The 113701-nt window shown below is 71.3% G+C and carries 104 protein-coding genes and 1 pseudogene (2 of these 105 running past the window's edge); 56 read left to right on the forward strand and 49 right to left on the reverse strand.

All coding sequences use genetic code 11. From position 1 onward, the window contains the following. From ACQPXD_RS15755 to ACQPXD_RS15800, 10 genes are all read left to right on the forward strand, one after another. Window positions 1-232, forward strand: the 3' portion of a protein-coding gene (locus tag ACQPXD_RS15755) for a hypothetical protein (RefSeq protein WP_432839029.1). The gene continues 8 nt to the left of window position 1, outside the view; only the last 232 of its 240 coding nucleotides appear in the window; the start codon falls outside the window, past its left edge; its stop codon occupies window positions 230-232. Further along, entirely contained in the window at window positions 210-722 is a 513-nt protein-coding gene (locus ACQPXD_RS15760; RefSeq protein ID WP_432839031.1) for a DUF6879 family protein, read from the forward strand. Before ACQPXD_RS15755 ends, ACQPXD_RS15760 begins: the two co-directional genes overlap by 23 nt. A gap of 7 nt (window positions 723-729) precedes the next feature. Next, complete coding sequence (locus ACQPXD_RS15765) at window positions 730-1584, forward strand: helix-turn-helix domain-containing protein (protein ID WP_432839033.1); 855 nt, start codon at window positions 730-732, stop codon at window positions 1582-1584. A gap of 350 nt (window positions 1585-1934) precedes the next feature. After that, window positions 1935-2375 (forward strand): helix-turn-helix domain-containing protein, encoded by a 441-nt coding sequence (locus ACQPXD_RS15770; RefSeq protein WP_432839035.1) that lies wholly within the window; start codon window positions 1935-1937, stop codon window positions 2373-2375. 89 nt (window positions 2376-2464) lie between these two features. Next, the gene (locus ACQPXD_RS15775; protein ID WP_432839037.1) at window positions 2465-3403 is read left to right on the forward strand and encodes a hypothetical protein; all 939 of its coding nucleotides are present in this window, start codon (window positions 2465-2467) and stop codon (window positions 3401-3403) included. Further along, window positions 3385-3954: a helix-turn-helix domain-containing protein gene (locus tag ACQPXD_RS15780; RefSeq protein WP_432839039.1), complete on the forward strand. Its 570-nt coding sequence runs from the start codon at window positions 3385-3387 to the stop codon at window positions 3952-3954. Before ACQPXD_RS15775 ends, ACQPXD_RS15780 begins: the two co-directional genes overlap by 19 nt. A gap of 34 nt (window positions 3955-3988) precedes the next feature. Further along, entirely contained in the window at window positions 3989-4432 is a 444-nt protein-coding gene (locus tag ACQPXD_RS15785) for a helix-turn-helix domain-containing protein (protein WP_432839041.1), read from the forward strand. A gap of 157 nt (window positions 4433-4589) precedes the next feature. Next, a complete protein-coding gene (locus ACQPXD_RS15790) occupies window positions 4590-5441 on the forward strand; it encodes a radical SAM/SPASM domain-containing protein (RefSeq protein WP_432839043.1) in 852 nt (283 codons plus the stop codon). Beyond that, window positions 5438-6487, forward strand: coding sequence for a mevalonate kinase family protein (locus ACQPXD_RS15795; RefSeq protein ID WP_432839045.1), 1050 nt, complete (start codon window positions 5438-5440; stop codon window positions 6485-6487). The genes ACQPXD_RS15790 and ACQPXD_RS15795 overlap by 4 nt, the downstream gene beginning before the upstream one ends. Before the next feature lie 31 nt (window positions 6488-6518). Continuing rightward, entirely contained in the window at window positions 6519-7889 is a 1371-nt protein-coding gene (locus ACQPXD_RS15800; RefSeq protein ID WP_432843858.1) for a phosphomannomutase/phosphoglucomutase, read from the forward strand. 213 nt (window positions 7890-8102) lie between these two features. Here ACQPXD_RS15800 and ACQPXD_RS15805 read toward each other — a convergent pair whose 3' ends face one another. Next, window positions 8103-8249: an STAS domain-containing protein gene (locus ACQPXD_RS15805; protein ID WP_432839047.1), complete on the reverse strand. Its 147-nt coding sequence runs from the start codon at window positions 8247-8249 to the stop codon at window positions 8103-8105. A gap of 915 nt (window positions 8250-9164) precedes the next feature. Here ACQPXD_RS15805 and ACQPXD_RS15810 point away from each other — a divergent pair. Next, complete coding sequence (locus ACQPXD_RS15810) at window positions 9165-10037, forward strand: replication-relaxation family protein (RefSeq protein ID WP_432839049.1); 873 nt, start codon at window positions 9165-9167, stop codon at window positions 10035-10037. Window positions 10038-10471: 434 nt separating this feature from the next. Next, entirely contained in the window at window positions 10472-11350 is an 879-nt protein-coding gene (locus ACQPXD_RS15815; RefSeq protein WP_432839051.1) for a replication-relaxation family protein, read from the forward strand. A gap of 199 nt (window positions 11351-11549) precedes the next feature. Here ACQPXD_RS15815 and ACQPXD_RS15820 read toward each other — a convergent pair whose 3' ends face one another. Further along, the gene (locus tag ACQPXD_RS15820) at window positions 11550-12242 is read right to left on the reverse strand and encodes a hypothetical protein (RefSeq protein ID WP_432839053.1); all 693 of its coding nucleotides are present in this window, start codon (window positions 12240-12242) and stop codon (window positions 11550-11552) included. 347 nt (window positions 12243-12589) lie between these two features. Next, on the reverse strand, window positions 12590-13036 hold the full coding sequence (locus ACQPXD_RS15825) for a hypothetical protein (RefSeq protein ID WP_432839055.1): 447 nt from the start codon (window positions 13034-13036) through the stop codon (window positions 12590-12592). Window positions 13037-13459: 423 nt separating this feature from the next. Here ACQPXD_RS15825 and ACQPXD_RS15830 point away from each other — a divergent pair, with 423 nt between their 5' ends. Beyond that, window positions 13460-13768, forward strand: coding sequence for a hypothetical protein (locus tag ACQPXD_RS15830; protein WP_432839057.1), 309 nt, complete (start codon window positions 13460-13462; stop codon window positions 13766-13768). Window positions 13769-14057: 289 nt separating this feature from the next. Here the strand turns inward: ACQPXD_RS15830 and ACQPXD_RS15835 are convergent. Then, a pseudogene (locus tag ACQPXD_RS15835) lies at window positions 14058-14381 on the reverse strand (integrase core domain-containing protein); the annotation flags it as partial. Between the two features lie 167 nt (window positions 14382-14548). Here ACQPXD_RS15835 and ACQPXD_RS15840 point away from each other — a divergent pair. From ACQPXD_RS15840 to ACQPXD_RS15850, 3 genes are read left to right on the forward strand one after another with little or no spacing between them, the layout of a single operon-like run. Beyond that, window positions 14549-15754, forward strand: a complete 1206-nt coding sequence (locus tag ACQPXD_RS15840) for a site-specific integrase (RefSeq protein WP_432838638.1) — start codon at window positions 14549-14551, stop codon at window positions 15752-15754. Further along, window positions 15751-16713: a tyrosine-type recombinase/integrase gene (locus ACQPXD_RS15845; RefSeq protein ID WP_432830768.1), complete on the forward strand. Its 963-nt coding sequence runs from the start codon at window positions 15751-15753 to the stop codon at window positions 16711-16713. Before ACQPXD_RS15840 ends, ACQPXD_RS15845 begins: the two co-directional genes overlap by 4 nt. Next, window positions 16703-17743, forward strand: a complete 1041-nt coding sequence (locus tag ACQPXD_RS15850; RefSeq protein ID WP_432830766.1) for a tyrosine-type recombinase/integrase — start codon at window positions 16703-16705, stop codon at window positions 17741-17743. Before ACQPXD_RS15845 ends, ACQPXD_RS15850 begins: the two co-directional genes overlap by 11 nt. A 10-nt stretch (window positions 17744-17753) precedes the next feature. Here ACQPXD_RS15850 and ACQPXD_RS15855 read toward each other — a convergent pair whose 3' ends face one another. Together ACQPXD_RS15855 and ACQPXD_RS15860 are read right to left on the reverse strand one after the other, a co-directional pair. Next, a complete protein-coding gene (locus tag ACQPXD_RS15855) occupies window positions 17754-18440 on the reverse strand; it encodes an IS3 family transposase (protein ID WP_432839059.1) in 687 nt (228 codons plus the stop codon). Next, window positions 18437-18754, reverse strand: coding sequence for a transposase (locus tag ACQPXD_RS15860; protein WP_432839061.1), 318 nt, complete (start codon window positions 18752-18754; stop codon window positions 18437-18439). The genes ACQPXD_RS15855 and ACQPXD_RS15860 overlap by 4 nt, the downstream gene beginning before the upstream one ends. A gap of 284 nt (window positions 18755-19038) precedes the next feature. On the opposite strand from ACQPXD_RS15860, the gene ACQPXD_RS15865 reads away from it, so the two are divergent. Then, window positions 19039-19179, forward strand: coding sequence for a hypothetical protein (locus ACQPXD_RS15865; RefSeq protein WP_432839063.1), 141 nt, complete (start codon window positions 19039-19041; stop codon window positions 19177-19179). A gap of 49 nt (window positions 19180-19228) precedes the next feature. Here ACQPXD_RS15865 and ACQPXD_RS15870 read toward each other — a convergent pair whose 3' ends face one another. Together ACQPXD_RS15870 and ACQPXD_RS15875 are read right to left on the reverse strand one after the other, a co-directional pair. Beyond that, window positions 19229-19834, reverse strand: a complete 606-nt coding sequence (locus ACQPXD_RS15870) for a transposase (RefSeq protein WP_432825686.1) — start codon at window positions 19832-19834, stop codon at window positions 19229-19231. Continuing rightward, complete coding sequence (locus ACQPXD_RS15875) at window positions 19816-20304, reverse strand: winged helix-turn-helix domain-containing protein (protein WP_432838539.1); 489 nt, start codon at window positions 20302-20304, stop codon at window positions 19816-19818. Before ACQPXD_RS15875 ends, ACQPXD_RS15870 begins: the two co-directional genes overlap by 19 nt. A 118-nt stretch (window positions 20305-20422) precedes the next feature. On the opposite strand from ACQPXD_RS15875, the gene ACQPXD_RS15880 reads away from it, so the two are divergent. Then, complete coding sequence (locus ACQPXD_RS15880) at window positions 20423-20968, forward strand: hypothetical protein (RefSeq protein WP_432839065.1); 546 nt, start codon at window positions 20423-20425, stop codon at window positions 20966-20968. Between the two features lie 17 nt (window positions 20969-20985). Here ACQPXD_RS15880 and ACQPXD_RS15885 read toward each other — a convergent pair whose 3' ends face one another. From ACQPXD_RS15885 to ACQPXD_RS15895, 3 genes are all read right to left on the reverse strand, one after another. After that, on the reverse strand, window positions 20986-21285 hold the full coding sequence (locus ACQPXD_RS15885; protein WP_432839067.1) for a hypothetical protein: 300 nt from the start codon (window positions 21283-21285) through the stop codon (window positions 20986-20988). Window positions 21286-21393: 108 nt separating this feature from the next. Continuing rightward, window positions 21394-22683, reverse strand: a complete 1290-nt coding sequence (locus ACQPXD_RS15890) for an IS256 family transposase (RefSeq protein ID WP_432843860.1) — start codon at window positions 22681-22683, stop codon at window positions 21394-21396. Window positions 22684-22711: 28 nt separating this feature from the next. After that, window positions 22712-22942, reverse strand: a complete 231-nt coding sequence (locus ACQPXD_RS15895) for a hypothetical protein (protein WP_432839069.1) — start codon at window positions 22940-22942, stop codon at window positions 22712-22714. Between the two features lie 118 nt (window positions 22943-23060). Between ACQPXD_RS15895 and ACQPXD_RS15900 the strand changes: the two genes are divergently transcribed. Beyond that, window positions 23061-23549: a winged helix-turn-helix domain-containing protein gene (locus ACQPXD_RS15900; RefSeq protein WP_432838539.1), complete on the forward strand. Its 489-nt coding sequence runs from the start codon at window positions 23061-23063 to the stop codon at window positions 23547-23549. Then, window positions 23531-24136 carry a transposase gene (locus ACQPXD_RS15905; RefSeq protein ID WP_432825686.1) on the forward strand — a complete coding sequence of 202 codons (606 nt, stop codon included), beginning with the start codon at window positions 23531-23533 and terminating at the stop codon, window positions 24134-24136. The genes ACQPXD_RS15900 and ACQPXD_RS15905 overlap by 19 nt, the downstream gene beginning before the upstream one ends. Here ACQPXD_RS15905 and ACQPXD_RS15910 read toward each other — a convergent pair whose 3' ends face one another. The 4 genes from ACQPXD_RS15910 to ACQPXD_RS15925 all read right to left on the reverse strand — a co-directional run bounded on the left by ACQPXD_RS15910 (window position 24137) and on the right by ACQPXD_RS15925 (window position 33016). Continuing rightward, window positions 24137-27478 carry a DNA methyltransferase gene (locus tag ACQPXD_RS15910; RefSeq protein ID WP_432843862.1) on the reverse strand — a complete coding sequence of 1114 codons (3342 nt, stop codon included), beginning with the start codon at window positions 27476-27478 and terminating at the stop codon, window positions 24137-24139. Further along, window positions 27478-30660, reverse strand: coding sequence for a DISARM system SNF2-like helicase DrmD (gene drmD, locus ACQPXD_RS15915; protein ID WP_432839071.1), 3183 nt, complete (start codon window positions 30658-30660; stop codon window positions 27478-27480). Before drmD ends, ACQPXD_RS15910 begins: the two co-directional genes overlap by 1 nt. Window positions 30661-30996: 336 nt before the next feature. Next, window positions 30997-32565 carry a recombinase family protein gene (locus ACQPXD_RS15920; RefSeq protein WP_432839073.1) on the reverse strand — a complete coding sequence of 523 codons (1569 nt, stop codon included), beginning with the start codon at window positions 32563-32565 and terminating at the stop codon, window positions 30997-30999. 34 nt (window positions 32566-32599) lie between these two features. Next, the gene (locus ACQPXD_RS15925) at window positions 32600-33016 is read right to left on the reverse strand and encodes a SigE family RNA polymerase sigma factor (RefSeq protein ID WP_432839075.1); all 417 of its coding nucleotides are present in this window, start codon (window positions 33014-33016) and stop codon (window positions 32600-32602) included. 101 nt (window positions 33017-33117) lie between these two features. Between ACQPXD_RS15925 and ACQPXD_RS15930 the strand changes: the two genes are divergently transcribed. Continuing rightward, a complete protein-coding gene (locus tag ACQPXD_RS15930; protein WP_432839077.1) occupies window positions 33118-33930 on the forward strand; it encodes a hypothetical protein in 813 nt (270 codons plus the stop codon). On the opposite strand, the gene ACQPXD_RS15935 is transcribed toward ACQPXD_RS15930, so the two are convergent. From ACQPXD_RS15935 to ACQPXD_RS15950, 4 genes are all read right to left on the reverse strand, one after another. Further along, a complete protein-coding gene (locus ACQPXD_RS15935; RefSeq protein WP_432839079.1) occupies window positions 33909-34295 on the reverse strand; it encodes a RidA family protein in 387 nt (128 codons plus the stop codon). The genes ACQPXD_RS15930 and ACQPXD_RS15935 overlap by 22 nt on opposite strands. A gap of 46 nt (window positions 34296-34341) precedes the next feature. Further along, on the reverse strand, window positions 34342-36516 hold the full coding sequence (locus ACQPXD_RS15940; RefSeq protein WP_432839081.1) for an MMPL family transporter: 2175 nt from the start codon (window positions 36514-36516) through the stop codon (window positions 34342-34344). Between the two features lie 279 nt (window positions 36517-36795). Next, the gene (locus tag ACQPXD_RS15945) at window positions 36796-37662 is read right to left on the reverse strand and encodes an HAD family acid phosphatase (RefSeq protein ID WP_432839083.1); all 867 of its coding nucleotides are present in this window, start codon (window positions 37660-37662) and stop codon (window positions 36796-36798) included. 601 nt (window positions 37663-38263) lie between these two features. Continuing rightward, window positions 38264-38581, reverse strand: a complete 318-nt coding sequence (locus ACQPXD_RS15950) for a hypothetical protein (RefSeq protein WP_432839084.1) — start codon at window positions 38579-38581, stop codon at window positions 38264-38266. 70 nt (window positions 38582-38651) lie between these two features. On the opposite strand from ACQPXD_RS15950, the gene ACQPXD_RS15955 reads away from it, so the two are divergent. Beyond that, window positions 38652-39011, forward strand: coding sequence for a response regulator (locus ACQPXD_RS15955; protein WP_432839086.1), 360 nt, complete (start codon window positions 38652-38654; stop codon window positions 39009-39011). On the opposite strand, the gene ACQPXD_RS15960 is transcribed toward ACQPXD_RS15955, so the two are convergent. The 3 genes from ACQPXD_RS15960 to ACQPXD_RS15970 all read right to left on the reverse strand — a co-directional run bounded on the left by ACQPXD_RS15960 (window position 38992) and on the right by ACQPXD_RS15970 (window position 42808). Then, window positions 38992-39666, reverse strand: a complete 675-nt coding sequence (locus tag ACQPXD_RS15960) for a response regulator transcription factor (RefSeq protein WP_432839088.1) — start codon at window positions 39664-39666, stop codon at window positions 38992-38994. The two genes, ACQPXD_RS15955 and ACQPXD_RS15960, sit on opposite strands and share 20 nt — an antisense overlap. Continuing rightward, window positions 39653-41404: a sensor histidine kinase gene (locus ACQPXD_RS15965; RefSeq protein ID WP_432843864.1), complete on the reverse strand. Its 1752-nt coding sequence runs from the start codon at window positions 41402-41404 to the stop codon at window positions 39653-39655. Before ACQPXD_RS15965 ends, ACQPXD_RS15960 begins: the two co-directional genes overlap by 14 nt. 219 nt (window positions 41405-41623) lie before the next feature. Next, window positions 41624-42808: an ROK family transcriptional regulator gene (locus ACQPXD_RS15970; protein WP_432839090.1), complete on the reverse strand. Its 1185-nt coding sequence runs from the start codon at window positions 42806-42808 to the stop codon at window positions 41624-41626. A gap of 342 nt (window positions 42809-43150) precedes the next feature. On the opposite strand from ACQPXD_RS15970, the gene mmsA reads away from it, so the two are divergent. From mmsA to ACQPXD_RS15995, 5 genes are all read left to right on the forward strand, one after another. Further along, window positions 43151-44698 (forward strand): multiple monosaccharide ABC transporter ATP-binding protein, encoded by a 1548-nt coding sequence (mmsA, locus tag ACQPXD_RS15975; protein WP_432839092.1) that lies wholly within the window; start codon window positions 43151-43153, stop codon window positions 44696-44698. Then, window positions 44695-45990: a multiple monosaccharide ABC transporter permease gene (mmsB, locus tag ACQPXD_RS15980; RefSeq protein ID WP_432839094.1), complete on the forward strand. Its 1296-nt coding sequence runs from the start codon at window positions 44695-44697 to the stop codon at window positions 45988-45990. Before mmsA ends, mmsB begins: the two co-directional genes overlap by 4 nt. A gap of 73 nt (window positions 45991-46063) precedes the next feature. Next, window positions 46064-47182 (forward strand): substrate-binding domain-containing protein, encoded by a 1119-nt coding sequence (locus ACQPXD_RS15985; RefSeq protein ID WP_432839096.1) that lies wholly within the window; start codon window positions 46064-46066, stop codon window positions 47180-47182. Between the two features lie 79 nt (window positions 47183-47261). After that, window positions 47262-48437, forward strand: coding sequence for an ROK family protein (locus tag ACQPXD_RS15990; RefSeq protein ID WP_432839098.1), 1176 nt, complete (start codon window positions 47262-47264; stop codon window positions 48435-48437). Between the two features lie 528 nt (window positions 48438-48965). After that, window positions 48966-49643, forward strand: coding sequence for a DUF6082 family protein (locus ACQPXD_RS15995; RefSeq protein ID WP_432839100.1), 678 nt, complete (start codon window positions 48966-48968; stop codon window positions 49641-49643). Here the strand turns inward: ACQPXD_RS15995 and ACQPXD_RS16000 are convergent. Together ACQPXD_RS16000 and ACQPXD_RS16005 are read right to left on the reverse strand one after the other, a co-directional pair. Beyond that, window positions 49640-49888, reverse strand: coding sequence for a hypothetical protein (locus tag ACQPXD_RS16000; RefSeq protein WP_432839102.1), 249 nt, complete (start codon window positions 49886-49888; stop codon window positions 49640-49642). The genes ACQPXD_RS15995 and ACQPXD_RS16000 overlap by 4 nt on opposite strands. A gap of 305 nt (window positions 49889-50193) precedes the next feature. Next, window positions 50194-50388: a hypothetical protein gene (locus ACQPXD_RS16005; RefSeq protein ID WP_432839104.1), complete on the reverse strand. Its 195-nt coding sequence runs from the start codon at window positions 50386-50388 to the stop codon at window positions 50194-50196. Between ACQPXD_RS16005 and ACQPXD_RS16010 the strand changes: the two genes are divergently transcribed. Further along, window positions 50374-50664 (forward strand): hypothetical protein, encoded by a 291-nt coding sequence (locus ACQPXD_RS16010; protein ID WP_432839106.1) that lies wholly within the window; start codon window positions 50374-50376, stop codon window positions 50662-50664. The genes ACQPXD_RS16005 and ACQPXD_RS16010 overlap by 15 nt on opposite strands. Window positions 50665-50668: 4 nt before the next feature. On the opposite strand, the gene ACQPXD_RS16015 is transcribed toward ACQPXD_RS16010, so the two are convergent. From ACQPXD_RS16015 to ACQPXD_RS16025, 3 genes are all read right to left on the reverse strand, one after another. Beyond that, window positions 50669-51529 carry a type 1 glutamine amidotransferase gene (locus ACQPXD_RS16015; RefSeq protein ID WP_432839108.1) on the reverse strand — a complete coding sequence of 287 codons (861 nt, stop codon included), beginning with the start codon at window positions 51527-51529 and terminating at the stop codon, window positions 50669-50671. A 69-nt stretch (window positions 51530-51598) separates the two neighbouring features. Then, a complete protein-coding gene (locus ACQPXD_RS16020; RefSeq protein ID WP_432839110.1) occupies window positions 51599-52003 on the reverse strand; it encodes an FMN-binding protein in 405 nt (134 codons plus the stop codon). A 17-nt stretch (window positions 52004-52020) separates the two neighbouring features. After that, window positions 52021-53388 carry a ferredoxin reductase family protein gene (locus tag ACQPXD_RS16025; protein ID WP_432839112.1) on the reverse strand — a complete coding sequence of 456 codons (1368 nt, stop codon included), beginning with the start codon at window positions 53386-53388 and terminating at the stop codon, window positions 52021-52023. 94 nt (window positions 53389-53482) lie between these two features. Between ACQPXD_RS16025 and ACQPXD_RS16030 the strand changes: the two genes are divergently transcribed. Then, entirely contained in the window at window positions 53483-53971 is a 489-nt protein-coding gene (locus ACQPXD_RS16030; RefSeq protein ID WP_432839114.1) for a DinB family protein, read from the forward strand. On the opposite strand, the gene ACQPXD_RS16035 is transcribed toward ACQPXD_RS16030, so the two are convergent. Then, window positions 53968-54714 (reverse strand): IclR family transcriptional regulator, encoded by a 747-nt coding sequence (locus ACQPXD_RS16035; RefSeq protein ID WP_432839116.1) that lies wholly within the window; start codon window positions 54712-54714, stop codon window positions 53968-53970. The two genes, ACQPXD_RS16030 and ACQPXD_RS16035, sit on opposite strands and share 4 nt — an antisense overlap. A 29-nt stretch (window positions 54715-54743) precedes the next feature. Here ACQPXD_RS16035 and eda point away from each other — a divergent pair, with 29 nt between their 5' ends. From eda to ACQPXD_RS16050, 3 genes are all read left to right on the forward strand, one after another. Continuing rightward, window positions 54744-55376: a bifunctional 4-hydroxy-2-oxoglutarate aldolase/2-dehydro-3-deoxy-phosphogluconate aldolase gene (eda, locus tag ACQPXD_RS16040; RefSeq protein WP_432839118.1), complete on the forward strand. Its 633-nt coding sequence runs from the start codon at window positions 54744-54746 to the stop codon at window positions 55374-55376. Continuing rightward, on the forward strand, window positions 55373-56467 hold the full coding sequence (locus ACQPXD_RS16045; protein WP_432839120.1) for a sugar kinase: 1095 nt from the start codon (window positions 55373-55375) through the stop codon (window positions 56465-56467). The genes eda and ACQPXD_RS16045 overlap by 4 nt, the downstream gene beginning before the upstream one ends. A gap of 181 nt (window positions 56468-56648) precedes the next feature. Continuing rightward, complete coding sequence (locus ACQPXD_RS16050) at window positions 56649-57821, forward strand: AbfB domain-containing protein (protein WP_432839122.1); 1173 nt, start codon at window positions 56649-56651, stop codon at window positions 57819-57821. Between the two features lie 761 nt (window positions 57822-58582). On the opposite strand, the gene ACQPXD_RS16055 is transcribed toward ACQPXD_RS16050, so the two are convergent. After that, on the reverse strand, window positions 58583-58801 hold the full coding sequence (locus ACQPXD_RS16055; RefSeq protein WP_432839124.1) for a DUF397 domain-containing protein: 219 nt from the start codon (window positions 58799-58801) through the stop codon (window positions 58583-58585). A 36-nt stretch (window positions 58802-58837) separates the two neighbouring features. Then, on the reverse strand, window positions 58838-59686 hold the full coding sequence (locus ACQPXD_RS16060) for a helix-turn-helix domain-containing protein (RefSeq protein ID WP_432839126.1): 849 nt from the start codon (window positions 59684-59686) through the stop codon (window positions 58838-58840). Window positions 59687-59845: 159 nt separating this feature from the next. On the opposite strand from ACQPXD_RS16060, the gene ACQPXD_RS16065 reads away from it, so the two are divergent. Genes ACQPXD_RS16065 through ACQPXD_RS16075 form a run of 3 tightly spaced genes read left to right on the forward strand, consistent with a single transcriptional unit; the run spans window position 59846 to window position 62741 of the window. Beyond that, a complete protein-coding gene (locus tag ACQPXD_RS16065) occupies window positions 59846-60523 on the forward strand; it encodes a GOLPH3/VPS74 family protein (RefSeq protein ID WP_432843866.1) in 678 nt (225 codons plus the stop codon). A gap of 47 nt (window positions 60524-60570) precedes the next feature. After that, entirely contained in the window at window positions 60571-62094 is a 1524-nt protein-coding gene (locus ACQPXD_RS16070; RefSeq protein WP_432839128.1) for an APC family permease, read from the forward strand. A 32-nt stretch (window positions 62095-62126) separates the two neighbouring features. Beyond that, window positions 62127-62741 (forward strand): GNAT family N-acetyltransferase, encoded by a 615-nt coding sequence (locus ACQPXD_RS16075; protein ID WP_432839130.1) that lies wholly within the window; start codon window positions 62127-62129, stop codon window positions 62739-62741. Here ACQPXD_RS16075 and ACQPXD_RS16080 read toward each other — a convergent pair whose 3' ends face one another. Beyond that, on the reverse strand, window positions 62742-63287 hold the full coding sequence (locus ACQPXD_RS16080) for a hypothetical protein (RefSeq protein WP_432839132.1): 546 nt from the start codon (window positions 63285-63287) through the stop codon (window positions 62742-62744). A gap of 156 nt (window positions 63288-63443) precedes the next feature. On the opposite strand from ACQPXD_RS16080, the gene ACQPXD_RS16085 reads away from it, so the two are divergent. The 8 genes from ACQPXD_RS16085 (at window position 63444) to ACQPXD_RS16120 (ending at window position 74979) form a co-directional block, all read left to right on the forward strand. Next, a complete protein-coding gene (locus ACQPXD_RS16085) occupies window positions 63444-64583 on the forward strand; it encodes a type III PLP-dependent enzyme (protein ID WP_432839134.1) in 1140 nt (379 codons plus the stop codon). A 57-nt stretch (window positions 64584-64640) separates the two neighbouring features. Beyond that, the gene (locus tag ACQPXD_RS16090) at window positions 64641-67052 is read left to right on the forward strand and encodes a penicillin acylase family protein (protein WP_432839136.1); all 2412 of its coding nucleotides are present in this window, start codon (window positions 64641-64643) and stop codon (window positions 67050-67052) included. A 248-nt stretch (window positions 67053-67300) separates the two neighbouring features. After that, window positions 67301-68626, forward strand: a complete 1326-nt coding sequence (locus ACQPXD_RS16095; protein WP_432839138.1) for an EAL domain-containing protein — start codon at window positions 67301-67303, stop codon at window positions 68624-68626. Window positions 68627-68719: 93 nt separating this feature from the next. Continuing rightward, window positions 68720-70132 (forward strand): PQQ-dependent sugar dehydrogenase, encoded by a 1413-nt coding sequence (locus ACQPXD_RS16100; RefSeq protein ID WP_432839140.1) that lies wholly within the window; start codon window positions 68720-68722, stop codon window positions 70130-70132. A 233-nt stretch (window positions 70133-70365) separates the two neighbouring features. Beyond that, window positions 70366-71610, forward strand: coding sequence for an IS4 family transposase (locus ACQPXD_RS16105; RefSeq protein ID WP_432827932.1), 1245 nt, complete (start codon window positions 70366-70368; stop codon window positions 71608-71610). Window positions 71611-72068: 458 nt separating this feature from the next. Next, window positions 72069-73340 (forward strand): hypothetical protein, encoded by a 1272-nt coding sequence (locus tag ACQPXD_RS16110; protein ID WP_432839142.1) that lies wholly within the window; start codon window positions 72069-72071, stop codon window positions 73338-73340. Further along, window positions 73337-74299: an ARPP-1 family domain-containing protein gene (locus ACQPXD_RS16115; RefSeq protein ID WP_432839144.1), complete on the forward strand. Its 963-nt coding sequence runs from the start codon at window positions 73337-73339 to the stop codon at window positions 74297-74299. The genes ACQPXD_RS16110 and ACQPXD_RS16115 overlap by 4 nt, the downstream gene beginning before the upstream one ends. 218 nt (window positions 74300-74517) lie before the next feature. Beyond that, window positions 74518-74979 carry a hypothetical protein gene (locus ACQPXD_RS16120; RefSeq protein WP_432839146.1) on the forward strand — a complete coding sequence of 154 codons (462 nt, stop codon included), beginning with the start codon at window positions 74518-74520 and terminating at the stop codon, window positions 74977-74979. Here ACQPXD_RS16120 and ACQPXD_RS16125 read toward each other — a convergent pair. The 3 genes from ACQPXD_RS16125 to ACQPXD_RS16135 are packed head-to-tail and all read right to left on the reverse strand — an operon-like array spanning window position 74976 to window position 77822. After that, the gene (locus tag ACQPXD_RS16125) at window positions 74976-76124 is read right to left on the reverse strand and encodes a hypothetical protein (RefSeq protein WP_432839148.1); all 1149 of its coding nucleotides are present in this window, start codon (window positions 76122-76124) and stop codon (window positions 74976-74978) included. The genes ACQPXD_RS16120 and ACQPXD_RS16125 overlap by 4 nt on opposite strands. Next, on the reverse strand, window positions 76121-76948 hold the full coding sequence (gene otsB / locus ACQPXD_RS16130; RefSeq protein WP_432839150.1) for a trehalose-phosphatase: 828 nt from the start codon (window positions 76946-76948) through the stop codon (window positions 76121-76123). Before otsB ends, ACQPXD_RS16125 begins: the two co-directional genes overlap by 4 nt. 10 nt (window positions 76949-76958) lie before the next feature. After that, window positions 76959-77822, reverse strand: coding sequence for a diacylglycerol/lipid kinase family protein (locus tag ACQPXD_RS16135; RefSeq protein WP_432839152.1), 864 nt, complete (start codon window positions 77820-77822; stop codon window positions 76959-76961). 79 nt (window positions 77823-77901) lie between these two features. Between ACQPXD_RS16135 and ACQPXD_RS16140 the strand changes: the two genes are divergently transcribed. The 5 genes from ACQPXD_RS16140 (at window position 77902) to ACQPXD_RS16160 (ending at window position 84237) form a co-directional block, all read left to right on the forward strand. Continuing rightward, window positions 77902-78708 carry an SAM-dependent methyltransferase gene (locus tag ACQPXD_RS16140; protein ID WP_432839154.1) on the forward strand — a complete coding sequence of 269 codons (807 nt, stop codon included), beginning with the start codon at window positions 77902-77904 and terminating at the stop codon, window positions 78706-78708. Between the two features lie 63 nt (window positions 78709-78771). After that, complete coding sequence (locus ACQPXD_RS16145; protein ID WP_432839156.1) at window positions 78772-79296, forward strand: helix-turn-helix transcriptional regulator; 525 nt, start codon at window positions 78772-78774, stop codon at window positions 79294-79296. Next, entirely contained in the window at window positions 79293-79985 is a 693-nt protein-coding gene (locus tag ACQPXD_RS16150) for an ABC transporter ATP-binding protein (protein WP_432839158.1), read from the forward strand. Before ACQPXD_RS16145 ends, ACQPXD_RS16150 begins: the two co-directional genes overlap by 4 nt. Continuing rightward, window positions 79982-82156: an FtsX-like permease family protein gene (locus tag ACQPXD_RS16155; RefSeq protein ID WP_432839160.1), complete on the forward strand. Its 2175-nt coding sequence runs from the start codon at window positions 79982-79984 to the stop codon at window positions 82154-82156. Before ACQPXD_RS16150 ends, ACQPXD_RS16155 begins: the two co-directional genes overlap by 4 nt. 101 nt (window positions 82157-82257) lie before the next feature. Further along, the gene (locus tag ACQPXD_RS16160) at window positions 82258-84237 is read left to right on the forward strand and encodes a GmrSD restriction endonuclease domain-containing protein (RefSeq protein WP_432839162.1); all 1980 of its coding nucleotides are present in this window, start codon (window positions 82258-82260) and stop codon (window positions 84235-84237) included. Here the strand turns inward: ACQPXD_RS16160 and ACQPXD_RS16165 are convergent. From ACQPXD_RS16165 to ACQPXD_RS16205, 9 genes are all read right to left on the reverse strand, one after another. Next, window positions 84234-84680 (reverse strand): hypothetical protein, encoded by a 447-nt coding sequence (locus ACQPXD_RS16165; protein WP_432839164.1) that lies wholly within the window; start codon window positions 84678-84680, stop codon window positions 84234-84236. The genes ACQPXD_RS16160 and ACQPXD_RS16165 overlap by 4 nt on opposite strands. Before the next feature lies 1 nt (window position 84681). Next, the gene (locus ACQPXD_RS16170) at window positions 84682-85593 is read right to left on the reverse strand and encodes a ParA family protein (protein WP_432839166.1); all 912 of its coding nucleotides are present in this window, start codon (window positions 85591-85593) and stop codon (window positions 84682-84684) included. A gap of 138 nt (window positions 85594-85731) precedes the next feature. Further along, window positions 85732-86607, reverse strand: coding sequence for a hypothetical protein (locus tag ACQPXD_RS16175; RefSeq protein WP_432839168.1), 876 nt, complete (start codon window positions 86605-86607; stop codon window positions 85732-85734). Between the two features lie 189 nt (window positions 86608-86796). Beyond that, window positions 86797-88068 carry a DivIVA domain-containing protein gene (locus tag ACQPXD_RS16180; RefSeq protein WP_432839170.1) on the reverse strand — a complete coding sequence of 424 codons (1272 nt, stop codon included), beginning with the start codon at window positions 88066-88068 and terminating at the stop codon, window positions 86797-86799. A 944-nt stretch (window positions 88069-89012) separates the two neighbouring features. After that, a complete protein-coding gene (locus ACQPXD_RS16185) occupies window positions 89013-89777 on the reverse strand; it encodes a siderophore-interacting protein (protein WP_432839172.1) in 765 nt (254 codons plus the stop codon). A 122-nt stretch (window positions 89778-89899) separates the two neighbouring features. Then, window positions 89900-90526, reverse strand: coding sequence for a hypothetical protein (locus ACQPXD_RS16190; protein ID WP_432839174.1), 627 nt, complete (start codon window positions 90524-90526; stop codon window positions 89900-89902). An 84-nt stretch (window positions 90527-90610) separates the two neighbouring features. After that, window positions 90611-92128 (reverse strand): FAD-dependent monooxygenase, encoded by a 1518-nt coding sequence (locus ACQPXD_RS16195; protein WP_432839176.1) that lies wholly within the window; start codon window positions 92126-92128, stop codon window positions 90611-90613. Between the two features lie 85 nt (window positions 92129-92213). Continuing rightward, the gene (locus ACQPXD_RS16200) at window positions 92214-95018 is read right to left on the reverse strand and encodes an ATP-binding protein (RefSeq protein WP_432839178.1); all 2805 of its coding nucleotides are present in this window, start codon (window positions 95016-95018) and stop codon (window positions 92214-92216) included. A 118-nt stretch (window positions 95019-95136) separates the two neighbouring features. Continuing rightward, entirely contained in the window at window positions 95137-96957 is a 1821-nt protein-coding gene (locus tag ACQPXD_RS16205) for an anthranilate synthase family protein (protein WP_432839180.1), read from the reverse strand. A gap of 88 nt (window positions 96958-97045) precedes the next feature. Between ACQPXD_RS16205 and ACQPXD_RS16210 the strand changes: the two genes are divergently transcribed. From ACQPXD_RS16210 to ACQPXD_RS16235, 6 genes are read left to right on the forward strand one after another with little or no spacing between them, the layout of a single operon-like run. Next, window positions 97046-97834 (forward strand): 2-amino-3,7-dideoxy-D-threo-hept-6-ulosonate synthase, encoded by a 789-nt coding sequence (locus tag ACQPXD_RS16210; protein ID WP_432839182.1) that lies wholly within the window; start codon window positions 97046-97048, stop codon window positions 97832-97834. A gap of 14 nt (window positions 97835-97848) precedes the next feature. Next, the gene (locus tag ACQPXD_RS16215) at window positions 97849-98952 is read left to right on the forward strand and encodes a 3-dehydroquinate synthase II family protein (protein ID WP_432839184.1); all 1104 of its coding nucleotides are present in this window, start codon (window positions 97849-97851) and stop codon (window positions 98950-98952) included. Beyond that, window positions 98949-99692 (forward strand): amidohydrolase family protein, encoded by a 744-nt coding sequence (locus ACQPXD_RS16220; RefSeq protein ID WP_432839186.1) that lies wholly within the window; start codon window positions 98949-98951, stop codon window positions 99690-99692. The genes ACQPXD_RS16215 and ACQPXD_RS16220 overlap by 4 nt, the downstream gene beginning before the upstream one ends. Then, window positions 99692-100951 (forward strand): phenylacetate--CoA ligase family protein, encoded by a 1260-nt coding sequence (locus tag ACQPXD_RS16225; protein WP_432839188.1) that lies wholly within the window; start codon window positions 99692-99694, stop codon window positions 100949-100951. The genes ACQPXD_RS16220 and ACQPXD_RS16225 overlap by 1 nt, the downstream gene beginning before the upstream one ends. An 8-nt stretch (window positions 100952-100959) precedes the next feature. Then, on the forward strand, window positions 100960-102024 hold the full coding sequence (locus ACQPXD_RS16230) for an FAD-dependent monooxygenase (protein ID WP_432839190.1): 1065 nt from the start codon (window positions 100960-100962) through the stop codon (window positions 102022-102024). Further along, window positions 102021-102656, forward strand: a complete 636-nt coding sequence (locus tag ACQPXD_RS16235) for an isochorismatase family protein (RefSeq protein WP_432839192.1) — start codon at window positions 102021-102023, stop codon at window positions 102654-102656. The genes ACQPXD_RS16230 and ACQPXD_RS16235 overlap by 4 nt, the downstream gene beginning before the upstream one ends. A 36-nt stretch (window positions 102657-102692) precedes the next feature. Here ACQPXD_RS16235 and ACQPXD_RS16240 read toward each other — a convergent pair whose 3' ends face one another. The 4 genes from ACQPXD_RS16240 to ACQPXD_RS16255 form a co-directional block, all read right to left on the reverse strand. Beyond that, complete coding sequence (locus ACQPXD_RS16240) at window positions 102693-103247, reverse strand: LuxR C-terminal-related transcriptional regulator (RefSeq protein WP_432839194.1); 555 nt, start codon at window positions 103245-103247, stop codon at window positions 102693-102695. A gap of 74 nt (window positions 103248-103321) precedes the next feature. After that, window positions 103322-104008, reverse strand: coding sequence for a Crp/Fnr family transcriptional regulator (locus tag ACQPXD_RS16245; RefSeq protein WP_432839196.1), 687 nt, complete (start codon window positions 104006-104008; stop codon window positions 103322-103324). 4 nt (window positions 104009-104012) lie between these two features. After that, window positions 104013-104678 carry a class F sortase gene (locus ACQPXD_RS16250; RefSeq protein WP_432839198.1) on the reverse strand — a complete coding sequence of 222 codons (666 nt, stop codon included), beginning with the start codon at window positions 104676-104678 and terminating at the stop codon, window positions 104013-104015. A 6-nt stretch (window positions 104679-104684) separates the two neighbouring features. Next, entirely contained in the window at window positions 104685-105242 is a 558-nt protein-coding gene (locus tag ACQPXD_RS16255; protein WP_432839200.1) for a hypothetical protein, read from the reverse strand. A 267-nt stretch (window positions 105243-105509) separates the two neighbouring features. Between ACQPXD_RS16255 and ACQPXD_RS16260 the strand changes: the two genes are divergently transcribed. Continuing rightward, window positions 105510-109463 carry a choice-of-anchor D domain-containing protein gene (locus tag ACQPXD_RS16260; protein ID WP_432839202.1) on the forward strand — a complete coding sequence of 1318 codons (3954 nt, stop codon included), beginning with the start codon at window positions 105510-105512 and terminating at the stop codon, window positions 109461-109463. Between the two features lie 698 nt (window positions 109464-110161). Next, a complete protein-coding gene (locus ACQPXD_RS16265) occupies window positions 110162-111382 on the forward strand; it encodes a PQQ-dependent sugar dehydrogenase (RefSeq protein ID WP_432839204.1) in 1221 nt (406 codons plus the stop codon). 4 nt (window positions 111383-111386) lie between these two features. Here ACQPXD_RS16265 and ACQPXD_RS16270 read toward each other — a convergent pair whose 3' ends face one another. Next, window positions 111387-112439 carry a cation diffusion facilitator family transporter gene (locus tag ACQPXD_RS16270; protein ID WP_432839206.1) on the reverse strand — a complete coding sequence of 351 codons (1053 nt, stop codon included), beginning with the start codon at window positions 112437-112439 and terminating at the stop codon, window positions 111387-111389. Window positions 112440-112491: 52 nt separating this feature from the next. After that, a protein-coding gene (locus ACQPXD_RS16275) for an Hsp70 family protein (RefSeq protein WP_432839208.1) crosses the window boundary here: on the reverse strand, window positions 112492-113701 show its 3' end. Its footprint extends 1763 nt past the window's final position; only the last 1210 of its 2973 coding nucleotides appear in the window; its start codon lies beyond the right edge, outside the window; its stop codon occupies window positions 112492-112494.

Here is a 113701-nt window from a genome sequence, read left to right on the forward strand (position 1 = left end):
ACGGTTCATCGGCAAGGACGCGGAAAGCCCGAACAACGGCTCGCCTACGGTATGGGTGGACGAGGAGGACGACAGCATCGTGATTCAGGGCTGGAAGATCACCGACGCGATGACGCTCGCGGCCATCGAGGCAACCGGCCCGATCCCCGGGCACGAGACGGTCGTTAGGCTGCCGCGCCGCATGGCGTCGATCCTCGGGGAGGTAGTTGGTGGCAACCTCGGAGACCGCTAGGCTTCTCGTCGCTGCTTCCCGGTCTGCCTATCACCTGGAGCTGCGCGACGCATACACGCCGAACGACCCCGACTGGCTCGACTGGCAAGCGGGCAACCACTTCGACCCCGCCGAGCGCTGGTACGAGTGGCACAGGCTCATCAAGGAGACCACCGGTCGCGGCGTCGTCATCCGCAGAGCCCGCATCATCTCCGAGCCGGTCACCGACTACGTGATCTTCGAGTACGACGTCACCGAGGCACACAACATCGCATCGGGCGAGTCCGTCCGCTGGCTCTCCCGCTCGCAAGCCTCCGATCTCCTCATGCCGCCTACGGACTTCTGGGTCATCGACGGCGTGACGGTGTTCAACCACTTCGACGGCTTCGGCAACTGGGTAGGCGAGGAGGTCCGCGACGACCCCGAGCTGGCCCGCCGGTTAACCGAGGCGTTCTACGCCGTGTGGAACCGCGCGACACCGCACGACGCCTACCGGCCACTGACGAGCTAAACCTCCGTTGTCCGCGTCCTCGTCGTCTAGTGCCCAGCAAGCCCGCGAAGCCCTCGGGCTGAGACTTCGCGAGATCCGCGTGGAGGCTGGGCTCACGGCGTCGGCGCTCGCGGTGCTCATGGGCAGGCACCACGCGAAGGTGTCGCGGATCGAACATGGTTCCGCGGCACCTTCCGAGGCGGACATTCGCGCGTGGTGCAACCACTGCGGCGTGTCCGACCAGATCCCGGACCTCCTCGCCACACTCCGCGCCGTAGAGACGATGTGGGTCGAGTGGCGCCGCATGGAGCAGGCCGGTCTACGGCACGCTCAAGAGGCGATCTGGCCGCTCTACCAACGGACCCGACAGTTCCGCGCCTACACGCCGAGCCTGCTCCCGGGCGTGCTCCAGACAAGGGCGTACACAACCGCGATCCTCACCGCGATCGGACGTCGCCGCGCCGTCCCGGATGACATCGAAGACGCCGTCGCCGTCCGCATGGAACGCAAGGCCATTCTCCACGACGCGCGGCATCGCTTCGCGTTCCTGATCGAGGAGTCAGCTCTGACCGCTGGAGTCGGCGGAGCCGAGGTCATGATCGGACAGCTCGGCCACCTGATCGAGCTGTCGGCCGCGCCAACGGTGAGCCTAGGAGTCCTGCCGGCCCGCCCTGACCGCGACGACGCTTGGCCCGTCGAGGGCTTCTGGATGTTCGATGACGAACAGGTTCAAGTCGAGCTGGTCTCCGGGCACCTCACCGTCACCCAGCCACGCGAGATCGCAATGTACGCCCAGGTCTTCACCGAGCTGGCTGAGGCCGCGCTGTACGGGCCGGCCGCCCGCTCCCGTATCACCGCCGCGATCGACGCGACGGGCGCCTGAGCAGATTCGATCGCACACTTCCGCACACTCGTTGAGCTGCGATCCCCCGGCTACCTAACGTTGCTTTCCGAGATGAGGCAATTACCGGCAACTCGGACTCCCCACAGCTGCGCTCGCTGAGACCGGTGCGGTGGTGGGTGATCGGCGGGGTGCGCGCAGCTCGGGCGTGTTGTGCGCTCTCGTGCGCCGTGACGGTCGGCGCGTACTCCGCCACTTTCAACAGGCGAGATCGAGCGCGGCAGGGCGTGCACCGCTGCGGAGTGCATGCCCGGAGTGGCCGTTCGGGATGGATGTGGAGACGTCGGACGTGACACAGCGACGGAGAGGCGATTTCGGTGACGAGTCGTGACATGCTCGCCGCCCGCGTGGAGGCGGGGGCCGGGCGCGGTTCGTCGGCGGTTGTGCCGGTCGGACAGCCGTGGGCAACCGGGACGGTGGGCTGCCTTCATGCGCCGGCTTGCGGCTGTGATGTGGCAGTGGCCCGGTGGACAGGTCGGGAGATCCGGATGTTGCGTGAGGCGTTGCGGTTGAGTGTGCGCGCGTTCGCGGAGCGGTTGGGGATGGCTGTGTCGACGGTGCAGCGGTGGGAGGACCGGCATCGGCCGTCGCCGCCGAGTCAGGCGACGCAGTCGGTGTTGGATGACGCGCTGCGGCTGGCCGGTGTGGACGCGCGGACGCGGTTCCGGATGCTGGTGCTGGCCTCGCTGGGCGCGCCCGACAGTGGGGTGGTCGGTGACGCCGGGGCGATCCCTGCCTCGGGTGGTGGCGCATGGTTGCGGGTGGCGTCGTGACGGGCGCGGTGGTGCGGCGGTGCCGGTGCGGGACGCGGTTGGCGCGGGACCATGCCGGGGATTGGTGCGGGCCGTGCGAGGTGCGGCGGTTGCAGCTGGAGGCGGCGCCGCCTCGGGTTCCGCCAGAGTTCTGGGACCATCCGCCCCTGGCTGAGGCGCTCGCTGCGCAGCATATGGGGCAGGTGTTGCGGGCGTATCGGCGGCATCCGTGGCATGGCGGGCAGGGGATACCGCAGCCCGTGGTGGGCGGCTGGCTGGGGTTGGCGCAGACGCAGGTGAGCCGGTTGGAGACGGGCCGGGCGCGGAAGCATCTGGACTGGCTGACGTTCGTTGCGCGGACCCTGCGGATTCCGCGGGAGCGGTTGTGGTTCGCGATGGACGACGATCCCGGAACACCTGGTGAGGTGGTGGCGCCGAGGGTGGCGCCGCGTGTGCCGAACGAGCTGCTGCGCGGGGCCAGGCTGGCGCGGGTGTCGCCGTCCGGGTCGGGCCGGGCGCTGTCGCGGCAGGAGTTGGCCGACGCACTGAACGCCTGGGTGTACACCCAGCACGGCCGTGATATCGGGCTCACCGAGCGGTCGATCGGGAAGTTGGAACGTGGCGATACCCGGTGGCCGTCGGTCCTGGTGCGGGATGCGCTGCGGGCGGTGCTGGGTGTGGCGAGTGATGCCGAGCTGGGGCTGTTCCGGATCAGGGACTACATGGCGCCGCTGCCCGCGGGTGACGCGACCGGCGCGCAGCCATCGCAGGCCGGGCAACCGGCGGCGCCGGGGCTGGTCCAGGTCGGGCCTGACGGGGCCGTGTTCGATGTGGACGGCAGGCAGGCTCGGGACGGGTGGCCGGCGGTGCAGGTGGTCGTTGCGGCGGGCGCGATGGCGAGCATCACGGTTGCCGATGGCGGCACGGGCGGGCCGCTGATACGGCTGCTGGTGTCTGGGACTGACGCCCTGACCGGGCACGCGGCCGAGGTCGACGGCCCGGACGGCGGGCGGGTGTACTCGATGGCGGCATGGCGGGGGCGGCGATGACGGCCGGGCGGGCACCGTTGCCCGGGCAGGAGCCTGGCGCGGCGCAACGGCAGTTCGGCGCGGACCTGCGGCACTGGCGCACGGTGCGGGGCTGGCCGCAACGGGAGCTGGCCGAGCGGGTCAACTACAGCCGGGAGTTCGTGGCGATGGTGGAGCGCGGCGCGCGGTGGCCGACCGAGGATTTCGCCCGACGCGCGGATGCGGTGCTGGCCACGGGTGGGGTGCTGCTGTCGCGGTGGCCTGAGGTGGAGGCGGAACGCGCGGCGGTGATGCCGTCGCTGCAACCGCGCGCCCTCGCTGCGGTGCTGCCGTTGCGGCGTGCGGAGCCGGACCGGTCCACCTCGGATGCCCCGGTGACCGGCGATCCCCTCGCGGCGATGGTGATCGACGTGTTGCGGGCGTGTCCGGGCGCCCGGGTGGCGGTCTTCGCCATGGACGGTGACGGAACGGGTCCGGCGTCTACGGGCGATCGTGACGGGTCCGCCGTGGTCCACCTCGCGAACTTCCGCACCGGGACGACTCGGCGGCGGGCGAACGGAGCGCGGCAGTGAACGCCGACGGTGTGGCGGACCGGGTGGCCGGCTGATGGCGCCGCCACCGAAGGCGCTGGAACCGTTTGTGTCGGCGCGGCATTTCCTCGGCACGGAGCTGCGCAGGTGGCGGGAGCTGCGCGGGCTGTCCTCGGTGCAACTGGCGGCGCGGGTGTTCGTGAGTGCGTCGCTGGTGCAGAAGGTGGAGTGCGCGGAACGCGCCGCGCATGCGCAGGTGATCGAGGCGTGTGATGCCGTGCTGGACACCGGCGGCGCGCTGGGGCGGCTGCTGGCGTTCATCGAGCACACCGAACAGGCCGGGAGCGGCCCGGAACAGGCGGCGGGTGTCGTGGTCCCGATCGGCGCTGCGCAGGTGTTGATCCGAGTGGTGGCGGAACTGGTCCCGGGCGGCCCGGACATGCGGGCGGCGGCCGGATCGGGTGGCGGATCGGCGCGGCTGTATGCGCTGCCTGGTGGCGGTTCGGGACATGAGAGGTAGGAGCGGGCAGACGACGGCCGGTGCCTCGTCGCTGAACGGCCACCACCCGCGCCAGCATCGGGCACCGGTACAGCAACGGCGGTAAAGGCCGATGGGTAACCACACGGGCACCGTGGCGCGGGCGGCTGAACGCGAGCGGGAATCCTGGGGAGGAAGCATGATCGACACGGCAAGGTTGGTGCTGCCGCGCTACGTGGAGGTGGAGACTTCCCGGCGCTGCAACCGCGCGTGCGCGTGGTGCCCGAACGGTGAGCACTCGGCGCGGCGTCGGCAGGAGGTGATGGACTGGGAACTGTTTCGCCGGGTGGTTGATGAGCTGGGCGGGTTGGGGTTCGCCGGGTTTCTGGCGTTCCACAACTACAACGAGCCGCTGTTGAACCGGCGCCTGCTGGACGAGATCCGCTATGTGCGGGCGCGGGTGCCCGGTGCGCGGCCGGCGGTCTACAGCAACGGCGACGTGCTGGATTGCGCGCTGTTTGAGCGGCTGGTGGCGGCTGGGGTGGCCTACGTGCGGGTGACGCGCTACCCACGCCGTGCGGATACCCCGCCCAGCTATGACGTGATCAAGACGTGGTTGGACCGGGCCGGGCTGATCGACGCGCTTGGTTGGCGCTTCCAGCCGGTCCGGCAAGGGCTCGCGGCGCTCGGCGAGGCAGACGGACTGCGGGTGGAGGTGATCTCCCCGGCGATCGTGGACGTCTACAACAACCGGGGCGGGTCGGTGAGCACGCTGCCGGTGCTGGCGCGGCAGCGTACCGACCCGTGCCTGATGACCGCGACGAGTGCGGTCATCGACTACCGGGGCCGGATGAAGATGTGTTGCTGCGTCTACCCCGAGGCGTCCGCACACGCCGGGTACGTCATCGGGGACCTGCGCACCGCCACGTTCGCCGAACTGTGGGACTCGGCGCAGATGCGCGCCTACCGGGCCGCGCACGCCCGCGCCGACTGGTCGCTGTCGCCTGCGTGCGCCACCTGTGTGCAGCCGTTGCCGGAGACACGCCGATGACCGCCGTGGCGATGGCTGAGATGCGCGAGCGGCTGCGCTCGGCGGCGGTGTCGGCGTGCGCGCCGGGCCGGCTGTGCCTGGCCGGGGAGTCCCTGGACTGGATGACCGGCGGCCCGTCGGTGGTGGCGGCGGTGCCGCTGCACACCGAGGTGTCGGTGACCCGGGGCGACGGCGGGCCGGTCGTGCTGCACTCCCCGGACACCGAACCCGCGACGCGGGTGGTGCACCTGCCGGAGTTGGGCGCCTACGCCGGGGACGGGCTGGACTACATGCAGGCCACGGCGAAGGTGGTCACCGGTTCGTGGCCGCTGCTGATGGGCGGCGCGACGATCGAGGCGCGTTCGTCGGTGCCGGTCGGGGCGGGGCTGTCCAGTAGTGCCGCGTTGACGGTGGCTACGGCGGCGGCGTTGATGCGCTTCGCGGTCGGGGTGATCCCGCCCGCCCCGAGCGTGGCGTGGGCGGCGTACCACGCCGAGGCGGGCGAGTTGGGCACCGGCGCCGGGTGGATGGACTTCCTGGCCTGCACGCACGGCGGGGTGTGCCGCATCGACGCGGGCGAGCAACCCCGGGTGACCCGGCTGTCCGGCAGCCTCGGCGCGCCGCTGGTGCTCATCGACACCATCCAGCGGCGCACCACACGGGCGGTGCTCGCCTCGAAACGGGACCGGTACCGGTCCGGCGATCCGGCGATGCGCGCCTACGCCGAAGCGGCGACCGGCATCGTTGGCGAGATGACCGCCGAACTACGCTCGGCAGCGCCGGACGCGGCGCGGGTCGGCGGCCTGCTCAATCAGGGACAGGCGTTGCTGCGCGAGTTGGTGCACTGCTCAACCGACCTGATCGACGAGTGCGTCACGCGCTGTCTGGCGGCCGGGGCGTACGGAGCGAAGCTAACTGGCTCAGGGCACGGCGGGTGCCTGTTCGCGCTTGCCCCGCTGGACGCGATCGGGCCGGTGTTGGCGATGCTTCGTGACTTGCCGGTGCGGGTCATGGTGTTCACTACCAGTGAGGCGCACGGGGTGGTCTTCCCCCCGTCAGAGTTCTAGATCCTGCAACTACGAGGGGGTTTCCGCGAGGATGCAAGACCTGGGCAAGCTGATCAAGGCGTACGACATCCGGGGTACCGTGCCCGACCAGTTCAACGAGGGGTTGGCGGTCCAGATCGGGGCGGCGTTCGCCCGCTGGTCGGGCGCGGAGTCGATCGTCACCGTGCGCGACATGCGGCCCTCCTCGCCCGGGTTGGCGGCGGCATTCGCCGCTGGGGCGACCAGCCAAGGTGTCAACGTGATCGACGCCGGGTTGGGCTCGACCGACATGGTGTACTTCGCGGCCGGCTACCTGAACATGCCCGGCGCGGTGTTCACCGCCAGCCACAATCCGGCGCAGTACAACGGGATCAAGCTGTGCCGGGCCGGTGCCGCCCCAATCGGGCAGGACACCGGCCTACGCGACATCCGAACCATGATCGAAAACGGGGTTGCGGCGTTCGACGGGCCACCCGGCACGGTCACCAGCCGGGACCTGCTCGGCGCATACGCCGGTTACCTGCGCGAACTGGTCGACCTGTCCGCGATCCGCCCGTTGAAGATCGTGATCGACGCGGGCAACGGCATGGGTGGCCACGTCGCCCCGGCGGTGCTCGGCGACGCGATGCTGCCTAGTCTGCCGTTGGAGATCGTGCCGTTGTTCTTCGAGTTGGATGGCACGTTCCCCAACCATGAGGCGAACCCCCTCGATCCGGCGAACCTGGTTGACCTGCAAAAGGCGGTGGTCGAGCACGGGGCGGACGCCGGGTTGGCGTTCGACGGGGACGCGGACCGGTGTTTCCTGATCGACCAGAACGGCGAGGCGGTACCACCGTCCGCGATCGTCGCGTTGATTGCCACCAGGGAACTCGCCCGCGATCCCGGCGCGGCGATCGTCTACAACGTGATCACCTCACAGGCCGTCCCGGAGATCGTTACCGAGGCGGGCGGGGTGCCGGTGCGCTGCCGCGTCGGGCACTCGTTCATGAAACAGCGCATGGCCGAGCATGACGCGATCTTCGGCGGGGAGCACTCCGGGCACTACTACTTCCGCGACTTCTGGCGCGCCGACACCGGCATGTTGGCCGCGATGCACGTCCTTGCCGCGCTCGGCGGGCAGGACCGGCCGCTGTCCGAACTCGCGGGCCAGTACACCCGCTACCACGCCTCGGGTGAGATCAACTCGGAGGTGCCGGACCCGGCCGCGACCCTGCAACGGGTGGGTGCAAGCTACGCCGACACGGCGGGCGTGTCCGTCGATTGGCTCGACGGGCTCACCGTGTCCTACGGTGCGTTGTGGTTCAACCTGCGCCCGTCGAACACCGAACCGATGTTGCGGCTCAACGTCGAAGGACCCGACACCACCTCGATGGTCCGCCTGCTCGATTCGGTGCTGGCACAGGTGCGTGGGACGGCCGGCTGACCCCGCGCGGGTGCTCCGATGGCGGAGTCGGCGACGGCCGGGGCGAGGATGGCTCGCCCCGGCCGTACCGTGTCCGCTGCCGGGCGGGTATCTCGCGCCGGGTGGGGTGAGGGTGTCAAGCTGTGAGGGTGACGCGCGGTGTTGCTGGACGGCCAGCGTCCGGGGCGGGACGGGCGATGCCTGACCCCGACCGGTGGCGCGCCACGGTGGGCGCTATGCCGTCCCGCGCGGCGCGGTGACGAGCACGTTGATAGCGGTGGAGTCCAGGAACGTCACGCCAGCGAAGTCGACGGTGAGGGCTGCGGGACGCTCGTCGATGGCCGGACTCAACGCCTCGCGAAGCTGATCGGCTGTGCTCATGTCGATCGTTCCGGTGGCCACCAGCCGCGCTCGGCTGCCCGATCGATGTGCGGCCACGTCCACCGGGCGCGTGAGACATCCTGACCACTGAACATGATCATCCCTCGCCTTGGCTGCGGAACAGTGGACTGACCGCCAGTCTCCTCCGCTCCTTCGATGCCGGTGTGCTGGTCGGCGGCGGCCAGGGACGTGCCGGGCAGGGCTGTCGCGGCTGCGTGAGCCACGCAGCGTCTTGCCGTCCACGGCGATCGCGCGTCTGGATCCGGGTGCTGGTGCGGGGATCCGCGCGGCGAGCCGTCTGCCGATCGCCGCGGCGAGGAGATTCGGATCGACGGCCTGAAGCACTCGGCGGATCATCGCCTCGGACGGTCGCCGGTGGGCGTCGATGCTGAGGGTGCCAGCTGCGTCGGCGGCCAGGTCGGCTACCCGTTCGCCGATCGCGGTGTCGGGGGCGGTAGCCGGCCACGACCGCGCTGACTGCTGCGGTGATCACGACAGCCACCGCTGGCACGGGAACGCCGGGCGAACTGATGCTCGGATACTTGAGGTGTTTTGCCCTGGTGTGTCGTGGGCGTTTCGGAGGACATGATGGACAGCGACACGCAAGAGAGCGCTCTCCGGAAGCTCTTGGTGATTGAGAAATAACCATCGCGCGGGAGTCCGCCCGCTGCCGAATGGTCGGCTGTCTCGCTGGTGCCGTGGCTGCAGAGCGGCTTCACAGCCCCCTGGTGCACTGGACACGCCAGCCGATTGTGGGTGAGTCTGACATCAGCCGATCGGTGGATGCAGTGAACAGCGAATCCGGATGGGCCGCTGTTGATCAGCCATGTGTAGGCAAGGAAACGGTCGCGGAAGCCCCTGAAGGGGCCTCGGGCCGACATGATCGTTGCCGGTCCGGGGGCGGAGGAGGGGCGTGTGCGGAGGCGGTACGGGGCCGGGCCGCGCCGGTTGTTTCCGATCCCTGCGGACGACGTTGACCCGTCCGAGGCGGTGCTTGGCCGGCTCGGGCTGCAGCACTGGGCGGTGCTGGGCGTGCTGGCCGAGCATGGCGAACTGACGGTCGACCAGATCACGAGGCTGTTGTTCGGCAGCCGCTCGACCGCGGTCCGGCACTTGGGCGTGCTGGTGGAGGCGGGTCTGGTGCGGCGGTACGAATCGGTCCGGGGCCGAAGCCACCTGGCCCACTACCACGCCGGGGCCGCTGGACTGCGGGCGCTGCGGCGGCGACTACGGCAGGAGGGCCGCCCGGTACCGCCGAAGCTGGGCAGCGAGACGTTCGGCCGGCCGGTGGTCACCGAGTTCTTCGCCCGCCTGGCCGCCGCGCCCGACGGGCACCTGTACCGGTGGCGCCGTCATGTGGACACCGCGCTCTGGCTGGCCAGCCACGACATCCACGGGGTCCGCCCGCAGGCGTACAGCATATGGATCGAACACGACGTCGCCGTACGGTTCGTGCTGCACATTGACGACGACAGCGTGACCCCGCTCACCCACCGGGCACCGCCACCCCCAACCCGGGAGCTCGCCGGCTACCGGACGGCGCCCCGCGGCGTACCGGTCGCCGCGATCCTCATGATCACCCCCACCGGGCTGCGGGAACGCGAACTGCACCAGGGGCTGGCCACCGCACCGCTGCCGGTGACCGTCGCGTCCACCACGCTGCGCCGGTGCTCCCGGGCCGCCAGCCCGGCCGACGCGATCTGGAACGTCGCCGGCGCCGAGCGGGGCACGCTGGTGCGGCTGGCCGAAATCCCGCACGCCGATCAATCCAACGCCGCCACACCCTAACCCCGGCCGCCCAGAACGGCGCAAGGCGCCGGGCGCCCAACTGGTCTCGGCCCGACCCAACGCCGTTTGGTCTGCGGGCCGCCGGCCCGGTCACGTCCTGGCCCTCGGTCAAGCGCCCCGCCCGGTCCACATGGCGGCTCCATCAGTCCGTTCCTTACCGTCCAGGAGACATCCATGCCTGCCTACAAGTCACTGCTATCCGCGCCGACCCGGACGGCGATCGGTTGGCTGCCTGCCCGTTACCCGGCCGGGGTCGGCTCGGGAGTCCGGCTTATCGTCCGGCCGGGTATCCGGCTTGAACCAGACCGCGAACCGGACCCCCGCCACCACCTAACAGGGCAGGCCACCGGCCGTGTCCGCATCGGCGGGGCGGTCGCGACAGACCCCTGTCTGGGGGCCTCCCGGTGGGGTAAAACCCTATGCGGCGGGCGCCGATGAACGACGCTGTCCTGCGCGTGCAGTCCCAGTTGACCGACCGGGACCACATCCTGCTCGGCTGGCTGCACGACCACGGTGTACTCACCTCATTCCAGATCGCCCACGCGCTCTACCCCTCTATCGACTTCGCCCAGAAACGGCTCCGCAAACTCGTCGCCATCGCCGTACTGGCCCGTTTCCGGCCCCACAAGCCTGACGGCGGCTCGTACCCGTACCACTACGTGCTCGACCAGCTCGGCGTCGATGTCGTCTCCGCGCAACGCGGCGACGAACTACCCCGCCGGGACCAGGCCCGCAAACGCCGCTGGCACCTGACCAACCGGGCCAATTTGCCACACCTGCTGGCCACCAACCAGTTCTTCACCGACCTCGCCGGCCACGCCCGCATCCACCCCGACACCGGCCTGCTGCGCTGGTGGCCAGCCGCCCGTTGCCAGCAGACCGGCGCGTTCGCCGTGGACGGCGACGACATGCAGGTGCGGGCCTACACTGCACCGGTCCGCCCGGACGGGCACGGCATCTGGCGCGAACGCCACACCACGGTGCCGTTCTTCGCCGAGGTCGACCGGTCGACCGAACCGCTGTGGAAGCTGGTCGGCAAGCTCGACGGCTATGCGGCGCTCGCCCACGCGACCAGGCGGGTCTGGCCGGTGCTGTTCTGGTTGGAATCGCCGCTGCGGGAACGGCATCTGCACCAGGCGCTGACCGACGCCCGGGCCAGCTACCCGGTAGCCACCAGCGTTCGCGGCGACCCCGCCATGACCGGTAGGAGCCCAGCCGACCAGGTGTGGTGGCTCCACCACCGTGATGGCGGCCCGCTGCGACTGGCCGACCTCCCCCATACCATCACCGACGGCTATGGCCAAGCCGCATGAGACAGTAGCCGTCGCCGGGGAACCGGCCAGGGCAATGACCCAACTGACCCCCAACGAGGCTGAGCCGGTTGGGTGCCAGCCGGCGTCCTCGTTGGGTCCGTTGGGCACGGCCACTCAACTACATGTCGTGGCTCACGCCCAAGAATCCGTTGGTGTGTTGGAGTGTGGCGTCGCTCGAACGATCCGGTCCTGGTTGGGTTCAGAGCGGGAGTTCCAAGCTGCCCACGGTGTGTCCGTCGTCGTCAGCGGCCTCGACAGTCAGTTGGGTGGCGTTGGCCGGGACGTCGGGTTCGTAGTGGCGGTGTACCCGCCAGTCTGTGCCTGTGCCTCCTGCGCTGCCGCTCATCATGCGGTAGCTGGTGCCGAGGTCGTCACGGAGGCGGATGGCCACGTCGAAGAGGCGGTGGCCGCGTGTCATGGGCGGGCTGAGTGTTCCTGCGCCGCCGCGGCCTTCGCGACGCGCGACGGCCCATTCGTTGAGTTTCGCTTCCTGTTCACGGACGTGCTGTTCGGCCTCGGCGGTCGGCACTGCGACAACGAACAGATCGACGCGGTTGGTCCACAGTTCGACGCTGGTGAGCACGAACGGCATGCCGTCGACCTGCGCCAGGGGTTGGGCGACGGCCAGTACCCGAGGCAACGCGGGGGCGGGCGCTGGTTCGAGGTTGATGAGGCCCGGCGGCCGGACATCGAAGCGTGCTCGGCGACGGGCGGCCTCGACTGCCTGGTCGAGACGTTGCCGGGCGTCGGTGTGCGTGATGTCGTCAAGCACACCGCAGTCGTGCAGCGCGGCCAGTTGTCCGCGCAGTAGGTCCGCGTCCTGGCTGTAGGCCAACGATTCCCGTTCCAGCATCGGCGTGAACACGGTGGCGAGCCACTGTCCTGCATCCATGCTGTCCAGTCTGGCTCAAGAATCGCGTCGGCGGGCGCCGACGAGGAGGTCGCCACTGAACCCCGACCAGTAGCCCGTACCACCCCGGGCACTGTGCTTCCAGAACGTCCCGGCGACCGCGCCCGGTCAGCCACGTGTCCTGTGACAGGACGCTATAACTTGCTCTGTCCGCTCACAGGCGGCTACGGGCATCCGCGTTGTTCGACGCTGGTTGATACCGGCGAACCGTTGCGGCGCAACACATCCCGGACGGGGCGGCACGCATCAGCATGACCGCTGCCCGTCCGGGGCGCAAGTACGCCGCGCCAGGTGCGGCTACCGGGAGCGCCGGCCCGCCCGGCGCCCGCTCATCGCTGCGGCTGCCGGCGTGCGGGGTTGGGCTGGTCGGTGGCGCACCACGGGCACAGCACTGCGGGGGCGGCGGCCGGAACGGCGAACTGATGCCCGCACGGGCGGCGGCTGCGCCGAGACCCGAACCGGCGGTACCGGGTCCCGGCACAGGTCACCGTCACGTCGACGGGCACCTCGTCGCCAACGGTGCGGGGCTGGGCGTGCCCGCACGCGTCGCACACCGCCTCCGGTGGCGGCGCGGTGATGTCGCGCCGCGCCATGTCGATCGTGTACAGGCGCCGGTCGGTGCTGTGGGCGGTGACCTGGCCGCACCCATCACACCGCAGATACCGCACAGTGAGCGGCGTCGGGTGACGCACGTCCCGGACGAACTCACGCACCACCATCCGCACCAACACCCAACCGGTCAGCTCGGGCTGCTCGCCGTCCGGTCGCTGCGCCATGGCCACCATCAGACCGCACCCGGCCGCTGCTCGCGGACGTTGAAAAATCGTTGCTGACGGACAGTTGAGTCCCGGCTCGCGGACACCAAACTTCGTCCTGACCGTTGACAGCCGCACCAGGCAACCTCCGCCCCGGGCCGCACCGGCTCGGCCCTGCGGCGTCAACCGTCACGCCACCCGCCACGGTGCGGGGCCACCTCGTGGCGGGTGGCGTCGTGCCGGACGGGGCGGCACCAACGTGCCAACCCCGAACCCCTGTCCTGCCGGCCCGTCCGTCGTGGTGCAGGCCGCTGTCAGCAGGTCCACCAACGGCCGTGATCCGTAGCGCGTCCGTCAACCGTTCCCGCACAACGTCGAACCCGCAAAGGAGTCCGCAATGGTCACAACCTCCCCGAACCCCTTGAACGTCCACAGTGGAGGAAAATGGCTACCAGCCACCCCGACACGTCCGGTCGTATCCCTGACCGGCGGCTGAACCGGCGCGCCACCACGACGGCTGACCCGACCCGGCCGACCGGCGGCAGCGACACGGACACGGGCAACCCGAACCGTGATACCCCTGGCCACCCGAACGCGCGCGGCACGCTGCCGATGGCGCGGCGGCTGTTGGACCTCGCCACCGAGGACGAGATCCAGGCTCTTGCCGCCGAGGCCGGGCCGATGAGCGAGGACCAACGCGCCACCCTGGCCCGGCTGCTGCGCCTCAACCGGCGTCACGACCGCGCCGCATAACACCCCGGACGCCCGGCGTAGCCCTTCGACGGGCTGCGCCGGGGCGGTGACCGGTTGCCGGTGCTGAGGGCTGGATCGAACACGGGGAGCTGGCGCGACGAATGACCGCGTCAGGGAGACCTTTATGCGACGTTCTTCGAGCGGTGAGCTTGATCGTGGTTGCCGGACAGTGCTTCCGTAGATTCATCGCGTGTTTGGGCGATGGAAACCTGATACCCCGCCTCGGAAAATATGCGTATGGCTGCAATTTCCTGTGGGGTGTCAAGCCCCGGGTTTGATGGAGACGAAGTTATTTGGTTTCCAGGGTTGCGGTGAGTGGGTGGGTCATCGCGTGTAGCGCTTCGTGTTCGGCGGGCGGGACGTGCCCGAGCTCGCCGTGCAGGCGCCGGTTGTTGTACCAGTCGATGTACTCGACGGTGGCCATCTCCAGGTCGTCAAGCCCGCGCCAGGGTCCTCGGTTGCGGACGAGTTCGGCCTTGTAGAGGGAGTTGAACGCTTCGGCCATCGCGTTGTCGTAGGAGTCGCCCCTGGACCCGACCGAGGCGGCGGCGCCGGCCTCGGCGAGGCGCTGGCTGTAGCGGATCGCCCGGTATTGCACGCCGCGGTCCGAGTTAAACCGATTTCGGTTTAACTCCGATTACGCCGAGTTCTGCGTTAAGCCGAGGATCGTGGGATGGCCTGTGGTGGCCGGGTGGCCCTGGCTGATTCCTCGGCTTAACGATCCTGCGGTTGGTGGCTACCGTCCGTCGTGTCCATTCGCGTTGCGGAGAGGAGACGGCCATGGATACGACGGTCACAGGGATCGGGTCGGTTGTTGTCACGGAGTTGCGGGCAGCCGGCTACATGGAGTCGACGATCGGCCAGTACAGGAAGTCGATCAAAGCGTTGACGTGTTTTGCCGCGGAGTGCGGTGGCGTCTACTCGCCTGCCCTGGGTGCTGCGTTCGCGTCGATGACGATCAGTCCGCGTACTGGCAGGTTCAGTGCGCAGCGCAGCTTCGACTACAGCCGGCTGATCGGGGTGTTCGACGCCTACATGCTGACCGGCCGGGTGGAGTTGTCGTGCCGTAAGCGTGGCGGGGGTGGCTCACGACCGGTCTCGCGCGAGTTCACCGCGCTGGCTGCCGCGTGGGACGCCGACATGGCCGACCGTGACCTGGCGCTGGCCACCCGCGACGCCTACGGCCGGGTATGCCGCGCCTACCTGGTGTTTCTGGAGGCGCGCGGGATCGCCTGCCTCGGTGGCGCCGACGGGTCCAGCGTTCTGGGGTTTCTGGACTCGTTGACAGGCACGTGGGCGACGTCGTCGCTGTTCTGGGTGCTGTCGAACTTCCGGCCGTTCTTGAAGTTCACCGGCCGCAACGACCTGGTCGACGCGGCCGGGCTGGCCGGGGTCAGGCGTTCCCACGCGATCCTGCCGGTGCTTTCCGACGAGGTTGAACGCCTGGTCGTGCACGCATGCGCGACACCGGCGATCGCCGCGCGGGACGCCGCGATCACCCTGCTCGCGATGACGACGGGGCTGCGCGCGTGCGACATCATCAACCTGGGGCTGGCCGACATCGACTGGCGCGCACGGACCGCCGACATCGTGCAGCAGAAGACGCACAACCCGCTGACCGTGCCGCTGACCGATCTGCTGGTCGGCAGGCTCGCCGACTACGTTCTGGATCAACGGCCGGACTCGCCCGACGACCACGTGTTCCTGCGTTGCGTGGCGCCACATACGCGGCTGTCGGACCACGCATCGATCCACCGGGTGATCGCCACCGTGTTCGGCAAGGCTGGCGTCACCGACGTGAGGGCCGGTACTCGCCTGTTGCGCCACAACGCCGCGTCGCGGCTGCTGCGCGCGGCGGTCCCGTTGCCGACGATCTCGGCCGTGCTGGGCCATACGAGCCCGGAATCGACTGACCTGTATCTGAGCGTCGATGAGGACCGTCTGCTCGACTGCGTCCTCGACGTCCCCGTCGGAATGCGGTCATGAACGCCCGCCGCTTCACCAGTGCCTTCGCACCGCAACTGGAGGCCTACCTCGCGTTCAAGGAGAAGATGGGCTTCTACGGCGTCTCCCGGATCTGGTACCTGAAGCAGTTCGACGTCTACTGCACCACACACGAGCGGACCGTCTTCGACCGCGACACGGTCGAGGGATGGGTCAGCCAGCAGCTGACCCGCTCAGGGCGGTACCGGTCCTGGATGTCCTACATCCGCGACGTCGGCCGTTGGTTGCAGGCCCACGGGCAGCGCGACGCCTACGTCCTGTCCGATCGGTGGAAGGCCGCAGTCGTCCCCGCCCACCCCTACCTGCTGACCAGGGACGAGATCGAGGCGTTCTTCGCGGCCGCCGCAACGCTGAACGCCGCCTCCCCGTGGCGGTGGCAGGCGGTCGCGTTCTTCACGCTGATGCACTCCTGCGGGCTGCGGACCGGGGAAACCCGCCTGCTGCGCCCCGAACACGTGCACCTTCGCGACCGGCACCTCGACATCGTGGCTTCCAAAGGCAACCGCTCCCGACGCCTACCTATCACCGGCGAAGTCGCCGAGATCCTGGCCGGCTGCGACCGGGTCACCCGCGCACGCTTCGGCCCAACGCGGTGCACATTCTTCGTCTCCGCGGCCGGCAACCAGGTCACCGCCGCGACCGTCGGGAAGATGTTCAACCGTGCCTGGGACCAGGCCGGTCTCCCACGACCGGTGGGCGGTCAGCAGCCCCGGCCCTACGACTTCCGCCACCACTTCGCCTACGCCAACGTCGAACGATGGATGGCCCAAGGCAAGGACGTCATGGCGATGCTTCCCTACCTGGCCCGCTACATGGGGCACGCGGACATCGAGTCGAGCTTCTACTACATCCACACCTCGCCGGAGTTCCTGCACGCCTACGCCGACCTCACCGCCACGAGCCAGTCGTTGCTACCGGAGGTCGGGTTCGATGAAACGTGACCCGGCAACCGGCGCCCCGGACTTCTACCGCTTCGCCCGGGACTACCTGCACACCTACCTGCCCACCGTGGCCCGACGCTCACCGAACACGATCGAGGCCTACCGGATCAGCCTGGAATGCTTCCTGCACTACCTCGCCGAACACGAGCACATCGACCGCCCCGACGTGGGCTTCGACCACTTCGACCGGCCACACCTGAAAAGCTGGCTGGCCTGGATGGCCGACCAGCAGCACTACGCGCCCAGGACCATCGCGTTGCGGCTGACCAGCGTCAAAGCGTTCCTGACCTACTGCTCCGCCGAGGACATCACCCTCGTCGCGCTCAGTCAGGCAGCCAAGGCGCTACGCACGCCAGCCAGCGCGCGGAAACCGATCGAGTACCTCACCGAACCCGCGACACGGGCCGTCCTCGCCGCCTGCACCGGCCGCACCGCGAAATCGCGCCGCAACCGGATGCTGCTGATCTTGCTCTACGACACCGCGGCCCGCGTCGGTGAGATCACCCGCCTGACACTGCAGGACCTCCGCTTGGGCAAGCCCGGACACGTCGTCCTCACCGGCAAAAGGAACAAGACCCGCATCGTCCCCCTCACCGGCAAGACGATCGAGCACCTGGGCGCCTACCTCGCCGAGTTCCACCCAGGCACGACGCAGCTTCCCGCGACCCGGCCGGTGTTCTACAGCCTGCACAACGGCAAGCCAACAGCGCTGTCGACCGATACCGTCGCCGCAGTGCTCACGCACGCTGCCACAGCCGCACGGCAGAGCTGCCCCTCGATCCCGAACAACATCCACTGCCACATACTGCGCAAGACCAAGGCCATGGACCTCTACCAGCAGGGCATCCCGTTGCCCGTCATCATGCGGCTCCTCGGCCACGAGAACATGTCGACCACAGCAGCGTTCTACGCCTTCGCCACCATCGACATGATGCGACAAGCCGTGGAGGCGGCCACGCCTGCAATCGACTCGCCAGCCGCGCAGCCACTCACCGAGGACAGGCTCCAGGCCCTCTACAGCCTCCGATGACATGCCGTCGTTAAGCCGAGGAATCAGACACGACAACCCTTCCGGCACCGACCATCCCACGATCCCTCGGCTTAACGCAGAACTCGGCGTAATCGGAGTGGTGAACGAGTCCGTCCAGGTCAGTGCCCTGGTTCTCGCGGCGCCAGATGGCCATCTTCAACGCGTCCAACGCGAGGTCGGTGTACAGGCTCGTCGATACCTGCCAGCCGACGATCATGCGGGAGAACACGTCGAGCACGAACGCGGCGTACACCCAGCCCACGGCAGTGCGCACGTAGGTCAGGTCAGCGACCCACAGCTGATTCGGACCGGCTGCGGTGAAGTCCCGTCTGACCAGGTCAGCGGGCCGGCTGGTCTCGGCTGCAGGCCGGGTCGTGCGCGGCGACCTGTCACGCAGCAGCCCGCGCAGCCCGGCTGCGCGCATCAGCCGCTCGACCGTGCAGCGGGCCACCCGGACACCACGCCGGTGCAGCTCGTGCCAGATCTTGCGGGCCCCGTAGACGCCGTAGTTCTCCGCGTGGACCTGCTCGATCAGCGCGGTCAGTTCCTCGTCGCGCCGGGACCGGGCGCTGGCGGGGCGGGTCTTGGCCGCGTAGTACGTCGACGGTGCGATCTGTGCCGGCGTGCCATCAAGCGCCTGCAGGACCGGCTGGACACCGTACTGCTCCTTCTGGGAGTCGACGAAATCGACCTTCATCGCGACGGACGGTCCAGCTCCGCCGCGAAGAAACTCGCCGCGGACTTCAGGATCTGGTTCGCCCGCCGCAGCTCACGCACCTCCCGTTCGAGCGCGGCGATGCGTTCCGCGTCGCTGCTGGTGCTGCCAGGCCGCACACCGGCATCGGTCTCGGCCTGCTTCACCCACGTCCGCAACGCCTCCGGATGCACCCCGAGCTGATCGGCGACCCGCCGGATCGCGCCCACCGCCGACACCGGGTCCCGGCGGGCCTCGACCGCCAACCGGGTCGCACGCTCACGCAACTCATCGGGGTACTTCTTCGGTGCAGGCATCGCTGGTATTCCTCCCAGGTTTCGATGTCTCCATCAAACCCGGTGCAGGACAGGGTGAGTGCGGTGCCGAACGCTGGCGGGAGGTCTAGTAGCAATTCAACGACACTGGTTGCCGGTGGATCGGACTGCTGCTCGCCTATCTGGTGTGGCGACGCTTCGGCAGGTTTCGGCGCAAGCGAGAGCTTGATGCGGTTGGGTGCGGTGGGCGGCGCCGTGTCGGTCGGTGCGGCGAGTCGCTGCTGCCACCTCGTTGTCAGCGAGTCGAACAGTGCTTCCGCTTCCGCGTGCCGGCCGAATTGCGCCAGTGCGGCGGCGAGGAGATGACCGGCCTGAAGGTTTTCCAGGGTATCAACGTCGGTGGCGTGATGTTCGTACGCGACGTCAAGGAGTTGGTGAACCTGGCGCAACCGGCCGTGGGATGCTAGCTCTTGTATCAGCGCATGAAGTGCTACCGACGCTGAACTGTCGGGGTGATCACGGTGGTTGGGGTTCCAAGGCGAGGCCCGTTTCGGCGATGAAGGCGTCGAGGAGGCCGGCCCGGTACTGCATGCGCTTGAGCCGGGTCCGCACGAGTGCGGCGAGTTGGCCGGTACTGCAGGCGGCGAGGTTGCCCAGCCCGCGTTTGAGATGCGACCACACGCCCTCGGCCGGGTTCAGTTCCGGCGTGTACGCGGGCAGCTGGACCACGGTCAGCCAGTCGTGGGCCTGCACGAACGCCCGCATCACCGCGCTGACATGGTGATTGATGTTGTCCCACACGACGATCAACGGTGCCCGCAACTGGGCGTGGACCGCGGTCAGCAGCCGCATGTAGTCGGCCTCGCCCAGGCCCTTCGGCTCACGCTTCCGGCCGCGATACACGTGAATGCGGAAGAACAGCCGCGTCCGCAGCCCCGGCCGGGTAGCGATCAGCCCGGCCATCGACACCCGGCCCGACCCCTTCCCCGACACCGGCACCGCCGGCGTGTCCCCGCGCCGCGACCAGGTACGGGCCTTCGGCGGCCGCAACGACTGCCCGGCCTCGTCCTCGAAACACACCCACGCCCCGAGCGCGCGGGCCGTCATCTGAGGCGCGGCCACGTCTCCTCCCGCCACGCCACGGCCGCCGCCTCGTCCCGCTCCACCGCCCGATGCACCGGCACCTGCGGCGACCAACCCATCCGGTGCAGCAGATACGACACGCCCCGCTCGGTGTAGCGCACATGGAACAGCCGGCCAATCAGCACCGCGATCCGCAGCAGCGTCCACCGCTGATCCTCGACCCAGCCGTGCGCAGCCGGACCCCGCTTCAACTCAGCCCGCAACCGGGCCAGCCGTACCGCATCCAGCCGGCACCGGCCACCGCTGGGACCCCGGGACCGCAACCCGTCCCGTCCGTCACGGCGCCAGGTCTGCTGCCACTGATAGGCCGACTTGGCCGACACCCGCAGCACCGCGGCGACCCGCCCGGCCGGTACCTGCTCCTCGAACAGGTCCGCGGCCTGCATCCGCACCAGCTCACGGCGGGCCCGGCCCTTCGCGTTCAGCCCGCCACCATCGGCGTACCTCACACTCCTGGTATAGATCCCCGCCAGGCCCGGGTCACGCCGACACGCCGGACCGACATCGACTCACCTCGACACTTCGGCCTCAGTACGCGTGCCGACAGGACAGGTAACGAGCGAGCAAGTGGTCGTGTTTGCCTCCGATGGCTACAGCGTTCAGGCAGTCTTGTCATCAAGCCTGCATCAGATATGGGCGATCACCTACGGCTCGACCCTGGAGACCCGGGTTCGCTATACACCGTCCGACGTATTCGAGACATTCCCCCTCCCCGCCACAACTGACTGGCTCGACGCTGCTGGGCGTTTGCTGGACGACGAGCGGCGCGAAATCATGCTCCGGCGCGGCCTCGGCCTGACGAAGCTGTACAACCTGACCAACGACCCCGGAACCCGGCGAGACAGGGACGTCGATCGGTTGCGTGATCTTCAAGTCGAGGTCGACGAAGCGACCGTGGCCGCGTATGGATGGGATGACCTTCGTCTCGACCACGGCTTCGATATGTACCGACAAGTTGTGCGCTGGACAATCGGCCCAGCCGCCCGCGTCGAAGTCCTTGACCGCCTGTTGCTGGAGAATCATCGCCGTGCAGGGGCTCAGCCCAGTGGCCGAAGCTCCACAGGAAGCGGTAGCGTGCCACTTGGCGAATTCACTCTTTTCGACTGGAGCTGAGACCTCACCTGGATGGGTCAGAAGAGCGCTCCGTCGTCGTCGAGCTCACCGGCCCCGAAGGCGGCGCCCCCAGATTTCTGCCGCTGCCGTTCGGCTCGGCGGCGATTCTCGTCGAGGAGTCGGTCTAGGATCTCGATCCGTGCCGCCGGGCTCACTGTCCATCGCTGCATCTTCCTAAATGTATGGAAGCCGTGGCCAGGCGTGAAGTCAGACCAGCCATATGCGTCCAAAACCCCATGGTCAATATCCACATGCAGTGCTCGTATCCGAGCAACATCGCGGTCGGCATCGTCGCTTAGTTCAGCGTCGTTGACCATGTTATAGAGCCTCGTAAGGCCGAGACTGCGTCGAAGCATGATCTCGCGGGGCTGTCAAGTTAACGGTGGAAGTGTTGTTCAGGTCTGAGCTGTAGTGGTGATGGTTGTCTATGTACGTGGATTGGAGAGGCGTCCGTCAAAGGTGATCTCGAACGCGTTGAGCGCCGACTTCCACCGGTTGGACCAGCGTTGCCGGCCACGGCCAGTGGGGTCCAGGCTGATCACGGTGAGGTAGAGGATCTTCATCGCGGCCTGCTCGTTGGGGAAGTGGCCGCGGGCGTTGACCGCGCGGCGGAACCGGGCGTTGAGGCTCTCGATGGCGTTGGTGGTGCAGATGATCGACCGGATCTCGGTGTGGAAGGCCAGGAACGGCACCATCTCCGCCCAGGCGTTGGTCCATAGCCGCACGATCGCCGGATACTTGTGCTCCCAGGCGGCGGCGAACTCGGCGAACCGGTCCAGCGCGGCCTGCTCCGAGGGTGCGGTGTAGACCGGCTTGAGCGCCGCGGCGATCGCGGTCCAGTCCTTGCGGGACGCGTACTTGAACGAATTGCGCAACAGGTGCACGATGCACGTCTGCACCACCGTCTTCGGCCACACCGTAGCGACCGCATCGGGCAGGCCCTTCAACCCGTCACACACCACGATGCACACGTCGCTCGTGCCACGGTTGCGGATGTCGGTCAGCACGCGGAGCCAGAACTTGGCGCCCTCACCGTCGCCGTGTTCCCCGGCCCACATGCCCAGAATGTCGCGGTGCCCGTCCACCGTCACGGCCAACGCTACATAGATCGGCCGGTTCGCGACCTGCCCATCGCGGATCTTCACCTGGATGGCGTCGATGAACACCACCGGATACACCCGATCGAGGGGCCTGGACTGCCACTCACCCATCGAGTCCAGGACCCGGTCGGTGATCGTGGAGATCGTCTCCTTCGACACCGACGCCCCGTACACCTCGGCCAGATGCGCCGACACCTCACCCGTGGTCAGTCCCTTCGCGGTCAGCGACACGACGAGGTCGTCCACACCGGACAGCCGCCGCTGCCGCTTACGCACGATCTGCGGCGTGAACGACCCGTCCCGGTCCCGCGGCACGTCCACCTCGACCGGCCCGGCCTCGGTCAGCACCGTCTTGGCCCGCCGCCCGTTGCGCGCGTTGCCCGGCGTGCGCCCCGCACGTTCGTGTTTCCCCGAACCCAGATGCGAGTCCAGCTCACCCTCGAGCGCCGCCTCCAGGACCCGTTTCGTCAACTGCTGCAACAAGCCGCCCTCACCGACCAGGCTCACCCCCCGCGCCCGGGCCTGCCCAGCCAACCGCGCGACGAGCTCGTCGTCGACCACATCGACCAACCCCGGCCCATCCGCCGGCGCATCGCTCTTCGGTACCACTGTCATCGTCATCCCGGTGTCCCCTTTGTCCGAGTTACACCGTTAAATTTACAGTCCCGATCTCGCGCCGTTCACCATCGAGGACGCGGCCGATCTCCTCCAGAAAATCTGTGGATTCGGGGCGGGGAAACGTCTCGAATACGTCGGAAGGGGTGTACCGCGGGTCGTTCCGCATGCCCGAGCCGTAGGTGATCGCCCATATCTGATGCAGGCTTGATGACAAGACTGCCTGAACGCTGTAGCCATCGGAGGCAAACACGACCACTTGCTCGCTCGTTACCTGTCCTGTCGGCACGCGTACTGAGGCCGAAGTGTCGAGGTGAGTCGATGTCGGTCCGGCGTGTCGGCGTGACCCGGGCCTGGCGGGGATCTATACCAGGAGTGTGAGGTACGCCGATGGTGGCGGGCTGAACGCGAAGGGCCGGGCCCGCCGTGAGCTGGTGCGGATGCAGGCCGCGGACCTGTTCGAGGAGCAGGTGCCGGCCGGGCGGGTCGCCGCGGTGTTGCGGGTGTCGGCCAAGTCGGCCTATCAGTGGCAGCAGACCTGGCGCCGTGACGGACGGGACGGGTTGCGGTCCCGGGGTCCCAGCGGTGGCCGGTGCCGGCTGGATGCGGTACGGCTGGCCCGGTTGCGGGCTGAGTTGAAGCGGGGTCCGGCTGCGCACGGCTGGGTCGAGGATCAGCGGTGGACGCTGCTGCGGATCGCGGTGCTGATTGGCCGGCTGTTCCATGTGCGCTACACCGAGCGGGGCGTGTCGTATCTGCTGCACCGGATGGGTTGGTCGCCGCAGGTGCCGGTGCATCGGGCGGTGGAGCGGGACGAGGCGGCGGCCGTGGCGTGGCGGGAGGAGACGTGGCCGCGCCTCAGATGACGGCCCGCGCGCTCGGGGCGTGGGTGTGTTTCGAGGACGAGGCCGGGCAGTCGTTGCGGCCGCCGAAGGCCCGTACCTGGTCGCGGCGCGGGGACACGCCGGCGGTGCCGGTGTCGGGGAAGGGGTCGGGCCGGGTGTCGATGGCCGGGCTGATCGCTACCCGGCCGGGGCTGCGGACGCGGCTGTTCTTCCGCATTCACGTGTATCGCGGCCGGAAGCGTGAGCCGAAGGGCCTGGGCGAGGCCGACTACATGCGGCTGCTGACCGCGGTCCACGCCCAGTTGCGGGCACCGTTGATCGTCGTGTGGGACAACATCAATCACCATGTCAGCGCGGTGATGCGGGCGTTCGTGCAGGCCCACGACTGGCTGACCGTGGTCCAGCTGCCCGCGTACACGCCGGAACTGAACCCGGCCGAGGGCGTGTGGTCGCATCTCAAACGCGGGCTGGGCAACCTCGCCGCCTGCAGTACCGGCCAACTCGCCGCACTCGTGCGGACCCGGCTCAAGCGCATGCAGTACCGGGCCGGCCTCCTCGACGCCTTCATCGCCGAAACGGGCCTCGCCTTGGAACCCCAACCACCGTGATCACCCCGACAGTTCAGCGTCGGTAGCGGCTGCTGGTTCAGTGCGGTCGTTGAAGTCGATTACCCAGCGTGAGGCTGATGTGTCGGGGCGGGAGTTGAGATCTTCGCCGTTGAGGTAGGGAAAGAGCACCTCGGCGTTGTGTGGATCGGTGGCAATCCACTCTTGCGCTTCAGCCTCGTCGAGCACGAAGCCCATCCCAAGCACGATGCAGCCCTGGAAGGCGATACTGGCGTTCTCGATCAAGCGGATCGGATTGCCCGCGGTACGGCCTTGCGGTTCGAGCAGGGTGCTGATGCGGCTGACCGGCACGTCGTCGGCCATACGCGGGACCGCGTCGGCGACCGAGCCGAGGGAGCCCCATACGGCGGCGTATTCGAGGTTGGCGCTGGCGGCGGGCCAGGAGCGGGACTGGATGGCGCGGGTGATGGTGAAGCCGGCGGCGACTATGGCGTCGAGGCCGACCTCGCGGGAGTCGCCCTGGGCGACGGTGTTCGTGGCGATCAGGCCGAGCGTGCCGTTCGCCTGCAGAAGCGAGGTGACACGTAGGAAGAAGTAGGCGACGAGGTCGGCGCTGCCTCGGCGGCCCTCGGAGAGGACGTTGACGAACCAGTCGCGGACTGGAGTGCCCATGGCGCCGGTGAGCTTCTGTCCGCCAAGGAACGGGGGGTTGCCGATGATGGCATCGAATCCGCCGTGGTCGACCATGACGTCGGCGGCCTCGATGATCCAGTGAAGTGGTTGCCAACGCTCGTAGTCGGTCTCGACAGCGGGCGTGAGGCCCCGGTCGATGATTGTTTCGAGCCATCCGCTGTCGGAGCCACCACCGGCCGTGCCTGGGTATGCGTTCCTGGTAGCCATGCGCAAGTCCTCGTACGCGGCATCCAGCGTCTTGCCGGGCTTGCCGCCGAGAGGCAGGCCTGCCCCGATGACGCCGTTTGCGATCTTCCGCAAGTCTGCCGTCACCTCGCGCAACTGCGCGAGCTGGCGGCGTTTCGCCGCGCTGGAGCGGGCCGGGTCGGCGTCGTCGACCGGCGACGCAAGGTTCTCGCGGAGGGCGACAGCCTTGGCGATGATCGAGTCGACGTCAACGTCGACGACGTACGTGAGGTCGGTGCCGGAGGCCAATCTCTTGGTGACCCACTTGGTTCCCTTGCTCGGATCGATGTGGAGGTTTCGAAGTTGGTCGAGCTTCGTGAGGCCGAGCAGGGAGTTGCCGAGGAAGACCTTGTCATCGACGAACGAGAACGGCAGGTTACGGTCGAGGGATACGAGCCATAGCGAGAGTTTGCACATCTCGATGGCCATGTCGTTGATGTCGGCGCCGTAGAGACACTTGGCGATGACCTGGCGGATGGCGAGGGTATAGAGGTCCTTGCGGGCTGCGTTCGCAGGGTCCTCGATGGTCCAGGCTTCGACAACGCGCTCGGCGAGGTAGCGGGCGGCGGCGACGAGGAATGCCCCGGAGCCGCAGGCGATATCGGCGACCTTGAGGCCGAGGATCTCGTGGGGCAACTTGAGCTTCCATGCCGCCGGATCGGCTGTCTGGTGCGGGCCGGGCGTGTAGCAGAGCGGTTGGAGGGCGTGGAGAACGACCTCTTCGGCGAGCGATTTCGGGGTGTAGTGGGCGCCGGCGTTCTTCCGCGACGGCGTTTCCTTGACGAGCAGGCCGCCGCCGAACACGACGTACGGCCGCTTGCGTAGATCGAGGCGGATCAGGCCGAGCCAGGGCCTGACGCGGTCGCGGAGGGGGAAGTCGTCACCGACGGCTTGGGTCAGCGCGCTGACGATGCTCGGATCCACGTCGGCGCCCACGGCCTTCGCGATGGCAGCCTGCGACGGGGGCTTGGCGGACGGCTGGTCCTGCTCCACCCAGGCGCGGAGAGCGTCGGCGAACTTCTTGCGGTCCGGATGCCGTTCGGCGAGCTCTTCCAGCCTAGAGAGCGGGATCTCGGGCTCCTCGCCCAAGCTGCCTTTGATACCGACGGTGACCTCGTTGGCGACGACGGCGGTGTAGCCGAGCAGGCCCTCATACATGTAGCCGATCTGCTCGACGTCGATGTCGCGGAAGGAGATGCGCCGCGCTTCGCCTCTGATATCGGCGATCTGCACGGACTGCAGGACGTGCAGCATGACCCGATCCGAGACTGTAACCGCCAGGGTGCCTTGCTCGGTCGTGGCAGTGAGGAACGGGAACCGGGCCGGGTCGAATAGGGAGCCGCCGTAGGCGGGCATACGGATGTTCTCGAAGGACGCGCCGCGGTAGAGGGCGTTACTGGTCGCAAGAAGCCGGTGCCAGGTCAACGAGGTGGAGTCGAGGGCTTCCTCGCTTTCCTCGGTCCTGCGTGCGATGAGCTGATCGAGCTCGCTGGCGATGCCGTAGCCCTGGTCGAACAGTTCGCCAGAGGGCAGCAGGCCGCGCTCCTCGGCGAACAGGAGGAAGACGACGCGCATCATCACCGTGACGGCAGTCTCGTAGCTGTCGTGCGGGCGCGCCGACAGCGGGTGTGGAAGGTTGCGTCGTCGGGCGTCGGCAGCCGACTCTGAGAAGGACTGGATGATCAGCTCGACGGCTCGCCGCACCTGGGCACCCAGGGCCTCGGTGATCTCCTCGGCTGCGGCTACCGACTCCTCGAACAGCACTGGGAGGCGGTCTTTCGGGTCGCCACCGATCAGGTACGGCCGGCCGATCAGGGTGAGGAACGCGTCCCGGGTGCGTGGTTCTTCGATCCAGGTCAGCGCGTCCACGATGCCGGAGGCCACCATGGCTCCCGGGCGGGCACAGACAAGTCCCCACCATCGGCCGTCGGTGACGATGCCGATCGGAATGCGGTTCTCGCGCAGCATCGCCTCGACGCGGTCGATCGGGTTGGCCGCCCAGAGGTCACCGGGGGTCTCACGCAGCGATTCGACGGGATCCACGACGTGGACGAGCGCGCCGACGCCGTCGGGGCCGTCGAGTGAAGCTTGTGCGCGGACAGCGACGGCCCGGTTGGGTGAGTGCGCCTCCACGCCTGGTACGTCGCCCCACGACAGCGATTCGGCCCAGCCCACGACGTCGCGCAGGATCGTCTCGACCCACTTGTCGCGCACGACGCGGTAGGCGTCCAGGGCCTGCTCGGAGTCTGGTGCACGGTCGAGGCGCTCCCACGCGGCCTCGAAATCCTTGCGGGCGTCGACCAACGCGGTCTTGCGGGCATCGGACAGCGTGGGCATGCCCTGGGGCCAAACGCGCTTGAGCGGCGAAACGGCGAGGAACGGGCCGTCCATGTCGACGAGTTCGAGCCAGACGCGGTGCTGGTCGGCAACGCTCGTTGGGCGTCGAGTGTTGTAACGGCGCATCATCACTCTCGCCACCCGTCAGCGTCGCCGCGGGTCAGGGCGAACACAACGGCGGCTGCGGTCGTATGTGGCTTGACCTCCGCGTAGCGGTCGTGGATGGCCGAGATTTCGCGCCCTTGTTCGTCGTCGAGCTCGTCCAGTCGGCGGGCCATGGCCTCGATGTCGCGCCGCCACTGCCGCTGCTGATCAGGGTCGGTGAACAGCTGCCCGGCCGCTGCGTCTTCCTCGGCACGGAGGCGGGTGAGCGAGTCGCGGAGATTGGCGCGGAACGCGGCGAAGATCTCTGTCGCCCGCTGCACGTCCGCGGCCTGCCTCCGGGCGAGTTGCTCGGTGACCAGGTCGTGTCGGCGGTCGGCGCGGCTGCGCATCGACTCCTCCAGCCGCAGGCGCAGCGGGGCATCGGGCACGTTCCACAGGTCGCACAGTTGGTCACGGACCCGCTGATCGGCCAAGGTGAGGTTCTTCCGGTCAAGCGCTTTGTCGAGTGCCGCCTCTGCCCGCTCCTCTGCCATCGCACGGCGTCCGCGCAGTCGCACGCCCACGAGGAAGACCTCCTCGTGTAGACGCACGCCGCCGCGCCCGACGAGAACCATGCGGGTCACGGCGGCGACGAACGATTCATCGAGGTCGTCCACGACCACTGCCGTCACGCGCCGAAGAGTCGAATCAACGCTCCACAACGACCGGCGCAGCAGTCGTTGGGCCTTCTGTACGATCGGGTGACCAAGGTGGACGTAAACCAGGTCGGCCCTGCCTTCGGCGGCATCCGGGTCGAAGGTGATGGGTCGCAGCACACCCGGATCGAGGCGGGTGTCGAGGCCGCGAAGAGTGTCGCGCCAGCCCGTGGTGAGCGGCGGCACGGTGAAGACCTCGGCGTCGGTGTCCTGGGCGAACTCATGGTCCGGGATCAGGGCTTCCTGGTGGTTGAGCCGGAGCGCAGTGTCGACCACACGCCGTAAGTTGGCCGGGTCGAGGTGCATCTCGATGCGCTGGTCGTCGTAGCCCTGCTCCAGCTGGGTGAGGCGGGCGTTGAGTTCCATGCCGCCGGCCAAGGCGGCGTTGATGACCTCGTTGGTGTCGATGCCCCTGGACTTCTTCGTCGTCCGTGCGCGGCGACCGAAGTGGCTCTGGATCTCGTCACCGACGACCTGGTTGGCTGAGCCGAGGTCGTACTCGACCTGGGCGATCTTGCGGGCGATGATCTGCATGAACTTCAGGTCGGCGCCGTAGGTGGAGGAGTCCCGTACGGGCAGGAAGTGGAACACGTGCGGCTGTTCGGTCTGGCCGTACCGGTCGATGCGGCCGATGCGCTGTTCGAGCCGGGACGGGTTGAACGGGATGTCGAAGTTGACCAGTCGGTGGCAGTAGGTCTGCAGGTCGATGCCCTCACCGGCGGCGTCGGTGGCGAGCAACACACGCACCGGCTCCTTCGACGGGTCGGCGGTGAACTGGGAGCGGATGTACTCACGCTGGTCCGGCGGGGTTGAGCCCTGGATCACCGCGAGCCGGTCGTCGCTGTAGCCGCGCTGACGCAGCACGCGGGTGATCCAGTCGACGGTGTGCGCGTACTCGGTAAAGACGACGACGCGCTCGTTGGTCCAGCGCTTCCCGTCGGGACGGCAGTTCGCGTCGAGGAAGCCGACAAGCCGATCGAGACGGGAGTCAGCGCGGCTCTCATAGCCCAGACCCCAGTTCATCAGCGCCTCCAGCTCGCCGGGATCAGCTCCGACGAGCGGGTCGGAGCCCTTCGACTCGCGCAGCCTCTCCGCCTCGTCCTGCTCCCACAAGCCCTCCTCCTCGTCGGACTGGCCCTCACCGAAGATGTCGTCGTACTCGTCGTCGGACAGCCCGCGGCCGGCCTTCGATGACAGGTAGTGGCTCAGGGTCATGCCGAAGGCGAACGGGCTGGACAGGAACCGTTTCTTCAGCAGCATCGTTACGATGTCCCCGCCGGGCTTAGTGCCGTTCAAACGTGCGCTCTTGGTGACGATCTCGTCCAGCAGCGAGAACATCTGCTGCTCGGACTCCGACGGGTCGAAATCGATCGCCCCGACCTGGCGCTTCTTGAATCCCTTACCAGTCAGATCCCCCTTCAGCCTCCGGACCGTCACGTCCTTAAGCGCGTTGGCGTCGAGGTTCGCGCCACGAGCGAACCGCCGTCGGTCGATCATCTCCATCAGCGCCGTGAACGACTCGGGGTGCCCGTTGTGCGGTGTGGCGCTCAGGAACAAACGATGCTCGCACTTCTCCGCGAGCTGCCGCACGGCGATCGTGCGCTGGGTGTCCACCGCGTACCCACGCCCGCCAGCGACCATCGAGGGACTCGCAGGCGCCACATGGTGGGCCTCGTCGACGACGAGGATGTCGAACGCGTACCGGCTGCCGGTCTTGGGGTTCGTGGCCTGTGCGTAGATATCGCGCAGGAGGCGCTGGGCCCGGACCTGCGGCAACCAGGCCATGCTCACGATCACCCGCCGGAAGATCTGGAACGGATTGGCCTGCAGACCGTGGGTGCGACGGACCTCAGCCATCAGCTCGGAGTTGACGATGGTGAACTCCAGGCCAAATTTCTCCCGCATCTCGTCCTGCCACTTCAGCGACAGGCTCGGCGGGCACACGATGATTGCCGTGCGAGCACGGTGACGCAGGAACAACTCCTGGATCACCAAGCCTGCCTCGATCGTCTTGCCCAGGCCGACGTCATCGGCTAACAAGAGGTTCGCGCGCGGCGCCCCAAGAGCGCGGCGAAGCGGTTCGAGCTGATATGCCTCTACATTCACCCCAGACCAGAACGGAGCCTGATAGCGGTTGGGGTCGGCGCTCGTGACGGCTCCCCACCGCATCGCGTCGATGAGGCCAGCAAGCGTCTCGGGGTCGTCAAAGCCATCGGCTTGAATCACGTCTGGGAGGCCCTGCGCTGGGGCAACAGTGTGGCCGACTTCGAGTTCCCATACCACGCTGAGCTGCGCGCCCAGGCTGCCCTCATCGAGGGACAGCAGGTCGACGACATGGCTCAGTTGCGCAACCGACTCATCGGCCGGGCTACGCGGAAGACCCTGCGCCTGAACGTTCGACACAGCCCACGTCGAGCCGCGGACCTCGACCACCTGACCGGGTTCCGGCAGCGGCGGCAGACCCCGTCGAGCGACCCTCACATCCTCGGCAGCAAGCACAGCAGCATCCACCCCAGTCACCACCTCGATACCATCACGCACTCTGACAGCCGACTCATCACGACGATTCGCGCGGTCACCTTATCTTCCTACAAAGAGCACGAGACCGGCTCCATCCCAGGGTCCGCAAGGCGTGATGCGTGTGCAGATGGGTGTTTGGTGTAGACCTGCTGTTGCTGAGTGCGAAGGAAGGGTATGACGGATTTGGAAGGTCATTGGCGTTCCTACGCTGTTGATCGTTCCCGATGCTGGGCGGTGGCCACCGCAGCGGGTCGTCTTCGTTCATCGTCCGATCCCCTCCGCCGCCCGGAGTCCGCTACCGGCCCGGCGTTCGTGTATCGGCATCCGCTACGCGGCGGCCGTTTCGTCCTGCTCGCCGAACTTCCACGTCCACTCCAAGCGGTGTCGGCCGAACGGCTTGCGCGAACCCTTCCCAGCGGGCAACAACCGAATGTCGGCCACTGTGCGGATGATGTCGCGCTTCACCGCCACCTCGTCGCCCAGCTCGGCCCACGCCGCGACCGCGTCCGCGCCGATCCGCCCGCGCAGCACCGGCGGGATACCCGCCTCCTTCGCGGTCGCCTCATGCTGCTCGATCTGCCCCAGCAGGCCACGCTCAGCACGGGCGAAGCTCACCGCCGTCACCTCCCCGGACTCGGCGAGCTTGCGCCAGTCCTCCAACTCCGCCCGCAACCGCTGCGCCTCCGCACGCGCGTGCGCCACCTGTTCATCACTGCTGGCGTCGGCGGACAGCTCCTCGAACACCTCCGGACGGGCCAGCCACGCCACCACCGCCCGCTGCACGAACTCATCGAGGACGTCCGCGGTCACCGACGCGCACCGCCTGTACAGGCACGAGTAGTTGACCCCGACCCAACCGCGCCGCTTAACCGGCTGCTTCGACGTCGGCCCACCACACACCCCGCACAGCACGACGTAGGACAGCAAATGCACGGCCCGTCCCGCCCGCGTCGTCGTCCGGGACGGGTCTTCGAGGAGGCGGACGGCCGCCCAGTACGTCTCCTCGTCCACCAACCCGTCCCACTGCCCGTCCCCGACTACCTCACCACGCAACACCCGCTTACCGATGTAAGCCGGGTTCATCGCCATCTTGCGGATGACCCCACGCCGCCACGTCGACCCCTCCGGGGACGGAACCCCCCGCTCGTTCAACTGCTTCTCGATCGTGATCAGCGGCACCCCGCCGGTCACCTTCTCGAACATCTCCGTCACCACCCCGGCCCGGCTGTACTCGCTGACCGTGCCGTCCTCAGCGGTCGCCGAGCGGATCTCGGTGTCCGCCTCCTGCCGCAGGAACGCCCGCGTCCGCGAGTCGTAGATCCGCCGGTAGCCGTAGGTCACCCTCCCGTGCGGGCGCCCGTCGGCCGCCGCGCCGTCGATGCCGCGCTTGACGTTGTCGCGGATCGAGTCGGCCAACCACTCCGCCTGTACCGCCTGGAACCCGAGCATCATCCGGTCGTTCTTGTCCCGCAGGTCGTACAACACCCCACCGACCAGCCAGAAGAACATGCCGACCTCGGTGCACAGATCACGGATCTGCACGAACACCGCAAGGTCACGCTGGTTGCGGGAGATCTCCCACACGACCAACACGTCGAACTTGCCCGCCCGGATCGCGTCCATCAACCGCTCGAAGTCCGGTCGCTCCTTCTTCGCGTGCCGCGACGCGGACAGGTCGTTGTCGGTGAACGACGCCCCCGCCGGGCACGTCCAGCCGTTACGGCCGATCTCCGCCAGGTTCAGCTTGCCCTGATCGCCGACGCTTTTGCCCTGCTCCTTCTTGTCCTGACTCGCCCGTTGGTACCGACCCGCCCGCAAGCAACGCCGCCTTACTGTCGAACCGCGCCGCGACCCCCGCCCGCCTGCCCTGACGTACCATCGGTAATGCCTCCCCATCGACGTCCCTAGCTGCTACAATGGACCTTAGCAGCTAACGCTTCTTAGGAGTCCCGACCGAGCAGCCCAGTATCTCGGCGGTCTCGGCCTCGGACAGGTCCTCCCAGTACCGCAGCACGAGCACCGCCCGCATGCGCTCCGGGAGCCGGGCGAGCTCGGCGACCAGCGCCGTGCGGTCGGCGAGGTCCCGCGCCGGGTCGGGTCCGGCCCGCTCGGGCGGGTCGGCGGCGAGCAGCTCCCGGCGCAGCGCCCGCCACCAGCTGGTCCGCTGGTTGACCATGGCGCGGCGCAGGTACGGCATGGGATCGGCGATCCGATCGAAGCGCGGCATGATCTTCAGCAGGCACGTCTGGACCAGGTCCTCGGCGGCCACCACGGAGCCGGTCAGCAGGTATGCGGTGTGCAGCAGCTCGGTGTACCGCAGCCGGACGAACTGCTCGAACCCCTGCACGCTGCCGCCTCCCGTCCGACGCCGTCACAGCATGCACGCCGCGGAACCTCGGAAGGTTGCGACGTACGATCCAGGCATTGGCTATGAATGGAGTGACGAGCATGGATCGGCTGTCCAGCCGGGCGCGGTGGGCGGACGCTGCCGCCGTTCTGGCCGTGGTTGTCACCGTGATCCTGGCTGCTCGCCAGCTTCGGCCGCTGGCCGAAGCGGGGGCCTTTCTCGCGCGCACGGGCGAGACGTTCGCGGTCGTGCCGGCCTCCGCCTGGCCTCGTGCCGCCGTCTGGGTCGCGGTCAGCGGCGCGGTGCTGCTCCGCCGGTGGATCGCCGCGGCGGTGGGTGCCTGGGCGGCGGTGCTGTTCGAGATCGTCGAGGCCGCCCGGCGCGTCAACGGCGCGCCGCTCGACCTGCTGGCGTGGCCGGTGCTGCTGGCGGTCACCGCCGCCCTGTTGTTGAGCGTGTCCGCCCCGGCCGGTCGCGGCCTGGAGCTGCTGGGGCGCCGCGGGCTTTGGCTGCTTGCCGGCGCGGCCACGGCCACCACGCTCACGGCAACGGCGATTCCCTTCCTGGGGGAGTACTACCAACCCGGCGTCGCCTTCGCCATCCCGACGCGGCTCGCCGACGCTGTCGCCGGCGTGACGTTCGCCGGCGTGCTGGTTCTGGTTCTGGCCACGGTCAGCGGGGTCGACCGGTCCGTCCGGCTCCGGGTGTACACCCTGATCGGAACTGGCCTGGCCGGGTTCGCCGGCATCCAGTTCGGCCTGCCGTTCCCGTTCAGCATGTCGACCGTGCCGGTGCTGTCACGACCCACCCAGGCCGTGCTGCTCGTGCTGGGACCGTGTCTCGTCTTCGGCGCCGGCCTGGTGGTGGTTTGGTTCACCCAGCGGAAGGTCGTTCAGCGGTCGCGGGGGATGTAGGCGATGGCCTCGATCTCGATGCGCAGGTCCGGGTTGGACAGCGGGGCGAGGATCGTCGAGCGGGCGGGCAGCGGGTCGGTGAAGTACTCGCGGTAGACGGCGTTGAACGGCTCGAACAGCGTCGCGTTGAGCAGGAACGCGGTCACCTTGCACACGTCGCTCAGGTCGCCGCCGGCGGCGCGGCAGACGGCGCGGACGTTGTCCAGGACGGTGCGGACCTCGGCGTCGAAGTCGCCGACCACGGTGGCGCCGTCCGGGCGCACGGCGACCTGGCCGGAGACGAAGACGTAGTCGCCGGCGCGGGTGCCGTGCGGCAGCGGCAGGGGCAGCGAGGCGACCTGATCGCTGTGGACGTTCTCGATCATGCGATCACAGTACCCGCCGCGTACCGGCCCTGCGGTGATCGCCACCTCATTCGACGGCGACGGGCTCCGGGCGCGCCGCCGGAGCGGGCGGGAGGGCGTGTTCGCGCAGGCCGATGCGCTCGTGCAACCGGCGCAGCGGGCCGGGCGCCCACCAGTTCCACCGCCCCAGCAGTGTCATCGTCGCCGGTACGAGCAGGCAGCGCACCACCGTCGCGTCGATCACGACGGCGGTCAGCAGGCCGACGCCGAGCTCCTCGATCGTGCCGAGGTCCGCGGCGGCGAAGCAGCCGAAGACCACCACCATGAGCAGCGCGGCCGACGTGATGATCCGGCCGGTGTGCTGCAGCCCGCGGCGCACGGCGGTGTCGGTGTCGTCGCCGCGCTCGACGTACTCCTTGATCCGCCCGAGCAGGAACACCTCGTAGTCCATGGACAGCCCGAAGGCGAACGCGAACACGATCACGACGACGAACGGGTCCAGGCCGCCGACGGTGAGCGTGTGCAGGACCCCGGATCCCCAGCCGTGCTCGAACACGGCCACCATCACGCCGAACGTGGCGCCGAGTGAGATCACATTGGCCAATATCGCCTTCACGGGTACGACCAGTGAGCCCGTCATCGCGAACAGCAGCAGCACCATCGCCACCAGCGTGACGGACACGGCTCCCGGCAGGTCGTCGGTGATCAGCCCGACGAGGTCGATGAGCGTCGCGGCGTCGCCGACGACCCAGGACCGCACGCCCTCGGGCCGGTCGCCGCGCAGCCGGTGCACCAGCCCCTGCGCCGCCGCGTCCTGCGAGCCGCCGCGCAGCACGAGGTCCACGGTGGACACCCCGTTGCCGGCCGGCTGGGCCGGCTGCACCCCGGCGACGGCCGGGTCGGCGGTCCACCGCGCCGCGTACGCGTCCAGCCGCTGCGGATCGGTGCGCGCCACGACGGTCACGACCGGCCGGTACGCGCGGCCGAAGCGCTGGGCGAGCTCGTCGGCGACCCGGGCCGACTCGATGCTGCGCGGTACCGCTTCCAGATGCGGCAGCTTGATCGTGGCGCTCAGCAGCGGCGAGCCGGCCGCCAGCAGCAGCGCGGCGGTACCCACGGCGATGAGGACCGGCCGGCGCTGCACGCCCCGGGACAGCCCGGCGAAGAACCCGCGCTCGTCGCCGTCGGCCCGCGCGGCCCGCTTGGACGGCCGGATCCGCCGGTGCAGCACGCCGATCAGCGCGCTGGTGAAGGTGAGCGCGGAGAGCATGGCCACGACCGCGATCGACACGCCCCCGGCGCCGAGCGCGCTCAATTGGTGGATGGAGAACATCATGAGCCCGGACAGCGCCGCGGCCACGGTCAGCGCGCTGAAGAAGATGGTGCGCCCGGCCGTCGCCCAGGCCCGCCCGACCGCCTCGGCCGGCTCGAACCCGGCCGCGACCTCCTCCCGGTACCGCGCCACCAGCAGCAGCCCGTAGTCGATCGACAGCCCGAGCCCGAGCAGCGTGACCACGGTGACGACGTTCTGGTCGAGGTCGGTGACCCGGGAGAACACCCACAGCAGCGGCATCGCGGCGGCCACCGACACGGCCGCGGCGAGCACCGGCAGCCCGGCCGCGACCAGCCCGCCGAACACGAACACCAGCACGACCAGGGTGAGCGGCAGCGAGATCACCTCGGCCCGCCCGAGGTCGGCCTGCTGGCCGTCGCGCAGCTCGGCGTTGAGCACCGGGTTCCCGCCGACCTCGACCGTGGCGTCCGGTACCCCCGCGGCGGCAAGATCGCCGTCGAGCCGGTGCAGCCGGTCCCGCACCCCGTCGATCACGCTGTCGCGGTCGGACCGGTCCAGCTTGGCCAGGGTGACGACCACCAGGAGCCCGTGGCCGTCCGTCGCGAGGTAGGCCGGCGCCTGCTGCGGCCCGGCCGAGTAGGGCGTGGCGACCCCGCGCACGCCCGGCAGCCCCTGCGCGTCCTTCGCCCCCGCCTCGACGACCGCGCGGACGCCGGCGGCCTGCGGGTCCACGCCGGATATCAGTCCGATGACGGTACCGGTGGAGTCGTTGCCGGTCGCCACCGCGTCGAGCCCGTCGATCGCCTCGACGTGCTTGGGGTTGCTCGCGTCCGCGATCGCCCCGAACACCGGCCCGAAGGCCAGCCCGCCGAGCACGACCACGACCAGCCACACGCCGATCACCGCCCAGCGGTGCCGGAAGCAGTACCGTCCGATCCTCGCCACCATGCCGCCAGCTTCTCAGGCCCGGCCCCGCCCCGGGCCGGTAGGGCTGGCCTACCCGACCCGGCGCTTCCACAGCGCATGGTTCGGCATCGTCGTCCACTCGGCCCATTCACGCTCGTCCTGGGCCGCGCCTGACCGCGATCCTCGCGCGGCCGGTTGGTCTTGGCACCGCGGACCTGGCAGCGCCGGGCCGCCCGTTCAGGGCAGGCCCGGCGCGGTGTCTCGCGGGAGGAACGGTCAGATCGTGACGCGGACCCGAGTCCCGGAACATTGTTCAGGCGGTCAGGGCAGGTAGTAGTTCGGGTTGGGCAGCTTGAACGTGCGGTCGGCGTGGCCGCCCTCGAGGTCGCTGTACTGGTCGCCGAAGTTGGCGACGATCTCGTAGCCCAGCGACTCGATGTGCGCGCGGGTGGCCGACTTGTAGTGGATGGTGGTGCAGGAGCCGTTCGGGTCGGCGGCGCAGGCGGTCTTCAGGTAGTCCGGGTAGTCGGCGACGGCGGGCTTGGTGAACAGGCCGTCCTCGCCGTCGCTGAGGGTGGTGGGCTTCGGGAAGCCGGCGTCCACGCCGATGCCGTCGGCGGTCAGGTTGCCCAGCGTCGCCGCCTCCTGGGCGGCGCCGCGGCCGGTCAGGAAGATGATGGCGTAGCCCTCGCGCTCGGCCGTCTTCGCCAGTTCTACCATGCCGAAGACGGCCGGGAAGCGCTGCTCGGTGACGAACTGGGCGTTGGTGGCCGGGTTGTAGGCCCAGTTGCTGAACACCTCGTAGTTCCACGTCACGAGCGCGGTGTCGTCGACGTCGAGGAGGATCGCCTTGGTACCGCGGACATGGTGCCGGCTCGCCAGCCAGCGCTGGCCGTCGGCGGCGACCGAGCGGGCCTCCTTGGCGTAGTTGCTGTCGGCGGCGGCGACGCCCGTGCCGAGCGGGTCGCCGTAGTAGTTGCGCAGTTGCTGGCGCAGTACGTCGATGTTGGTGACGTCGCGCTCGGAGCGCGGCGTGAACGTCTTGATCGCCGGCTCCGCCGTGACCGCGGCGTAGGCGATGCCCCCGCCGGTCAGCGCGGCCGCCAGCAAGGCGGCGACCGCGACGAACAGGAACCGCTTCGATGGGCGGCGGCGGCCTTCCGCCGGTGCTACGGAGATGTCGGACAAGGTCGGATTCCTCCCGATCGACAAATCGATGTTGTGCAGCAGCAACGTAGCCCCGCTCCGGCGAGTCCGCAGCGCGGCGCGGATGGCGGCCCGCGCCGTGAGTTGCGACCGGCCGTCGCCACGGCTCACCGAGGCGGCCGTCGATTGGGCACGGATGCCTCGTGCCGAGGCCGCGGCCCTCGGCGCGAGGACAACGCGCGGTTCCTGGCCCGGTTCCTGGCCGTGGTTCCTGGCCGTGGTGACGAGGCCCGCGACGAGGCCGGACATCGCGGGGGAGCGGGCGGCCGCGGATCGTCAGGAACGACTGGTCGACGCCGGGGTCAGCGTGTATCCGCACTGCACGGACGCGAACGGCGGTCGTCGGCGTCGGTTCGACCCGGCCCGGGCTGATCGAGTGCCGGCCCCGCGACCATAACTCTCCGCGATCATGCGGCAGTGGTCGCCGTTCACGCACTTTTTCGTGATCGTGGAGCGAAGACGTACCTCCTGGTACCAGAAGACTCCGCGATCATGGAAAACCGTTGGTGTCGTGGGTGATTGGGCATGATCGTGGAGACTTGTTGCGCGCCGCCCGGTCGGCCGGGTGGCGGCGTGTTGTGACTTAACGGGATATATCGCTCGTCGGGGTATATGTCCGAAAAGTCGTGGCGCGGAGCGCCCGACTTTTCGGTAGGGGCTGGCGGGGGCGGCGGATGAGTGACGGCACGGCGACGGCGGCCGTTGCGGTGACGGTCAGGGCGAGCCAGAGCACCGGGTAGCCGCCCGAGACGTCGCCGAAGCGGACGAACGTCAGCCAGTACCAGTTGTGCGCCTCCGAGGCGAGCCGCGCGCCGGTCCGCTCCCAGGTCGAGTCGAGGAGCAGCAGGCCGGCCAGCTCCGCGATCAGCAGATAGCCGAGCGGGCGCGCGTCGCGATGCACCGTGGGGTCCCGACGGTCGTCAGGGCTAGCCCTGACGACACTCGGCCCGGGCCGCGGCAAAGGTGACGAGGTGACGTCCCGCGTGCTGATCGTCGACGACCACGCCGGGTTCCGCCGCCTGGCCCGCACGCTGCTGGAAGCGGAGGGTTTCGAGGTCGCCGGCGAGGCCGCGACCGGCCGGGACGCCATGGCGATGGTCGCGGCGATGCGGCCGGACGTGGTGCTGCTGGACATCCGGTTGCCCGATGTCGACGGGTTCGCCGTGTGCCGCGGCATCCGGGCGGCCTGGCCGCACATCCGGGTGGTGCTGTGCTCCGTGCACCGGATCACCGATTACGGCTCGAGCTACGCCGGCAGCGGCGCCCACGGTTTCGTCGTGAAGGACGACTTCTCGGCCCGGCGGATCGCGCTCATGCTTGGCCCTGAGTAGCCCGCCAGTACATCAGCACCGCCAGCACCCGCTGGTGGGTGTCCTTCTCGTCCTCGATGCCCAGCGCCTGGTAGACCGCGCGGCAGTGCGTCTCCACGGTGCTGCCGCCGATGTTGAGGCGGGCGCCGATGGCGCTGTTGCTCAACCCCTCCGCCATCAGCGCCAGGACCTCGACCTGCCGGTCGGTGAGCCCGGCGAGCCCGTGGTGCGGCCGGCCGCCCAGCAGCAGCGCGGATATCTCCGGGTCCACCACGCAGCCGCCCGCGGCGATCCGGCGCACCGCCGTCACGAAGCCGTCCTTGCCGCTCACGCGCTCCTTGAGCAGGTAGCCGACCTTGCGCATGCCGCCGGCGACGAGCATCGTGAAGTACTGCGCCTCCACGTACTGCGACAGCAGCAGCACGCCGACGTCGGGATGCTCGCGCCTGAACTCGATGGCGGCGTGCAGGCCCGTCGGGCCCGGCCCGGGCGGCAGCCGGATGTCGATGATCGCCACGTCGGGCCGGGCCGCGGCCACGGCCCGCTGGAGGCGCACGGCGTCGGCGGTCTCCGCGGCGACGTCGACCCCCTCGTGGCGCAGATGTTCCACGAGCAGTTCCCGGTAGAGGGCGTGATCCTCGGCGATCACGGCCCGGACGGGTCTATCGTTGCGCATCGTCGGCTTCCTCCACGGTCGTCCCCGGCAACACCGCGGTGAGCACGGTGCCCTCCCCGGGCGGGCTGTCCACGGCGAGGCTGCCGCCGATCGCGTGCACCCGGTCCTGCAGTCCCAGCAGTCCCCGCCCCCGCTCGACGCTCGCCCCGCCCTTGCCGTTATCGGTCACGCACACCGTCAGGGCGGCGCCGGTGTACTCCAGCCGTACGGTGGCGCGCGTGGCCTGCCCGTGCTTCAGCATGTTGGCGAAGGCCTCCTTGACCAGCAGGTACACCGTGTACTCGAGCGTCGGCTCCAGCCGGGGCAGCTCGGCGCGGGTCACCTCGACGGGAATCGGCATCGCCGCGGTGAGCGACTCCACGGCCGGGACGACGCCGAGGTCGGTGAGCGCGGCCGGGCGCAGGCCGTGCGCGATCTCGCGCAGTTCCTGCGTCACGTCCCTGAGCGCCCGGTCGCTGCGGCGCAGCGCCTCCAGCGCCGTCCCGTCGGCCCGGCCGTCGAGCGCGGTGACCGCCTGTCTGAGGTACGCCGCCGCGACCGCGAGGTTCTGCTGCGCGCCGTCGTGCAGGTCCTGCCCGAACCGTTGCCGTTCCGCGTCGGTGGCCGCCACGATCCGTTCCCGCGAGCGCTGGACCTCGGCCAGCATCTCGCCGGCCAGGCGCTGCCGCTCCAGCGCGACGGCGGTACCGGCGATCACGGCGTCGAGCCTGACCCGGTCCTCCCGCAGCGCCGGGTCGTGGATCAGGACCGCGAGGGGGCGACCGTCGAACGCCACCCGGGTCACCGCCCGGGACTCGCCGTCGTGCGCCCACGCGATCCGGCGGCCCTCGTCGTCGACATAGGATCCACTCGCGTTGTCCCACAGCCCGACCTGTAACGAAGCGTCGCGCAGGCTGCGCGCGAGCAGCGCCCGCAGAGTCGGCACCGATCCGCCGGCGGACGTCCCCAGTTCGACCAGCAGCGAGTCGACGCGCGAGGGTCCGATCCGCACCCGCAGCACCCCGGCGAGGAACCCCAGCGGCAGCAGGCAGCACCACACCTTGTAGGCCACCAGCACGGCGCGGGCGACGGGCCCGTCGTAGCCGGCGATCCCGCCCACGGCGGTGGCCAGGGCCCCGGCGACACCGGTGATGAAGACGGGGGCGAGCACGGCCCGCATCGGCCATCCGGCGCGGATCCAGCGGTGCAGCAGGACCACGACCACGCCGCACGCGACGAGGCCCCCGGCCAGGTCCATGCTGTCGACCACGAACTGGACGAATCGCGGATCGTCCCAGATCATCAGCAGGTTGGGCGGTTTGTCCTGTCCCCGGCTGGCCGGGGAACAGAACAGCATCCCGAAGGCCGGCCAGACGACGGCCACCAGGTAGGCGGCTGCGGCCAGCGCCCGCTGCACCCGCGACGTGAGCCGTCCCGCCGGGTACGCCAGCACGAGGTGGGCACCGAGCGCGGTGGAGACGTGCGAGAGCAGCCCGCCGACGGTGAACACCCACGGTACCCACGAGAACTGCAGGTCCTCCGCGAACCATCCGGCGCCCACCAGCACCATCAGCAGGCCGGTGCGGTTGTCCGGCTTGCGGAACTGGGCGACGACCCCCGCCGCGAGGAAGAGCAGCCCGGTCACGCCGCCGAAGACCAGGTCGGCGATCGGATGCGAGCCGTCCTCGGCCTTGAGCGTCAGGCCGGCGACCCCGACCGCGGCGCCAACCGCGGCCAGCAGCACCACCAGCGCCCTCATCCTCACACTGCGTGTGTAGTCGACGCGCGCAACCGCGTCAGCGCGAGCGGAAGGCGCCCGGCGCGGTGCCATGGCTGCGCTTGAAGGCAGCGGCGAAGGCGCGCGGCCGCACCGGGCGCGCTGACCCCGGCCCAGGCGTTCCCGGCCGGGGAGACCCTCGCCGCGCTGCCGCTGACCTGGCGTGTCGACGGCTGAGGGGCGCGTCGGCGGCTGAGGCGATCAGCCGGCGAGGAGGGCGGAGACCTGGGGGGAGAAGGTCGAGTGCAGGACCAGGGCGGCACCGCCGATCGCCGCGGCGTCGTCGCCCAGGGGGGACAGGGCCACGTCGACCTGGCGGATGCGGCGGGCGATGGCGCGTTCCCCGAGCGCCCGCACCGTCGCCTGGCGGAACTGGGCCTCGACGTGGCGGATGCCGTGGCCGCCCAGGATGATCAGCTCCACATCGACGATGTTGACGACGTTGACGGCCACCGTCGCGAGGCGTTCGGCGGCCTCGCCGATCACCGCGTGGGCGAGTGGATCACCGGCCGCGGCGGCCCGGCAGAGTGCGGCGTGGTCCACAGTGGACGGTGAGCGCCGGAAGGCCGCCGAGAGAGCGCTCTCCGCGCCGGTGGCGAGGCGGCGGTGGGTCTCGGCGACCAGGGCGGCCGGGTTGATCATGCTTTCGAGGCAGCCGCGGTTGCCGCAGTAGCAGTCGGGACCACTCTCCGTAACCGAGGTGTGGCCGAACTCCGCCGCGTTCATCGAGCCGCCCCGGTGCACCTGGTGGCCGAGGACCAGGCCGCCGCCGACGCCGGTGCCGAGGAAGAAGTACGCGAAGTTCGCCACCCCGCGGCCCGCGCCCGCCCACCGCTCGCCGATCGCCGCCGCCGTGGCGTCGTTGTCCAGCGTGACCGGCAGGCCGGTGGCGTCGGCCACCATCTGCTTGAGCGGCACCCGGGTCCAGTCCGACAGCTGCGGCGGCGAGATGACCTCGCCGAGGGACTGGTCGATCGGGCCGGGTGAGGCCAGGCCCAGGCCGAGCACGCGGTCGCGGGCCACCCCGGCCTCCGCGAGCACGGCCTCGACCAGCCCGGCCATCGCGGCCGTGACCTTGGCCGGATCCATGTCGGCCGGGGTCGGCCGGCGGGCCGTCACCAGCGGCCGGCCCAGCAGGTCGACCACCACGCAGGCCAGCTCGACCGGGTCGAAGTGCAGGCCCACGGCCCGCCCGGCGTCGGGGTTGATGCGCAGCACGGTGCGGGGCTTGCCGCCGCTCGAGGAGCGGGCGCCGTCCTCGCGGACGATGCCCTCGTCGATCAGCCGGCGCACGATGCCGGATACCGTCTGCGGGGTCAGGCCGGTGCGCTCAGCGATCTCCACGCGGCTGGTCCCATCCGCCAACTGGATGTGGTCCAGCACCACGGCCCGGTTATATTGTCCGACCTTGGGGAGATTTGTTCCGACCTGCCGCACTCAGCCTCCCGCCTACGTACCGTTACCTACATGATGCCCCGCGGCGTTGACTTAGTAAAGCAATTGGATTTAGGCTCGGACACACGCAGGTAACACCCCGAGCACGTGAGAGCGCTTCCCCGGGGGCTGCGGCGACCGCCCAGGCGCTAGATCATTGCCAGATTGTTACCGAGAAACGACCGACGGGACTGGGCAGGATCGCGACACTGAAATAAGTTGGTCGTCACAACAAACTGGTTGGCGGCAACGCCTCGGAGGGAACATGATGTCGGTGGCAAGGCGGCTCGCGTCATGAGCACCGCACCGATCCTGCTCGAGATGCGGTCGATCACCAAGGAGTTCCCGGGCGTCAAGGCGCTCAGCGACGTCAACCTGGTGGTCCGTGAGGGCGAGATCCACGCGATCTGCGGCGAGAACGGCGCAGGCAAGTCGACGCTGATGAAGGTCCTCAGCGGCGTCTACCCCTATGGGTCGTACAGCGGCCAGATCTTCTACCAGGGCTCGGAGGTTCGCTTCGGCGACATCCGGTCCAGCGAGAAGGCCGGCATCGTGATCATCCACCAGGAGCTCGCCCTGGTGCCGCACATGTCGATCACGGAGAACCTGTTCCTGGGCAACGAGCCCAAGCACAACGGCGCCTACGACTGGAAGGGCGCCAACCGCACGGCATACGAGTTGCTGGCCAAGGTCGGCCTGCGCGACAACCCGGACACCCTGATCAAGGACATCGGCGTCGGCAAGCAGCAGCTGGTCGAGATCGCCAAGGCCTTCGCCAAGGACGTCAAGCTGCTCATCCTCGACGAGCCGACCGCCGCGCTCAACGAGACCGACTCCCGCCACCTGCTCGACCTGCTGCGCGAGTTCAAGCAGCAGGGCATCACCTCGATCATGATCTCGCACAAGCTCAACGAGATCGAGGCGATCGCCGACTCGATCACGATCCTGCGCGACGGCAAGACGGTGGAGACCCTCGAGGTCGGCGCCGGCGGCGTCGACGAGGACCGCATCGTGCGCGGCATGGTCGGCCGCGAGCTGCACAACCGCTTCCCCGAGCACACCCCGCACATCGGCGAGGTGTTCTTCGAGGTGCGCAACTGGACGGTCCGCCACCCCATCTCGGCCGAGCGCCTGGTCTGCAAGAACTCGAGCTTCAACGTCCGCCGCGGCGAGATCGTCGGGTTCGCCGGCCTCATGGGCGCCGGGCGCACGGAGCTCGCGATGAGCCTGTTCGGCCGCTCCTACGGGGTGTATCTGTCCGGCCAGATCTTCAAGGACGGCAAGGAGATCCAGCTCCGGTCGGTCGCCGAGGCCATCAAGCAGGGCCTGGCCTACGTCAGCGAGGACCGCAAGTCCATCGGGCTCAACCTGCTCGACGACATCAAGACCTCGATGGTGGCCGCGAAGCTGTCCAAGATCACCCACCACGGCGTGATCAACCAGGTCGAGGAGCACCGGGCCGCCGAGGAGTACCGCGAAGCCCTGCGGGTCAAGGCGCCCACCGTCGACGAGGGCGTCACCAAGCTCTCCGGCGGCAACCAGCAGAAGGTCGTGCTGGCCAAGTGGATGTTCACCGACCCCGACCTGCTGATCCTCGACGAGCCGACGCGCGGTATCGACGTCGGCGCCAAGTACGAGATCTACGGCATCATCCAGCGGCTCGCCGACCAGGGCAAGGGCGTCATCGTCATCTCCTCCGAGCTGCCCGAACTGCTCGGCCTGTGCGACCGCATCTACACCGTGTTCGAAGGCACCATCACCGGTGAGGTCTCCCGCAGCGAGGCCAACCCGGAACTCCTCATGAAGCAGATGACCTCTACGAAGAAGATGCCGACGCGATGAGCCGATTCAAGGAACTCCAGAAGAACCTGTTCGGGGGCACGACCTCCAACGCCCGCCAGTTTACGATGATCTTCACGCTGGTGTTCGCCCTCGTGCTGTTCCAGATCCTGACGGACGGGCTGACGCTGAACTCCGGCAACCTGATCATCCTGACCCAGCAGTACGCCTACATCTCCGTGCTGTCGATCGGCATGTTGATGGTCATCGTGGCCGGTCACATCGACCTGTCGGTCGGCTCGATCGCCGCGTTCGTGGGCATCATCGTGGCCAAGGCCATCAAGTCCGGACTGCCCTGGGAGCTGGGCATCGTGCTCGGCCTGGTGGTCGGCGCGATCATCGGCGCCTGGCAGGGCTTCTGGGTGGCCTACATCGGGGTGCCGGCGTTCATCGTCACCCTGGCCGGCATGCTGCTCTTCCGCGGTGGCAACCAGTTCATCGGTAGCGCCGAGACGATCCAGGTGCCGGACGGCTTCAAGCAGATCGGCGCGGGCTACCTGCCGGAGTGGGGACCGAACACCGGCTACAACAACTCGACACTGGTCCTGGGCCTGCTCGCCGCGCTCGCGGTCATCTGGCGCGAGCTGCGGGCCCGCAGGACCCGCCGCGAGATGGAGGCCGAGCCGATTCCGGCCTGGATCACGATCCTGCGCCTGGTCATCATGGTCGGCGTCATCGTCTTCGCCACGCTGCGCTACGCGGGCGGCCGGGTCGGCACCAGCTTCCCGATCTCGGGCTGCATCCTGGCCGCGCTCGTCATCGCGTATTCCTTCTACACCCGCAACACCCCGGGCGGCCGGCACATCTACGCGGTCGGCGGCAACGCCCGCGCCGCCGAGCTGTCCGGCGTGAAGCTGCGCCGGGTGAACTTCTTCGTCATGATGAACATGTCGGTCCTGGCCGCCCTGGCCGGCATGATCTTCGTGGCCCGCTCCGGCGCCTCCGGCCCGCAGGACGGCAACGGCTGGGAGCTCGACGCCATCGCGGCCGTCTTCGTCGGTGGCGCGGCGGTCTCCGGCGGCATCGGCACCATCGGCGGATCGATCGTCGGTGGTCTGGTCATGGCCGTGCTGAACAACGGCCTGCAGCTCATCGGCGTGCAGACCGACCGGGTGCAGATCATCAAGGGTCTGTTCCTGCTCGCCGCCGTCGCGCTGGACGTCTACAACAAGAGCCAGGGTCGTTTCTCGATCATCGGTTCGATCATGCGACCCTTCCGCCGGCAGGAACTCACCGAGCCGGACGCGCCAAACCAGGCCGGCCAGGAGTCAATCAAGACCCCGGTCGCCGGCTGAACCACCCGCCGCACACCCGCGGCACGACGCCCCTATCCCCAGTAACATCCCGAAAGAAAGGGCTTTCCTAGCCATGCGCAAGTTCCTCAACCGGAGCCTCGCGGTCAGCGCCGTCGCGCTGCTCGCGCTGTCCGCCGCCGCGTGCGGCAGCAGCGACCGTGACACCTCCAGCAGCCCGTCCGGTGGCGCGGCCAAGGGCTTCGCCAAGGACGCGCTCATCGGTGTCGCCCTGCCGTCGAAGACCTCGGAGAACTGGGTCCTCGCCGGTGACCTGTTCACCAACGGCCTCAAGGACGCCGGTTTCAAGTCCGACGTGCAGTACGCCGGCGCGTCGACCCCGGTCGCCGACCAGCAGTCGCAGATCTCCTCCATGGTCACCAAGGGCGCGAAGGTCATCGTCATCGGCGCGACCGACGCCGCGCAGCTCGGCACCCAGGTCAAGCAGGCCAAGGACGCCGGCGCGGTCGTCATCGCCTACGACCGGCTCATCACCGGTACCGCAGACCTCGACTACTACGTCGCGTTCGACAACTTCAAGGTCGGCCAGCTGCAGGGCCAGGCCCTGCTGGACGGCATGAAGGCCAAGAAGCCGACCGGCCCGTGGACCATCGAGCTCTTCTCCGGCTCGCCGGACGACAACAACTCGGGCGTGTTCTTCAACGGCGCGATGGACGTGCTCCAGCCGCTCATCGACAAGGGCGACCTGATCGTCGGCTCGGGCCAGAAGGACGTCAAGCAGACCGCGACCCAGGGCTGGAAGGCCGAGAACGCGCAGTCCCGCATGGACGCGATCATCACCTCGACCTACGCCAAGGGCGACAAGACCCTCGACGGCGTGCTGTCGCCGAACGACACCCTGGCCCGCGCGATCATCACCTCGGTGAAGGCCGCCGGCAAGCCGATCCCGGTCGTCACCGGCCAGGACTCCGAGGTCGAGTCGGTCAAGTCCATCATGGCCGGCGAGCAGTACTCGACGATCAACAAGGACACCCGCAAGCTGGTGGCCCAGACCGTCGCCATGGTGCAGAAGCTGCAGGCCGGCTCCGAGCCGGACATCAACGACACCAAGTCCTACAACAACGGTGTCAAGGTCGTCCCGTCGTACCTCCTCCCGCCGGTCATCGTGACCAAGGCGAACGCCGCCGAGGCCTACGCGAACGACCCGAAGCTCGCCCCGCTCACCAAGCCGTAGTAACACCGGCAAGCGCGTCGTGGGTCCTCGGAGCTGTCTTCCGGGGACCCACGGTCGTCCAGAGGCGAAGGGACCACGTGTGTCCACCAGCCCGCAGGAGTCGGTGCGCAGGCAGAACCTGGGGGCCCTGCTCCGCTACGTGCACGTCCGCGGCGCGACGTCCCGCGCCGAGCTGACCAGCCGGCTCGGCCTCAACCGCAGCACCATCGGCGCGCTCACCGCCGATCTGGCCACCGCCGGCCTCATCGACGAGGGGGTACCGCAGGAGACCGGCCGCGCCGGCCGCCCCTCGATCGTCGTGCGGCCCCGCTCGTCCCGTGTCTACGGCTACGCGCTCAGCCTCGAGCTGGACCGCGTCCGGGCCGCCCGGATCGGCCTCGGCGGCAAGGTCCTCGACCGCCGCACCGCCGCCCGCCCGGATGGCGCCGACCCCGCGCCGACCATCGCCGCCCTGGCCGCGCTCGTCGCCGACATGCAGCCCGCCGCCGGCCGGCCCGCGGGCGACGCCGTGTTCGTCGGCTCCGGCCTGGCCGTCTCCGGCTCCGTCCGCCACCACCTCGGCTGGACGGATGAAACGATCGAACCGCCGCTGACCAGCGCGCTCGCCGACCGGCTGGGCACCGCCCGCCCGCCGATCCTGGGCGGCGTCGCCGACCTCGCCGCCCTGGCCGAGCACACCCGCGGCGCCGCGGCCGGCGCCGACAACGTCATCTACCTGCACGGCGACGCCGGCATCAGCGCGGGCATCATCGCCGGCGGCCGGCGCATCACCGGCTACGGCGGCCACGGCGGCGAGGTCGGCCACATGGTGGTCAACCCGACCGGGCGGCTCTGCGGGTGCGGCTCCCGTGGCTGCTGGGAGACCGAGATCGGCGAGCGCGCCCTGCTGCACCTGGCCGGCCGCACCGTGCCCACCTCCGGCGCCGCCGTCGCCGCCGCGGTCCGCGCCGCCGCGCAGGGCGACCCGGACGCCCGCGCCGCGGTCGTGCACGCCGCCGAGTGGCTCGGCTTCGGCGTGGCCAACCTGGTGAACATCTTCAACCCGACGATCGTGGTCTTCGGCGGCACGTTGCAGCAGTTGTACCTCACCGCCGCCGACCACGTCCGCGGCCGCCTGCTGGCCATGGCGCTGCCCGCCTGCCGCGACCACGTGGTGCTGCACACCCCGCTGCTGGGCGACGACGCCCCGCTGGTCGGCGCGGCCGAGCTGGCCTTCGAGCGGCTCCTCGCCGACCCCCTCGACACCACCCCGTAGCGCCAGCCGCACCGTTCCGCCGCAGGCCGCTGGGCCTGGCCGGCTCGGCGCAGCCGGACGCATACGTGGCATTCCTGGTGCGCTTGCCGACTTCGAGTTTCCGGGGGTCGGCGTCGAAGGAAACGGTATTCGCGGCCGGGCATTGCGTCGTAGTTGCGATACGTCAACCTGCGAGCAGGCAACCAGCGTTACCCCACGCGCGGACGGCAGCCGGTTAGTTGTCGGGTGGCGTCGGCCGGTCGTGCCCGGGGCGCCGAAAGCCGCCCGGTCGCTCAGTTTCCCGGCAGCGCTGCAGTGCCGACGGCAATGGCGGATTGCCAGTCACCGCCAGCACCCTGGGAGTCGTTGCAACTTGCAACTCGCCCGATTGACGGTTCTGGCGGCGATCAAGATTGTGGTGATGGGCATTCATTCATGGCCAATTCAGACGGGTCTTGTGGCCATGACTGCTCGATCTTGCCATGCTGAATTGCTTAGGGATCGTTCACTCGCCCATGCGGATCTTGCGAAGCCCGTCGGGAGGTCGCCGTGTCGGCACCGCTTCATCGCGATGAGCGATCGACGCGTCCGCGCCGCGTGGGCAAGTGGGTCATCATTGCCTCGATATCGGTGTCCATCCTGTGCATCGGCACGACGTTGGCCGGCGTGGCCATTCACCTCGTCGCGCCCGCTACCCTCCACGCCTGGGCAGACGTCGGACAGGCATTCGGGGTGTGGGCGGCAGTCGCTTCTACCGCCGGCTTCGCGGTACTGATCTTCACCGTACTGGCCCAGCGCGAGGATCTCCGGACCCAGCAGGACGACCTGCGCCAGCAGCGGACGGCGCTGGCCAAGGTCCAGGAGGACCTCCACTGCAACGCCGAGGTCGGCCTGTCGATGTTCCACCTGAACCTGCTGGAAATCGGTATTCGCAATCCTCGGCTCGCCTCCGTCTGGCCGTCCGGCGATACCGACCCGCCCGAGGACGTCCGAAGCATGCACATGTACTGCACGCTCATTCTCGAGGGAGTCTGGTTGAACATTCGTGCCGGGCGGTACGACAATGATGACGCGCGGGCGCAGCTTCGCTACTTCTTTACCAGTATTGCGTTCCGTGAATACTGGTCCGCCACGAAGACGAAGCGGCTGATGGCGCTCGCGGAAAATGGTCCTGAGGCCGCGTTCTTCCGCTTGGCCGAGGAGGTATATCGGGAACGGCGGTCCTAGGCCAGCCGGGCGATGTCCGGCTTTGCGTCCAGGAGAATGCTGCGATCCAGCACCACGAGGAACTCGTCGGGTCCAATCGACGCGTCCTCGGGGAGTTGTGCCAGCACGTCTTGGCTCCCAGCCGTGCCGATAACCGCAATGCGTCCGTCCGCGAGTTCAAACAGGTCCGGGCAGTTGATGTCAGACGTGCACCGATGCTTCGGAGAAACACCCAATCGCCTGGCACTGCGCACAGTATCCTCCATTTGAACGCAACGTAAAGTGAAGCGAGTTCGGCAATGGGAAACCGAAGCCCGGCCGCTCGTCGAGCGTGAAGCCTTGCCTACTGTAGAGCCAGGCGGCGATCGCGGTGCGGCGGGGCCGACAAAAACAACTTTGGTGGAGACCGACCCAATGGGCTGGACAATCAGGGGCTTCCGCATGGTTGGCGACCGCGGATAGTCGGTGCGACGCCGCACGGAGACGTCGGATCCTTAGTATCGGGTGCGGCATCGTCAAGGGCCGGTGTTCGACGCCGCGGGCACGAGGCCCAGCATGCCGCCGGCCGCCATCACCGCAGGCGCCGCACGTCGGGCGCCAGCGGGGCGATCGGGGTCAGCGCACCGGCCGGGTCCTGGGCCTGCGCGGCGCCGAGCCGCCGGCCGCCCGGCGGGCCCGGACAGCGGCGCCCGGCCCCCGGCGGACCACGTGCGAGGGCGGCCTGGGCCTCGGCCCGGGCGGAGCCGCGGGCATGGACGAGCGACACCGCTCGGGACACGGCCGGCGCAGCGCCGGCACCGCGCCGGCCAGCCCGCGGACCGCGGCCCGGGCGGTGGATGCCAGCGCGGCGGCCAACCTGACGGACACGGCTCGCGTGGCCGATACCGCGGTGGCGGCCCAGCCGGCGACCCGGGCGCGTGTGGTGGCCGCGGCCGTCGCGGCCAGCCGGAAGGCCGCGGCGCGCATGGTGGCCAAGGCCGTGGTGATCCGGGCGCGAAGGGGCATGATCCGATCATCGTGGGTCGCCCTGAGCGGACGCTGAGCCGCTACCGGCCGGCGGCGACCGGGGGCGACATGGCCGGGGCCACGTAGTAGCGCAGCCAGTTGTCCAGCAGCGTGCGCATCCGGGCCCGGATCTGCTGGTCGGCCCGGTCCAGGGACGCCAGGAAGGCCGCGTAGTCGGCGTCGGACGGGCCCAGGTGGCCCTCGGCGATCAGCTGCGGGCGGCGGGCGCGGGCCAGGCCGGCGGTGATGCCGGCCGTCAGCTCCGGGTGGACCTGCAGCGTGCGGGCGGTGGCGCCGATCGACAGGGACTCGTTGCGGTAGACCGCGCCGTGCGCCAGCTCGGTCACCGGGCCCAGGGGCGAGGTGCGCGGCACGTCGTACACGGCGTCGACGTGCGAGGTGAACACGTCGAAGGCGTCGGGCAGGCCGTGGAAGAGCGGGTCCCGGCGGCCGGCCGGGGTGAGGGTGAGCCGCTCGATGCCGAACCGGCGGCCGTGGTGGGCGACCTTGCACACCGCGCCGGCCGTCTCCGCCTTGGCCTGGTGCGACCAGCAGATGTGCAGCTCGGGCACGCCGCGGCGCTGGGCCTCGGTGAGGAACCGCTTGACGGCCCGGATCCACGGCAGCTCCTCGTAGGAGGAGTGCATGGAGCCGCCGCCGATGATGCCGTGCGCCTCGATCGTGTCGGGCAGCGGGTCGCCGTCGGCCACGTTGACCATGTGGATCTGGTCGGGGCCGAGCCGGGTGACCTCGGCGATCCAGTCGCGGTAGGAGGGCAGGCCCAGGTCCGCCAGCGGCCGGCACTCCTGCATGTTGAGAAACAGCACCCGGCAGCGCTGCCGGACGTGCGGCTGACGCCTCGGGACGCTGGAAGTGTGCCCTGTCGTATCAACGGCGGTCATGTTGATCGAATCGCTCCTCGCGGACACGGGAGCAGAGCATAACGCGGCACCGGGTGAGGCGGCGGCGAATCAGTCGATGTGCGCCGCGTCGAGGGCGGCCTGCAACGATTCCTTGTACCCGTCGCTGGTGACCGTCGCGCCCGAGACCGCGTCGATGTCCGCGCCCTGCGCCTGCAGCACCTCGGTCCGCAGCTGGGGCAGGGCATAGTCGTTGATCTGCTGGTCGCGTCGATTGTTGTCGGGGTACTGCACCGCCACGACGTCGGTGATCCGCCCGCCGTCGACGGTGATGCGCACCTGCACCGGCCCCCACCGGGTCTGCGCGACGGACCCGTCATAGGTCTTGCCGGCGGCGGCGTCGGCGATGACCGGAGCCGCGGTGGTACCCCCGGAACTGCCGACGCTCGTGCGGTAGCTGAACAGCAGCACCAGCGCCGCCACCGTGGACAGCAGCCAGAGCGTGATCCGGCGCATCAGCTCATCCCCTCAGCTCACCACTCGAACCGTTCGGTGTGCAGCCGCTCGTCGGCGACGCCGGCCCGGCGGGCCTCGTGCTGTACCGCATCCATCCACTCCGAAGGACCGCAGACGAAGACGTGGTGGTGGGCGACGCCCGGGACGACGGCGTCCAGGGACGTGCCGGCGCGGTTTCGGGGCAGCCACGACCCGGCCGCGCGCCGGCCGAGCAGCGGCACGATCCGCACGCCCCGGTGCCGGGCGAGCCAGGCCAGCTCCTCGCGGAACGCGAGATCGGCGTCGGTCCGGGCGCGGTACACCAGGGTCGCCTCACCCGCGGCGTAGGGCAGATCCCACAGCAGCGCCAGCAGCGGGGTGACGCCCACGCCGCAGGCCAGCATCGTCACCGGGCCGCCGCGGTACGACTCGCCGGTGAGCCGCCCATAGGGGCCCTCGATGAGCACCCGCGTGCCCGGCCGCAGGGTGGCCACCCGCGCGCTGCCGTCGCCGAGGTCCTTGACGGTGATCCGCAGCAGCCCCTCGCGCGGCGGCCCGGACAGCGAGTACGGGTGGGCGCGGCTCCAGCCCGGCCCGTCCAGGAACCGCCACAGGAAGAACTGCCCGGCCCGCACCGGCAGCCGGTCCAGGGCCCGGCCGCGCAGGTACACCGAGGTCAGCCCGGGCCCCTCCGCGCGCACCTCGCCGACCCGCAGCGCGTGGAAACCGCTGCGCCACAGCGGCAGCCCGATCCGGCAGACCAGCACGGCGCCGGCCGCCACGGCGTAGAGCGTCCACCAGTAGGCGCGGGCGGCGGCGGAGCCGATGAAGTCCGCACCCGTCCACAGCTGGTGCGGCAGGGCCAGGCCCACGCCGAGGTACGCGTACAGATGCAGCAAATGCCACGACTCGTAGCGCAGCCGGCGCCGGGCCACGCGCAGCGACGTCACCGTCACCAGCACCAGCGCGGCGGTGCCGGCGGCCGCCAGCAGCATGCCCGGATACGACACGACCAGGTCCCACAGCTCGGCGAACGCGTTCAGGTGCGCCGGCCCGGCGTAGCCGAGGGTGACCAGCGGGATGTGCACGACCATGAGGTTGAACGACGTGAACCCGGTCCACCGGTGCCAGCGGGCCAGCCGGTCCTGGCCGAACGCGCGCTCCACCAGCGGGATCCGGGCCAGCAGCAGCACCTGCAGCAGCATCAGGTCGGCGGCGAGCAGCCCGGCCAGCCGGCCGGCCGCGGTGACCGCCGTCCACCCGCCGGTGGCGAGGTCCGCGGCGCCGCCGCCGTGCACCCACAGCCCGGCCACGACGACCAGGCTGGCCGCGGCGGCGATCGTGGCCAGGTCGGCCCACCACCACGGGGTGGCCGCTCGTCGCAGCGGCGCCGCACCGATAGTCATGCGCTCAACGATCGGTGCGCCGGGTACCCGCGCGCTGTGCCGAGCCTGGGAATCAGCTGTGAGATGCGGCACCGACCGGCGGTACCGTATCCGCGTGGACCAGTGCGAGGAGTGCGGTTTCGGCTATCCGGGTGTCGGCGCGGCCGACGTCCCGCTCCGGCTCCGCGGATTCGCGCAGCGCTACGCCGGCGCCCTCGCCGCCGCGGCCGACGTGCGCCGCCGGCCGGAGCCCGACGTGTGGTCGCCGCTGGAGTACACCTGCCACTTCCGCGACGTGCTGCGCTGGCAGCGCGACCGGATCGAGCTGGCGCTGCGCGCCGACGCGCCCGAGTTCGTCCCGATGGGCCGCGACGAGCTGGTGATCACCGCGGCCTACAACCGGCAGGACCCGGCCGCGGTCGTCGACGGCCTGGCCGCCGCCGCGGACCTGCTGGCCACGGCGTTCGCCGCGCTCGGCCCGGCGGAGCTGGCGCGGGTGGGGCGGTATCCGTGGCCGGAGCCGGTCGAGCGCACCCTGCTGTGGCTCGGCCGGCACACCGTCCACGAGGGCGAGCACCACCTCATGGACATCGCCCGCGGCTAGAGGAACCGCCCGGCGCTCGCCGCCTTGGCCACCGCCTCGGCCAGGGCCTCGGCCACATCGGGGATCGTCGTGGCCGACACGCGGGTGCGGGGGATCGACAGGCTGATCGCGTCGGTCACCGGCGCGCGGGTGCCGACCGTGCGGGCCACGCACACGATGCCCTCGGTGTTCTCCTCGCGGTCCACCGCGTAGCCGCGGGCCCGGATCTCCGCCAGCTCCGCCCGCAGGGCCGCCCGGTCGGTGATCGTGTGCGGGGTCAGCGCCGGCAGCGGGTCGGGCAGCAGCGCGTCGACCTCGGCGTCGGTCCGGGCGGCCAGCAGCGCCTTGCCGAGCGCGGTGGCGTGCGCGGGCAGGCGGCGGCCGATCGCCGAGTACAGCCGCAGCGGGTGGACCGAGTCGCGCTTCGCCACGTAGGTGATGTCGGCGCCGTCCAGCCGCCCCAGGTGCGTCGCCTCGCCGAAGCGGGCGTTGAGCTCATCCAGGATCCCGGCGAGTAGCCCGACGGTGTCGTCGGCGTCGAGGTACGCCGCGCCGACCTGCAGCGCGCGCAGGCCCAGCCGGAACCGGCCGGTGGCCTCGGCCGCGATCCAGCCGCGGGCCGCCATCGTGCGCAGGATGCCGTGCAGGCTGCTCTTCGGGATGTCCAGCCGGCGGGTCAGCTCGGCCAGCGTCAATGGGCCGGCGGTGGCGAGCGCCTCGAGGATGTCGAGGGTCCGGTCGGCGGACTTCACGGGGTTGGTCACGAGGCTCCTCGTCCACTAGGGTCACATACGTGACCGACGTTCATCATACTGAACAGATAATCGCCGCCAAGAAGATCGTCCCCGTCGTCGTGCTGGAGGAGGCCGCCGACGCCGGGCGGCTCGCCGACGCCCTGCTCGCCGGCGGGCTGGGCTGCGCCGAGGTGACCTTCCGCACCGACGCGGCCGCGGAGGCCATCCGTCGCATGGCCGAGCGCCCCGACATGCTCGTGGGCGCGGGCACCGTGCTCACCGCCGCCCAGGTCGAGCGGGCCGTCGAGGCCGGCGCCCGGTTCATCGTCAGCCCCGGCTTCAGCGACGCCGTCGTGGCGCGCAGCCGCGACCTCGGCGTGCCGGTGTTCCCCGGCATCGCCTCGCCGACCGACATCATGCGGGCCCTGGACGCGGGCCTGTCCACCGTGAAGTTCTTCCCCGCCGAGCAACTGGGTGGGATACCGATGGTGAAAGCCCTGGCCGCCCCGTTCCGCTCGGTGCGGTTCATCCCCACCGGCGGGGTCAACACCGGTAACCTCGCCGCTTACCTGGCCGTGCCCGCCGTGCTGGCCGTCGGCGGCACCTGGATGGTCGCACCCGACCTGCTCGCCGCCCGCGACTGGGACGCCGTCACCGCCCGCACCCGATCCGCATTGGAGTCGATCTCGTGATCACCGTGCGTCCCGCCGCCGAGTGCCGCTACGACCTCGTCTCGCTCGGCGAGGTCATGCTCCGCCTCGACCCGGGCGAGGGGCGGATCCGCACCGCCCGGCAGTTCCGGGCCTGGGAGGGCGGCGGCGAGTACAACGTGGCCCGCGGGCTGCGCCGCTGCTTCGGCCTGCGCACCGGGCTGGTCAGCGCCTTCGCGGACAACGACGTCGGCCGCCTGCTGGAGGACCTGATCCTGCAGGGCGGGGTCGACCTGAGCTTCGTGAAGTGGCTGCCGTACGACGGGATCGGCCGCACGGTCCGCAACGGCCTCAACTTCACCGAGCGCGGCTTCGGCGTGCGCGGCGCGGTGGGCGTCTCCGACCGCGGCCTCACCGCCGCCGGCCAGCTGCGCGCCGAGGACGTCGACTGGGAGCACCTCTTCGGCGAGCTCGGCGTGCGCTGGCTGCACACCGGCGGTATCTACGCGGCGCTGTCGCCGACCACGCCGGAGACCATCGAGGCCTGCCTGACCGCCGCCCGCCGGCACGGCACCGTGGTCTCCTACGACCTCAACTACCGGCCCAGCCTGTGGAAGGCGGTCGGTGGCCAGGCCCGCGCCCAGGAGGTCAACCGGCGCCTCGCCGGGCTGGTCGACGTGATGATCGGCAACGAGGAGGACTTCACCGCGTGCCTGGGCCTGGAGGTGCCCGACACCGACATCCACGCCGGCGCGCTGGACGCGGCCAACTTCCGCACGATGATCGCCGCCGCCGTCGAGGCGTACCCGAACTTCCAGGTCGTCGCCACCACCCTGCGCGGCGTGCGCTCGGCGACGGTCAACGACTGGGGCGCGATCGCCTGGGCGGACGGCGACTTCGCCGAGGCCGCCCACCGCCCCGGCCTGGAGATCCTGGACCGGGTCGGCGGGGGCGACAGCTTCGCCTCGGGGCTGATCTACGGCCTGATGACCTTCGGCGACCTCAAGACCGCGGTGGAGTACGGCGCGGCGCACGGCGCGCTGGCCATGACCACGCCCGGCGACACGTCGATGGCGAGCCTGAAGGAGGTCGAGGCCCTCGTCGCCGGCGCCGGCGCCCGTGTGCAGCGCTGACCTTTGGCAATACTGGCTTTCGGTCAAGGCTGGCTCTGGCTTTCGGCCAAGGCCGGCTCTGGCTTTCGGTCGAGGCCGGCTTTTGGTCAAGATCGCACAAAATGCAAACATTTACATGGATGAAATCCATGCGTAGCGTCGGGATCCAACGCGATCACTCACCCCCGCGGGAGGATCCCCGATGCGTCGCCGCCTGCTCTCCGCGCTCGCCGCGACGGCCGCCACCGTCGCCGCGCTGCTCGCCGTGCCCACCGCCGCCCACGCCGAGTCCAACGGCGGGGTCCGCATCCTGCCGCTGGGCGACTCGATCACCGACGGGTTCAACGTCCCGGGCGGCTACCGGATCAACCTGTGGCGCGCCCTGGCCGCCGCCGGCCACCCGGTCGACTTCGTCGGCTCCCAGTTCAACGGCCCGTCGGACCTGCCGGACCACGACCACGAGGGCCACCCCGGCTGGCGCATCGACCAGGTCGACGCCAACGCCACCGCCTGGGTCTCGTCGACCGCACCCCGCAGCGTGCTGATCCACCTCGGCACCAACGACGTCATCCAGAACTACGACCTCGCCAACGCCCCCGCCCGGCTCTCCGCGCTCGTCGACCACGTCCGGGCCGCCGCCCCCGCCGCCGACGTGTTCGTCGCCTCGATCATCCCGCTGTCGGACGCGGGCCGGGAGGCGAGCGCGAACTCGTTCAACGCCACCATCCCCGGCATCGTCGCCGGCAAGGGCGCCAAGGTCCACTTCGTGGACATGCACGCCGCGCTCAACACCGGCGACCTCGCCGACGGCGTGCACCCGACCCGCGCCGGCTACGACAAGATGGCCGCCCGCTGGGCCGACGCCCTGGCCGCCGTGCCCGGCTCGGCCGGCGACGACGGCGCGCCGGTGTCCCTGCCGGTGAACACCAACGTCTCGCTGCGCGCCACCACGGCCTGCTGCACGAACCGCTACGCCCGGCACCAGAACGGCCTGGGCTACACCGAGGTGGTCACGTCCGCCAGCGACGCGCTGCTCAAGAACGACGCGACCTGGCGGATCGTGCCCGGCCTGGCCGGCGGCTGCTACAGCCTCCAGTCGCGTAACTACCCGACCTACTACCTGCGCCACCAGAACGGCCGCGTGAAGATCAGCCAGGACGACGGCACCGCGCTGACCCGCGCCGACGCCACCTGGTGCGGCCGCTCGGCGCCGGGCGGGGTGCGGCTGGCGTCGTGGAACTTCCCCGGGTCGTACCTGCGCCACATCAACAGCGAACTCTGGCTCGCCACGCCGGGCGGGACGGCCACGCAGGACAACGCCGCCAGCCTGGTACCGGACATCACCTGGGCCCTGACCACCCCCTGGGCGCCGTAAACCCCGACCGCGCCCCTCACGGCGGGTCCGCACCGACTTTGTTCGGTCGCGGCCCCGCCGGGGCTCGGTCTCCAGCGTCGCTTCACCGCGGCCCCCGCTTGTCCTCCGTCGTCTGGGGGCGGGGCGTGCAGGATGTCTCCGCGATCATGCGTGTTGCCGTGGCCACACCGCGGGTTTGCCATGATCGTGGAGACATTTGGTACACGGGGGTACATGTTCACTCCGCGATCATGAAAAACCGTGGTGTCGGTGGCGGGTCCGGCATGATCGCGGAGACTTGCCGTCGCGGCGGGCGCGGGGCGGCGGTCGCCGTGGTCGGTCGCCGCGGTCGGGCGGCGCGGTCGGGCGGCGCGGTCGGGCGGCGTCGGCGCCCAGCGCCGCACCACGTCCCAGATCGCGCTCTGTCCCCAGGTGGCCGGGCCGGCACCCGACCGGGCGGCCGCGAAGGCGAACTCGGACTCCACGCGGGAGAGTCTCACGTACCGATGGAGGCTGGTCGACGCCCGCGCGACCCCCGTATAGGGCAGGCCCGGCCATCGGTTCGGGACGGCTTGGGGGAAATTGCAGATGCTGCGAAACGACGTGCTGTCCATCCGTGGAAATCGGCAATAGCATCGATGCGGTCCATTGCGGAGGACCGATGCTGCTCGCATCGGCCCCCCACAAGGCGCCGTCAGGCGTCACTGGTTCGAAAAGGCGGCACAGTGGTGTGCCGTCGCTTTATGCATCGACGGTGTCGGCAGCACCGGCGATGTATCGCATCATCGTTCGTGGGCGGGATCGAAGCGGTCGTGCTTTGCGCCGTCCACAAACGACTCCCAATCGACGGCCGTAAATTGCAAAACCGGCCCGTCGGGATTCTTGCTGTCCCGGACGCCGATGTTTGCGCCGACGACCGCGACCTCTACGCAGTTGCTGCCGCCGTTACCGTTGCTGCGGCTGCTCTTCCTCCAGCTGGCGTGCTGAAAACGCGTTGCCATGCATAGCACCTCCCTCCCTGGCAAACTCCCTTGCCATCAGTCGTCCAGCAGGCGCTGGATCATGTCGATCGACGCCTCCTGGCTGAGCGCTTTGGTGCTCAGGCGCTCGAACTCGACCCGGTAACGCTTGACCTCTGCAGGCTGCTCTTCGTAGTAGTCCCCGGCAAGACCCTCGAGGTACACGACGTCCAAGTGGGCGACGTCAGGGAACTCCAAAAGCGCGATCGAACCGCCCAGGAACGCATGCTCACCGGCGTCGAGCGGCAGGATCTGCAGCGTCACGTTGGGCAGCTCGGTGGCCGTGATGAGCCGGCTCCACTGCTCCCGCATGAGGTCCTTGCCGCCGACGATGCGGCGGATCACCGACTCGTCGATGATCGCCCACAGCGTGATCGGCGACGGCCCCCTCAGCCGCTTCTGCCTGGTCTTTCGCAGCTCGACCCGGCGGTCGATGGCGTGCTGCGGGTCGTGGCTGCGCCCGCTGCCCATGAGCGCGCGCATGTAGGGCTCGGTCTGCAGCAGCCCGGGCAGCACGATCGGCTCCCAGACCTTGGCCGAGGACGCGTCGGCCTCCATGCCCACGAAGTTGCCCGGCCGCATGACGTCCTTGTAGTCGGTCCACCAGCCGCGTTGCCGGGCCAGCCGGGCCAGGGTCATGAGGGCGTCACGGTATTCGCTGTCCGCGACGCGGTAGAGCGTCAGAAGATCGTTCACGTCGCGCGGGGTCACGGGGACTCGCGCGTTCTCGATGCGGGTGACCTTGGCCGAGTGCCATTCGAAGTGCCGGGAGACGTGCTCCTGGGTGAAGCCGGCGTCCTCGCGGCATTTCTTCAACTCGGCGGCCAGCCGACGGCGGCGCAGTGTCGGCCCCTCGTCGACAGCCACCGCTACCTCCTCGGATGTTCTGGTGGTGTCCGTCTGCACGCGCATGATCCTAGTTGTCGCAATCCCGATGGGTGGTACTCCGAGTCTAGTACTCGTTGCACTACGCGTAGTGCTTGGTACATGATGCTGGGGACATCGAGGATGAACCCCCATTCATTCATGATCTCCTTTTGCCGTGTGCCGAGGAGCGTGATTGCGGTGCTTGCCAACAGCTATTACCTAATTGCGCACGACGACCGGACCGGCCGGTCGCGCCTGCACCCGCGGGCGACCGGTCTTGGATTGGCCGCCGGCCTGCTCGGTGAGCTGATGCTGTTCGGCCGGTTGCGCGCGATGACCGGCGACCTCTACGTGGTCAGCCACGAGCCCCCCGGCGACTCCCTCGCCCATACCCTGCTCGACCTGCTCGTCGCCCAGCCGCAGCACAAGGAGATCCGCACCTGGCTGGCGTATCTCTCCCAGGACGCGGCCGACCAGGTCGGCGAGCGGCTGCTGCGGGCCGGCGTGGTGGAGCCGGTGACCAAGCGGAAGCTGCTGTCCGCACAGACCCTCTACATGCCCGTCAGCCCGGACCAGCGCAACGCGGCCGCCTGGGAGTCGATCCGCCTTGCCGAGGCGCTCGGCCGGCGCCGCTCGATGAACCTCTCCGACCGCGTGCTCGTGGCACTAGTCGTGGCCACCGGCCTCACCCGCTACGTCTTCTTCAGCCCCCAGCAACAGCGCGACTGCATGCAGAACCTCCCCGGGATCATGAGCTCCCTCCCCGACGACCTCGTCCAGCTCGTGCAGTACACCGAGGCCGCAGTGGGCTCCGCCCTCGCCGCCGGCCGTCGCTAGAGACCGCGTAGGGGCGCCACGCGCCCGCATGAGGAGAAACGAGAACCATGGCGCGTACGACCCTGACCGGGCCCGACATCGTCGCGCGCGGGCTGGCCAGCAACCGGCTCGGCGTGCCGTCGGTGGTGTTTTTCGGCGTGGCCGGAGCCGCACCCCTGACGGTGATCCTGGGCGCGATCTCGACGATCTACGCGGTCGTCGGCAACACCGCGGTACCACTGGTGTACTTCGTGGCCGCCCTCATCCTGTCGCTGTTCACCGTCGGTTTCGTCGCCATGAGCCGCCACATCGTCAACTCCGGCGCCTTCTACAGCTACATCAGCCACGGGCTGGGCCGGATGATCGGCGTCGCGGCCGCCTTCGTCGCGCTCCCCGCCTACGCGGCCATGCAGATCGGCCTGCTGGGCCTGTTCGGCGTCGTCGCCTCCGGCATTCTCGATTCGATGGGGGTACACACGAGCTGGTTCGTGTGCTCGCTGGTCGGCTGGTTCCTGGTGGCGATCCTCGGCTCGCTCTGGGTCGACCTCAGCGGCAAGGTGCTCGCCGTGCTGCTCACCGTCGAGATCACCATCGTGCTCGTCTACGACTTCTTCATGCTCGCCCACCCGGCCGGCGGCCGGGTCAGCTTCGCCGCGCTCAACCCACAGCAGCTGGCCACCCCGGAGGTCGCCGCGATGCTGGTGCTGGCGATCGCCGGGTTCGTCGGCTTCGAGGCCACGGTCGTGCTGTCCGAGGAGGCCAAGGACCCGAAGAAGACCATCGGCCGGGCCACCCACTGGGCGGTGCTGCTGCCGGGCCTGCTCTGCGGCGTCTCGGCCTGGGCGATGTCGGTCAACGCGGGCGACATCGTGCAGGCCGCCCGCGACAACGAGACCGACCTGGTGTTCAAGCTGGTCGGCCCGTATGTCCCCGAGGCGCTGGTGAACATCGGATACATCCTGTTCCTCACCAGCGTCTTCGCCGCGATGCTGGCCTTCCACACCGCGGTGACCCGTTACCAGTTCGCGCTGGGCCGGGAGCGGGTGCTGCCACGCATGTGGGGTGTGGCGCACCCGCGCACCGGCGCGCCGCTGGCCGGCTCGATCACCCAGAGCGTCCTCGCGCTGGGCGTGCTCATCCTGTACTACGTGACCGGGACCGACCCGCTCGTGCACCTGTTCGCCTGGATGACCACGGTCGGCGGCCTCGGCGTGCTGATCCTGATGTGGTCGACGTCCGCCGCGGTGGTCGGCTTCTTCATCCGCCACCGCCGCAAGGAAAACGCGTGGCGCTCCCGGATCGCCCCGATGCTGTCGTTCCTGCTGCTCAGCCTCGTGCTCGCGGCGACCGTCATCGGCCTGGGCCAGCTGCTGCAGGTGCCACCGGACTCGCCGTTCAACTGGCTGTTCCCCACCGCGTACTTGGTCTTCGCGACCTTCGGCATCGGCTGGGCCGCGATCATGCGCGGCGCGCGACCGGACGCCTACGCCGGGATCGGCCGCGGCACCGAGGGGTTCGTCGTGCCGGAGAGCGTCTTCGGCCGCCCGCCCCGCCCGCACCGGGTCACCGCCGACGTCGCGCACCACGCCTAGCCGCTGCCCGTCCACTGAGGGAGAGGATGCTCATGACGCACGCCATTCAGGACGTGGTCGTTCGCGACATCGATCCGGTCGGCGCCGAGGAGATCACCGAGGTGCTCACCGCGGCGATGAGCGACGGCACCGTCGCGCGCTGGCTGATGCCCGACACGGCGCTGCGCCGCGAGTCCAGCCCGGAGTACTTCGCGATCTTCGCCGAGCACGTCATGCGGCACGGGGAGGTCTACGCCAGCGTCGACCCGATCGACGGCAAGCTCTCCGGCGTGGCGCTGTGGTTCCCGCTGACGCACATGATCCCGCCGCCGGTCGACTACGACAGCCGGCTCAAGGAGGTCACCGGCCCGGCGTTCGACCGCATCTGCCAGCTCGACGCCGCGCTCGAGGCCGAGCACCCGATCGAGCCGCACCACTACCTCGCGTTCCTCGCGGTGCGGCCCGATCGGCAGAACCTCGGCATCGGCAGCTCGCTGATGGCCCGGCACCACGCCAGGCTGGACCGCGCCGGCCTCCCCGCCTATCTGGAGGCCAACGATCCGCGCAACCGCGAGCTGTACCTGCGCCACGGCTACGTCAGCCGCCCGCCCGTGCTGCTGCCCGACGGGCCGCCGGTGTGGCCGATGTGGCGCGAACCCCTCCGATAGTTAGGCGGCCGGGAACTCGTAGAGCCAGTACTGCTGCTCGTCCATGCGCTGTGCCTTGACGTCGCCGGAGAGGCGGTGCAGCATAAGCCGGACCACGCGGGACATGTGCCGGACCTCGTCGGTGCGGTGGCAGAAGTCCAGCGCGATCTTGCCGTTCTGCGCCGCCGCGGTGAGGTACATCGCGGTGACGAGCTCGCCGAACGCCGTCGCCGCCCGGCCGTCGGACTGGGTGGCCACGAAGCCGCAGTACCAGATCCGCTTCTCGGCGTAGTGCTCCGGCCAGCGCCGCTCGAAGTAGGGCGGCGAGATCAGCGGCACGGCTCCCAGGTCGTTGGTGTAGATCGACATGCCGCGGACGGTGTCGTCGTCGTCGAGGCAGAGGTACTTCTGGACGCGCGGGTCGCCCATCACGTCGTCAAACTCTTCGCGGTACATGAGGTGGCGCTGGACGGCCAGCGCGTTGAGCTCGGCGAACGCCTCCGAGTAGAGCTTCCACGCCTCGTCGCGCAGATCGCCCTGCACCTGATCGACAATCTTGACATTCATGTCCAGCACTCCGATCGCCGTCGGCTAGGCACGCTTCCGCGGTACCAGTAGTCGATCAAATATTTTCGATCGATGGTGTATTGAGAGTAGTCCAAGAGTCACGTTGTGCAATATGGTGACCTCATTCCGTCGCCATTTGCGATCTCGGGAGGGTCGATGGACCACCTCGACGGCTTCCCACCGAGCCCTGAACTCGTCATTGACCTGGACCGGGTGGCCAGGGCATACCGCGCGTTCGCCGACAATTTGCCAAGCGTCAACGTGCACTATGCAATGAAGTGCAACCCGCACCCGGAGGTGCTGGCCCTGCTGCACGCCCTCGGCTCCCGGTTCGAGATCGCCTCGGCCGCCGAGCTCGACGCGCTGCTGGCCATCGGCGTCGACCCGGCCGAGGTGCTGTCGAGCAACCCGGTCAAGCCGCTCGCCCACATCGCCCGGCAGCACGCGGCCGGCGTGTGGCGGTTCGCCTTCGACTCCGAGGACGAGCTGGACAAGATCGCCGCGGCGGCGCCGGGCGCGGCCGTCATCGTGCGCCTGGCCGCGCACCAGATCCGCAGCGGCGTGCCGAGCGAGGGCAAGTTCGGCGTCGACCCCGACAGCGCGGTCGCGCTCATGCTGGCCGCCCGGGAGCGGGGCCTGCGCCCGTACGGCGCCGCCTTCCACGTCGGCTCGCAGATGCTGCTGGCGCACGCCTGGCGGGCGCCGCTGCGCGCCGTCGGGTACGTAATGAGCAAATTGGCGGCCGAAGATGTCTTCTTGCACATGGTGAACCTCGGGGGCGGATTTCCGGCGCGGTACGTCGTGAAAACGCCGCCGCTGGCGGAGTATTGGGCCACCATCGGACCGGGGCTGGCGCAGTTGCCGTATCCGGTCGATGCCGTCTGCGAGCCCGGCCGGGCGATCGTGGCCGAGGCCGGTCGCCTGCGCGCGACCGTGATCGGCACCGCCGTGCGCGGCGGCCGGCGCTGGGCGCACCTCGACGTCGGCGCGTTCAACGGCCTCATGGAGAGCCTGGAAACCGCCAACCAGCTGCGGTTTCCCGTCTCCGACTCGCGCGGCGGCGCGACCCGCGACCGGTTCCACCTGACCGGGCCGACGTGTGACAGCCAGGACACGATCATGTTCGACGTCGAGCTGTCCGCGGATCTTCGCACCGGCGACGAGGTCTACCTCGACGGTACCGGAGCATACACGACTGTCTATGCATCGAGATTTAATGGTTTCGATGTACCAAGCGTTCGCTGTGTTACTGGTGTGGCCATTGAAACCAGTGATGACGCTGCGTACTGTGGTTGACGCGCTGAGTCTTCGTTGGATCTTGCTTCCCGCTGCCCGCACTTCCACGGAGGAACCGTGTTCGCAACCCGCCGGATCTTCACCGTGCTCGCCGCCTTCGCCTTACTCGGGCCCGCTGCCGTCGCCGCACCCGGCGGGGTAGCGGCCGCCGCCGCGAATACGGTCACCTCCGGCGGATACGCCGCCGTCATCAAGCGCACCTCCTACGGGGTGCCGCACATCAGCGCCGCGAACGTGGGCAGCGTCGCGTTCGGCCAGGCCTGGGCCTACGCCGAGGACCGCTTCTGCGACCTGGCCGACCAGATCGTGAAGGTGCGCAGCGAGCGCTCCCGCTGGTTCGGCCCCGGCCCCGACGGCGCCAACCTCGCCACCGACTTCGCCTACGCCTCGCTCGGCGTGGTCGACCGGGCCCGCACCCAGCTCGCCCAGTTGCAGCCCGACGAGCTGCAGATCGTCAACGGCTACGTCCGCGGCTACAACGCCTTCCTCGCCACCCGCGGCGCCGCCCGGGTGCCGGGCTGGTGCGCCGGCCAGCCGTGGATCGGGCCGATCACCGCCGTCGACCTGCTCGCCTACGAGCGCGACATCGCCCTGCTGGGCAGCGGCGGCGCGCTGCTGGCACCGATCGCCGCCGCGACGCCGCCGTCCGCGGCCGCCGCGCCGCTACCCATCGCCCCGGCGCTGACCAAGGCCGGCGTCGACCAGCTGACCGGCCAGAGCGCGGCGCTGTCGAGCAACGGCTGGGCGCTCGGCGCCGACAAGTCCACGACCGGCAAGGGCATGCTCATCGGCAACCCGCACTTCCCGTGGGAGGGCGAGCTGCGCTTCTGGGAGTCGCAGCTGACCGTGCCCGGCAACATCAACGTCTACGGCGCGAGCCTCGGCGGCCTGCCCGGCGTGCAGATCGGCTTCACCGACAAGGTCGCCTGGACGCACACCATCGCCGCCGGCTCCCGGTTCACGTTCTACTCGGTCAACCTCGTCCCCGGCTCGCCCACGACCTACACGGTCGACGGCCAGCCCGAGGCGATGACCGGCAAGACCGTCACCGTCAAGGTCAAGCAGCCCAACGGCTCGCTGCAGAACGTCACCCGCACCATGTGGTCGACCCGATACGGTCCGGTCCTGGACCTGTCCGCGATCGACCCGTCGCTGGGCTGGAACGAGTTCTCCGCCATCACGTACCGCGACGCCAACATCGACAACGACCGGCTCACCCGGGTCTGGTGGAACATGGCCCGGGCCACCAGCGTGTCGGGCCTGCGCTCGTCGATCGCCACCGACCAGGGCATTCCGTGGGTCAACACGATCGCCACGGACTCGTCCGGCAACGCGCTGTACCTCGACTCGTCCCCGACGCCGAACCTCTCGCCGGCCTCGATCGCCGAGTGGGGCAGCAACCCGCTGGGCCTGCTCGACGGCAGCAACAGCGCCAACGCCTGGGTCGTCGCGCCCGGCGCCCGCTCGCCCGGCCTGGTGCCCTTCGCTCAGCAGCCGCAGTTGCAGCGGCGCGACTACGTGTTCAACTCCAATGACAGCCACTGGGTGCCCAACGCCAACCAGTTCCTGACCGGCTACACGCCGCTGCAGGGCCCGGAGGGCACCCCGCTGACCGTGCGCACCCGGCAGAACGTCAAGCTCATCACGAGTACCGCCAAATTCGACCTGGCGGGCCTGGGCACGACGATCCTGTCCGGCGACACCTACACCGCCTCCCAGTTGGCCGCCTACACCGTCTCGGCCTGCCGGGCCCGCGGCACCACGCCGGTCGTCGTCGACGGCACGGCGGTCGACATCAGCTCCGGCTGCACCGTGCTGGCCAACTGGGACAAGCAGTTCGAGCTCGCCAGCCGCGGCGCGGTGCTGTGGCGGGAGACCGTCGGCGCGGTCGTCGCCGCCAACCCCGGCGCGCTGGACACCGCCGGCCCGCTCTTCGGCGTGCCGTTCAACCCGGCCGATCCGACCCGCACCCCGCGCGGTGCGCCATCCTCGCCCAGCGAGCTGCTGGCCGGGCTGGCCCGGGCCATCCTGCGGCTGCGGGCCGTGGGGCTGCCGCTCAACGTGCAGATGCAGCAGGTGCAGTACACGGTGAAGAACGGCCAGAAGATCCCGGTGCCCGGCTCGACGGAGAACATCGGCATCGCCAACATGGCGCAGTACGAGCCGCTGCCCGGCTCGTCGCTGGAGCCGTTCATGGACCCGGGCACGTTCGCGCCCGGCAGCGACCTGACCGACAAGGGCTACGTCGTCAACTACGGCACCAGCTTCCTGCTGACGCTCGCCTACACCTCGAGCGGCCCGTCCGCGAAGTGCATCCTCACGTTCAGCGAGTCGGCGGACTCGAGCTCGTCGCACTTCGCCGATCAGACGCAGCTGTACTCCCAGAAGAAGCTCCGCGACTGCCGCTACTCGGACGCGGCCATCTCGGCCGACACCCAGTCGGTGGAGGCGATCGCGGCGTCCTCCTGATGCCATTCCGGCACCTTCGTCACGTCGCGTGTGACCGCGATTGCCAACTGTGAGACCCGACCCGTCCGGCTTTGAGCCGGGCGGGTTGCGGGTTAGGGTCTTTGGCAGCGGGGCACGCGGCGGTGTCGAGCCGGGAGGTTGGCATGCAGGCCCAGGACCGGCCCGAGGTTCCGTCGCCCGCGACCGCTGCCTCACCCTCCGTGTCCACGCCGTTGCGGCCGGCGTCGTTCCGCTCACGGGTCTCCCGCGTGAGCCGCACCTTCACCCCGCGTTCCCGCCGCGCCGCCGCGTCCGGCGACGAGGCCGTCTTCGACGCAACCGCTCCCGGCCCGGCCGTTGCCGGTGTGGAGCAGCCGCGCGCCGAGGAAGCGCCGGGCGGGAAGTGCGCGGAGCTGATCGATCGGGTGCTGGCCGAGCGGGCGGTCGAGCCGCTGTTCCAGCCGATCGTCGAGCTGGAGACACTGCGGCCGGTCGGCGTGGAGGCGCTCGCGCGCGGACCGGTCGGCACGGAGCTGCGGAACGCCGGGGCGCTGTTCGCCGCGGCGGTCGCGGCCGGGCGGCTCGGGGAGCTCGACACGCTGTGCGCCGAGCGGGCCTTGGAGAGCGCGGCGGCGGCCGCGGTGCCGCCACCGCTCGTGTTCGTCAACGCCGAGCCGGCGGTGGTCGACCAGCCCCTGTCCGCGCGCCTGCTCGACCTGATGGGCGGCGGCCGGTCGCGGATCGTGCTGGAGTACACCGAGCGCGCGCTGTCCGCGCGGCCGGCGGCGCTGCTGCAGCTGGCCGCCACCGTCCAGGGCCGGGGGCACTGCCTGGCGCTCGACGACGTCGGGGCCGACCCGATGTCGCTGGCGTTCCTGCCGCTGCTGGAGCCCGAGGTGGTCAAGCTCGACCTGCACCTGCTGCGCGCCCCGCACGCGCCGCGGACCGTCGAGGTGGTGGCCGCGGTCAGCGCCGTCGCCGAGCAGACCGGCGCGGTCATCGTCGCCGAGGGCATCGAGACGGAGGCCGACCTCGCCAACGCCCGGGCGCTCGGCGCGCACTGGGGCCAGGGCCTGCTGTTCGGCGGCCCGGCCCCGATCGACGACCTCGCCCCGGCCGACCCCGGCGGCGCCGCGGCGCTGCGCCCGTCACGGCCCGGCCTGCACCTGCCGGCCGGCACCCCGTTCGAGGCCGCGGCCGCCCGCGGGAAGGCCAGGGCCGGCACCCCCGAGGTGTTCGCCGCTTACCTGGAGCACCTGCTGCGCCGCGCCGGCGCGGGCGCCGTCGTCCTCGCCTCCTGCACCGACCCGGCCACCGCCCGCTCCTGGCTGCCGTCGCTGACCGGCCTCGCCGAGCGGGCCGCGTTCGTCGGCCTGGTCGCCCCGCTGCACCCGGCCGCCGTCGCCCCGGGCCTGCGCTTCGCCGAAAGCCCGCGCGCCACCGTCGAGGAGTGCGCCGCGATCGTGGTGGCCCCGCGCTACACGGCGGCCCTCTGCGGGCGCGGCAGCCGCGCGGCCCAGCAGTTCGCCCACACCGAGGACCGCGCCCTGGTCGCCGAGCTGGCCCGGGTCATCCTGCAGCAGTTGCCGCGCTGACCCTCGACCCTCCCCCCGGGTGAGGCCGGATGAGCCGGCCCGGGTGACGGTGGGTGTGACGGTAGCTGCTGCCGGGGACGGAGGACAGCGGCGATGAAGAGCGCAACGCGCCGTTGGGCGGGCAGCGCGCTCTGCGTGGTGCTGGCCCTGGGACCGGTCGCCGGGTGGATGCCCATCGCCGGGTGGATGTCCGGCGGGGCGGCCGGCCCCGCGCGCGGCCCGGGCGAGCGGGCGCGACCCGTGCCCGGCGACCCCGACCCCACGGACTTCCGCCCCGGACCGGGCGATCCATCCGGCCGGGGTGATGCGCTGGTCTCGGTCAGCACGCAGGTGCGGCACCTCGACATTCCGTGGGGCGTCACGTTCCTGCCGGACGGTGGCGCGCTGGTGACCGAGCGGCGTACCGGCCGGATCCTCAAGGTCGGACCCGCCCGGCAACGCGACGGCGAACTCACCGTCGCGGTCGTCACCACGATCACCGATGCGAACCCGGACAACGAGGGCGGCCTGCTCGGCATCGCGGCCTCGCCGGCGTTCGCCAGGGACCGGACCGTGTTCGTCTACTACTCCACGACGGTGGACAACCGGATCGCCAGGCTGCGCCTCGGCGGCCGCCCCGAGCCCATCGTCACCGGCATACCGAGCGGCGGCGTCCACAACGGCGGACGGCTGGCCTTCGGCCCGGACGGATACCTCTACGCGAGCACCGGCGACGCCTCGCACAACGAGAACGCGCAGCACCTCGACAGCCTCGGCGGAAAGATCCTGCGGATGACGCCCGCCGGCCGCCCGGCGCCGGGTAACCCGTTCCCCGGCTCGCTCGTGTGGTCCTACGGGCATCGCAACCCGGAGGGCATGGCGTGGGACCGCCGCGGCCGGCTGTTCGTCGCCGAGATCGGCGAGTCGCGGTGGGACGAGCTGAACGTGGTCGAGCCGGGCCACAACTACGGCTGGCCCGCGGCCGAGGGCATCGCCGGCGACCGGCGCTACGTCGATCCGGTGATGGCCTGGCACCCGGAGGTCGGCGTCAGCGCCGATGTGGCGGTCGACGGCGGTACCGCCGTCGTCACCTGCCTGCGAGGCCAGCGCATCTACCTGATCCCCCTCAACCCTGCGGCCGCACGCCACATCCGCGTCCATCCGCCCGCCGCCGCCCCGCCCGACCCGTCCGACGCGACTGGCCCGTCCGACGCAACCGGCGCGACCGGTCCGCCCGGTGCGACTGGCCCGTCCGGTGTGACTGGCCCATCTGGCGCGTCGGGCCCGTCCGGTGTGACTGGCCTGACCGGCGCGACCGGTCCGACCGGCATCGAATGGCGTCCGCGGGCCGGCGTGGCCGGTCCGCCCGTGCCGGCGATCACCGGCGAATACGGCCGGCTCCGTACCGCCATCAACGCTCCCGACGGCAGCGTCTGGCTCACGACCTCCAATCGCGACGGACGCAACGACCACGGCCCGTCCCTCGAGGACGACCGGATCCTGCGGCTGACACTGCACGCCCACTAACCTTGGGCCGCCCACCCGGTCCTGGCTCGGTGCAGTTCCACGTTCGGCCGAATCGCGTCGGCGGGGCGGACGAAACACTCCGTGATCATGAGCGTGGTCGTCTGTGCACCACTGGTTTTCGTGATCGCGGAGACAAATGGTACCCAGGGGTCAATGCCACTTAGCTTAAGTTGATCTTTGGGTGGTGGTGTGTTGGTGGTTGGGTTGTGGCGTGGGCGGGTTAGTTTCCGCGGATGGTGCAGCGGTTGGTGCGGGGGTTGTTGACGGACTGGATTTCGTTGGGCGTGCTGGCGTCGTCGGTGCCGCGGGATGTGGTGGATGAGGTGGTGGCGGTGACGGGTCGTGCGGCGCGGCGTTCGGGTGGGAAGTTGCCGCCGCATGTGGTGGTGTATTTCGTGATGGCGTTGGCGTTGTTTGCTGATGAGGACTATGAGGAGGTCGCGGCCCGGTTGGCGGGGACGTTGCTGGGGTGGGGGTGTTGGGATGGTGCGTGGTCGGTGCCGACGTCGGGTGGGTTGACGCAGGCGCGGCAGCGGTTGGGGTCGGCGCCGGTGGTGGAGTTGTTCGATCGGGTGGCGGTGCCGGTGGCGTCGGAGTTGACGCGGGGTGCGTGGCTCGGGCCGTGGCGGTTGATGGCGATTGACGGGTTCGAGTGGGACGCGCCGGACAGCGAGGAGAACGCTGCCCGGTTCGGGTTCGGGTCGGGTGGGGCGGCGTTGTCGAAGGTGCGGGTGGTGACGGTGTCGGAGTGCGGGTCGCATGCGGTGGTCGCTGCGGCGGTGGGGCGGGCGGGTCAGGGTGAGCTGACCGTGGCCCGGGGGTTGCTGACCGGGTTGGGCGGTGGCTGGCTGTTGCTGGCTGACCGGAACTTCTACAGCCTGGCCAATTGGAACGCCGCCCGGCGGGGTGGGACGCAGTTGCTGTGGCGGGTCAAGTCCGGTCTGCTGCTGCCGGTGCTGCGGGAGTTGCCGGACGGGTCGTACCGGTCGGTGCTGATCAACCCGAAGATCCAGAGCCGGTTCCGCCGTCGGGATCTGCAGGCCGCGGCCGCGGCGGGGGCCGGCCTGGACCCGGATGAGGCGGTGGTGGTGCGGGTGGTGGAGTACACCGTCCCTGACCGCGGCTCCAGCGACCGCGAGCCCGGCGCGGAGGTGATCCGGCTGATCACCACGATCGTCGACCCGGCCGCCGCCGCCGCGACGCAACTGGCCGCGGCCTACCACGACCGGTGGGAGCACGAGACCGGTAACGACCAGCTCAAGACCCATCTGCGCGGACCGGGCCGGGTGCTGCGCTCGAAAAGCCCGGACCTGGTCGTCCAGGAGATCTACGGCTACCTGCTGACCCATTACGCGATCAGCGCCCTGATCTGCCACGCCGCGACCGAGGCAGGTATCGACCCCGACCGGGTCAAGTTCCTGCGCACGGTACGGATCGTGCGCCGCCGGATCGACGACCCGGCGGCATTTTCCCCCTGAGCACCAGCCACAACTGCTCGCCAGGGTCCACGCCGACATCACCGACCGCCGGCACCTCAACCCACCACGCCGCCACCGCAGCTACCCCCGCGTGGTCAAACGCGGCCGGCACAACAGCTACCGGGTCAAACGGGCCACCGACATCGGCGTACGCCACGCCGGGCCAGCCACCATCACCCTCACCACAAGATCAACTTAAGCTAAGTGGCATTGACCCAGGGGTACATCGTCGCTCCGTGATCATGGAAAACCGGTGGTGCGCGCCGCGGACTCCGCGTGATCGCGGAGACTTACGGCCGGTCCGGCAGCGACTTGCCACGATTTACCGGACATTTCGCCTGTCAGGGTATAAATCCGAAAAGTCGTGGCGCGGAGCGCCCGACTTTTCGTCTCGCGCCGGGGGCAGCACATCGAAAAGCGTTGGAGCCAGCGGTTTTTCGGGTCTTACCTTCGGCGGTGTGATCGACACCTTCGTGCACCACCTCCAGCACCACGACGGGGTGCTGCGGGTGCCGCGCGCCGGCGCCGTCGTCTGGGACGACGAGGAGCTGCACGTCGCGGCGCACCGCAGCGGGCCCGAGCGGTATGCGCTGTCGGCGCTCGTGCCGGGTGTGCTGCCGGGCCAGCGGGCCCGGATCCTGCTGCGGCTGCTCACCGCCTCCTGGGACGGCGTCCCGGCGGACGTGCGGACCACGCTCAACCGGGTCACCCGGGTCCTCGCGCTCGGGCTGCCGCCCGCCGACGTGCTCACCGTGCTGCTCGCGGCGCGGCGCCGGCGGGCCAACCACAAGCACGTCACCCGGGCCACGCTCGCGGTGCTGTTCGAGCACCCGCGCGCGGCGGAGATCGTGCGGGCGCGGCGCGGGCTGGCCGTGGACTGCTTCGAGCACGCGCTGGGCAAGGCCACCGCCCGCGGGCGGCGGAGTGAGGCGGGCGTCGCCGCGCTGTACTCGCCGGGGGCGGCCGCCAAGAGCCTCGCGCTGCCCGGTGCGGCCCTCGACCTCGACCTGGTGGAGGAGCGGCCGGCGACTGTCACCGCGACCAACCGCGGCGAGCTGGCCGCGGCGCTGGTCCACCTGCTGCGCGGCGGGCCCAGCCCGCAGCTGCTGTCGGCCGTCGACGCGCAGGTGGGCGCGCTCACCGCAGGGCTGCCGCGCTACGACGGGCGGGTCGCGCTGGTCGTGGACGCCTCGGCGTCGATGCGCGGCTACGGCGACCGCGAGTGGGCCGTGTTCTCGCAGGTCACCGCGCTTCGGCTGGTGCTTGCGCGGACGGTGCCGGGGCTCGTCGTGGTGCCGGCCGGCGGCGACGCCGACGGGCGGCCGGGCGGCGCCACCGACCTGGCGAGCGCGGTGCTCACCGCCGCCGACGCCGCGCCGGACGTGATCGCGGTCGCGTCCGACGGCTACGAGAACGTCTACCCGGGCGACCTGACCCGCGTCGCCGCGGCGCTGCCCGGTGCCGGGGTCCGGGCGCCGGTCGTGTTCTGCCAGGCCGCGTTCGGTCCGGCCGACGACCTGTCGCTGCGGCGGGCCGCCGACGGGCTGCCGCGGCGCGCGTTCTGGCACTCGGCGGACCTCGCCGCGCTGCTGCTGTGGGTGCTGTCCCACGCCGAGGGCGCCGAGGCCGGCCGCTGGGTCGGCGCCGAGCTGCGACGCCGGCTCGGCATTGTCGAGACCGTTTTGGAAGGCATTGTCGAGACCGTTTTGGAAGGAGAGGTACGGCGATGAGCGAGCTCGCCATGCTCCCGCACGCGGTCGACGCGTCGGGCTACCGCCTCGGCACGCCTCAGCGCGCCGGCGCGCTCACCATGGTGCCCGTCTTCGGGCCGGCGTATCCGGGCATCGCGCCGCCGCGCAGCGGGCTCAAGCTCGGCCGGGTCGTCACGTACGGCCAGGTGGAGCTGCACAACCCGGGCACGTCCGGGGTGGCCATCGTGCCGCTGCACGTGGGGTACATCCAGGACGCGGCGCAGAACCACGCGCTGTGCCGCTCGGCGTTCATCGCCGCCGGGCAGACGCTGCGCTTCGACGACGCCTGCTGCGTGCAGGAGTCGCAGGGCGGCTATCTGGCCGGGCGGGACGACCAGTGGTTCTTCGTGCTGCCCGTGGAGCTGCGCACCGCCGCCCTGCGGGCCCGGGGCACGGCCCAGTACAGCAAGCTGTGGTCGCAGATCGGCGCGTTCAACGACCGCTACGGGCTGCCCGCGCGCGGGCACCTGGAGCAGGTGCTGACCCGCCAGCGGGCCGGGCTCACGCAGTACCAGAGCCGTCTCGAACTGCTCGACGGGCAGCTCGGCGCGGTGTTCCTGGTCGGCGGCGCGCTGGCCGGCGTGGAGATCGCTCCCGACCCGGTGTACTTCGCCGAGGTCTGGATGGCGCTGGCCTGCTTCGCCTACGGCCCAGCGGCGTGGTTCTCCGAGCCGGTCGCGGCCGGCGACGGCGAGCCGCTGCGCGCGGCGAGCGTCGCGGGGCTGCGGGCGGAGCTCGCCGGGCGGCGCCGGGCGGTCGCGGGCGACGTGCGGGCCGCGCTGGCCCGCGCCGCGTGGCAGCCGGGCGAGCCGGTTGAGCAGGAGCGGTATCTCGATCTGCGGCTGTCCACCGTGGACAGCGGCACGGTCGCCGGTCAGTATGTGACCGACGGCTCGCGGCTGGTGTACGCCTCGTTGTTCGCCACCGCCGCCGCGTAAAACCCTTTGACCGCAACGGATCCCGGGCGGTTGAATAGAAGACATGCGGGACTGAGCCAGGCCAGGCGATAGCCCCTCCGATTCCACATCGGGGTTACGAAGAGGAGCGCTCGATAACAGCGCATCGAATAATGTCGCCCCCGGCGCTGGCCGCCCGCCCGCACCCGCCCCGGCTCCCCTCGTGGGGGAGCCGGGGCTTGATCGTTATCATCCGGGTCGTGGGATTCTTCGGCTTCGTCGTCGCGGCCCGCACCGCGGACCCCGATGGGCTTGACGCCGGCCTCGGCCCGGCCTTCAACACCGACGACCTCGGCGACGGCTGGCAGGTGTTCCAGGCCGAGGGCAACGGCGCCGCCGCCCGGCTCGCCCGGGCGGTGGCGCAGCGCACCGGCGCGCCGGCGCTGGCCGCCTACGTGCTCGACAGCGACTGCGCGATCCTGGCCGCCGCGGCGGCGGGGGAGACCTGGCAGGTCGCGGTCCGCCCGGAGGTGCTGGAGGACTACGGTCCGCCGGACGAGGACGACCTGCTCTCCGGCCCGGAGGCGGTCGAGGCACTGGTCGCCTGGGCACAGGCCGCCGGCTTCGACCCGGACCCGGCCGCCGTCGAGGAGGCGCTGGACTCCGACGAGACCTTCGCCGAGTTCGCGGTCGCCGAGGTCGCCCGGACCCTGATCGGCTAGTAGCCGATCGCGGTGGCGGCCACGGCGCGCAGGTCCGCCGCGGCGGGCCCAGTGAGGTACAGGTCCGCCAGGCCGCGCGGCGACTCGCTCAGCACGATCCCGGACAGGGTGACCGCGTCCAGGTAGATGGCGGCGTCGCTGGGGTGCTTGCCGTCGGGCTCGATGAGGTACGGCGCGCCCTCGGCCGCGATGACCGTCTCGAACTCGTCGCCGATCGGGGCGAGCAGGTTCGGCGTGGCCAGCGCCGCCGACAGGGCCGCGTAGTTCGCGTCGATCGCGGCCGTGGCGGCGGCGCGGGTCGGGAACGGGGCCGGGTCGACCAGCGCCCAGTTCTTGAACAACACCACCCGCCCGCCCGGCTTCAGCGCGCGGGCGAACGCCGGGGCATACGTGCCGAGCAGGGTCTCCGTGGCCGCCGCCGGATTCGCGGCGACCAGGGTGCTGTATTCCTGCAGCACGATGAAGTCGTACTGCCGCGCGCCGCCGAGCGCGGCCGCGACCAGGCCGTCGTCCCACGTCTGTCGCAGCGTGTAGCCGGAGTGGATGACCTCGGTGACGTTGAGCGCCCGCCCGGCGGCGGAGGCCAGGCGCCGCACCAGCGCGGGCGTGTCCTCGCCGGAGGACCGGTTCACGCTGCCGAGCAGGCTGTTGCCGACGAACAGCACGTCGAGCGGCGGGGCGGCGGGCGCGGCGGCGACGGTGAAGCGGACGGAGAACGGGGCGCCGGTGTGCGGCCGGACGGTGAGGGTGTACGTGTCCGGCGTGGTCAGCGGTGGGCAGTCGGCGTAGTCGTCGCAGAGGAAGTACGGCGCGCGCGAGTCGGTGTGCGTGTAGCGGTCGCCCTTCGCGCCGGTCATCGTGAACGTGACGCCGCCCGGATGCGCGCCGGCGGCCAGGTCGGCGCGCAGGCTGAGGCGGAGGCCGGCCAGGCGGCCGAGGTCGATCACGGTGCCGTCGGTGAGCGGGGTCAGGCCGAGGATCGGCCGGCGGGTCGCGTCGTTGACGAGCGCGACGCCGCTGACCGCCCGGCCCTGGGTGCCGGCGGCGCTGCCCGCCGACCCGTGCGGCGGACCGTTGAGCAACAGGGAGACGGCGCCGAGGGCGAGGCCGCCGGCGGTCGCGGCGGCGGCGGTCCGCCACGTCATTTCAGGCGCTCGTTGAGGGCCTCGACGAACTCCAGCACGCCGGGCGGGCCGTCGACGATGAGGTCGGCCCGGGCGGCCAGCTGCGGCACCTCGTCGGAGCCGCTGCACACCTTCAGGCCCGCCAGGCCGGTCGCGCGCAGCCGGTCGACGGCGGCGAACGCGGCCAGGTCGCCGAGGTCGTCGCCGAAGTAGGCGACCGCCCGGGCGGCGTGCCGGGCGACGATCGCCTCCAGCGCGTGGCCCTTGTCGACGCCGGGCGGGCGCAGCTCCAGCACCATCCGGCCCGGCTCCAGCGACAGCCCGTGCCGGTCGGCGAGCTCGCGCAGCGGGGCTTCCAGCGCCGCGAACGCCCGCCGCGGCTCGTCGGCCCGGCGGGTGTGCACGGCCACCGACATCGCCTTGTCCTCGACGGTCACGCCCCGTTCGCCGGCCCGCTCGATGAGCGCCGGCAGCTCGGCGCGGGCCGCGCCGACGCCGGCCGGCACCGGCTCCGAGAGGACCGAGCGGGTGGCCCAGTCCCAGCGCTGCATGCCGTACAACCCGAAAATCGAGAAATGCTCGAGGGCGGCCAGCTCGCCGAGGTCCCCGAGGCGCAGCACGTCGGCGACGGGGCGCCCGGTGATGATCGAGACCGACCCGGCCAGCTCGGCGAGCCGCCCGAGCGCGGCCACGACCCCCGGATACGGCCGGGACAGGCCGGGGTCGTCGACGATGGGCGACAGCACGCCGTCGAAGTCGAAGGCGAGGGCGGCCTCCTGGGGGCGCTCCAGGATCGCGGCGAGCCCGGCGGCGCCCGCCTGCGACTCCGGAGTCGTGAGCACCATGTACCGCAGGCTACCTCGAACGGGGCACGGCGAAGGTCACCGCGGCCGGAGCGACCTCTGCCTCCAGGCGTTTGACCGGCTTGCGGGCCCCGCCGTCGAGCTCCAGCAGGACCGGCTCGGTGAACTCGGCGTACACCCGCTTGGCGCTGGCCATCCGCACGAACGGCGACCGGTCGGTGCGGCCCGTGCTCATCCGGGCCAGCGTGCGGGCCCACTGCAGGGCGCCGTGCGCGGTGGCCACCCCGACCTCCAGGCGCCCGTCGAAGGGGCTCGCGTCGTCGAAGGCCTTGATCCCGCCGGCGATGGTGCCGATGTTGCCCAGCAGCAGGCAGGTCGCGTCGCCGGCGAACCACAGCTCGTCGTCCAGGTGGACGATGGTGCCGACCGGGGCGTCGCGCACGTGGCGCAGCGCCGTGCGGAAGTAGGCGAGCTTGCCGGCCCGGCGCTTCAGGCTGCGGTCGGCGTCCTCGATCAGGGCCGCGTCGAAGCCGGCGCCCGCCATCACCGCGAAGTGCTCGCCGTCGACCTTTCCCAGGTCGTACCGCTTCCGCTCGCCGTGCAGGCCGATGTCCACGGCCGCGGCGACGTCGCGCGGGATGCCCAGCTGGGTGGCCAGCAGGTTCGCGGTGCCGGCGGGCACGATCGCGACCGTGACGGCGGTGCCGGCGACCGCGTCGACGCAGCGCTGGACCATGCCGTCGCCGCCCCAGACGAACAGCACCTCGGCGCCCTCCTCGACGGCCTTGCGGGCCTGCTTGGGGGCCTTCTTGCTCTTGGGTACCTCGTACCAGCCGGCCGCGCCGGCACCGGCGTCCGCCAGCGCGCGGCGCAGCTCGGGCAGGCCGCCGCCCAGCGTCTTCTTCCGGTGTGCCACCACCGCCACCTTCACCAGGCCCGGGTACCCATCGGCGGGATTCACCAATCGTCGCCGCCGATCGCTACGATGTGCACTGATGGACACCGGAGACGCCCTCGCCCGCATCGACACCTCGGTCGCACACCCCGCGCGCCGCTACAACTACTGGCTCGGCGGCAAGGACCACTTCGCCGCCGACCGGGCCTCGGCCGACGCGATCGCCGCCGCGATGCCGGGCGTGAAGCTCATGGCCGTGGAGAACCGCGCCTTCCTGGGCCGCGCCGTGCGATATCTCGCCCAGCGGGGCATCCGCCAGTATCTCGACATCGGCACCGGCATCCCGGCGCCGAACAACACGCACGAGGTCGCCCAGTCCGTCGACCCGGCCACCCGCGTCGTGTATGTCGACAACGACCCCATCGTGCTCAACCACGCGCGGGCGCTGCTGACCAGCGCCCGCGGCGGTACCAACGCGTATGTCGACGCCGACCTGCGCGACCCCGACGCGATCCTGTCCAGCCCGGAGCTGGCCGCGACCCTGGACCTGTCCCAGCCGGTCGCCCTGCTGCTGGTCGCGGTGCTGCACTTCATCCGCGAGGACGAGCACCCGCAGGAGATCATCGACAAGCTCACCGGCGCCCTGGCCCCCGGCAGCTTCCTGGTCGCCACCCACGCCACCTGGGAGTATCTGCCCGAGGACGCGATCGAGCAGCTGACCGCGAACAACCCCGACGGCCGGTTCCAGGCGCGCACCGGCGCCCGCTTCGCCGAGCTGCTGTCGGGCTTCGAGCTGGTCGAGCCCGGCATCGTCTCGGTGGCGCAGTGGCACGCCGAGGGCCTGCCCGAGCCGCGCCCGTCGGCCGAGGACGTCGCCTGCTGGGGCGCGGTGGCCCAGATCCGCTGACCTCGCCGGCACCACTCTCTGCGGGTATATACCGAGTGTATATCCGCGGTGTATGGTCGGCCCATGAGCGTTCCGCTGACCCTCCTCGGGCTGCTTGAGCGGGAGCCGAGCCACGGCTACGACCTCAAGCGCGACTACGACACGTTCTTCGGCCGCGGCCGGCCGCTGCCCTTCGGCCAGGTGTATTCCACGCTCGGCCGGCTCGCCCGCGACGGCAAGGTGGTGATCAGCGACGTCGAGGCGGGCGACGGGCCCGACCGCAAGCGGTATGTGATCACCGAGCTCGGCGCGACCGAGGTCGACGCGTGGCTCTCCCAGCCCGTCGAGCCCGAGCCGCACCTGCAGACCACGCTGTTCGCCAAGGTCGTGCTGTCGCTCATGCTGGGTCGCCCGGCCCAGGAGTATCTCGACCGGCAGCGCGCCGAGCACCTGCGGCGCATGCGCGAGCTGCACGAGATCAAGAAGCGCGACGACCTCGTCGAGGCGATGCTCGCCGACCACGGGCTGTTCCACCTCGAGGCCGACCTGCGCTGGATCGAGCTGACCGTGGCCCGCCTCGACCACCTCGCCAAGGTCGTGCGGCGATGAGCGACCGGCCGCTCATCGAGGCCCGCGACGCGGCGCTGTCCTTCGGCGAGACACCGGCTCTGCGCGGCGCCTCGTTCGAGGCCGCCGCCGGCGAGGTCGTCGCGGTGATGGGCCCCAGCGGCTCGGGCAAGACGACGCTGCTGCACTGCCTGGCCGGCATCCTCGTGCCCGACCGCGGCGAGATCCGCTTCGACGGGCGGCGCGTCGACGCCCTCGGCGAGCCCGAGCGCAGCACGCTGCGGCGCGAGCGGTTCGGCTTCGTCTTCCAGTTCGGCCAGCTGGTCCCCGAGCTCACCGTCGAGGAGAACGTGGCGCTGCCGCTGCTGCTCGGCGGCGTCCGGCGGGCCGCGGCGCTGCGCGAGGCGGGCGGCTGGCTGGAGCGGCTGGGCCTGGCGGGCCTGCACGCCCGCCGCTCCGGCGAGCTGTCCGGCGGCCAGGCGCAGCGGGTGGCGCTGGCCCGCGGCATGATCAACCGGCCCACCGTGCTCTTCGCCGACGAGCCGACCGGCTCGCTCGACTCGCTCACCGGCGAGCAGGTCATGGACCTCATGGTCGGCGTGGCCCGGGAGCAGGGCACGACGGTCGTGCTGGTCACCCACGAGCCGCGGGTCGCCGTCTACGCCGACCGCGAGGTCGTCGTCCGCGACGGGATCGTGCACGCCCTCAGCGCCGGCCGGAGCGGCTCGTGATCAGTTTCGGCCTGCGCCTCGCCCTCACCGGCGGCCGGGAGGCGCTGGTCCGCTTCGCCGTCATCGCCGCCGCGGTCGCGCTCGGCACCGGCCTGCTGCTCGCCACCGTCGCCGGGGTGCGCGCCCTCGACGCCCAGTTCGGCCGGACCGGCTGGATGAACCCCCAACCCGTCCCGGGCGCGGCCGCGGCCGACCCGCTCGAGTGGTCCGTGCGCTGGGACTACTTCGCCGGCCGGTCGATCGACCGCATCGACGTCGGCCGCACCGGCCCGCGCCCGCCGGCCGTGCCCGGCCTGCCGGTGCTGCCGGCACCGGGGGAGTACCTCGCCTCCCCGGCCCTGCACGACCTCATCGCCGCCCACCCCGCCGACCAACTCGGCGCCCGCTTCCCCGGGCGCGAGGCCGGCCTGATCCCCGCCACCGCCCTCGCCTCGCCCGACTCGCTCGTCGCCGTCGTCGGCCGCACCCCGGCCGAGGTCGCCGCGATCCCCGGCGCCCGCCGCGTCGAATCGTTCTCCGCCCAGGGCCGGCCAATCCCGGTCGCCGCGCTCGACCTGGTCCTCTCCGTCGTCGCCGGCGGCCTGCTCTTCCCGGTGCTCGTCTTCATCAGCACCGCGACCCGGCTCAGCGCGGCCCGCCGCGAGCGGCGCTTCGCCGCCATGCGGCTGGTCGGCGCGACGCCCCGGCAGGTCACCACCCTCGCCGCCGTCGAGTCCACGGCCGCCGCCGTGCTCGGCACCGCGGCCGGCTTCGCGCTGTTCCCGGCCCTGCGGGCGGCGCTGGCCCAGGTGCGGCTCACCGGCGAGCGGTTCCACCCGGCCGACCTGTCCCCGGGGTGGCTCGCGATCGGGCTCGTCGCGCTCGGCGTCCCGCTGTCCGCCGCGGTCGTGTCCCGCCTCGCGATGCGCCGGGTGCGGGTCTCGCCGCTGGGCGTGGCCCGGCAGGTCACCCCGCGCCCGCCGCGGGCCTGGCGGCTCCTCCCGCTGGCCGTCGGGCTCGCGGAGCTGGCGTACTTCGTCGGTCGTACCCCCAAAACCTCGAACGGACAGGTCGCCGCCTTCCTGCCCGGATTCCTCGTGGTGATGGCCGGCCTCGTGATCGCCGGCCCGTGGATCACCATGGCCGGCGCCCGGTTCATGGCCCGCCGCGCCCGCCGGCTGCCGGCCCTGGTCGCGGCCCGCCGGCTCGCCGACAACCCGCAGGCCGCGTTCCGCGCGATCAGCGGCGTGGTGCTGGGCCTGTTCGTGGTCAGCGTCGCCACCGGCGTGATCACGACGATGGTCCAGGAGCGCGGGGTGCGCAACAACGCGCTGTCCTCGGCCACCCTGCTGCGCCAGTTCGACCGCCAGGGCGGCCAGGTCCCCGACGCGCTGCTGGCCCGGCTGCGCGCCACGACCGGGGTCACCTTCGCGCTCGTGCTGCGCGACAACCCCGACGACTCCCGGGTCAGCCCGTCCAGCGTCGTCGCCTGCTCGGAGCTGGCCCGGATTCCGCAGTACGGCCGCTGCGCCCCCGGCGCCGAGACCGCCCAGATCTGGTCCAACCTGGTCGGCTTCGACCGCGACCGCACCGGCACCGGCGCCTCGACCGTCTGGCCGGCCGCGCCGCTCACCACCGACCAGCTCGCCGCGCTGCCGATCGACACCCTCGTCGTCGGCCTGGACGGCACCACCGCCGCCCGGGAGCGGGCCCGCACGCTGCTGGAGCTCGCCTACCCCGGCGAGCGGGTCCCGCCGGCCACCGACCTCGACTTCACCACCGACTCCCGGACCCAGCTGCGGCAGTATCAGCAGCTGGCCAACGTGATCATGCTGTTCAGCCTGCCGATCGCGGGCTGCAGCCTGGCCGTGAGCGTCGCGGCCGGCATCAGCGACCGCCGCCGCCCCTTCAGCCTGCTCCGCCTCACCGGGGTACCCCTGCGAATGCTGCGTCGGGTCGTGGCCCTGGAGTCCGCGGTCCCGCTGCTCGCGGTCGCCGTGCTGGCCGCCGGCACCGGATTCGTGGCGGCGCAACTGTTCCTGCGTGCCCAGATGGGGTACACGTTGTCCGCCCCCGGCTGGACCTACTACGCCCTGGCCGCGCTGGGCCTGGCCGTGTCCCTGGCCATCATCGCCTCGACCCTGCCGCTGCTGGAGCGGGTCACCGGCCCCGAAACGGCACGCAACGAGTGACTCACTGACCGCCGTCGCCGGAATGCAAGGGCCGTCAGGCTCCCATCGCCGCGCGAGCGGTCGCTACCGCGCCCTGGCCGCTGCGACCAGGATGGCTGACTATGCACATCGACCAGGCGACGCTGCAAGTCGGCGAGCTGATGCGGCAGATCTCGCGCACCGAGATCCGGCTGCCGGAGCTGCAGCGCAGCTACGTGTGGCGGCCGACGCAGGTGGCGAAGCTGGTCGACTCGCTCTACCGCGGGTTCCCGTTCGGCTCGCTGCTGTTCTGGCAGTCCGACGAGACGCCGGTGACCCGGGCCATGGCCGTGGGCGGGACGGCGGAGCAGCCGTTCAAGCCGCCGCTGTACCTCCTCGACGGCCAGCAGCGGCTCACCTCGCTGCACCGGGTCTTCCACGACCACCCCGACGCGCAGATCGTCTTCCACGTCGAGAAGGACCGCTTCCAGAACCAGAGCGCCGCGACGCGGGCCGACCCGAACTGGATCAAGGTGCACACCCTGCTGCACGGCGACCGGGCGCTCTTCTCGATGATCGGCGACCTGCGCGCGGCCGGCTGCCGGCTGCCCGACCTGGAGATCGAGCGCCGGCTGACGGCCGTGCGATCGCTTGCCGCCCGGGCCTTCCACGTGGAGATCCTGCGTGACTGCGGCTACCTGGAGGTCTCCGAGGTCTTCGTGCGGGTCAACAGCGCCGGCCGCCACCTGAGCCGGGCCGACCTGGCCATGTCCACCCTGTCGGCGAAGTGGCCCGGCGTGCTGGACAAGTTCCAGAAGGAGGCCGCCCACTGGCGCGCCGCCGGCTACGCCGACCTTGACGTCGACTTCCTGACCCGCGCCTTCGCCGGCGTACTGTTCGGCGGCGGCATGTCGTCGTGGTCGGTCAACGACCTGAGCCGCGTCGCCGAAGCCGACCTGGTGCGGTCGTGGGACGTCGTGCAGCGCGGCCTGCGACACCTGGTCAAGCTGCTCAAGGACAATCTGCGGTTGCCCAGGTCGGAGCCCCTGCCGTCGCTGGCCGTCCTGATTCCGCTCATCGTGCTGCTCGGCGAGCATTCCGGACCGACGGACAAGCAGACCGCCGACGCGCTGCTCTACTGGCTGCTCATCGCGACGGTCCGGGCCCGCTACTCGACGTCCAGCGACACCAACCTCACCCGGGACATCGCGGCGGCCCGCAAGCCCGATCCCGCCCGGGAACTGCTGCACAACCTCGGCGTGCTGCAGGCGCTGCCGAGCATCACCGCCGAGTCGCTCGCCGGGCGCTCGAAGGAGAGCCCCTACTTCTTCCTCAGCCTGCTGGTGGCGCAGCGCAACGGCGCCCGCGACTGGTGGTACGCGACCGGGATCATGCCGGGGGACAGCGGCGATCATCAGCTGCAATATCACCACGTCCACCCCGTGGCCACGCTCGAGCGCTACGACAAGGGCGAGATCAACGACCTGGCCAACCTGGCGTTCATCTCCCGCAAGGCCAATCTGAAGATCAGCGACAAATCGCCCGCCGTGTACTTCCCGGCGATCGACCGGCAGGAATTGGCCGCGCACTACATTCCGCTGGACGAGGAGCTGCGGGCGGCCGAGGCGTTCCCGCGGTTCCTGGCCGCGCGGCGGGCGCTGCTGGCCGCGGCGATGACCCAGCTGCTGACGTCGTTCCGGCCGGCGTGGCTGGACGCGCTGCCGAGCGGGCCGGCGGCGACGAGCGACGGCTACAAGCTCACGATGGTGCTGTACGGCAGCGCCTGGATCCGGGGCCGGCTGGTCCTGCGGGCCCGCGGGGCCGGCGTCGAGTGGATCGGCTCCGCCGACATGGACGAGTTCGCCGACGCGATCGAGGCCGCCGCCAAGGAGGGCCGCGACGGCGACGTCGAGATCTCCGGCGAGTCGGTGCCGGTGCAGGTGATCGAGGACGCGATCGAGGTGCCGATCGGGCCGTTCACCGTTTCCGGTACGGCACAGGAGTGGCTGGACATCATCGCCCGCGAGCGGGCCGCGATGCAGGCGCCCGGGCGGATGCCGGCGTTCGACGAGAAGCCGTGGGCCGGCGAGCGTATCCCGCTGCCGGCCGGGAGCACCGACTAACGGTCCCAGCCGCCGGAGAAGGCGGACGCCGGGCGGTTGAGCAGCCCGGCGGTGCCGGCGGCGATGTTCTTGCGTAGCTGCGCCTTGGACTTGGCGCCCTTCGAGGTGACCGGCGGGCCGATCCGGTCGGCGAGCTCGCGCAGCAGCGGCAGCGGCAGGTCCTTGTCGCGGCCGATGAGGTACCGCTCGACGGCGTCCTCCTCGGTGAACGCCTTGATCTCGGCGACGATCGCGTCGAGGTCGACCGGCGCCTTGGCCACCTTCGCGGCCCGGGCCGGCGCCGCGGGCGCGGGCGAGGGCGCCACGACGGTGGCGTCGGCGGAGCGGAACTCGACCTGGGCGCGGCCTTCGGCGAGCGCGGTGAGCTGGTCCTCGGTCAGCGTGCCGAGGAGCCGGCCGATCTCGTTGAGCGCGAGCGCGGCCAGCTGGGGGGATGGGGTCACGTCACAGCCTTTCGAAGGTCTTGAGCAGATCGTCCACGCAGCCCTGCAGCTCGCCGCGGACCTCGGCCGGCACCCCGTTGGCCAGGACGGTCGGCACGCCGTGCCGGCCGGACGCCGCGTAGGCGACGTTGCGGTCCCGCAGGAGCGTGCTGAACACCGGCACACCGAGCGCCGTCACCTCGGTGATGAACTGCTGCTGCACCTCGATCGGCCCGTCGCCGCGCATCTGCACCATGGTGAACAGCACCGCGACGCGCGGCATCCGCATCGCCGGCGCGGCGCTGAGCGTGTCGTCGCGGTGCTGGTTGTACACATTGGTGAGGTCCAGCAGCCGCCGCCCCATGTCCTGGATCGCTTCCGTGGACAGGTAGTCGGGCCGGGCCGGCATGATCATCATGTCGCTGGCGATCGAGGCCATCTTCGTGGGCAGCGAGAACGCCGGCGCGCAGTCGATCAGCACCACGTCGTACTTGGAGAAGAACGGGTCGGCCAGGTCGTCGGCGAGGCGGCGGTGCAGCGGCACGAACTTGGCGGCCCGGATGTTGCCGGTCTGGTCGACCGCGCCCGGGATCAGGCTCTCCGAATTCACGATCATCGGGTCGGAGGGCACCAGGTCGAGCCGCCCACCCTGCTTGAGCAGCGCGTTGCAGCGCGGCGGGTTGACGATGAGGTCGGCCAGGACCTGGGCCCGGTTGCGATCGGCGCTGCGGAACCAGGCGCCGACGGTGCGCTGGTCGCGCAGGAAGTCCTGCGACTCGTCGACGGTGAAGAACGACTTGGTCAGGCTGGCCTGCGGATCGAGGTCGATCATGAGCACCTGCAGCCCGCGCGCGGCCAGGCCGGCGCCGAGGTTCGCGGTGATGGTCGTCTTGCCCACGCCACCTTTGTTGTTGACGACCGCCACGATTCTCACCCGCAGGACGCTAGAGGAATCCCTCGCGGGTGGGCACCGTCCCGGCGCCGCCTTCCTACGGTCCGAACGGCGCCGCCCCGCGACCCGTCGTCGGAACCATTCCGGCTACGGGGCCGCGGGGCGATTGCTCTGAGAACGCTAGCCGCGCACGACGTCTTCGGCGGTGGCCGCTGTAACGGCGCGGCCGAGCCAGGTCTCGAGCTGGGCCAGGTCGGTGCAGCCGAGGATCTGCTCGCGGATCGCGTCGGGCACCGCAATGCCGCGCACCCCGAGCACCGTCAGCACGGCGCGCCCCTCGCCCTCGGCCTTGCCCCGGGCCTCGTGCTGTGCGGCCAGTTCGCGGAACAGCTCGCTGTGGTACTCGCCAACCATCGTCGTCATGAATGCCTCCCAACGAGCCCGGGCCGCCGGCGGCAACCCGGCCAATACAATGTCATAATACGGGATTACTTGCTCCGGCTTGAGCGTCCGCAGCGCCTCCAGCAGCACCGGGAACATCTGATCCACTTCGGGCCGATCGCCATGGCAGATCGTTACGAGCGCCGCCACGGCGGGGTTGGCCCGGGCGGTGCTCTCATCTACGGCCAGCGGCACGTCGTCCGTGGTGAAGATGTACGGCCGTAGCGGCAGGCTCGACTGCTCCGGGTCGACCATCTGCCGATACCATCGGGCCACTGCGGCGTCAGGACAGTACACCACCAGCGCGGTGTCCACTCCCAGTTCCGCCTCCAGCTGTGCCACATACAGTTTCCAGATCCGCCACTTTGCCGGCTCCCGTTTCCGTTGCACCTCTAGCACCACCGCCATCACCGGCCGGTCTGCTGCATCGGAGAACACCACCACACCATCTGCGCGGTAGGTGCGCGGCACCAGCACGCGCACATCTGTGTCCTGTGACCGGGCATGTTCATGGTCGGGAGCCTTGAGCTCGAAGACATTCACCAGCAGCCACCCCAACAGTTCGGGAATCAGCTTGGCCAGCGCGACCGGGGATTCGTGTTCCGCACTCGGCATGCGGACACCATACGGTGATCGGACTAATTACGCACCAACGAATATTTCGGATCCTTAGTTTGAAGCGGGTAATGTGGTGTACAATGCCCGGCCCGGGCGGTCGGCGGCGAAACGACGACCGCCCCGCCGCCCGTAGCCGGATGCGATTCCGGCGGTGGGCCGCGGGGCGGTGTGGGTTACGCGAGGGGTTCAGAGCTGCTCGGCGGGCTCCCCGGCGCGGGCCGGGGCCGCGTCGGCGGCGCTGGCGCTGTCGGGCTGGGTCGGCAGGGGCTCGGCGAGCTGGCGGACCGGGATCTTCGGGTACTCGCCCGTGTCGGCGCCGCCGGCGGCCGCGGCCATGACCGCCGCGGCGGCCAGGTCGGCGACCCGCTTCGCCTCGCGCTGGACGCGGGCGCGGACCTCCTTGGCGTGCCGCTCGGCCGAGTCGGCGGCCTGGCGGGCGTGCTCCAGCCGGGTCAGCTCGCTGGTCAGGCTCTGCTTCGTGTCGGCCAGGCGCTGCTGCAGCTGGCCGACCTCGCGGCCCAGCGTCGTGGACTCGCGGCGGGCCTCGCCGAGCTGCTGCTGCGTCGCCTCCAGCTCGGTCTGCAGCTGGGTCAGGGCCTTCTGCCGGGCCTGGATGTCCTGCTGTACCACGGCGAGCTGCTGCTGGTGGCGCTGGTTCTCCTCGTCGGCGCGCTTGCGCACGTCGGCGGCGTACTTCTGGGCGTCGGCGTGCAGCGCCGCGTTCTTCTGGTCGGACGCCTGGCGCTGCGCGGTCAGCTCGCGGTCGGCGGCCGCGCGCAGCTCCGCCAGCTCGCGGTCGCACGAGGCCTTGAGCTCGTCGATCTCCCGCTGCGCGGTGGCCTTCCACTGGGCCAGCTCCTGCTGCGCCTGGGCCCGGCCCGCCTTGACCTCCTGCAGCACCTGCTGGCGGGCGGCCTCGGCCAGCGCGTCGGCCTCGGCCCGGGTCTTCTCCAGGTGCTCGGCGCTCTGCTCGTTGATCCGCTTGGCCTCGGCCTCGGCGCGCTCGTGCGCGGCCTCGCCGTCGGCGACCAGCTTCTCCGCCCGCTCCTTGGCGTCGGCCAGCAGCTTCTCGGCGTTGGCCTGGTGCTCGGCCGCCTTCTGCTCGGTGTTGTCGATGATGACGCCGGCCTGCTTCTCGGCCAGGGCCAGGATCTGATCGACCATCGGGCCGAGGTGGCGGAACGAGGCGCGGTCGACGCGGGCCGGGCGCTGGCGCACCTCGCCGAGCTCGGCCTGCAGCTGCTTGAGCTGGGCGGTGAGATCCTGGATCTGGTTGGTGAGGTCCTGGGCCTGGCCCGCGGCGCGCTTGCGCTCGGTGGTCAGGTTGTTGATCTGCCGGTCGAGCTGGTTGAGGTACTGGTCGACCTGGCGCTTGTCGTAACCGCGGACCTGCTGGGTGAATGCCGGACGCGTGCCGGACTCGTCGCGTTGCGTCAACACGTCCCCGCCGTGGGTCATGGTCGATCCTCCATACGATCGGGAAACCTGTCACGCCGATGCTCACTGACGGTGGCACACGACTCCGCCAGCACATCCAAAACGCTACCCAGCCTCTTGCGCAAGTCTTCGGTCGATGAAGAGGCTGTTTCGGGCAGGATACGTGCTGGGCCGTTTTTATCCGTATTTTTCGGGATGTGTCGGCGCTCGGCTCACCCGTACGGCTCGCGTCTCCGCCGCCCGCGCCCACGGCCTACGCTGCCGCCCGAGCCCGGGGCGGTCCCGGATCCGACGCTTTCGTGATCCTCGCCTAGGGCCAACTCCACCCCGGTCCGCCGGTGCCCGGGGTCGCCCGGTTTGGTGGCGGCCTCTAGTCTGATCGGCCATGACGACGGTGGCGGTGCACGGGGAGCTGACGCAGGAGGCCGACCGCACTGAGCTTGCGGCTGTCGTGCCGGGAATTTCGTAAATATCCGCTTTTGTCCGCTGCGGTTCACGCAGTCCGGTCGCCGCACTTCGCGCGCTGCGCGCCACGCAGCAAGGCGTAGCGACCGGAAGTCTCCGTGATCATGCGCAACTGGCACCGACACCAACGGTTTTTCATGATCACGGAGTGCTGATGTACCCCCGTGTACCACAAATCTCCTGGATCATGGCAAACCCGGGGTGCGGCCACCGCGCGCATCATGATCACGGAGACATACGTTCGCCCCGGTCCGCACAGATCGGATTTTCCGCCCGACAGGCGACATATCCGAAATATCCGACCGGACGCGCCGTCCGGGGCGGCCCGGCGGCGATGACCCGGTCGTGCCTCACAGTGGCTGTCGTTGCCCAGCCCGCGCCAGCCGCCTGAGCGGACGTGGCCCGGAGACCCGCGGGGCCGGGCGGTGCGGGGCCGGGGCGGTGCGGGGCCGTGGCGGGGCCGGGCTGGGCTGGGGCCAAGGCCGTGGCGGGGCGGCGGGTTAGTTGAAGGCGGGCTCCTGCTCGGCCTCGATCTGGGCGTTCCAGGCGCGCTTCGAGGCCTGCCAGCCGTCCTCGTCGTGGCCGAGGCGCCAGTAGCCCGACACCGACAGGCGGTCGCGGGGCACGCCGCGCTCGACCCGGAGGTACCGCCGCAGCTCCTTGACGAACGTCGCCTCCCCGTGGACGAAGGCCTGCACCGTGCCCGGCGCCGGGTCGGCCGGGAACGGGTGCGCGAGCACCGCGGGCACCAGCGCCGAGCCGACCGCCCCGGCGCCGCGGTGCAGCCAGGTGACGCCCGGGAGGTCCTGCGCGTCGGCCGGGTTGCCGATCTCGACGAACGCCGCGCACTCGGCCCCGGCCGGCACCCGCGAAAGCGCCGCGGCGATCGCCGGCAGCGCGGTCTCGTCGCCGGCCAGCAGGTGGAAGGCGACGGCCGGGTCGGGTGCGTAGGCGCCGCCCGGGCCGCCGAAGTGCAGCTCGTCGCCGGGCCGGGCCCGCACCGCCCACTGGGCGGCGAGGCCGGCGTCGCCGTGCAGGACGAAGTCGAGCGTCAGCTCCCGCGCGACGGGGTCCCAGGCGCGCACCGAGTAGGTCCGGGTGACCGGCCACAGCTCCCGCGGCATCGTGGTCCGGATCGCCGCGAGGTCGAACGGCGCCGGATACTCGACCCCGGGCGGCGGGAAGAAGAGCTTGACGTAATGGTCGGTGTATTCACCGGCCGCGAACCGGTCGAGGCCTTCCCCGCCGAGCACGACACGATGCATGTTGGGAGTCAGCCGTTCAGTGTGCACGACCCGCCCGGTGTGGGACCGTGGGGCAGGCCGCGCCGACGGCTCGGGCGACGCAACGGACACGCCGCCCAGCGTAGCCTGCCCTAACCCTTCCGCTAAGCGGTCTTGCGGAGCTCCTCAGTGAGCTTCGTCGCGGCCCGGACGGCGGCCAGCTGGCCGTTGCGGATCAGCATGAGGTCCTCGACCGCGCACGCCGGGGGCGTGTGGTTGAGGGCGGCGGCCAGCGCCGGGTAGTTGCGGGCCCACTTGTGCAGCGACTCGACGACCTCGGCCTCCAGGGCGTCCGGCGAGAGCGGGGCGGCGGCGGTGACCGCGTCGACCATGCGCTCGCGGAAGGGCCAGTAGGACCAGACCTTCGCCTCGTCGATCAGCTGGGCGACCGCGTCGGGGCGGCGGTAGTGCAGGGCGATCGACATCGCGTCGGTGCGGCCGTCGCCGATGAAGGCCTCGATCAGCGGGTGCCGGGCGTGGGCGCCGGCGACCTCGTAGAACGTGCTGCGGCTGCCGTGGGGTGCGGCGGCCTCGACGATGCACTTCCAGGTGAGCTGGGTGCCGGGGGCGGCGGCGACGAGGCCGGCGACCGCGCGGAAGTACACCGTCTTGGTGCGCCAGTGGCTGCGCTTGGCGTCGGGGTTGGCCGACAGGCGGCGGTGCCAGCGGTGCGTGACGGTGTTGGTCAGGTCGGGGGTGGCCGTCTGCGTCAGGTCCATCAGGGTCGTCATGATCATCGGTCCTGTTCTGCCTGTCGGAGGTGGCGGGCGTGCTTCGAGCCTCGCGGTGCGGTGCCGTTTCGGGCCATCACGTATTCACGTGGTTTGGCCGCTGACCAGGTCCAGTACCGCGTGCCAGTTGTGCGGGGCGGCCGCGGCGCACCAGGCGACGTGCCGGTCGGGGCGGATCAGGGCGAGCGGGGTGTCCCAGGCCGCGCGCACGGCGGGGTCGGGGACGGGCAGGTGCGCCACCGGGATGCCCCGCCCGAGCGCCGCGGCCGCCAGCGCCGCCCCCGCGGCGTCGCTGGTGAGGTCCACGAGCGTGAGCTGGGGGCCGAACCGGTCGGCCAGGGCGGTGCCGCCGTCGAGGCGCACGTCGGGGGCGCGGACGCCGGGGCGCACGGCGGCGCGGGCGGGCGCGCCGGCGTGCCAGACGACGGCCGAGGTGGCGTGCCGGGCGGGCAGGCCGACCGCGTCGGCGCGGTGGCCCTCCTGGCGCAGCAGGCCGGCGAGCAGCTCGGGCGCGGCGCCGGCGGTGTTGAGCCGGGCGAAGCGGCGGCGGGTCTCCAGGCCGCGGGCCAGCAGCTCGCGGTCGATCAGGGCGCCGGGCCGCCGCTCGGTCTCGTAGCTGTCCAGCAGGGCCGGGCCGGCCCAGCCGTTGATCTCGGCGGCGAGCTTCCAGCCCAGGTCGACCGCGTCGGCGAGGCTGGTGTCGGCGAGCTCGCCGGACGGGTGGAAGGGGTGGGCGGCCTCGCCGGCCAGGAACACCGGGCCGCGGCGGTAGGCGGCGGCGACGGCGAGCGCGTCGTCCCACTGCGCCACGCCGAGGACCTCCAGCACGTCCAGGCCGCTGCCGAGGCGGCCCCGCAGCATCGCGACCGGGTCGGTGCCCATCGGCTCCTCGGCGCGCACCGGCAGGTGGGCCACCCAGCCGTCGCCGTCGCCGCGGGTCACCGTGGTCACGCCGCCGATCACGACCGTGGCGCGGGCGCGGTCCCCGGCCGGTAATCGCGGGTCGGCGCTGCGGAAGAACACCGAGCAGTGCGCCGCCGGATGCCCGAGGTTTTCCATCGGTACCTCCAGGCAGCGCCGCACCGTGCTCTGCCCCCCGTCGCAGCCGACCAGGTGCCGGGCCGTGACGGTGTGGCGGGTCCCGCCGTGGATGTCGAGCAGGCTGGCCACGGCGCCGTCGGCCTCGATGCGCAGCCCGGTGAAGGTCCAGCCCTCGCGCAGCTCGATGAGCGGGTGCCCGCGCAGCTCGTCGCGCAGCCGGCGGCTGAGGTCGGCGGCGGCGATGCAGGTGTCGGGCTCGCCGGCGGCGGGGCGCGGCGCCACCAGGACCGGGTCGTCGTCGAGCCGGGTGCGCCACTCGACGCCGGCCGGTTCGCCCGGATCGGTGGCGTACTTGCGGATCAGGTCGGCCAGCCCGAGCCGGCGCAGCAGGTCCATCGCCTGCGCGCTGAGCCGGTCCAGGCCGGGATGGCGGGGCGGGGTGACGGCGCGCTCGACGACCAGGCACGGGACGCCGTGGTGGGCCAGCTCCAGCGCGAGGATGGCGCCGGTCGGGCCGGCGCCGACCACGAGTACCTGTGTGCGCAGCGTCGGCGTCGTCACCGATCTCCCCCTCGTCCGGCGGCGGTGACGGCTTCGTCACCTCCAGCCATGCTGGGGGTCCGGCGGCGCCGGCGATATCACGCGTTTACGTCAACCGGTCCCGCGCCACGAGCCGGGCCAGCTCGACCCGGCCGCGGATGTCGAGCTTGGTGAAGATCTTGCGGAGGTGGCTGTCGACGGTGTGCCGGGACAGGAACAGCTCGGTGGCGGCCTGCCGGTTGGTCCGCCCGTCGGCGACCATCAGGGCCACGGCCCGCTCGGCCGGGGTGAGCTGGCGCAGCGGCGAGCCGGGCCGGAAGATCGCCTCCTCGGCGGGGGCGTTGGGGCCGCCGAGGGCGAACTCGAGGCGGCGGCGGGCGCGCTCGGCGCGGCACTCGGTGACGATGCCGATCGCCTCGGTGGCCCAGGCGCGGCCCTGGTCGGGGTCGGTGGCGCCGAGCGCGGCGTCCTCCAGGGCGGCGGCCAGGGCGAGCCGGCGCGGGGTGCGGCGGAAGCGCTCGACGGCGGCGCGCAGCATCCACGGGTCGCCGGTGAGGATGCCCTCGGCGTGGTCGGCGGCGGCGGCGAGGGACAGGACGCGGGGGTTGCGCTCGGCGAGGCCGCGGGCGGCGGCGACGACGGTGCCGGCGCGGGCCGGGTCGCCGGCCCGCACGGCGATGTGGACCAGGGCGGCGGCCGCGGCCGGGTCCTGGGTGATGAGCACCGGCCGGTCCGGCAGGGCGTCATACGTGCCGGCGAGGGCGGCGAGGGCGGCGGCGGGGCCTTCGGTGGCGTCGAGGAGCACCCCTTCGGGCCAGATGACGTCCTCGGGGGCGGCGGTGATGCCGGCCGCGGTGCGCCGCTGCAGGTGGGCCAGGTGGGCCTTGGCCTGCGGCAGGTCGCCCTGCGCGACGGCGAGCCTGGTCAGCTGTCCCAGCAGGGGTACGGCGAGTGCGTACGCGGTCAGGTTGATCGCCACGGCCACGCCGGCCTCGGCGTCGGCGACGGCCTCGTCGAGCCGGCCGCGGGCCATCAGCAGGCCGGCGTGGTAGTAGTGCCACAGCGGGGTGGACCAGGCGGTGCCGAGCCGCTCGGACTCGGCCCGGCCGCGCAGCAGGGTCTCCTCGGCGTCGTCGAACCGGTCCAGGGCGGCCTGGGTCTCGCCGAGCCAGATCCGGGGGTGGCGGTGCGCGGCCTCGCCGCGGACGGTGTCGGCGATGCCGGTGGCCCGCTCGGCGTGGCTGTAGGCGTCGTCGAGGCGGCCCTGGGCCTGCGCGACGAGGCTGCGGGCGCACAGGCCGAAGACGGAGGCGGGGAACTCGCCGGTGGTCATGCCGGAGTCGGTGGCCCGGGCGCCGTCGTCGTCGGCGCCGGCGAGGTCGTCGCGGTAGAAGCGGGCGTGTGCGCGGATGGCGTGCAACTTGGCCTGGACGGACTCGGGGACGTCGGGGTTGGTCAGGCCGCGGTCGGCGTACTCGACGGCGGTGCGGTTGCGCCCGGCGTGCTTGAACGCCTCGGCGAGGCCGAGCAGCAGCATGGCCTCGGTGCGCGGGTCGAGCCCGGTGCGCAGGGCGGCCTCGCCGAGCTCGTTGGCCTGCTCCAGGCGGCCGGCGGAGGCGAGCAGGCCGACCGCGTCGGCGGTGAGCGTGACCCGGTGCGGGTCGGCCTCGCCGAGCACGGACAGGGCGTGGACGATCAGGTCGGCGGCGGTGCTGGGCGCGGCGGGGGCGACCTCGAGCGCGGACTCGTGCAGCAGGGTCACCGCCTCGCGGCTGCCCAGGCGGCCGGTCTTGAGCAGGTGGCCGGCGACCTCGATGGGGGAGCGGCCCTCGGCCCGGGTGACGGCGGCGGCCTGGCGGTGCATCATCGTGGCGACCGCGTCACCGAGCGTGCCGTAGACGGCGAGGCGGACCAGGTCGTGCACGAAGGTGAGCCCGTCGCCGTCGTCGACGAGGATCCGCGCGGTGGTCGCCTCCTTGATCTGCTTGGGCAGCGTCGCCGGGCGCACCTCCAGCAGCTGGGCCACGCCCTCGACGCTGAACGGCCGGGCGAAGACCGACGCCGCCTGGAGCATCTCCTGGGTCTCGCTGGACAGCCCGTGCAGCATCTGGTCGACGATGGTGATGAAGCTTGAGGGCAGTTCCTCGCCCACGACGGTGGCGACGCCCTCGGCCACGACCAGCTGGCCGGTCAGGTGCAGGGTGCGGACCAGCTGCTCGACCTGCAGCGGGTTGCCGTCGCAGCTGCCGGCCAGGGCGAGGACGGTGTTGTCGACGTCGGCGCCGATGACCTTGGTGCACAGCTGGCGGACCGCGTCGTCGTCGAGCGTGCCCAGCGTGATCTGGTCGTGACCGTCGCGCACGAGGCGCTCCAGCAGCTGCTGGCCGGGCGTGCCGACCGGCGCCGGGCGGTGCGCGAAGATCCAGCGCACCGGCGAGGAGGCCAGGGCCGGCACCAGCTCGGCCACGGCCAGGGCGGACAGCTCGTCCATCCACTGCGCGTCGTCGATCGCGATGACCAGGGGCCGCTCGGCGGCGTAGTCCTCCAGGGCGGCGCCGAGGCGTTCGAGGGCGCGGTACTGCGCGTCGCCCTCCTGCCGCAGCCAGCCGACCGGCGGCTCCGGCGGGCGCAGCTGCTGCAGCGCGGAGGCCAGGGTGATCAGCGGGGCCGCCCGGTCGAGCTCGAACGCGGCCCGCGCCGCGACGGAGACGCCGCGGCGCTCCGCGTCCAGCGTCGCCGCGCGCACGAGGTGGGACTTGCCGATCCCGGCCGCGCCGGTCACGATCGTGCAGCCGCCGATGCCCTGCGCGGCGCCGGACACCGCGAAGCGCAGGACCGCGAGTTCGCGGTCCCGCCCGAAGGTGTCTTCGGCAGACGGCCCGAACGCGCCCGTGGGAGGCAGGAGGATCACCCCGGAGGTCTCGAATCCGATTGCGGTCTGCCTGATTCTTACGGGCCCCAAAGATCAACTAAACAGCCCATTCGGCGGACCCGGCCGAAGCCGGACGGCATCGGCCGCCGGACGGATATCAGCCAGCTCCCGGCCTGCCCGGTGACTCGGTCAGGATTTCGGACAGCAGCCGGCGCAGAATCGCCGGGCCGCGCTCGGTCAGTACCGATTCGACGTGGAACTGTATTGATCGTGCTCGTGCGATGCGCATTGCGTGCACCGCCCCGGTGCGTCCATCCCGCAATATCCGGATCCGCTCCGCGCCGCCGTCACCCAGTGCGACGGTTCGCATTGCCGTGGGTCGATGATCGGGCGCTTCGCTGATCGCCACGAACGTGTTGTAGAACCCGACCCGGCCGAAGCCCGGGATGCGCCGCTGGACGCCCTGGGCGGGCGCCGCCAGGCGGCGGATCGGCAGCCCCAGCTCGTCGGCGAGCACCTGGTGGCCTAGGCAGACGGCGAGCATCGGGATACGCTCCGTGAGCAGCCGCCGGGTGATCGCGTGCAGCCCCTCGATGCGCGGGTCGGTGCGGTCCCGGGGGTCGCCCGGGCCGGGCCCGACCACGACCGCGTCGTAGCCGTCGCGCAGCTTCGTGTCGAGATCCACGGTCAGGCCCAGCGCCTCGGTGAGCCGGGCCAGCATCGCGGTGAAGTCGTCCTCCGCGTCGACGATGAGCACCCGGCCGGACAACGGCGGCAGGTCCACCGGCCGGCCCAGCCAGAACGGCGACAGGCCGGCGTTGCGCCGCCGCAGCGGACCGGCGACCGAGGGCAGCGCCGGCGGCGCGGGCGCCGGTGCCTCCCCGCCCAGCGCGGCCAGCAGGGCGGCCGCCTTGGCCCGGGTCTCCTCCGCCTCGGCCATCGGGTCGGAGTGGCGCACCACCGTGGCGCCGACCCCGATCACCACGCCGCCGTCCGCGTCGATCTCGGCCGTGCGGATGGTCAGCGCCGCGTCGAGCGACCCGGGCCCGAGCAGCGCGACCGCCCCGCCGTAGTAGCCGCGGCCGGTGCCCTCCCGGGCAGCGATCGTGCGGCAGGCCGCGGTCAGCGGGCTGCCGGTCACCGTCGGCGCCGGCAGTGTGCGCCGCAGCACCTCGCGCGGGCCGAGCGGGGAGGGCCCGTCGATGACGTACTCGGTGTGCGCCAGCCGCGACATCGCCCGCAGCCACGGCCCGCGCACCCTCGCCCCGCTAGCGCAGACCTGGGCCATCGTCTTGAGCTCCTCGTCGACGACCATGTACAGCTCGTCGATCTCCTTGCGGTCGGCGAGGAACCGGCGCAGCCCGTGCCCGGTCGGCCCGCCGGGCGGGTAGCGGTAGGTGCCGCTGATCGGGTTCATCGCGGCCACCCCGCCGGCCAGCCGGGCGTGGCACTCGGGCGTCGCGCCGAGCAGCGTCCGGCCCCGGCAGTGCACCAGGAACGTCCAGTAGGCGCCGCGCTCGGCGAGCAGCAGCCGGCGGAACGCGGCCAGCGCGGTGGCGCGTCCGAAGCCGGGGATCCGGGCCCGGTAGGCCCGCCGGATGACGAAGTTCGAGCCGGTACCGCCGCCGATGTCCGCGGCGATCACCCGGCGCACGATGCCGGCGTAGTCGGCGTCGGCGAGGTCGAAGCCGCCGCCGGCCAGCGGCGGCAGGTCATCCGGCAGCAGCCGCAGCGCCTCGGGCAACGGCAGGTCCGCGCGCCCGGTCACGGCGAAGGCGAGCAGCGGGGTACCGTCATCGACACACGGCAACCCCCGTTCGGCGATCATCCGGTAGGGCAGCGCCGCCACGACCTCGCCGTCGGGCTCCTCCGGCAGCTCGTCCAGCGGCTCGCCGCACAACACCTCCACCCGGTCGCCCCGGCACAGCAGCGCGAAGGCCGCGGCGCCCGCGACCCGGTCCAGCAACGGCAGCGTCATGCCCCGACGGTCGCAGTGCCCGCGCGCGGGCGACCACTACCAATTGAGGTAGTGGGGCGTGTACCGGTCCGCGGCTAGCGTCCTCAACGTGCCCTACAACAACGAAACCTTCGCCCGCCGGGTGCGGCTGGATCGGCTGTACCGCAGCGGATCCGGCGGCCTGCTGGTGGTCCCGCTCGACCATCCGGTCAGCGGCGGCCCGATCATCCACAGTGGACGCCTGGACCGCCTCGTCGGCGAGCTCGCCGGCAACGGCACCGACGCCGTGGTCCTGCACAAGGGCGCGCTGCGCCAGGTGCAGGCCCGCTGGTTCCGCGACCTCTCGCTCATCGTGCACCTCAGCGCCGGCACCGGCCTGTCCGACCCGGACGCCAAGGTGCTGGTGTGCACGGTCGAGGAGGCGCTGCGCCTCGGCGCCGACGCGATCAGCGTCCACGTCAACGCCGGCGCCGCCACCGAGGCGCGGCAGCTGGCCGACCTCGGCGCCGTCGCCGGCGCCTGCGAGCGGTGGGGCGTGCCGCTGCTGGCCATGGTCTACGCCCGCGGCCCGGCGATCGCCGACCAGCGCGCGCCCCGGCTCGTCGCGCACGCCGCGGCGATCGCCGCCGAGCTCGGCGCCGACCTGGTCAAGACCGCCATGCCGAGCGGCGCCGCCGACCTGGCCGCGCTCACCGCCGGCTGCCCGATCCCGGTCCTGGCCGCCGGCGGCGACGCCCACGACGGCCCGGCCGCGCTCGCGCACCTGGCCGGCGCCATGCGGGCCGGCGCCGGCGGGATCGCCGCCGGCCGGCTCGTCTTCAATGCCCCCGACCCGGCCGCCATGGTGCGCCGGCTGGCGGCCCTCGTCCACGACCGTGCCCCGGCACACAGCCGGTGAGTGAGGAGTACCGAATGAAACAGTGCTGGCTCGACATCCGCGCCGCCGACGCCCTGAAGTCGGCCCTTTGCTCCGAAGCGATCCACCGCGGCTTCGACGCGATCGTCGCCGCCGACCCGGCGGACCTCGCCGGGCTGCCGCCGACCGTGACCCGGGTGCTGCTGGTCACCGGCCCCGACCTGCCCGAGGAGACCGGCGACGCCGACCTCGTCGTGGTCGACCCCGCCCTGCACGGCGAGCCGGGCCGGCTGGCCCAGCGGTACCCCGGCGTCCGCCTCGGCGGCTACGTCGAGGTCACCGACGCCGAGTCGCTCGCCGACGCCTGCGCGAGCGTGACCCGCGACGCGGTCACCGTGCTGCGCTTCGCCGACCCGACGAACATCCCGCTGGAGATCGTGCTCGCCGCGGCGGCGGACGCGCACGGGCTCATCATCACCACCCTCGAGCGGGCCGAGGACGCGCCCGTGCACCTGGGCATCCTCCAGCACGGCCCGGACGGGCTCATGCTCGCCGCGGCCGTGCCCGGCGAGGCCGGGCGGCTCAAGGACGCCGTCGAGCACCGCACCCCCCACCTGGAACTGGCCGAGCTCACCGTCACCGGCATCACCCACGCCGGGATGGGGGAGCGGGCCTGCGTGGACACCTGCACCTACCTCGCCAAGGACGAGGGCATCCTGGTCGGGTCGCGCTCCAAGGGGCTGATCCTGTGCGTCAGCGAGACGCACCCGCTGCCGTACATGCCGACCCGGCCGTTCCGGGTCAACGCCGGCGCGGTCATGTCCTACACGCTCGCCGACGCCGAGCACACCCGCTACCTGACCGAGCTGCGCGCCGGCGGCGCCGTGCTCGCCGTGGGCGCCGACGGGCGGACCCGCTCGGCGGTCGTCGGCCGGATCAAGATCGAAACCCGGCCGCTGCTGTCGATCGACGCCGTCGCCCCGACCGGCGAGGAGATCAACGTGATCGTCCAGGACGACTGGCACGTGCGCATCCTCGGCCCGGGCGGCAAGGTGCTGCACTCCACCGAGCTGCGCCCCGGCGACCGCATCCTGGGCTACCTGCCCGGGCGGGAGCGGCACGTCGGGTACCCCATCGACGAGCTCTGCTACGAACAATGATCTTCGACTTCCACGCGCGCCTCGCCGCCGGCGGGGCCGCGGATCTGCTCGCGGCGCTGGACGCCGCCGGGGTCGGCCGGGCGGCCGTGTGCGCCGGGGGACTGCTCGACCTCGACCGGCTGTCGGAGCAGATCGTGGACGGCGGGCGGAGCGAAGCCCGAGCCGACAACGAGGGGGTCCGCCGGGCCTGCGAGGCGTCCGGGGGAAGGCTCGTGCCGTTCTTCTTCGCCGACCCGTACCGCGACGTCGCCGCATACCGCGCGGCGGCGCCGCGGTACCGGGGCCTGGAGATCTCCCCGGCCGTGCACGGCTTCCGGCTCGACGACCCGGGGGTCGACGCGCTCGCCGGGATCGCCGCCGGCGCCGGCCACCCGGTCTACGTCGTCTGCCTGGGCCTTCCCGGCACCCGCACCGAAGACCTGGTCGCGCTCGCCGCCCGCCACCCCGCCGTCACCTTCGTGTCCGGCCACTGTGGACACACCGGGCTCGACGCGGCCGGGCTGGCCCGGATCGCGCCGTCGCCGAACATCGCGGTGGAGCTCTCCGGCTGCTTCACCGCCGTCGCCCGCCTCGCGGTGCGCCGGCTCGGCGCCGGCCGGGTGCTGTTCGGCACCGAACACCCGCTGCAGCACCCCGCCGTCGAGGTCGCCAAGCTGCACGCCCTCGGCCTCGCACCGCCCGACCACGCGCTCGTCGCCGCCGGCAACGCGCGCCGCCTGCTCGCACTGGAGGAGGAGTGATGCATCTGCCGCAGATTGGGGACTGGACCGACTTCGCCGGCCTGGCGAAGCTGCAGCAGGACCGGCTCCCCGCCGTCCTGGCCGCCGCCGAGCGCTCGCCGTTCTACCGCAAGCGCGGCGTCGCGCCGCTGGCGCAGCAGCCGCTGACCACCAAGCAGGACCTGCGCGACGCCTACCCGTTCGGGCTGCTCGCCTGCGACCGCGCGAGCCTGGCCACCTACCACGAGTCCAGCGGCAGCAGCGGCGAGCCGACCGCGTCGTACTACACCGAGGCCGACTGGGCCGACCTCGCCGAGCGCTTCGCCCGCAAGTGGGTCGGCATCACCGCCGACGACATGATGCTGGTGCGCACCCCCTACGCGCTGATGATCACCGGGCACCTGGCGCACGCCGCGGCCCGCCGGCACGGCGCGACCGTCGTGCCGGCCGACAACCGTTCGCTCGCCACGCCCTACTCCCGGGTCGTACGCCTGCTGCACGACCTCGGCGTGACGCTCACCTGGTCGCTGCCGACCGATGCGCTGGTCTGGGCGGCGGCCGCCCGGGTCGCCGGCTACCGCGACTTCCCCTCGCTGCGCGCGCTGTTCGTCGGCGGCGAGCCGGTCGGGCCCGCCCGCAAGGCGCGCATCGGGCGGATCTGGGGCGCGCCGGTCGTGGAGGAGTATGGCGCCACCGAGACCGGCACCCTGGCCGGCGAGTGCCGCCACGGCACCATGCACCTGTGGGCCGACCGGGCCGTCTTCGAGGTCCACGACCCGCGCACCGGCGAGCTGTGCGCCGAGGGCCGCGGGCAGCTGGTCGTGACGCCGCTGTACCGCGAGGCGATGCCCCTGCTGCGCTACGCCATCGAGGACGAGGTGGAGGTGTCGTACACCGAGTGCCCCTGCGGCTGGCACCTGCCCTCGGTCCGGGTGCTCGGCCGGGCCGCGTTCGCCGCAGGCGGGCTCACCCAGCTGGGCCTGGAGGAGCTCGTCTTCGCGCTGCCCGACGACTTCGGGGTGTGGTTCTGGCGGGCCCGCGCCGACGGCCACCGGCTGCGGGTGGAGATCGAGGTGGCCGACCGCTGGCGGTCCGCCGCCGTGGCCACCCTGGGCGCCGCGATCCGCGCCGCCCATCCCGAGATCGAGGTCACCGTTGTCGCCGTCCCGACCGGCGGCCTGGTCCCCTTCCGGCTGCTCACCGCCCAGGCCGAGGTCATGAAGCCGCGCGGCCTGTTCGGCGCCGGCGAGGACTGGGACAAGTCCCTGCAGTACTACTAGGAGACGAGATGGCACCACAGCGCGTGGCGGTCGTGGGCGCGGGCATCGGCGGGCTCGCCGTCGCCCTCGCCCTCGCCGCCAAGGACCTGTCCTGCACCGTGTTCGAGCGCTCCGCGGCGCCCGCCGCCGACGGCTTCGGCATCCAGCTCCCGCCCAACGCCACCCGGGTCCTGTACGGACTCGGTCTCGGCCCGGCCCTCGACGCGGTCTCGGTGCGCCCGGTCGCCCGCGAGATCCGCCGCTGGTCCGACGGCGCGCTGCTGGGCCGGGTACCGCTCGGCGCCGCGGTCACCGACCGCTACGGCGCGCCGTACCTCGCGCTGCGCCGGGCCGACCTGATCTCGGTGCTGCACGCCGCGGTCGGCCCCGGCGTGGTGCGCTTCGGCGCCCGCTGCACGGCCGCGACGCCCGACGGCACGCTCACCTTCGACGGCGCCCCGGCCCACACCGCCGACCTCGTCGTCGGCGCCGACGGGCTGCGCTCGGTGGTCCGCCGCACCGTGCGGGCCTACCTCAGCGTGCTCGACGAGCCCCGCCCCATCGGGTATGCCGCCTACCGCGCGGTGCTGCCGGCGGCCGGCGCGCCGCCGGTCGTCACCGTGTGGCTCGGCCCGGACCGGCACGCGGTCGCCTACCCGGTGCCCGGCGGCCTCAACCTGGTCGCCGTCACCGCCGGCCCGCTGGAGGGCGCGTTCGACGGCTGGGACGGCGAGCTGTGCAAGCTGCTCGACGCGGCCGGCCCGGCGGTCCGGCACCCGCTCTACACCCGGCGGGTGCTGCCGTCGTGGTACCGCGGCCGCCTGGCGGTGCTCGGCGACGCGGCGCACCCGATGCCGCCGTTCCTCGCCCAGGGCGCGGCCCAGGCCATCGAGGACGCCGCCGCGCTGGCCGCGTCGGGCCCGCAGGACCTGCCGCGCTACGAGGGCGAGCGGCGCGAGCGCACCGCCCGCGTCGCCGCGGCGAGCATCGCCGGCGGCGCCGACTACCACCTGCCCGACGGCGCCGAACAGCGCCGCCGGGACCGCCGCATCGCCGCCTCCGGGCTGCCCGACCAGGATTGGCTCTTCGCATGATTCCCACCATCGCGCCCTACCCCATGCCCGGTGAGGACGCGCTGCGCCCGGGCCCCGCGCCCTGGCGGGTCGATCCGGCCCGGTGCGCGCTGCTCATCCACGACATGCAGCGGTACTTCGTGAGTCACTTCGCCACCGACGCCTCGCCCGGCCGCGAGCTGATCGCCAACGTCTCGGCGCTGCGCGCCCGGTGCGCCGCGCTCGGCATCCCGGTGCGCTACAGCGCCCAGCCCGGCCGGATGAGCCGGGCCGAGCGCGGCCTGCTGCACGACGTGTGGGGCCCGGGCATGACCGACGACGAGGCGAGCCGGGGGATCGTCGACGAGCTGATGCCCGGCCCGGCCGACGCCGTGCTGACGAAGTACCGCTACAGCGCCTTCCACCGCACGCCGCTGGCCGCGCAGCTGCGCTCCCTGGGCCGCGACCAGCTGATCGTCTGCGGCGTGTTCGCGCACCTGGGCTGCCTGCTGACCGCCTGCGACGCCTACGCGCACGACATCCAGCCGTTCCTCGTCGCCGACGCGATCGCCGACTTCACCCTGGCCGACCACCTGCTGGCGCTGGACTTCGCCGCCCGCAGCTGCGCCGTCACGCCGACGACCGCCGGCGTGCTCGCCCGGCTGGAGACCTGAACAGGGGGCTGCGTCCGGACGCCGCCACGTCCGGATTCAGCAGTGTAACTTGGCCAGCGCGGCCAGTTCGACCCGGGAGTTGATCCCGAGCTTCTTGAAGATCCGGCGCAGGTGATAGTTCACGGTGTGCCGGGACCGGGCGATCCGCGTGGCGATCTGCTGATTCGTCAGCGCCCGCCCGACCAGCCGCGCGATGCGCAGCTCCTGCTCGGTGAGCGACTCCCAGCCCGAGGCCTCGTCCGCGGCCGGGACGGCAGGGGAGGTGTGGACGTCGGCGCTCGGCGTGGTGGTCGCCCACAGCGCCGCCAGCTCCGCCCGCAGCGCCGTCGCGGCCGGGCGGTTCAGCGACTCCGCCACCGCCGCGTGCACCAGGCCGTGGCCGAACATCAGGCGGTCCTCGACGATCACCAGCAGGCCCGACTCGAGCGCCTCCTCGAGGGCGGGCAGCAGCTGCGCGGTGCCGCACCGCATGAGCAGCGACAGCTCCAGCACGCCGAACCGCGTGCCGATCGCCGAGGCGACCTGCAGCATGCGAAGGGTGGGTGCGGACAGGGCGGTCAGCCGCGCCGCGACGGAGTTCTGCTCGGACATACCACGATGCTGGGGCGCGGCCGCCGCGAAGACCGGCTACATCTACGGGTTTGCGGCAGCGACTCCGCATAGAATTAGGGGGTTTCCGGATCGATTTCCGCCAGCGCCCGCAGGCCGGCCGGATCGAGGATGGTCAGGCGGCGGTAGCCGGTGCTCAGCAGCCCCCGCCGGCGCAGCTCCTGGATCGCCTTCTGCACGGTCGCCTGGGCGATCGCGATCATCGTGGCCAGCTCGGGCTGGCTCAGCGGCACGCCGATCTCGACGCCGCCACCGGGCGCCGGGCGCCCGCACAGGTCGGCGACCTCGACCAGCACGCGGGCGAGGCGGACGTGCGCCGGATACACCGCGAAGTCCGTCCGCCGCCGGTTCGCCCAGCGCAGCTGCCCCGCGACGGACGCGGTCACCCGGGCCGCCGCCTCGGGATGCCGGCGCAGGAACGCGTCGAACTCGGCCTGGTTCAGCACGCCCGCGGTGACCCGCCCGCACGCGGTCACGGTCGCGTTGCGCGGCGCGCCGGTGAGCGCGCCCACCTCGCCGACGAGCTCGCCGGGGGCCCGGATGCCCAGCAGCGTCTCGAACCCCTCGACCGACGTGGTCACCTTGACGAACCCGCTGAGCAGCAGCTCGACGTGCGTGTCCCGGGCGCCCTCGCGCAGCACCACGCGGCCGGGCGCGAACTGGCGCTGGACGCTCAGGCCGACGATCTCCTTCGTGGTCGCTTCGGGCAGACTGCCGAGGAACGTGTTGGGGGACCAGCTCATGCCGTCAGTCTGACCGCTCCAACCGCGCGTACACGAGAATGTTGTGGCGATATTCGCGACGGGAATAATCGAAAGATCCACCACACGTGACGAGCCGCAGCGCCGGGTACCCGACCGGGCCGTAGACCTCGTCCGTCGGGAAGTTCGTCTTCGGTACCTCCACCACTCGCTCCACCACGAAGGTCGCGGCGCTGCCGTCCTGCCGCCGCACGGTCGCGGTGTCGCCGGGCCGCAGTTCGCGCAGCCGGTAGAACACGGCCGGCCCGTCGTGCGCGGTGTCCACATGGCCGAGGACGACCGCCGGCCCGACCTCCCCGGGCGTGCGCAGGTTCCGGTACCACCCGGCCGGCGCCCCCGCCCGCAGCGGTGGCACCTCGACGGTGCCATCGGGGTTGAGCCCCAGCGACATCAGCGGCGTGTCCACCCCGATCGCCGGGATCTGCAGCCGCACCGGCACCGAGGCCGCCATCCCGCGCGCCGCCACCGACGCCGGCGCGGCGGGCGGGGCCGGCTCGGTGGGCGGTGCCGCGGCGGCGGCCGGACGTTCGGGTGGCGGCGGCGCGGGGGAGGCCCCGATCACGAGCAGCGTGAGGCCGCCGACGGCGAGCAGCCCGGTGAGCCCGTTGAGCGCGAGCCGGCGGCGGGCCGGGGTGAGCTGATCCGGCCACATGGGCGGTCAGGCGCGCGGACGGAGGCGGAAGACGAACAGGGCCGTCGCGGCCAGCAGCAGCACGATCCCGCCGCCGGCCATGACCGGGCTGCGTATCCCGAGGCCGTCGCCCCCGCCGGTGTGCGGGGCCCCGCTGGGCGCCGCCGCCGGCCCCGTCGTCGGCGTCTCGGTCCCGGCCCCCGCGCCGCCAACCCCCGCCGCACCCTCTGAGCCGGCACCCTCTGAGCCGGCACCCTCGGAGCCAGCACCCTCCGAGCCGGGAGCCGCCGAACGCTTCCCGGAGCCGCTGCCCGCCGCGCCGGCCGTCGTACCGGCGGTGGCGGCCGAGTGGTCGGCGGTGGGGGTTGCGGAGGTTGAGGCGCCGGGAGAGGTGGAGGAGCCGGGGGCCGGGCGGGCGGGGCCGGCGGTGGCGGTGCGGGAGGGGGCGGCGTTGTTCGTACCGTTGCCGCTGTATTGGCAATAGGCCAGCAGGGCCAGGAGCAGGACGATCAGCGCGGCGCCCCCGGCCGCGATCGCGGTGCGGCTGTCGCGGCCGGAAGCATGCCGCCGTGCCGGCTCGGTCATCGGATCGTCCCTCCGCGGCGGGGTCCGGGAAAGCGCTGGTGGGTTCGAGTGTGGTACCCAACGGCCACACCCTCATAACGATCTATCCCCGTTCGGGTGGTGGCCGCCGACGTTTGCAGCGACGAGTGCAAGTATTTCCGTTCTTCGGTCGGTATCTTGCGCTGTCGTGTCGGGCAAGTTACGTTCTGGTCCCATCGGATCGATGACGCTGGAGCCGCCGCCAACCTCCGGAGTCCGCCGCCCCGCGCCCCAACCCCTGGAGCAGTCATGGCCGCACGCCGGCTGGTCGCCGCCCTCCTGCCACCCCTCCTCGCGCTCGGCGCCGCCGCAGCGCTCGCCGGTCCCGCCGCCGCCGACGAGACCACGGCCTCCGTCGACACGCTGCGCACCGGCTGGGACCAGAACGAGCCCGCGCTCGGGCCGTCCGCGGTATCCGCCGCCGACTTCGGGCAGCTCTTCGTCACCAACCTCGACGGCCAGGTGTACGCCCAGCCGATCGTCGTGGCCGGCACGCTGATCGCCGCCACCGAGAACAACTGGATCTACGGCCTCAACCCGCAGACCGGCGCGATCCTGTGGTCGCGCAACGTCGGCCCGGCCTGGCCCGCCTCGGCGATCGGCTGCGGCGACCTGGTGCCCAACATCGGCATCACGAGCACGCCGGTGTACGACCCGGCGACCCAGGCGGTGTACTTCACCGCCAAGGTCAACGACGGCGCCGACGCCAACCACCCGCACTTCTACATGCACGCGATCAACCCGGCGACCGGCGCCGAGCGCTCCGGCTGGCCGGTGACGATCCAGGGCTCGCCGAGCAACGACCCGAGCAACACGTTCAACCCGAAGACCGCCGCCCAGCGCCCCGGCCTGCTGCTGCTCGACGGCGTCGTCTACGCCGGGTTCGCCAGCCACTGCGACTACGGACCGTACGTGGGCTATGTCGCCGGAGTGAAGACCAGTACCCCCGCGATGTCCACCCTCTGGTCCACCGAGGCCGGCCGCTCCACCGGCATGGGCGGCATCTGGCAGTCCGGCGGCGGCCTGGTCTCCGACGGGCCCGGCCGCATCATCGTGTCCACCGGCAACGGCGTCTCGCCGGCGCCCGGCCCCGGCACCAGCCCGCCCGGCACGCTCGCCGAGTCGGTCATCCGGCTGCAGGTCAACGGCGACGGCTCGCTGACCGCGCGGGACTTCTTCAGCCCGGCCAACAACGGCAAGCTCGACCAGGACGACACCGACTTCGGCTCCGGCGGGCCGGTCGCGCTGCCGGCCGCGTTCGGCACCGCCGCGCACCCGCACCTGCTGGTGCAGACCGGCAAGGACGGCCGGGTGTACCTGCTGGACCGCGACAACCTGGGCGGCATGGGGCAGGGCCCGGGCGGCACGGACGCGTCGCTGGTCCCGCCGGCCGGCCCGTACAACGGCGTCTGGGGCCACCCCGCGGTGTGGGGCGGCGACGGCGGCTACGTGTACCAGGTCGAGAACCAGGGCTTCCTGCGCGCCTTCAAGTACGGCGTCAACGGCTCCGGCCTGCCGGTGCTGACCTCGGCGGCGACCAGCCCGGCGACGTTCGGCTACACCTCGGGCTCGCCGGTGGTGACCTCCACCGGTACCACGTCCGGAAGCGCCATCGTCTGGGCGGTCTACAGCGACGGGTCCAGCGGCACCAACGGCCAGCTGCGGGCCTACGACGCGCTCCCGGTCGGCGGCCAGCTGCACCTGCGCTACTCCGCGCCGATCGGCACGGCCACCAAGTTCGCCATCCCCGCCACCGACAACGGCCGCGTCTACGTCGGCAACCGCGACGGGAAGCTCTTCGGCTTCGGCCGGCCCACCACCGCCGCGCTGAACGCGCCGCCGACCGACTTCGGCAACGTCGCCGTCGGCAGCACCGCCACCGCGACGGTCACCGTGACCGCCACCCGGGCGGTGAACATCACCGCCATCTCGGCCGCCGCGCCGTTCGGCGCCACCCCGCCCGCCCTGCCGGTCGCCCTCAACACCGGCCAGACCCTCGCCGTGCCGGTCCGCTTCACGCCCACGGCGGCCGGCGGCGCCACCGGCAGCCTGAGCTTCACCACCGACGCCGGCACCGTCGCGCTCGACCTGCACGGCACCGGCACCCAGGCCGGCCTCGGCGCCACCCCGGCCGCGCTGTCCTTCGGCACCGTGCCGACCGGAGCGAGCAAGACGATCGGCGTCAGCATCACCAACACCGGCACCAGCGCGGTCACCATCACCGGCTCGACCGCACCGGCCGCGCCGTTCTCCGCCACGGGCTTCCCGGCGGGCGGCACCACGATCGCGGCCGGCGCCTCGGTGTCGGTCACGGTGAAGTACGCCCCGACCACCGCCGGCAACCAGAGCAGCTCGCTCACGGTCAGCAGCAACGCCGGCTCGGTCACGGTTCCGGTCAGCGGTACGGCGGTCACCGGCGCCGCGCACCTGACCATCACGCCGAACCCGGTGTCGTTCGGCTCCGTCCCGGTCGGCACCACCGCGACCCAGACCTTCGACATCGCCAACACCGGCAACATCACGCTGACACTGACCAAGGCGGCCCCGCCGGTCGGCGCGTTCAACACCACCACACCGGTGTCCGAGGGCCAGCAGCTCTCGCCCGGCGACGTCATCCACCAGGCCGTCACGTTCACGCCCACCGCCGAGGGCGCGCAGTCGGCCGTCTACTCCATCACCGGCGACGACGGCCAGGGCGCGGTGCTCGTGCAGCTGACCGGCACCGGCGTGGCGCCGACCGGCGGGCCCAACCTGGCCGCCGGCAAGGCCGCGACGGCCCAGTCGACGCAGGGCGGCTACCCGGCGAGCAACGTCACCGACGCCGACCCGAACTCCTACTGGGAGAGCGCCAACAACGCCTTCCCGCAGTGGGTCCAGGTCGACCTGGGCGCGTCGGCGAGCATCGGCAAGGTGACCCTGCGGCTGCCTCCGCAGACCGCCTGGGCGACCCGCCGCCAGACGCTGTCGGTGTTGTCCAGTGTGGACGGTACCGCGTGGAGCACGGCCGTCGGCTCCGCCGACTACGTCTTCGACCCGGCCACCGGCAACGTCGTGAACATCGCGTTCCCGACGGCGACGGCCCGCTATGTCCGGCTGAACATCACGGGCAACACCGGATGGCCCGCCGGGCAGGTGTCTTCCTTCGAGGTGTACGGCACGAGCGGCGGCACGGCCACCCTGGCGCTCAGCGCGGCGTCGCTCGCCTTCGAGAACACCGACGTGAACACCAACAGCGACTGGCAGACGGTGACCGTCACCAACACCGGCACGGCCCCGGCGACCGTGCAGTCGGTGACCGCCACCGGCGACTTCCAGGTCACCACCACGTGCGGCAGCTCGATCGCGCCGGGGGCGAACTGCATCGCCACCGTCACCTTCCACCCCAGCGCGGCCGGGAGCCGGACCGGGACGCTGAGCATTCGCAGTACCGCGTCCAATGCCGAGGCGACGGTGGCGCTCTCCGGCACCGGCGTCGCGCCCGCCTCGCCCGTGCTGGAGGCCAGCCCCACGTCGGTCGGGTTCGCGAACACCACGGTCGGCTCGGCGAGCGCCGCCCAGGCGGTGACGATCCGCAACACCGGCACGGCCGCGGCCACCGGCGTCACGGTCACCGCCGCGGGCGACTTCACCGCCGCCAACGGCTGCGGCACGACCCTCGCGGCCGGCGCCTCCTGCACCGTGAACGTCACCTTCCGCCCGACCGCGGCGGGCACGCGCAACGGTTCGCTGACCGTGACGAGCAACGCCCCGGCCCTGGCCGTGGCCCTGTCCGGCACGGGCGTCTCGGCGACCGCCACCAACCTGGCCCTGCAGCGGCCGACCACGCAGTCGTCGAACACGCAGACCTACACCTCGGGCAACGCGGTCGACGGCAACGCGAACACCTACTGGGAGAGCACGAACAACGCGTTCCCGCAGTGGATTCAGGTCGACCTGGGCAGCACCCAGTCCGTGGGCCGGGTGGTGCTGAAGCTGCCGCCGGCCACGGCGTGGGCGGCGCGCACGCAGACGCTGAGCATCACCGACGGCACCACCGGCGCCGTGCTCGTCGCCAGCCGCGCGTGCACCTTCGACCCGGCCACGGGCAACACGGTGACGCTCACGTTCAGCCCGGCCGGCGTGCGCAACCTGCGCATCACCTTCACCGCGAACACCGGCTGGCCGGCGGGCCAGCTGTCGGAACTGGAGGTCTACACGTCCTAGCGACGCCGCAATGTCGACGGCTTGGCGGCTCCTCGATCCATGTTGACTAAAATCAACATCCCAGCGTCAACGTCGTCAACATCGCGCCCGTCGGCCCGCAGGCCCCACGCCTGCGGGCCGCGGTCTTGTTGGGCCTGTGCCGCGGTCTGGTGGCCTGCGGGGCTGCGGTCTCTCCGGGTCGCGAGCTTCGGTCACGCCCGGCGGTCGTCGGCGCCGCCCCCCGTTTCTCTCCCTCCCCGGGACCGGCACGCAGGTCGGATATTTCAGATGTATCACCCGTCGGGCGGACGTCCGATTTGTGCGGTTGGGCCGGGCGTATGTCTCCGGGATCATGATGCTCTCCATGGCCGCACCACGGGTTTGCCGTGATCCCGGAGACTTCTGGTACACGGGTGTACATGTTCACTCCGTGATCATGAAAAATCGTTGGTGTCGGCGGCGAGTGCGGCATGATCGCGGAGACTTCCGGTCGCTTCACAGCGCTCTGCGGCGTGCGGCGACCCGCCGACTGGGACTTGCATTGCGGATCGCGCTCGCCGTGGGTGGCCCAGGCGTGCCGACGGGGCCTCGCGGGCTCCGGTGGTTGCAGGGGTGCAAGCTCCGCGGGGCGCGGGGCGCGGGGTTGCGAGTGCTGCGGGGGTGCGGGTCGCCGGGGCTGGGTGAGGGTGTCTCACCCGGGGCGGCGCAACGGTGGCCCGGTGCGACGCACCAGGATCGCGGTGCTGCTGGCTGCCGGGTTGCTCGCCGGTTGCTCGGCGAGCGGCACGGCCACCGCCCACGGGCGGAAGGTGCCCGGCACCGACCCCACCGACTTCCACCACGCCGCCGCGGACCCGTCCGCGCAGGCCGACGACCTCGTCTCGGTCTCCACCGTCGCCAAGCACCTCAACATCCCGTGGGGGCTGTCGTTCCTGCCGGACGGCGACGCCCTCGTCACCGAGCGCAGCACCCAGCGCATCCTGCGCGTCACGCCGCGGGGCGTTGTCACGCCGGTCGCGCGGGTGCCGGAGGCGGTCTCCGACAACGAGGGCGGGCTGCTCGGCATCGCTGTGTCGCCGGAGTACAAGAGCGACAAGACGGTCTACGTGTACTACACCACGCGTGACGACAACCGGGTCGCCCGGCTGCGGCTCGACGGGCGGTCGCGGGTGCGGCCCATCCTCACCGGCATCCCGAAGAGCGGCATCCACGACGGCGGCCGGCTCATGTTCGGGCCCGACGGCTACCTCTACGCCACCACCGGCGAGGCGTCGCGTACCGAAGCCTCCCAAGACCTGCACAACCTGGGCGGCAAGGTCCTGCGCATGACGACGGACGGCAAGCCGCCGCCCGGCAACCCGTTCCCGCACTCGCTCATCTGGACCTATGGTCACCGCAATCCGGAGGGCATCGCCTGGGACGCCGCCGGCACGATGTACGAGTCGGAGATCGGCCAGGCGGTCTGGGACGAGCTCAACGTCCTGCGCCCCGGCGGCAACTACGGCTGGCCGCAGGTGGAGGGCATCGGCGGGAAGCGGCCGTACATCGACCCGATCGTGGCCTGGCACCCGGAGGTGGGCGTCGCCTCCGGCGTGGCGATCATGAACGGGACGGCCATCGTGACGTGCCTGCGCGGCCAGCGGATCTATCTGGTACCGCTGGGCAAGCCGCCCTCCGCGGCCCCGAACGCCCGCGCCCGGCGCGACGCGTCACCGACCGACCCGCCGGGCCCGCCGGCCAGCGTGCGCTGGCGCGCCGAGGGCGGGGTGGCCGCGCGCCCGATGGAGGCGCTGTTCGAGCGCTACGGCCGGCTGCGTACCGCGATCAACGCCCCCGACGGGAGCGTCTGGATCACCACGTCCAACCGCGACGGCCGCAAGCCCGGCGGCCCCGACCCGGACGACGACCGCATCCTGCGCCTGGCCATGCGCGAGCAGTAAAGCGTCAGGGGGCCGGGATGGCCGGGCGGTAGGCCTCGCCGTGAGCGTCGGCGCAGTGCGGGTCGGACGGGTCGGGGACCTGGCCGCGGACCGTCCCGGCGTGGTCGACCTGGAGCGTGCTGTGCGTGATGCGGTACTCCCGGCGCAGTAACTCCTCGATCGCGGCCCGCACCGCGTGGCAGTCACGGCCCTCGGAGACCAGGACGTGGGCGGACAGCGCCGGCTCGCCGGAGGTGATCTGCCACACGTGCAGGTCGTGGACCTCCACCACGTTGGACACCTCGGCCAGGCGGCCGCCGAGGGACGGCGGGTCGATCCCGGTCGGCGCGGCCTCCAGGAAGATCCGGCCCGAGGCGCGGATCAGGCCCAGCCCGGCCCGCACCATGAGCGCGACCACGATCAGCGTCGCGATCGGGTCGGCGCGGGTGAAGCCGGTCGTCACCATCACCAGGCCGGCCGCCGCCGTCGCCACGAACGCGAACAGGTCGTTGACCACGTGCTGGAACGCGCCCTCGACGTTGAGGCTGGTCCGGTTCGCCCGGCTCATCGCCCACGCGGCGGCGAGGTTGACGCCCACCCCGGCCAGGGCGGTGATCAGCACCGGCAGGCCGACCACGGCCGGCGGCGCCACCAGGCGGCGCACCGCCTCGACGGCGAGCACCGCCCCGAGGATCAGCATCGTGATCCCATTGGCCTGCGCCGAGAGGATCTCCGCCCGTTTCAGGCCGAAGGTGTACCCACCTTTCGGCGGCCTGCCGGCCAGCCGCATGGCCACGAGCGCCAGGCCGATGGCGCCGGCGTCGGTGAGCATGTGCGCGGCGTCGGAGAGCAGGGCCAGGGACCGGGCCAGTAGGCCGACGACCACCTCGCCGGCCATGAACGCGGCGATGAGCCCCAGCGCCACGCTCAGCCAGCGGCGGTCGGCGTCGCGGGACACGCCGTGCTGATGGTCATGCTCATGCTCATGGTCGCGCTCAGGCTCGTGTTCGTCGTGGGCGGCGACGGTCGCGTGAGCGCGATGCTCACGGTGCTCGTCGTGCCGGTGTCCGTCCGTCACGAGATAAGCCTCCCCTAACCAAGGCCATCTGACACTACTTTGCCGGCGCCAATCACTCCTGGTCGGCCTGGGGCGACGGCACGGGCAGGAGCCGCGCCCGGTCCGGCCCGGGCGCTCCGGCCGCTTCCACCGTAGTGCGGTCGACCGTCAGCGAGCGCCGGCGTCGGCTGCGCTGGTCGGCGGCGGAGACGTCGAGGATGCCGTTGGCGTCGATGTCGAAGCAGATTTCGATGTGGGGGGTACCGGCGGGTGCCGGTGGCAGGCCGGACAGCTCGAGGGTGGCCAGGAGCCGGTTCGCCGCGGCCGCCGGGTGGTTGCCCTCCACGACGCGGACGAGCACCGAGTCCTGGCCGTCGGCGCCGGTGGTCACCGGCACGGTGATCCGGGTCGGGATGGAGGTGTTGCGCTCGATCACGGTTCGCATCGCGCCGCCGGCCAGCTCGAAGCCCAGGCCAAGCGAGGTCACGTCGAGCAGCAGGACGTCCTTCACCTCGCCGGCCAGCACGCCGGCCTGCAGCGCGGCGCCGATGACGACGCCCTCGGGAGGCAGGCCGCGGTACGGTGCGCGGCCGCCGGCCAGCTCGCGGACCAGCTCGCCGACCGCGGGCATCCGGCTCGCGCCGCCGGCGAGCACGACCCGGTCGACGGACGGCATCTCCACGGCCGCGTCGCGCAGGACCCGCTCGACGGTGGCACCGCAGCGCTCCAGCAGATCGCGGGTGAGCTCCTCGAACACCGCCCGGGTGAGCGTCTCGGCGACGTGGACCGGCCCGTCGGCGGTGGTACCGAGGTACGGCAGGCTGATCTCGGCGCTCCCCGCGGAGGACAGCTCCACCTTCGCCCGCTCGGCCGCGTCGCGCAGCCGCTCGAGGGCGGCGGGCCGGCCGGCGACGTCCAGGTCGTACCGCTGCCGGATCAAACTCGTCAGGTGTGCGACGATCCGCCGATCCCAGTCGTCGCCGCCCAGCCCGGGGTCGCCCGCGGTCGCCTTGATCTCGACGACGCCGTCGTAGACCTCGACCACCGATACGTCGAAGGTCCCCCCGCCCAGGTCGAACACCAGGACGATCTCCTCCTGGCCCCGCTGCAGCCCGTGCGCCAGCGCCGCCGCCGTGGGCTCGTTGAGCAGCCGGAACACGTTGAGGCCGGCCCGGCGGGCGGCGCCGACCAGGGCCAGGCGCTGCCCGTGGTCGAAGGAGGCCGGCACGGTCAGCACCGCACCGTGGACCGGCCCGCCCAGCTCCGTCTCGGCGTCGACGTGC

This window comes from Dactylosporangium sp. CA-092794, assembly GCF_050948465.1.
Taxonomy (GTDB): Bacteria; Actinomycetota; Actinomycetes; order Mycobacteriales; family Micromonosporaceae; genus Dactylosporangium.

Coding starts and splice junctions, on each gene's coding strand:
- ACQPXD_RS15770 (WP_432839035.1), top strand. CDS start 1,935: ATGCTCGCCGCCCGCGTGGAGGCGGGGGCCGGGCGCGGTTCGTCGGCG.
- ACQPXD_RS15780 (WP_432839039.1), top strand. CDS start 3,385: ATGGCGGGGGCGGCGATGACGGCCGGGCGGGCACCGTTGCCCGGGCAG.
- ACQPXD_RS15785 (WP_432839041.1), top strand. CDS start 3,989: ATGGCGCCGCCACCGAAGGCGCTGGAACCGTTTGTGTCGGCGCGGCAT.
- ACQPXD_RS15790 (WP_432839043.1), top strand. CDS start 4,590: ATGATCGACACGGCAAGGTTGGTGCTGCCGCGCTACGTGGAGGTGGAG.
- ACQPXD_RS15795 (WP_432839045.1), top strand. CDS start 5,438: ATGACCGCCGTGGCGATGGCTGAGATGCGCGAGCGGCTGCGCTCGGCG.
- ACQPXD_RS15800 (WP_432843858.1), top strand. CDS start 6,519: ATGCAAGACCTGGGCAAGCTGATCAAGGCGTACGACATCCGGGGTACC.
- ACQPXD_RS15805 (WP_432839047.1), bottom strand. CDS start 8,249: ATGAGCACAGCCGATCAGCTTCGCGAGGCGTTGAGTCCGGCCATCGAC.
- ACQPXD_RS15815 (WP_432839051.1), top strand. CDS start 10,472: ATGAACGACGCTGTCCTGCGCGTGCAGTCCCAGTTGACCGACCGGGAC.
- ACQPXD_RS15820 (WP_432839053.1), bottom strand. CDS start 12,242: ATGGATGCAGGACAGTGGCTCGCCACCGTGTTCACGCCGATGCTGGAA.
- ACQPXD_RS15825 (WP_432839055.1), bottom strand. CDS start 13,036: ATGGCGCAGCGACCGGACGGCGAGCAGCCCGAGCTGACCGGTTGGGTG.
- ACQPXD_RS15830 (WP_432839057.1), top strand. CDS start 13,460: ATGGCTACCAGCCACCCCGACACGTCCGGTCGTATCCCTGACCGGCGG.
- ACQPXD_RS15840 (WP_432838638.1), top strand. CDS start 14,549: ATGGATACGACGGTCACAGGGATCGGGTCGGTTGTTGTCACGGAGTTG.
- ACQPXD_RS15845 (WP_432830768.1), top strand. CDS start 15,751: ATGAACGCCCGCCGCTTCACCAGTGCCTTCGCACCGCAACTGGAGGCC.
- ACQPXD_RS15850 (WP_432830766.1), top strand. CDS start 16,703: ATGAAACGTGACCCGGCAACCGGCGCCCCGGACTTCTACCGCTTCGCC.
- ACQPXD_RS15855 (WP_432839059.1), bottom strand. CDS start 18,440: ATGAAGGTCGATTTCGTCGACTCCCAGAAGGAGCAGTACGGTGTCCAG.
- ACQPXD_RS15860 (WP_432839061.1), bottom strand. CDS start 18,754: ATGCCTGCACCGAAGAAGTACCCCGATGAGTTGCGTGAGCGTGCGACC.
- ACQPXD_RS15885 (WP_432839067.1), bottom strand. CDS start 21,285: ATGGTCAACGACGCTGAACTAAGCGACGATGCCGACCGCGATGTTGCT.
- ACQPXD_RS15890 (WP_432843860.1), bottom strand. CDS start 22,683: ATGACAGTGGTACCGAAGAGCGATGCGCCGGCGGATGGGCCGGGGTTG.
- ACQPXD_RS15910 (WP_432843862.1), bottom strand. CDS start 27,478: ATGATGCGCCGTTACAACACTCGACGCCCAACGAGCGTTGCCGACCAG.
- ACQPXD_RS15920 (WP_432839073.1), bottom strand. CDS start 32,565: ATGGGGAGGCATTACCGATGGTACGTCAGGGCAGGCGGGCGGGGGTCG.
- ACQPXD_RS15930 (WP_432839077.1), top strand. CDS start 33,118: ATGGATCGGCTGTCCAGCCGGGCGCGGTGGGCGGACGCTGCCGCCGTT.
- ACQPXD_RS15935 (WP_432839079.1), bottom strand. CDS start 34,295: ATGATCGAGAACGTCCACAGCGATCAGGTCGCCTCGCTGCCCCTGCCG.
- ACQPXD_RS15940 (WP_432839081.1), bottom strand. CDS start 36,516: ATGGTGGCGAGGATCGGACGGTACTGCTTCCGGCACCGCTGGGCGGTG.
- ACQPXD_RS15960 (WP_432839088.1), bottom strand. CDS start 39,666: ATGCGCAACGATAGACCCGTCCGGGCCGTGATCGCCGAGGATCACGCC.
- ACQPXD_RS15965 (WP_432843864.1), bottom strand. CDS start 41,404: ATGAGGGCGCTGGTGGTGCTGCTGGCCGCGGTTGGCGCCGCGGTCGGG.
- mmsA (WP_432839092.1), top strand. CDS start 43,151: ATGAGCACCGCACCGATCCTGCTCGAGATGCGGTCGATCACCAAGGAG.
- mmsB (WP_432839094.1), top strand. CDS start 44,695: ATGAGCCGATTCAAGGAACTCCAGAAGAACCTGTTCGGGGGCACGACC.
- ACQPXD_RS15985 (WP_432839096.1), top strand. CDS start 46,064: ATGCGCAAGTTCCTCAACCGGAGCCTCGCGGTCAGCGCCGTCGCGCTG.
- ACQPXD_RS16000 (WP_432839102.1), bottom strand. CDS start 49,888: ATGGAGGATACTGTGCGCAGTGCCAGGCGATTGGGTGTTTCTCCGAAG.
- ACQPXD_RS16010 (WP_432839106.1), top strand. CDS start 50,374: ATGGACGAGCGACACCGCTCGGGACACGGCCGGCGCAGCGCCGGCACC.
- ACQPXD_RS16015 (WP_432839108.1), bottom strand. CDS start 51,529: ATGACCGCCGTTGATACGACAGGGCACACTTCCAGCGTCCCGAGGCGT.
- ACQPXD_RS16020 (WP_432839110.1), bottom strand. CDS start 52,003: ATGCGCCGGATCACGCTCTGGCTGCTGTCCACGGTGGCGGCGCTGGTG.
- ACQPXD_RS16025 (WP_432839112.1), bottom strand. CDS start 53,388: ATGACTATCGGTGCGGCGCCGCTGCGACGAGCGGCCACCCCGTGGTGG.
- ACQPXD_RS16050 (WP_432839122.1), top strand. CDS start 56,649: ATGCGTCGCCGCCTGCTCTCCGCGCTCGCCGCGACGGCCGCCACCGTC.
- ACQPXD_RS16055 (WP_432839124.1), bottom strand. CDS start 58,801: ATGGCAACGCGTTTTCAGCACGCCAGCTGGAGGAAGAGCAGCCGCAGC.
- ACQPXD_RS16065 (WP_432843866.1), top strand. CDS start 59,846: ATGATCTCCTTTTGCCGTGTGCCGAGGAGCGTGATTGCGGTGCTTGCC.
- ACQPXD_RS16070 (WP_432839128.1), top strand. CDS start 60,571: ATGGCGCGTACGACCCTGACCGGGCCCGACATCGTCGCGCGCGGGCTG.
- ACQPXD_RS16075 (WP_432839130.1), top strand. CDS start 62,127: ATGACGCACGCCATTCAGGACGTGGTCGTTCGCGACATCGATCCGGTC.
- ACQPXD_RS16080 (WP_432839132.1), bottom strand. CDS start 63,287: ATGAATGTCAAGATTGTCGATCAGGTGCAGGGCGATCTGCGCGACGAG.
- ACQPXD_RS16085 (WP_432839134.1), top strand. CDS start 63,444: ATGGACCACCTCGACGGCTTCCCACCGAGCCCTGAACTCGTCATTGAC.
- ACQPXD_RS16100 (WP_432839140.1), top strand. CDS start 68,720: ATGAAGAGCGCAACGCGCCGTTGGGCGGGCAGCGCGCTCTGCGTGGTG.
- ACQPXD_RS16105 (WP_432827932.1), top strand. CDS start 70,366: ATGGTGCAGCGGTTGGTGCGGGGGTTGTTGACGGACTGGATTTCGTTG.
- ACQPXD_RS16115 (WP_432839144.1), top strand. CDS start 73,337: ATGAGCGAGCTCGCCATGCTCCCGCACGCGGTCGACGCGTCGGGCTAC.
- ACQPXD_RS16125 (WP_432839148.1), bottom strand. CDS start 76,124: ATGACGTGGCGGACCGCCGCCGCCGCGACCGCCGGCGGCCTCGCCCTC.
- otsB (WP_432839150.1), bottom strand. CDS start 76,948: ATGGTGCTCACGACTCCGGAGTCGCAGGCGGGCGCCGCCGGGCTCGCC.
- ACQPXD_RS16140 (WP_432839154.1), top strand. CDS start 77,902: ATGGACACCGGAGACGCCCTCGCCCGCATCGACACCTCGGTCGCACAC.
- ACQPXD_RS16145 (WP_432839156.1), top strand. CDS start 78,772: ATGAGCGTTCCGCTGACCCTCCTCGGGCTGCTTGAGCGGGAGCCGAGC.
- ACQPXD_RS16150 (WP_432839158.1), top strand. CDS start 79,293: ATGAGCGACCGGCCGCTCATCGAGGCCCGCGACGCGGCGCTGTCCTTC.
- ACQPXD_RS16160 (WP_432839162.1), top strand. CDS start 82,258: ATGCACATCGACCAGGCGACGCTGCAAGTCGGCGAGCTGATGCGGCAG.
- ACQPXD_RS16175 (WP_432839168.1), bottom strand. CDS start 86,607: ATGCCGAGTGCGGAACACGAATCCCCGGTCGCGCTGGCCAAGCTGATT.
- ACQPXD_RS16180 (WP_432839170.1), bottom strand. CDS start 88,068: ATGACCCACGGCGGGGACGTGTTGACGCAACGCGACGAGTCCGGCACG.
- ACQPXD_RS16185 (WP_432839172.1), bottom strand. CDS start 89,777: ATGCATCGTGTCGTGCTCGGCGGGGAAGGCCTCGACCGGTTCGCGGCC.
- ACQPXD_RS16190 (WP_432839174.1), bottom strand. CDS start 90,526: ATGACGACCCTGATGGACCTGACGCAGACGGCCACCCCCGACCTGACC.
- ACQPXD_RS16205 (WP_432839180.1), bottom strand. CDS start 96,957: ATGACGCTGCCGTTGCTGGACCGGGTCGCGGGCGCCGCGGCCTTCGCG.
- ACQPXD_RS16215 (WP_432839184.1), top strand. CDS start 97,849: ATGAAACAGTGCTGGCTCGACATCCGCGCCGCCGACGCCCTGAAGTCG.
- ACQPXD_RS16220 (WP_432839186.1), top strand. CDS start 98,949: ATGATCTTCGACTTCCACGCGCGCCTCGCCGCCGGCGGGGCCGCGGAT.
- ACQPXD_RS16225 (WP_432839188.1), top strand. CDS start 99,692: ATGCATCTGCCGCAGATTGGGGACTGGACCGACTTCGCCGGCCTGGCG.
- ACQPXD_RS16230 (WP_432839190.1), top strand. CDS start 100,960: ATGGCACCACAGCGCGTGGCGGTCGTGGGCGCGGGCATCGGCGGGCTC.
- ACQPXD_RS16235 (WP_432839192.1), top strand. CDS start 102,021: ATGATTCCCACCATCGCGCCCTACCCCATGCCCGGTGAGGACGCGCTG.
- ACQPXD_RS16240 (WP_432839194.1), bottom strand. CDS start 103,247: ATGTCCGAGCAGAACTCCGTCGCGGCGCGGCTGACCGCCCTGTCCGCA.
- ACQPXD_RS16245 (WP_432839196.1), bottom strand. CDS start 104,008: ATGAGCTGGTCCCCCAACACGTTCCTCGGCAGTCTGCCCGAAGCGACC.
- ACQPXD_RS16250 (WP_432839198.1), bottom strand. CDS start 104,678: ATGTGGCCGGATCAGCTCACCCCGGCCCGCCGCCGGCTCGCGCTCAAC.
- ACQPXD_RS16255 (WP_432839200.1), bottom strand. CDS start 105,242: ATGACCGAGCCGGCACGGCGGCATGCTTCCGGCCGCGACAGCCGCACC.
- ACQPXD_RS16260 (WP_432839202.1), top strand. CDS start 105,510: ATGGCCGCACGCCGGCTGGTCGCCGCCCTCCTGCCACCCCTCCTCGCG.